This is a genomic window from Mesorhizobium sp. M0047 (assembly GCF_040323315.1).
Lineage (GTDB): Bacteria > Pseudomonadota > Alphaproteobacteria > Rhizobiales > Rhizobiaceae > Mesorhizobium.
In genome coordinates, this window is sequence record NZ_JAMYUW010000021.1 from 1 (window position 1) to 94,540 (window position 94,540).

General features: G+C 60.6%; 109 protein-coding genes, 1 tRNA gene and 4 pseudogenes. 66 read left to right on the forward strand and 48 right to left on the reverse strand.

What is annotated here, in order from left to right; all coding sequences use genetic code 11:
* A partial coding sequence (locus tag NKJ89_RS20200) for a recombinase family protein (RefSeq protein ID WP_352604994.1) occupies positions 1–218 on the reverse strand: 218 nt, incomplete at its 3' end.
* Positions 219–454: 236 nt separating this feature from the next.
* Between NKJ89_RS20200 and NKJ89_RS20205 the strand changes: the two genes are divergently transcribed.
* Both NKJ89_RS20205 and NKJ89_RS20210 read left to right on the forward strand, forming a co-directional pair.
* Complete coding sequence (locus NKJ89_RS20205; protein ID WP_352604996.1) at positions 455–637, forward strand: hypothetical protein; 183 nt, start codon at positions 455–457, stop codon at positions 635–637.
* 56 nt (positions 638–693) lie between these two features.
* Positions 694–888, forward strand: a complete 195-nt coding sequence (locus NKJ89_RS20210; RefSeq protein ID WP_352604998.1) for a hypothetical protein — start codon at positions 694–696, stop codon at positions 886–888.
* 38 nt (positions 889–926) lie between these two features.
* Here NKJ89_RS20210 and NKJ89_RS20215 read toward each other — a convergent pair whose 3' ends face one another.
* Positions 927–1,121, reverse strand: coding sequence for a hypothetical protein (locus NKJ89_RS20215; protein WP_352605000.1), 195 nt, complete (start codon positions 1,119–1,121; stop codon positions 927–929).
* A 154-nt stretch (positions 1,122–1,275) separates the two neighbouring features.
* Between NKJ89_RS20215 and NKJ89_RS20220 the strand changes: the two genes are divergently transcribed.
* Entirely contained in the window at positions 1,276–1,527 is a 252-nt protein-coding gene (locus NKJ89_RS20220; RefSeq protein ID WP_352605002.1) for a DUF982 domain-containing protein, read from the forward strand.
* Between the two features lie 114 nt (positions 1,528–1,641).
* Entirely contained in the window at positions 1,642–1,896 is a 255-nt protein-coding gene (locus NKJ89_RS20225) for a hypothetical protein (RefSeq protein WP_352605004.1), read from the forward strand.
* Positions 1,897–1,952: 56 nt separating this feature from the next.
* Here the strand turns inward: NKJ89_RS20225 and istB are convergent, their stop codons facing one another.
* Together istB and istA are read right to left on the reverse strand one after the other, a co-directional pair.
* A complete protein-coding gene (gene istB, locus NKJ89_RS20230; RefSeq protein ID WP_352605006.1) occupies positions 1,953–2,765 on the reverse strand; it encodes an IS21-like element helper ATPase IstB in 813 nt (270 codons plus the stop codon).
* Entirely contained in the window at positions 2,755–4,284 is a 1,530-nt protein-coding gene (istA, locus tag NKJ89_RS20235) for an IS21 family transposase (RefSeq protein WP_352605181.1), read from the reverse strand. Before istA ends, istB begins: the two co-directional genes overlap by 11 nt.
* Positions 4,285–4,410: 126 nt before the next feature.
* Here istA and NKJ89_RS20240 point away from each other — a divergent pair, with 126 nt between their 5' ends.
* Complete coding sequence (locus NKJ89_RS20240; protein ID WP_352605183.1) at positions 4,411–4,860, forward strand: DUF2127 domain-containing protein; 450 nt, start codon at positions 4,411–4,413, stop codon at positions 4,858–4,860.
* 7 nt (positions 4,861–4,867) lie between these two features.
* Here NKJ89_RS20240 and NKJ89_RS20245 read toward each other — a convergent pair.
* Positions 4,868–5,020: pseudogene (locus NKJ89_RS20245) on the reverse strand (phosphatase PAP2 family protein); the annotation flags it as partial.
* 575 nt (positions 5,021–5,595) lie between these two features.
* Between NKJ89_RS20245 and NKJ89_RS20250 the strand changes: the two are divergent.
* The 16 genes from NKJ89_RS20250 to NKJ89_RS20325 all read left to right on the forward strand — a co-directional run bounded on the left by NKJ89_RS20250 (position 5,596) and on the right by NKJ89_RS20325 (position 16,815).
* On the forward strand, positions 5,596–5,922 hold the full coding sequence (locus tag NKJ89_RS20250; protein WP_352605008.1) for a DUF736 domain-containing protein: 327 nt from the start codon (positions 5,596–5,598) through the stop codon (positions 5,920–5,922).
* A 174-nt stretch (positions 5,923–6,096) separates the two neighbouring features.
* The gene (locus NKJ89_RS20255; RefSeq protein ID WP_023715497.1) at positions 6,097–6,357 is read left to right on the forward strand and encodes a DNA -binding domain-containing protein; all 261 of its coding nucleotides are present in this window, start codon (positions 6,097–6,099) and stop codon (positions 6,355–6,357) included.
* 134 nt (positions 6,358–6,491) lie between these two features.
* Positions 6,492–6,695 carry a transcriptional regulator domain-containing protein gene (locus NKJ89_RS20260; protein WP_245266190.1) on the forward strand — a complete coding sequence of 68 codons (204 nt, stop codon included), beginning with the start codon at positions 6,492–6,494 and terminating at the stop codon, positions 6,693–6,695.
* Positions 6,696–6,711: 16 nt separating this feature from the next.
* Positions 6,712–7,257 (forward strand): DUF2285 domain-containing protein, encoded by a 546-nt coding sequence (locus NKJ89_RS20265; RefSeq protein ID WP_352605010.1) that lies wholly within the window; start codon positions 6,712–6,714, stop codon positions 7,255–7,257.
* Between the two features lie 141 nt (positions 7,258–7,398).
* Complete coding sequence (locus NKJ89_RS20270; RefSeq protein WP_023808373.1) at positions 7,399–7,680, forward strand: helix-turn-helix transcriptional regulator; 282 nt, start codon at positions 7,399–7,401, stop codon at positions 7,678–7,680.
* Positions 7,681–7,696: 16 nt separating this feature from the next.
* Positions 7,697–8,857, forward strand: a complete 1,161-nt coding sequence (locus NKJ89_RS20275) for a replication initiator protein A (protein WP_352605012.1) — start codon at positions 7,697–7,699, stop codon at positions 8,855–8,857.
* Positions 8,854–9,090, forward strand: a complete 237-nt coding sequence (locus tag NKJ89_RS20280) for a hypothetical protein (protein WP_352605014.1) — start codon at positions 8,854–8,856, stop codon at positions 9,088–9,090. The genes NKJ89_RS20275 and NKJ89_RS20280 overlap by 4 nt, the downstream gene beginning before the upstream one ends.
* Entirely contained in the window at positions 9,087–9,608 is a 522-nt protein-coding gene (locus NKJ89_RS20285) for a DUF2840 domain-containing protein (RefSeq protein ID WP_352605016.1), read from the forward strand. Before NKJ89_RS20280 ends, NKJ89_RS20285 begins: the two co-directional genes overlap by 4 nt.
* Positions 9,609–9,646: 38 nt before the next feature.
* Positions 9,647–10,150: a S26 family signal peptidase gene (locus NKJ89_RS20290; protein ID WP_502904144.1), complete on the forward strand. Its 504-nt coding sequence runs from the start codon at positions 9,647–9,649 to the stop codon at positions 10,148–10,150.
* Between the two features lie 70 nt (positions 10,151–10,220).
* Positions 10,221–10,556, forward strand: a complete 336-nt coding sequence (locus NKJ89_RS20295; protein ID WP_352605020.1) for a DUF736 domain-containing protein — start codon at positions 10,221–10,223, stop codon at positions 10,554–10,556.
* A 3-nt stretch (positions 10,557–10,559) separates the two neighbouring features.
* Positions 10,560–11,333, forward strand: coding sequence for a lytic transglycosylase domain-containing protein (locus NKJ89_RS20300; protein WP_502904143.1), 774 nt, complete (start codon positions 10,560–10,562; stop codon positions 11,331–11,333).
* 244 nt (positions 11,334–11,577) lie between these two features.
* Positions 11,578–13,317 (forward strand): relaxase/mobilization nuclease domain-containing protein, encoded by a 1,740-nt coding sequence (locus NKJ89_RS20305; protein WP_352605024.1) that lies wholly within the window; start codon positions 11,578–11,580, stop codon positions 13,315–13,317.
* Positions 13,318–13,344: 27 nt separating this feature from the next.
* Positions 13,345–15,330 carry a conjugal transfer protein TraG gene (locus tag NKJ89_RS20310; RefSeq protein ID WP_352605026.1) on the forward strand — a complete coding sequence of 662 codons (1,986 nt, stop codon included), beginning with the start codon at positions 13,345–13,347 and terminating at the stop codon, positions 15,328–15,330.
* Positions 15,331–15,337: 7 nt separating this feature from the next.
* A complete protein-coding gene (locus NKJ89_RS20315; protein ID WP_352605028.1) occupies positions 15,338–15,793 on the forward strand; it encodes a ribbon-helix-helix protein, CopG family in 456 nt (151 codons plus the stop codon).
* A 360-nt stretch (positions 15,794–16,153) separates the two neighbouring features.
* Complete coding sequence (locus tag NKJ89_RS20320) at positions 16,154–16,501, forward strand: type II toxin-antitoxin system RelE/ParE family toxin (RefSeq protein WP_502904145.1); 348 nt, start codon at positions 16,154–16,156, stop codon at positions 16,499–16,501.
* The gene (locus NKJ89_RS20325) at positions 16,498–16,815 is read left to right on the forward strand and encodes a helix-turn-helix domain-containing protein (RefSeq protein WP_352605032.1); all 318 of its coding nucleotides are present in this window, start codon (positions 16,498–16,500) and stop codon (positions 16,813–16,815) included. The genes NKJ89_RS20320 and NKJ89_RS20325 overlap by 4 nt, the downstream gene beginning before the upstream one ends.
* Positions 16,816–17,042: 227 nt before the next feature.
* On the opposite strand, the gene NKJ89_RS20330 is transcribed toward NKJ89_RS20325, so the two are convergent.
* Positions 17,043–17,171 (reverse strand): hypothetical protein, encoded by a 129-nt coding sequence (locus NKJ89_RS20330; RefSeq protein WP_023694925.1) that lies wholly within the window; start codon positions 17,169–17,171, stop codon positions 17,043–17,045.
* Between the two features lie 346 nt (positions 17,172–17,517).
* Here NKJ89_RS20330 and trbB point away from each other — a divergent pair, with 346 nt between their 5' ends.
* The 11 genes from trbB to NKJ89_RS20385 are packed head-to-tail and all read left to right on the forward strand — an operon-like array spanning position 17,518 to position 27,446.
* Positions 17,518–18,534 carry a P-type conjugative transfer ATPase TrbB gene (gene trbB, locus NKJ89_RS20335; RefSeq protein WP_352605034.1) on the forward strand — a complete coding sequence of 339 codons (1,017 nt, stop codon included), beginning with the start codon at positions 17,518–17,520 and terminating at the stop codon, positions 18,532–18,534.
* Positions 18,531–18,863: a TrbC/VirB2 family type IV secretion system protein gene (locus NKJ89_RS20340; RefSeq protein WP_502900556.1), complete on the forward strand. Its 333-nt coding sequence runs from the start codon at positions 18,531–18,533 to the stop codon at positions 18,861–18,863. Before trbB ends, NKJ89_RS20340 begins: the two co-directional genes overlap by 4 nt.
* Positions 18,863–19,159 (forward strand): VirB3 family type IV secretion system protein, encoded by a 297-nt coding sequence (locus NKJ89_RS20345; protein WP_352605036.1) that lies wholly within the window; start codon positions 18,863–18,865, stop codon positions 19,157–19,159. Before NKJ89_RS20340 ends, NKJ89_RS20345 begins: the two co-directional genes overlap by 1 nt.
* A 14-nt stretch (positions 19,160–19,173) precedes the next feature.
* Positions 19,174–21,627 carry a conjugal transfer protein TrbE gene (gene trbE / locus NKJ89_RS20350; RefSeq protein WP_352605038.1) on the forward strand — a complete coding sequence of 818 codons (2,454 nt, stop codon included), beginning with the start codon at positions 19,174–19,176 and terminating at the stop codon, positions 21,625–21,627.
* On the forward strand, positions 21,624–22,382 hold the full coding sequence (trbJ, locus tag NKJ89_RS20355) for a P-type conjugative transfer protein TrbJ (protein WP_352605040.1): 759 nt from the start codon (positions 21,624–21,626) through the stop codon (positions 22,380–22,382). Before trbE ends, trbJ begins: the two co-directional genes overlap by 4 nt.
* Complete coding sequence (trbK-alt, locus tag NKJ89_RS20360; RefSeq protein WP_352605042.1) at positions 22,369–22,785, forward strand: putative entry exclusion protein TrbK-alt; 417 nt, start codon at positions 22,369–22,371, stop codon at positions 22,783–22,785. The genes trbJ and trbK-alt overlap by 14 nt, the downstream gene beginning before the upstream one ends.
* A gap of 1 nt (position 22,786) precedes the next feature.
* Positions 22,787–24,148, forward strand: coding sequence for a P-type conjugative transfer protein TrbL (gene trbL / locus NKJ89_RS20365; protein WP_352605044.1), 1,362 nt, complete (start codon positions 22,787–22,789; stop codon positions 24,146–24,148).
* Positions 24,149–24,150: 2 nt separating this feature from the next.
* Entirely contained in the window at positions 24,151–24,834 is a 684-nt protein-coding gene (gene trbF / locus NKJ89_RS20370; protein WP_352605046.1) for a conjugal transfer protein TrbF, read from the forward strand.
* Positions 24,831–25,970 (forward strand): P-type conjugative transfer protein TrbG, encoded by a 1,140-nt coding sequence (gene trbG / locus NKJ89_RS20375; RefSeq protein ID WP_352605048.1) that lies wholly within the window; start codon positions 24,831–24,833, stop codon positions 25,968–25,970. Before trbF ends, trbG begins: the two co-directional genes overlap by 4 nt.
* Complete coding sequence (locus NKJ89_RS20380) at positions 25,967–27,220, forward strand: TraB/TrbI/VirB10 family type IV secretion system protein (RefSeq protein ID WP_352605050.1); 1,254 nt, start codon at positions 25,967–25,969, stop codon at positions 27,218–27,220. Before trbG ends, NKJ89_RS20380 begins: the two co-directional genes overlap by 4 nt.
* Before the next feature lies 1 nt (position 27,221).
* A complete protein-coding gene (locus tag NKJ89_RS20385; RefSeq protein ID WP_352605052.1) occupies positions 27,222–27,446 on the forward strand; it encodes a DUF2274 domain-containing protein in 225 nt (74 codons plus the stop codon).
* Positions 27,447–27,490: 44 nt separating this feature from the next.
* Here NKJ89_RS20385 and NKJ89_RS20390 read toward each other — a convergent pair whose 3' ends face one another.
* Both NKJ89_RS20390 and NKJ89_RS20395 read right to left on the reverse strand, forming a co-directional pair.
* Entirely contained in the window at positions 27,491–28,450 is a 960-nt protein-coding gene (locus tag NKJ89_RS20390) for a LysR family transcriptional regulator (protein ID WP_352605054.1), read from the reverse strand.
* Between the two features lie 11 nt (positions 28,451–28,461).
* Positions 28,462–29,457 carry a class I SAM-dependent methyltransferase gene (locus NKJ89_RS20395; RefSeq protein ID WP_352605056.1) on the reverse strand — a complete coding sequence of 332 codons (996 nt, stop codon included), beginning with the start codon at positions 29,455–29,457 and terminating at the stop codon, positions 28,462–28,464.
* Between the two features lie 413 nt (positions 29,458–29,870).
* Between NKJ89_RS20395 and NKJ89_RS20400 the strand changes: the two genes are divergently transcribed.
* The 6 genes from NKJ89_RS20400 to NKJ89_RS20425 all read left to right on the forward strand — a co-directional run bounded on the left by NKJ89_RS20400 (position 29,871) and on the right by NKJ89_RS20425 (position 36,756).
* Complete coding sequence (locus NKJ89_RS20400; RefSeq protein ID WP_352605058.1) at positions 29,871–30,623, forward strand: AraC family transcriptional regulator; 753 nt, start codon at positions 29,871–29,873, stop codon at positions 30,621–30,623.
* Positions 30,624–30,730: 107 nt separating this feature from the next.
* Positions 30,731–31,933: an MFS transporter gene (locus NKJ89_RS20405; RefSeq protein WP_352605061.1), complete on the forward strand. Its 1,203-nt coding sequence runs from the start codon at positions 30,731–30,733 to the stop codon at positions 31,931–31,933.
* Positions 31,934–32,234: 301 nt separating this feature from the next.
* A complete protein-coding gene (locus NKJ89_RS20410; RefSeq protein ID WP_352605063.1) occupies positions 32,235–33,335 on the forward strand; it encodes a hypothetical protein in 1,101 nt (366 codons plus the stop codon).
* 302 nt (positions 33,336–33,637) lie between these two features.
* Positions 33,638–34,504, forward strand: coding sequence for a DUF5677 domain-containing protein (locus NKJ89_RS20415; RefSeq protein ID WP_352605065.1), 867 nt, complete (start codon positions 33,638–33,640; stop codon positions 34,502–34,504).
* A gap of 15 nt (positions 34,505–34,519) precedes the next feature.
* The gene (locus tag NKJ89_RS20420; RefSeq protein WP_352605067.1) at positions 34,520–35,482 is read left to right on the forward strand and encodes a hypothetical protein; all 963 of its coding nucleotides are present in this window, start codon (positions 34,520–34,522) and stop codon (positions 35,480–35,482) included.
* A gap of 335 nt (positions 35,483–35,817) precedes the next feature.
* Positions 35,818–36,756 carry a hypothetical protein gene (locus NKJ89_RS20425; protein ID WP_352605069.1) on the forward strand — a complete coding sequence of 313 codons (939 nt, stop codon included), beginning with the start codon at positions 35,818–35,820 and terminating at the stop codon, positions 36,754–36,756.
* A 141-nt stretch (positions 36,757–36,897) separates the two neighbouring features.
* On the opposite strand, the gene NKJ89_RS20430 is transcribed toward NKJ89_RS20425, so the two are convergent.
* The 7 genes and pseudogenes from NKJ89_RS20430 to NKJ89_RS20460 all read right to left on the reverse strand — a co-directional run bounded on the left by NKJ89_RS20430 (position 36,898) and on the right by NKJ89_RS20460 (position 42,622).
* Positions 36,898–37,722: a hypothetical protein gene (locus NKJ89_RS20430; protein WP_352605071.1), complete on the reverse strand. Its 825-nt coding sequence runs from the start codon at positions 37,720–37,722 to the stop codon at positions 36,898–36,900.
* On the reverse strand, positions 37,719–38,909 hold the full coding sequence (locus tag NKJ89_RS20435) for a toll/interleukin-1 receptor domain-containing protein (protein ID WP_352605073.1): 1,191 nt from the start codon (positions 38,907–38,909) through the stop codon (positions 37,719–37,721). The genes NKJ89_RS20430 and NKJ89_RS20435 overlap by 4 nt, the downstream gene beginning before the upstream one ends.
* A 124-nt stretch (positions 38,910–39,033) precedes the next feature.
* On the reverse strand, positions 39,034–39,702 hold the full coding sequence (locus NKJ89_RS20440; protein WP_352605075.1) for a uracil-DNA glycosylase: 669 nt from the start codon (positions 39,700–39,702) through the stop codon (positions 39,034–39,036).
* The gene (locus NKJ89_RS20445) at positions 39,699–40,841 is read right to left on the reverse strand and encodes a nucleoside triphosphate pyrophosphohydrolase family protein (protein ID WP_352605077.1); all 1,143 of its coding nucleotides are present in this window, start codon (positions 40,839–40,841) and stop codon (positions 39,699–39,701) included. The genes NKJ89_RS20440 and NKJ89_RS20445 overlap by 4 nt, the downstream gene beginning before the upstream one ends.
* Positions 40,842–40,846: 5 nt before the next feature.
* Positions 40,847–41,471: pseudogene (locus NKJ89_RS20450) on the reverse strand (Nmad2 family putative nucleotide modification protein).
* Positions 41,468–41,950: a TIR domain-containing protein gene (locus NKJ89_RS20455; protein WP_352605079.1), complete on the reverse strand. Its 483-nt coding sequence runs from the start codon at positions 41,948–41,950 to the stop codon at positions 41,468–41,470. The pseudogene NKJ89_RS20450 and the gene NKJ89_RS20455 overlap by 4 nt, the downstream one beginning before the upstream one ends.
* Positions 41,951–41,989: 39 nt before the next feature.
* A complete protein-coding gene (locus tag NKJ89_RS20460; protein ID WP_352605081.1) occupies positions 41,990–42,622 on the reverse strand; it encodes a dTMP kinase in 633 nt (210 codons plus the stop codon).
* Between the two features lie 71 nt (positions 42,623–42,693).
* On the opposite strand from NKJ89_RS20460, the gene NKJ89_RS20465 reads away from it, so the two are divergent.
* The 5 genes from NKJ89_RS20465 (at position 42,694) to NKJ89_RS20485 (ending at position 47,760) form a co-directional block, all read left to right on the forward strand.
* Positions 42,694–43,182, forward strand: a complete 489-nt coding sequence (locus NKJ89_RS20465) for a TIR domain-containing protein (protein WP_199200983.1) — start codon at positions 42,694–42,696, stop codon at positions 43,180–43,182.
* A gap of 3 nt (positions 43,183–43,185) precedes the next feature.
* Complete coding sequence (locus NKJ89_RS20470; protein WP_352605083.1) at positions 43,186–43,827, forward strand: Nmad2 family putative nucleotide modification protein; 642 nt, start codon at positions 43,186–43,188, stop codon at positions 43,825–43,827.
* 115 nt (positions 43,828–43,942) lie between these two features.
* Positions 43,943–46,498: a patatin-like phospholipase family protein gene (locus NKJ89_RS20475; RefSeq protein ID WP_352605085.1), complete on the forward strand. Its 2,556-nt coding sequence runs from the start codon at positions 43,943–43,945 to the stop codon at positions 46,496–46,498.
* Between the two features lie 77 nt (positions 46,499–46,575).
* Complete coding sequence (locus tag NKJ89_RS20480; RefSeq protein WP_352605087.1) at positions 46,576–47,145, forward strand: toll/interleukin-1 receptor domain-containing protein; 570 nt, start codon at positions 46,576–46,578, stop codon at positions 47,143–47,145.
* Positions 47,146–47,157: 12 nt separating this feature from the next.
* Entirely contained in the window at positions 47,158–47,760 is a 603-nt protein-coding gene (locus NKJ89_RS20485) for a TIR domain-containing protein (protein ID WP_352605089.1), read from the forward strand.
* A gap of 257 nt (positions 47,761–48,017) precedes the next feature.
* On the opposite strand, the gene NKJ89_RS20490 is transcribed toward NKJ89_RS20485, so the two are convergent.
* Complete coding sequence (locus NKJ89_RS20490) at positions 48,018–48,185, reverse strand: ribbon-helix-helix protein, CopG family (RefSeq protein ID WP_352605091.1); 168 nt, start codon at positions 48,183–48,185, stop codon at positions 48,018–48,020.
* A 406-nt stretch (positions 48,186–48,591) separates the two neighbouring features.
* The gene (locus tag NKJ89_RS20495; RefSeq protein ID WP_352605093.1) at positions 48,592–48,828 is read right to left on the reverse strand and encodes a helix-turn-helix domain-containing protein; all 237 of its coding nucleotides are present in this window, start codon (positions 48,826–48,828) and stop codon (positions 48,592–48,594) included.
* Between the two features lie 24 nt (positions 48,829–48,852).
* Here NKJ89_RS20495 and NKJ89_RS20500 point away from each other — a divergent pair, with 24 nt between their 5' ends.
* Positions 48,853–49,497 carry a helix-turn-helix domain-containing protein gene (locus tag NKJ89_RS20500; RefSeq protein WP_352605095.1) on the forward strand — a complete coding sequence of 215 codons (645 nt, stop codon included), beginning with the start codon at positions 48,853–48,855 and terminating at the stop codon, positions 49,495–49,497.
* Positions 49,498–49,513: 16 nt separating this feature from the next.
* On the opposite strand, the gene NKJ89_RS20505 is transcribed toward NKJ89_RS20500, so the two are convergent.
* From NKJ89_RS20505 to NKJ89_RS20520, 4 genes are all read right to left on the reverse strand, one after another.
* Positions 49,514–50,767, reverse strand: coding sequence for a CapA family protein (locus tag NKJ89_RS20505; RefSeq protein WP_352605097.1), 1,254 nt, complete (start codon positions 50,765–50,767; stop codon positions 49,514–49,516).
* A gap of 74 nt (positions 50,768–50,841) precedes the next feature.
* Positions 50,842–51,690: a transporter substrate-binding domain-containing protein gene (locus NKJ89_RS20510; protein WP_352605099.1), complete on the reverse strand. Its 849-nt coding sequence runs from the start codon at positions 51,688–51,690 to the stop codon at positions 50,842–50,844.
* Positions 51,691–51,742: 52 nt separating this feature from the next.
* Positions 51,743–52,492 carry an ABC transporter permease gene (locus tag NKJ89_RS20515; protein WP_352605101.1) on the reverse strand — a complete coding sequence of 250 codons (750 nt, stop codon included), beginning with the start codon at positions 52,490–52,492 and terminating at the stop codon, positions 51,743–51,745.
* 13 nt (positions 52,493–52,505) lie between these two features.
* Entirely contained in the window at positions 52,506–53,165 is a 660-nt protein-coding gene (locus tag NKJ89_RS20520; protein WP_352605103.1) for an ABC transporter permease, read from the reverse strand.
* A gap of 270 nt (positions 53,166–53,435) precedes the next feature.
* Here NKJ89_RS20520 and NKJ89_RS20525 point away from each other — a divergent pair, with 270 nt between their 5' ends.
* Positions 53,436–54,353 (forward strand): LysR family transcriptional regulator, encoded by a 918-nt coding sequence (locus tag NKJ89_RS20525; RefSeq protein WP_352605105.1) that lies wholly within the window; start codon positions 53,436–53,438, stop codon positions 54,351–54,353.
* A 132-nt stretch (positions 54,354–54,485) separates the two neighbouring features.
* On the opposite strand, the gene NKJ89_RS20530 is transcribed toward NKJ89_RS20525, so the two are convergent.
* From NKJ89_RS20530 to NKJ89_RS20540, 3 genes and pseudogenes are all read right to left on the reverse strand, one after another.
* Entirely contained in the window at positions 54,486–54,956 is a 471-nt protein-coding gene (locus NKJ89_RS20530) for a Ros/MucR family transcriptional regulator (protein ID WP_352605107.1), read from the reverse strand.
* A gap of 228 nt (positions 54,957–55,184) precedes the next feature.
* Positions 55,185–55,540 (reverse strand): annotated as a pseudogene (locus NKJ89_RS20535) (ornithine cyclodeaminase); the annotation flags it as partial.
* A gap of 68 nt (positions 55,541–55,608) precedes the next feature.
* Complete coding sequence (locus NKJ89_RS20540) at positions 55,609–56,493, reverse strand: LysR substrate-binding domain-containing protein (protein ID WP_352605109.1); 885 nt, start codon at positions 56,491–56,493, stop codon at positions 55,609–55,611.
* A 103-nt stretch (positions 56,494–56,596) separates the two neighbouring features.
* On the opposite strand from NKJ89_RS20540, the gene NKJ89_RS20545 reads away from it, so the two are divergent.
* The 8 genes from NKJ89_RS20545 to NKJ89_RS20580 all read left to right on the forward strand — a co-directional run bounded on the left by NKJ89_RS20545 (position 56,597) and on the right by NKJ89_RS20580 (position 64,767).
* Complete coding sequence (locus NKJ89_RS20545) at positions 56,597–57,805, forward strand: trans-sulfuration enzyme family protein (protein ID WP_352605111.1); 1,209 nt, start codon at positions 56,597–56,599, stop codon at positions 57,803–57,805.
* An 87-nt stretch (positions 57,806–57,892) separates the two neighbouring features.
* Complete coding sequence (locus tag NKJ89_RS20550) at positions 57,893–59,428, forward strand: ABC transporter substrate-binding protein (protein WP_352605113.1); 1,536 nt, start codon at positions 57,893–57,895, stop codon at positions 59,426–59,428.
* Positions 59,429–59,436: 8 nt separating this feature from the next.
* The gene (locus NKJ89_RS20555) at positions 59,437–60,378 is read left to right on the forward strand and encodes an ABC transporter permease (RefSeq protein ID WP_352605115.1); all 942 of its coding nucleotides are present in this window, start codon (positions 59,437–59,439) and stop codon (positions 60,376–60,378) included.
* Complete coding sequence (locus NKJ89_RS20560; RefSeq protein ID WP_352605117.1) at positions 60,375–61,265, forward strand: ABC transporter permease; 891 nt, start codon at positions 60,375–60,377, stop codon at positions 61,263–61,265. Before NKJ89_RS20555 ends, NKJ89_RS20560 begins: the two co-directional genes overlap by 4 nt.
* Complete coding sequence (locus NKJ89_RS20565) at positions 61,265–62,035, forward strand: ABC transporter ATP-binding protein (RefSeq protein WP_352605119.1); 771 nt, start codon at positions 61,265–61,267, stop codon at positions 62,033–62,035. The genes NKJ89_RS20560 and NKJ89_RS20565 overlap by 1 nt, the downstream gene beginning before the upstream one ends.
* Positions 62,026–62,265: an oligopeptide/dipeptide ABC transporter ATP-binding protein gene (locus NKJ89_RS20570; RefSeq protein ID WP_352605121.1), complete on the forward strand. Its 240-nt coding sequence runs from the start codon at positions 62,026–62,028 to the stop codon at positions 62,263–62,265. The genes NKJ89_RS20565 and NKJ89_RS20570 overlap by 10 nt, the downstream gene beginning before the upstream one ends.
* Positions 62,265–63,311, forward strand: a complete 1,047-nt coding sequence (locus NKJ89_RS20575) for an ABC transporter ATP-binding protein (protein ID WP_352605123.1) — start codon at positions 62,265–62,267, stop codon at positions 63,309–63,311. The genes NKJ89_RS20570 and NKJ89_RS20575 overlap by 1 nt, the downstream gene beginning before the upstream one ends.
* Positions 63,312–63,342: 31 nt before the next feature.
* Positions 63,343–64,767, forward strand: a complete 1,425-nt coding sequence (locus NKJ89_RS20580) for an amidase (protein ID WP_352605125.1) — start codon at positions 63,343–63,345, stop codon at positions 64,765–64,767.
* A 157-nt stretch (positions 64,768–64,924) separates the two neighbouring features.
* Here the strand turns inward: NKJ89_RS20580 and NKJ89_RS20585 are convergent, their stop codons facing one another.
* Complete coding sequence (locus tag NKJ89_RS20585; protein WP_352605127.1) at positions 64,925–65,080, reverse strand: site-specific integrase; 156 nt, start codon at positions 65,078–65,080, stop codon at positions 64,925–64,927.
* Entirely contained in the window at positions 65,023–66,162 is a 1,140-nt protein-coding gene (locus NKJ89_RS20590; RefSeq protein ID WP_352605129.1) for a tyrosine-type recombinase/integrase, read from the reverse strand. Before NKJ89_RS20590 ends, NKJ89_RS20585 begins: the two co-directional genes overlap by 58 nt.
* Between NKJ89_RS20590 and dusA the strand changes: the two genes are divergently transcribed.
* Positions 66,100–67,098, forward strand: a complete 999-nt coding sequence (gene dusA / locus NKJ89_RS20595) for a tRNA dihydrouridine(20/20a) synthase DusA (protein ID WP_352605131.1) — start codon at positions 66,100–66,102, stop codon at positions 67,096–67,098. The two genes, NKJ89_RS20590 and dusA, sit on opposite strands and share 63 nt — an antisense overlap.
* Before the next feature lie 16 nt (positions 67,099–67,114).
* Here dusA and NKJ89_RS20600 read toward each other — a convergent pair whose 3' ends face one another.
* Positions 67,115–67,819, reverse strand: a complete 705-nt coding sequence (locus NKJ89_RS20600) for a TIGR02281 family clan AA aspartic protease (protein ID WP_023759190.1) — start codon at positions 67,817–67,819, stop codon at positions 67,115–67,117.
* 7 nt (positions 67,820–67,826) lie between these two features.
* The gene (locus NKJ89_RS20605; RefSeq protein ID WP_352605133.1) at positions 67,827–68,060 is read right to left on the reverse strand and encodes a DUF1289 domain-containing protein; all 234 of its coding nucleotides are present in this window, start codon (positions 68,058–68,060) and stop codon (positions 67,827–67,829) included.
* A 197-nt stretch (positions 68,061–68,257) separates the two neighbouring features.
* Here NKJ89_RS20605 and NKJ89_RS20610 point away from each other — a divergent pair, with 197 nt between their 5' ends.
* Positions 68,258–69,256, forward strand: coding sequence for a nicotinate-nucleotide--dimethylbenzimidazole phosphoribosyltransferase (locus NKJ89_RS20610; RefSeq protein ID WP_352605187.1), 999 nt, complete (start codon positions 68,258–68,260; stop codon positions 69,254–69,256).
* A 26-nt stretch (positions 69,257–69,282) separates the two neighbouring features.
* Here NKJ89_RS20610 and NKJ89_RS20615 read toward each other — a convergent pair whose 3' ends face one another.
* Complete coding sequence (locus NKJ89_RS20615) at positions 69,283–70,803, reverse strand: sensor histidine kinase (protein ID WP_023759186.1); 1,521 nt, start codon at positions 70,801–70,803, stop codon at positions 69,283–69,285.
* Between the two features lie 74 nt (positions 70,804–70,877).
* On the opposite strand from NKJ89_RS20615, the gene NKJ89_RS20620 reads away from it, so the two are divergent.
* The 4 genes from NKJ89_RS20620 to NKJ89_RS20635 all read left to right on the forward strand — a co-directional run bounded on the left by NKJ89_RS20620 (position 70,878) and on the right by NKJ89_RS20635 (position 73,467).
* Positions 70,878–71,498 (forward strand): thermonuclease family protein, encoded by a 621-nt coding sequence (locus NKJ89_RS20620; protein WP_352605135.1) that lies wholly within the window; start codon positions 70,878–70,880, stop codon positions 71,496–71,498.
* A 43-nt stretch (positions 71,499–71,541) separates the two neighbouring features.
* Positions 71,542–72,153, forward strand: a complete 612-nt coding sequence (locus tag NKJ89_RS20625; RefSeq protein ID WP_023759184.1) for a glutathione S-transferase — start codon at positions 71,542–71,544, stop codon at positions 72,151–72,153.
* Complete coding sequence (locus NKJ89_RS20630) at positions 72,093–72,773, forward strand: uracil-DNA glycosylase family protein (RefSeq protein WP_352605137.1); 681 nt, start codon at positions 72,093–72,095, stop codon at positions 72,771–72,773. The genes NKJ89_RS20625 and NKJ89_RS20630 overlap by 61 nt, the downstream gene beginning before the upstream one ends.
* Before the next feature lie 202 nt (positions 72,774–72,975).
* A complete protein-coding gene (locus NKJ89_RS20635) occupies positions 72,976–73,467 on the forward strand; it encodes an Lrp/AsnC family transcriptional regulator (RefSeq protein WP_023759182.1) in 492 nt (163 codons plus the stop codon).
* A gap of 27 nt (positions 73,468–73,494) precedes the next feature.
* Here the strand turns inward: NKJ89_RS20635 and NKJ89_RS20640 are convergent, their stop codons facing one another.
* The gene (locus tag NKJ89_RS20640) at positions 73,495–74,061 is read right to left on the reverse strand and encodes a DUF3299 domain-containing protein (protein WP_352605139.1); all 567 of its coding nucleotides are present in this window, start codon (positions 74,059–74,061) and stop codon (positions 73,495–73,497) included.
* A gap of 311 nt (positions 74,062–74,372) precedes the next feature.
* On the opposite strand from NKJ89_RS20640, the gene NKJ89_RS20645 reads away from it, so the two are divergent.
* The gene (locus NKJ89_RS20645) at positions 74,373–75,728 is read left to right on the forward strand and encodes a DUF7986 domain-containing protein (RefSeq protein ID WP_352605141.1); all 1,356 of its coding nucleotides are present in this window, start codon (positions 74,373–74,375) and stop codon (positions 75,726–75,728) included.
* Between the two features lie 59 nt (positions 75,729–75,787).
* Here NKJ89_RS20645 and NKJ89_RS20650 read toward each other — a convergent pair whose 3' ends face one another.
* From NKJ89_RS20650 to moaA, 11 genes and pseudogenes are all read right to left on the reverse strand, one after another.
* A complete protein-coding gene (locus NKJ89_RS20650; RefSeq protein ID WP_352605143.1) occupies positions 75,788–76,489 on the reverse strand; it encodes a DNA alkylation repair protein in 702 nt (233 codons plus the stop codon).
* Positions 76,490–76,498: 9 nt separating this feature from the next.
* A complete protein-coding gene (locus NKJ89_RS20655) occupies positions 76,499–77,368 on the reverse strand; it encodes an NAD(P)-dependent oxidoreductase (RefSeq protein WP_352605145.1) in 870 nt (289 codons plus the stop codon).
* Between the two features lie 112 nt (positions 77,369–77,480).
* Positions 77,481–78,302 carry an ABC transporter permease gene (locus NKJ89_RS20660; protein WP_352605147.1) on the reverse strand — a complete coding sequence of 274 codons (822 nt, stop codon included), beginning with the start codon at positions 78,300–78,302 and terminating at the stop codon, positions 77,481–77,483.
* Positions 78,299–79,018 carry an ABC transporter permease gene (locus NKJ89_RS20665; protein WP_352605149.1) on the reverse strand — a complete coding sequence of 240 codons (720 nt, stop codon included), beginning with the start codon at positions 79,016–79,018 and terminating at the stop codon, positions 78,299–78,301. Before NKJ89_RS20665 ends, NKJ89_RS20660 begins: the two co-directional genes overlap by 4 nt.
* Positions 79,019–79,098: 80 nt before the next feature.
* Positions 79,099–79,884, reverse strand: a complete 786-nt coding sequence (locus NKJ89_RS20670) for an ABC transporter substrate-binding protein (RefSeq protein ID WP_023759175.1) — start codon at positions 79,882–79,884, stop codon at positions 79,099–79,101.
* A gap of 157 nt (positions 79,885–80,041) precedes the next feature.
* Entirely contained in the window at positions 80,042–80,551 is a 510-nt protein-coding gene (mobB, locus tag NKJ89_RS20675) for a molybdopterin-guanine dinucleotide biosynthesis protein B (RefSeq protein ID WP_352605189.1), read from the reverse strand.
* 9 nt (positions 80,552–80,560) lie between these two features.
* Positions 80,561–81,178 (reverse strand): annotated as a pseudogene (mobA, locus tag NKJ89_RS20680) (molybdenum cofactor guanylyltransferase MobA); the annotation flags it as partial.
* Between the two features lie 56 nt (positions 81,179–81,234).
* Positions 81,235–82,155, reverse strand: a complete 921-nt coding sequence (locus NKJ89_RS20685; RefSeq protein WP_352605151.1) for a DMT family transporter — start codon at positions 82,153–82,155, stop codon at positions 81,235–81,237.
* A gap of 121 nt (positions 82,156–82,276) precedes the next feature.
* Complete coding sequence (locus tag NKJ89_RS20690; protein WP_352605153.1) at positions 82,277–82,636, reverse strand: hypothetical protein; 360 nt, start codon at positions 82,634–82,636, stop codon at positions 82,277–82,279.
* Positions 82,637–82,771: 135 nt separating this feature from the next.
* Positions 82,772–83,245: a hypothetical protein gene (locus NKJ89_RS20695; protein WP_352605155.1), complete on the reverse strand. Its 474-nt coding sequence runs from the start codon at positions 83,243–83,245 to the stop codon at positions 82,772–82,774.
* 56 nt (positions 83,246–83,301) lie between these two features.
* A complete protein-coding gene (gene moaA / locus NKJ89_RS20700) occupies positions 83,302–84,297 on the reverse strand; it encodes a GTP 3',8-cyclase MoaA (protein ID WP_352605157.1) in 996 nt (331 codons plus the stop codon).
* A 198-nt stretch (positions 84,298–84,495) separates the two neighbouring features.
* Here moaA and NKJ89_RS20705 point away from each other — a divergent pair, with 198 nt between their 5' ends.
* Together NKJ89_RS20705 and NKJ89_RS20710 are read left to right on the forward strand one after the other, a co-directional pair.
* A complete protein-coding gene (locus NKJ89_RS20705) occupies positions 84,496–84,849 on the forward strand; it encodes a gamma-butyrobetaine hydroxylase family protein (RefSeq protein ID WP_352605159.1) in 354 nt (117 codons plus the stop codon).
* A gap of 127 nt (positions 84,850–84,976) precedes the next feature.
* Positions 84,977–85,588, forward strand: coding sequence for a pyridoxamine 5'-phosphate oxidase family protein (locus NKJ89_RS20710; RefSeq protein WP_352605161.1), 612 nt, complete (start codon positions 84,977–84,979; stop codon positions 85,586–85,588).
* Positions 85,589–85,607: 19 nt separating this feature from the next.
* Here the strand turns inward: NKJ89_RS20710 and NKJ89_RS20715 are convergent, their stop codons facing one another.
* Positions 85,608–86,060 (reverse strand): MarR family winged helix-turn-helix transcriptional regulator, encoded by a 453-nt coding sequence (locus tag NKJ89_RS20715; RefSeq protein WP_023759169.1) that lies wholly within the window; start codon positions 86,058–86,060, stop codon positions 85,608–85,610.
* 47 nt (positions 86,061–86,107) lie between these two features.
* On the opposite strand from NKJ89_RS20715, the gene NKJ89_RS20720 reads away from it, so the two are divergent.
* Complete coding sequence (locus NKJ89_RS20720; RefSeq protein ID WP_352605163.1) at positions 86,108–87,016, forward strand: alpha/beta hydrolase; 909 nt, start codon at positions 86,108–86,110, stop codon at positions 87,014–87,016.
* Positions 87,017–87,029: 13 nt separating this feature from the next.
* Here the strand turns inward: NKJ89_RS20720 and NKJ89_RS20725 are convergent, their stop codons facing one another.
* Positions 87,030–87,425, reverse strand: a complete 396-nt coding sequence (locus NKJ89_RS20725; protein ID WP_352605165.1) for a rhodanese-like domain-containing protein — start codon at positions 87,423–87,425, stop codon at positions 87,030–87,032.
* A 53-nt stretch (positions 87,426–87,478) separates the two neighbouring features.
* Positions 87,479–88,093 (reverse strand): TetR/AcrR family transcriptional regulator, encoded by a 615-nt coding sequence (locus NKJ89_RS20730; RefSeq protein ID WP_352605167.1) that lies wholly within the window; start codon positions 88,091–88,093, stop codon positions 87,479–87,481.
* A 100-nt stretch (positions 88,094–88,193) separates the two neighbouring features.
* On the opposite strand from NKJ89_RS20730, the gene NKJ89_RS20735 reads away from it, so the two are divergent.
* Both NKJ89_RS20735 and NKJ89_RS20740 read left to right on the forward strand, forming a co-directional pair.
* The gene (locus tag NKJ89_RS20735; protein ID WP_352605169.1) at positions 88,194–88,940 is read left to right on the forward strand and encodes a 3-oxoacyl-ACP reductase family protein; all 747 of its coding nucleotides are present in this window, start codon (positions 88,194–88,196) and stop codon (positions 88,938–88,940) included.
* Positions 88,941–89,148: 208 nt separating this feature from the next.
* Positions 89,149–91,023: a L,D-transpeptidase family protein gene (locus NKJ89_RS20740; RefSeq protein WP_352605171.1), complete on the forward strand. Its 1,875-nt coding sequence runs from the start codon at positions 89,149–89,151 to the stop codon at positions 91,021–91,023.
* A gap of 3 nt (positions 91,024–91,026) precedes the next feature.
* Here NKJ89_RS20740 and NKJ89_RS20745 read toward each other — a convergent pair whose 3' ends face one another.
* Both NKJ89_RS20745 and NKJ89_RS20750 read right to left on the reverse strand, forming a co-directional pair.
* Positions 91,027–91,509 (reverse strand): hypothetical protein, encoded by a 483-nt coding sequence (locus NKJ89_RS20745; protein ID WP_352605173.1) that lies wholly within the window; start codon positions 91,507–91,509, stop codon positions 91,027–91,029.
* A gap of 361 nt (positions 91,510–91,870) precedes the next feature.
* Positions 91,871–92,128 (reverse strand): PepSY domain-containing protein, encoded by a 258-nt coding sequence (locus NKJ89_RS20750; protein ID WP_352605175.1) that lies wholly within the window; start codon positions 92,126–92,128, stop codon positions 91,871–91,873.
* Between the two features lie 468 nt (positions 92,129–92,596).
* Between NKJ89_RS20750 and NKJ89_RS20755 the strand changes: the two genes are divergently transcribed.
* Positions 92,597–93,106, forward strand: coding sequence for a cupin domain-containing protein (locus NKJ89_RS20755; protein WP_352605177.1), 510 nt, complete (start codon positions 92,597–92,599; stop codon positions 93,104–93,106).
* A 117-nt stretch (positions 93,107–93,223) separates the two neighbouring features.
* On the opposite strand, the gene NKJ89_RS20760 is transcribed toward NKJ89_RS20755, so the two are convergent.
* A tRNA-Val gene (locus NKJ89_RS20760) sits at positions 93,224–93,298 on the reverse strand.
* A 139-nt stretch (positions 93,299–93,437) separates the two neighbouring features.
* Complete coding sequence (locus tag NKJ89_RS20765; protein WP_352605179.1) at positions 93,438–94,121, reverse strand: phosphoglycolate phosphatase; 684 nt, start codon at positions 94,119–94,121, stop codon at positions 93,438–93,440.
* Positions 94,122–94,540 lie beyond the last annotated feature (419 nt).

A 94,540-nucleotide genomic window follows, 5' to 3' on the forward strand; every position in this document is an offset into this window, starting at 1 on the left:
ATCACCCGAGCGCCATTGCCCGCCATGTACTCAAGGAGGCCTTGAAAGCCGGGGCGCGTGTCGATCGGGTCAGCCCCGCTCACCGCCGCGTCGTGAAACTCCTGAACCACTTTGATCCCGTGCCGCTTGGCGTATTTCGCCTGCCGCTGTCTCGGGGCGCTGTCACCATCGACATTCGCCCGTGAAGAGGTCCGAAGGTATGAAACCGCCGTGGACATTCTCTGTGACCCTATCCCTCGCGCTACAGGCCCTTGGGGCCGCGGAAAGTCGGCGTCTCGCTGGCCAGCATCATCCGCTCAAGAGGTCGCAACTACCTCGTCAGGGCACCGGTCGTCCCTATTGTCGTGGAACCGGGGGGCATGGGGGGTCGGCGCGCGTGCCTCTTATCCGATCACCCGCTCAGAAATTTCTACCAAACAATCCCGACCTACATTAGACTTCCCTAATGGTATCCATGCGGTACGACCTTAGGAAAGAACGCGACGAGTCCTGGACGGTGTTCGACGTCTTTACCGGGCAGCCGGCTGTGTACGAGGGCCACGAAGCCGTCGACCTCGATATGGAATATGCCGACGATCTGGTAGACCTTCTGAACGCTGTCGACCTGAAACGCAGGGTCGCCCGAGGTGACCTCTGATTGGAACCATCCCGTCTTGAAAGAGTTTGACGCCTTGGGGCGGAGTGTTTCCAATCATGACCGAGCGTTATCAATCAGGGCAGACGTCGGCAGCGAACGCTGTTCGGCGCATGATTGCATCCGATGAGACCCGTCATTACCTCCACAAGGTGTTAGATCTGAAGATCGAGGCGGAACTGCCTGGCGCCATCGGGGCACTGCTTGCTTTGCTTGATCTGAAAGGACGAGACGAACCGTCCGAAACCCCCTGACTTCCCCGAAGCCCGGCTCAAATCGGGCTTTTCATCCTTCAGGCGGCCAGCCTCGAACGGATTTCTTCGATGGCGTTTGCGATGGCGTCTGCTGTCGCGTGGTCGAGGGCTACGTCCAAGATGCCCTCCGTTGTGTTAATCGAGAGGATGCCGAGACGACCCTTCTCGTCCTCGACTGTGCTGACGTGAATTTCGGTCGGCACGAAAGGCAGTGCTTTTGTTGTACTGCGCATAGATCACCTGTGGTCACTGGCGGCGACAACGACAATCGCGCATTCCAGCAACGACTGCAAGCGGGCCACATTGCGCAGCCTCATGCGGAAGCAGTAAAGAAGTTGTACGAGGTGGCAGCTTGTGTCGGTAATGGGTCCACCTCATAAAGCTTGAATGGCTCTCAATTGGTTCTACCCCCCAGTCCCCGTCAGCGGCGAGCGGGCAGGGGTGTGCTACCAGATCAACAACGTCGAGCGGGCCGCCGAGGAACTCCTGAAGTGGACCAAGCGCGGCCGTAAGTGGAACCGTGCGGTGCACGTCTGCATGGCCTGCATGGCTGACGAAGCGGCACCTCAGGAGGTCCGAAGGCTCTTCCGTCTAGCTGCCAAGGAGGAGGGAGTCCTCTTACCAGATCGGGGTGACTGAGGGTGTCTCCTGAAGAAGGATCGTCCGACACTCCCTGATCAAAGGTCGGTGAGGGCCATCACTGGTACATTCCGGACATTGATTTCTTGGTTTGGTGACCCATAAGATGGTCGCTTGGGTTTCTTCCTCGAGGAGTGGGCGATGAAGTCTCAAGGGGCCTATAAGCCTGTGGCCACAGCGGCGGAATTGATTGAAGCGGTGATCGGTCCTATCCCGATTGGCAGCACGGTCTCAGTCCGAGACACCGTTGCCGCAGTTCGCAAAGCTGATCCCGATTTACAAGTGACCGACTGTGAATTGGTCGAGACCATCGTGGACTTGGCCACGGTCCACGGTCAGTTCGTGCTGTTCGACCTCAAGGAGCCCTGATTGTTGATTTTCACTGAGAACTGACCCGGCATTTCCACCGAGATTTGACCCGCCTTTCATGTATGTTTCGGTTCGGGGTTGAGGGTCAAGGTTCTGGCTTTCTCCTTCGCTTTTTTAGGTTCGTGGGCAGAGCTGTTTTTGAATCGGAAGCTGTCGTTTCCGGTTTCCAGGATGTGGCAATGATGGGTCAGCCGGTCGAGTAGCGCGGTTGTCATCTTGGCATCGCCGAAGACACTGGCCCACTCGCTGAAGCTGAGGTTTGTGGTGATGATGACGCTGGTGCGTTCGTAGAGTTTGCTCAGCAGATGGAAGAGCAATGCTCCACCTGATGCGCTGAATGGCAGATAGCCAAGTTCGTCCAGGATCACGAGATCGGAATGCACGAGGCGATTGGCGATCTGGCCCGATCGTCCCTGTGCCTTCTCCTGCTCCAGCGCATTGACCAGCTCGACCGTCGAGAAGAAGCGAACCCGCTTGTGATGATGCTCGATGGCCTGCACGCCGAGGGCCGTGGCAATATGGGTTTTGCCTGTTCCGGGGCCGCCGACGAGCACAATGTTGTGGGCTTCATCGACGAACTCGCAACGATGAAGCTGCCGCACGAGCGCCTCGTTTATCTCGCTGCTGGCGAAGTCAAAGGCGTTGAGATCGCGATAGGCTGGAAAGCGTGCGGTCTTGAGCTGGTAGGCTGTGGACCTGACCTCGCGTTCCGCCGTCTCGGCCTTCAGCAGTTGCGACAGGATCGGAATGGCGGCCTCAAACGCTGGCGCTCCCTGTTCGGTGAGTTCGCCTACAGCTTGCGCCATGCCGTGCATCTTCAGGCTCCGGAGCATGATGACGATTGCGCCGCTGGCAGGGTTATGACGCATGCCGCACCTCCAGGGCCTTTCTCAAAGCATCGTAGCGTTCGACATTGGCCTTCGGCTCGTTGGTCAACGTCAGGGCCTGAGGAGCATCGACGGTGGGTGGAGTGAGGGATTTGCCGTCGATCAGGCGATGGAGCAGATTCAACACATGGGTCTTGGTAGGAACACCGCCCTGCAATGCCATCTCCACGGCGCACAGCACGGCCTGCTCGTCGTGCTGAAGCACAAGTGCCAGAATGTCGACCATCTCGCGATCGCCGCCAGCCTTCTTGAGCAAATGCTGCTGCAAGGATCTGAATGCATCGGGAAGTTCGGCAAAGGGTGCTCCGTTGCGAAGGGCGCCTGGTTTGCGCTGTACGACAGCCAGATAGTCCCGCCAGTCATAGACCGTCTGCCCTGGCCGATCATGCGATCGATCGATGATGCGGCGATGCTCGCAGATGATCAAACCTTCCGCGGCAACCACGATACGATCTGGATAGACCCGTAGGCTCACGGGCCGGTTGGCAAAGGACGCCGGCACGCTGTAGCGGTTACGCTCCAGATGGATAAGGCAGGTCGGGGAGACCCGTTTGGTGTATTCGACAAACCCGTCGAAGAAACGGGACGCTGGCATGAGAGCCCGGGCTTCCTCAGCCCAGATATCGGCAATGGTGCCGCGCATTTTTCCATGCGAGGTCTTGTGCCAAAACTCCTTGCATCGAAGCTCCAGCCAGTCGTTCAGGGCTTCCAGTGATGGAAAGCGTGGAATGGGCTGCCAGAGCCGGTGACGCGCATCCTGCACGTTCTTCTCGACCTGTCCCTTCTCCCAGCCGGACGCGGGATTGCAGAACTCAGGCTCGAAGAGATAGTGGCTGGCCATTGCCATGAAGCGGACATTGACGTCGCGCTCCTTGCCGCGGCCGACCTTATCGATCGCTGTCCGCATATTGTCGTAGATGCCGCGCCGAGGAACGCCGCCAAAGACACGGAAAGCGTGATTGTGCGCGTCAAACAGCATCTCATGCGTCTGCAGCAGATAGGCCCGAACGATGAAGGCGCGGCTGTAGCTTAGCTTTGTATGGGCCACCTGCAGTTTGGTGCGCTCATTGCCGATGATTGCCCAGTCCTCCGACCAATCGAACTGGAACGCTTCACCCGGATCGAACGCAAGCGGCACGAATGTCCCGCGCCCTGTCGTCTGTAATTCTCTTTGCAGATCCGCCTTCCACTCCCGAGCGAAAGCAGCAACACGACCGTAAGAACCCTCATAGCCTAGGCTAAGCAGATCGGCATGAAGCTGCTTCATCGTGCGTTTCTGTTTGCGGTTCCTTTTGGCTTCCGTCGTCAGCCAGGCCGACAAACGGTCGGCAAAAGGGTCAAGCTTGCTCGGTCGCTCGGGAACCTTGAACTTTGGCTCAACACCGTCAGAACGCAGATATCTGCGAATAGTATTCCGGGACAGGCCGGTCCTGCGGCTGATCTCACGGATCGATAAATGCTCTCGAAAATGCCAGCGTCGGATCACGCTCAATAATGCCATGTCGATCACTCCGTAGCCCCCGCTGCAACACGCAGGGCAAGGTTCAAACATGGGTCAATTCTCGATGGAAATATCCTTCAATGCCGGGTCACTTCTCAGTGGCAATCAACACGCCGCATCCATCAGATTTTTGAAGTCAGCGTCTGGCTCAAGGGTGCGCACGCTCTGATCGAATGCCTTGGCGGTGTCCTGCTTTATCTCGTCACCACAGACACCATTGCCTCGTGGGTCAATGCCTTCACCCAAGAGGAATTGATCGAAGATCCGAACGATTTGATAGCTGGCTATCTGTCGCAGATGGCAAGCCATTTTTCCGTCGCGAGCAAGGAGTTCTACGCCTTCTACCTGCTCAGCCACGGCCTGATAAAGCTGGCCCTGGTCGTCGGTCTTTTGCGGGGCAAGTTGTGGTCGTATCCGGCATCGCTCGCGGCATTGGGCTTATTCATGGCCTATCAAGTCTACCGCTACTCATACACCCATTCGTTCGGCCTGCTCGTCCTGACTGTCTTCGATGCGGTCGTCATGGTGCTGATCTGGCACGAATGGGGTGTAATGCGACGGCACAGGCCCGCATAACAGCTAGTTATCGACCTCGCCTTTGTTCAATCCACTGGACCGCAGACCAGCACAGAATGGCCCAAGCGGAACCAACGCACCAACCCGCAAGAACGTCGGTGGGGTAATGGACGCCGAGATAAATCCGGCTCAATCCGACCATGACCGTGAGGAACACCGCGGCCTCCTCATTATCGGTGGTTGGAGCAAATCGGGCTAGATGCCAAGCATCGAGCAACGGCCACAGTGCGGCGCGGCCTCGTTTGTGGCCTTGAACTCTGTTCAGTCGATGCTGCAAGGCAGGTCCGGCCATTCGGTGGCAGGACGGCAGCGCGACCGGTGACGGGGGCGTTGCAGGTGCACCGGATCTGGTGCCTGGAATGGGTGGACGACGCCAGTGAACCCGTAGCGATCTGCCGGAGGCGCGTTGCACGCCAACGTCTCCGTTGCCAATCCGTCCCAAGAGCGCTCCAAACGGCCTCTTCAATGGGCTGATCTGGCCGAAGGACGGCTGAAGCCTCGACCGCCTAGGCCGCAACGGCGCGTCCGACTTTCTTCCCCTGCCGGCGCCCACCCCATTGCCGCAAGCGGATGGGGACCCCGAGCGCCGCCATTCCTCGCGAGACAAGAAAGCCGTTCCTGCGCCGTCCTCCGCGTTGCTCCGGTCGCAAGCGATGCGTCGTCGGTCGCCTCCGGCCACCCGATCGCCATCGAGGCCGCATGGTGCGGGCTCGGAACAGAAAACGGAGACTTACAATGGCTACCATCGGCATCTTCAAGAAGTCCGCCTCGAACGAATTCACCGGTGAAATCGTCACCCTCAGCGTCCAGGCCAAGAACGTGCGCATCGTCCCAGACATCCGCGCCACTGGCGAGAACGCTCCCAGCCACCGGGTGCTGGTCGGCCGCGCCGAGATCGGCGCCGCATGGTCCAAGACCTCCAACGAGGGCCGCGACTACCTCGGTCTCAAGCTCGACGATCCGAGCTTCAACGCCCCGATCTACGCCAACCTCTTCGACGACGAGGAAGGTGAGGGTTTCTCGCTCATCTGGTCCCGCCCGAGCGCGCGGCGAGGCGACTGAGGACCCGCCCAGGCCCCGGCCGGAAGGCCGGGGCCTTCTTCCGCGGACGGTCCGGTTCGGTTCACCCAAGCCGAGAGCGATGCCGAAACCGCATCGCCTGATGCTTATCAGCTATCCTCCGTCGGCGCTGTTGTTTCTATAAAATGCTTTCACTCTGTTAACACGAGGCAAGCGATGATCGAGCCGTTTGACGAAACCGCGCCGACCAGTGACGAACTCACCGAATACGATCGGGAACACGTCAAGCTCTATATGCGCCTGCTTGACGCCGCCGACGACGGCGCGGACTGGCGCGAGGTGGTCGAAATCCTCTTCGGCATTGATCTGACGAAGGAGCCACAACGCGCCCGGCGTATCCACGACAGCCATCTGGCGCGAGCGCGCTGGATGGCGCGTGCAGGCTACCGTCATCTCTTGCGTCGACCCGGCAACTAGCACCACAGCACCTGTGGTTCGCGGGTGATGCCGAAGTGGCATCACCCGATGCCCGGCAAGGGTCTTCCGCCAATCGCTACAACCCGGAATCGTTTGGAGGCGGGGTTTACGCGTTGTTTGCGAGGAGCTCTTGGATGAGGCCGGATACGTCGCATTGGCGAGACAATGACAGTTACGACTATTTCGATACTTTACCCATCGAAGGGCTCGCCTGGGAGTGTCTGCGACGTCACGAACCCTATCAACGGCACTACCGAGCGCTCCTGACCACAAGAGCCGAGAAAGCACCATTCCGGCCTGAGGCACAGCGGCTGTGGGGGTTGCGATTTCCCGGCTAGGCCGGATTTGTCCGCCTTGGCGCAGGACGTTCTGTGGTCGCCTGACGTCGATCCAGCTGTGGTTTCTCTCGTGCCGGCGCCGGAATTCCTGTCGTCCTTGCGATCGGTGCCGTTGACCGGCCTGGGCGTGAGCCGCGACAGCGTGGAAGGACGCCACACCGTCCATAGTGCGGGTGTCGCCACTCAACTTCTCCTTCTGCCCGGTAGTGAGCCGCACGGCCCGTTGGCAGCGTTGATCCCTTTGGATGCAGAAACGTTGGGACGGATCGAAACACTCACCCGTTTCTGGCGTTCCTTGCAGGGGCGCCCCACACCGTCGGACACGCGGATGACCCCACAGCAGCGCCGCCGTTTCCGTCTGATGATGCAGGCCGCTGACGGCCGTGCGAACGACGCGAGCTACCGCGACATTGCGATTGCGTTCTACGGACACAAGCGCATCGCCGCCGATCCTTGGAAGACCTCGGCGTTGCGCGATGCGGTGATCGGCCTGGTCGAAGGGGCCACCGCCATGATCGGCGGCGGCTATTTGCAAATCCTGCGTCATCGCCGCCGATCCTAGCGGTTGTGACACGGGAGAGGGGGGTGGGATTTTAGCCTCCCTCAACTTCCCCATCCCTTGCGAAGCCCATTCTCCGCCACCGTGGTCGCCGTCCACCGCTGAACGCCAGCGGCTGCCCAAAACCCCACGGAGGTCCGACCCATGCGACCCGATATTGCCGTCTTGCCGCCGCGCTTCCTGCGTACCAAGGAAGCCGCGGATTTCCTCAGCCTGTCCGCCCGAACGCTCGAAAAGCACCGCACCTACGGCACTGGTCCTTCCTACCGCAAGCTCGGCGGCCGTGTCGTCTATGCCGTCGACGATCTTCAAGCTTGGGCCGAACGCGGCGCTGTCACCTCTACATCCGATCCGCGTGGGTCGGTCCTGCCAGCCAAGCGTCACACACCGACGCCGCCGGCGCATGGCGGACGATACGCACGCTGACCGCGCGGATTTCCAAATGGCGGCACGAAACCAAACCCTTTCGGAGCGCGGGCAGCTCGACCTGTTCCGGGCGCTGCCTGGCGACTTCGCCCCACGAGACGCGCAGGATCTCATGACCTATCCGTTCTTCGCCCTTTCCAAGACCCATCGCATCACCCCGATCGATTTTGCCGCCGGCAACGTCACGATCCGGGTCGAGGCCGTACCCGATCACGGCATGGCGACCATCTGGGACGCCGACATCCTGATCTGGGCCGCCAGCCAGATCGTCGAGGCGCGCGACAGTGGGCTTCGCACCTCGCGGCTGATGGCCGCCACGCCCTATGAGATTCTCACCTTCGTCGGCCGAGGCAAGAGCCTGCGCGACTATCAACGCCTGAAGGCGGCGCTCGACCGGCTGCAGTCGACCACTGTCTCCACGACAATCCGTCAGCCCGCCGAAGGCCGGCGTCACCGTTTCTCATGGATCAATGAGTGGCAGGAGCGCATCGATCGCCATGGCAAACCCGCGGGGATCGAGTTGATCGTCCCCGACTGGTTCTACCAAGCAGTCCTCGATGACGCGCTCGTGTTGACGATTGATCGCGCCTATTTCGACCTGACTGGCGGGCTGGAGCGCTGGCTCTATCGGCTGGTGCGCAAGCATGGCGGACGCCAGCGCGACGGCTGGCGCTTCGACTTCCGTCACCTTCACCAGAAATCCGGCAGCCTGTCGCCCTACAAGCGCTTTGCCTTCGAGCTGCGCGACATCATCCGCCGCCAGCCGCTGCCCGGCTACACCCTTGCGCTGGAAGTGGAGATTGGTGGCCGGACGCTGCTCGCCTTCGAGCGGATCGCGTCCTGTGGAAAGCCTGTGGACGGCCTCGTGCTATCGGGAACCGGAACTATCGTGCCATCGGGAACCGCGGGCTCGTGCTATCAGGAACCCAAACGGGGCCTAACCTCCCGAAACCAAAGCCGAAATCGCGCCCTTAACTTAGACTCTAACCCAGAATCTAACCTTGAAGTGCGTACGCGCGATGTGCAGAGGCTCGTCCGGCGAGCCAGCCACGCACTCAGCGTAACCACCAACAAGACTCCGAACACGTCGACGGTTTCTGGCGGTCGCAACACGGCAACTAGCGTCTCCGAAGCCCCGAATCCGCCTCTTGAGCCGCGCTCGGGAGCCACCCGATGATCGCCGCACTCCTCAATCAAAAGAGCCGTGTCGGCAAGGCAACTTTGACGCTGCCTCTCGCCGGTGAATTGACCTGCAAGGGAAATCAGTTCGCGACCGTGCGCCCGACCACCGACATGACGACTCAGGTGAGCGACCGCATCGCCGCATTCCGGGACGGCGTCATCGTCGCCAACACGCTGCGCGAGATGCTCGCGCGCAAATTCCCAGCAACATCAGGAGAACCTTCATGACCGGCATCGCGGCTCCCCACATGCGCGGCGCGTTCCCGGCCACGCCCCACGCCCCCGACAATCTCGTCCATGTCGAACTGACCTGGGTCGAGAAGAGGCAAGAGAACTGGATCCGTTTCGGCACCCACGCCCACGAACAGATCGTTGATCGTCGCCGGCGCATCCTGTCCTACCGTCCCGGCGCGGTCTTCGCCCTCGTGCGCTGGGCCGCGAACGATTTTGGAACGATCATCTCGCGCATCGATATCGTGCGTGCGGTATCACGTGGCGAAGCCTATCAGACACTGCCCTTCGTGTGCCCCGGCGGCGACATCCTGCTGAAGGTCGAGAGTTGGCCCAAGGTCGAACGCGTGCTGCAGGCGATCGACGCCATCCAGCGCCTCGACATCGAGCCTGAGTTGGTGTCGCCCGATCATTGGCGGCACATCCACAACCGGATAACCGCCGGCCACGCGCCGCGCAGCTACACGCTCGACCAACATCGTGCCTTCCTGCTGCGCAAGAGGACCGAGCCGTGACACGCGTGGGCATCATCTTCGCTAGCGTACTCGCAACCATGGGCGTCAGCTATCCCGGCCTCACTTCGATGCCCACGAAGCTCATTTGGAATGCGTCAGCTAGCGCACCGATCGGCTTCTACACGATCGACTTCCACGGACCGTTCGAGGTCACCGATCTTGTGGCCGTGGACGCCCCCGCACCACTCGCGGCCTTCCTCGCCGATCGCGGCTATCTGCCGAGGGGCGTGCCACTCTTGAAGCGCATCCTTGGCGTTTCCGGGCAGCGTGTCTGCCGCTCGAACCTCACCATCACTGTCGATGGTATCGAGGCGGGCATGGCGTTGAAGCGTGATCGGGCCGGCCGTGATCTGCCGGTTTGGCAAGGTTGCCGCCGCATCGCGAGCGGCGAAGTCTTCCTGATGAACCGGCAGGTCCGCGACAGCCTCGACGGACGTTATTTCGGCCTCCTCTCCACCAGCCAGATCATCGGCCGCGCCGTCCCGCTGTGGACCGACGAGGACGGCAACGGCCGCTTCGAATGGCGCGCGCCAACGCGGTGAGCGCGCGACCGGCGGCGCGCGTCGTGCCGCCAGCCTTCATCACCGCACCACCCCAGCACAGGAGCCTGACATGCAACAGATCGGAGAATTCACGCGCCAGAAGACTGGCTATAGCGGGCGCATCCACACGCTCAGCCTCAACCTGGATATCGCCATTGTGGCGGCAGAGGCGAGCGAAACGGAGAATGCGCCCGACTATCGCGTTCACGCCGGCAGCGAGGACGGCCCCGAGATTGGCGCGGGCTGGAAACGCTCCAGCGAAAAGGCCGGAGACTATGTCTCGATCCAGCTCGACGATCCAACCTTCGCGCAGCCGATACGAGCGAACCTCTTTCGCAATGGGGACGACAAAACGTCCTGGTCGCTGCACTGGGGGCGCCCGCGCGACCGCAGCGAGAAGGATTGAACGATGCGCGCTCGCCGTCCGTCGACGAGCCATCGCGGCGCGCCCGGGCCGCTTCGCGCGGCCCGGCGCATGGCTCTGCTCCTCCTTTGCGGCCTGTCCCTCACGACCGTCATGCCGGCGGCGACAGTGGCGCAGGACTTGACCGCCGCGCGGTCGTCCCAAGCCGATCCGTTCGGCGCCCACATCGGCGAAGCCTCGCAACGCTTCGGCGTCTCGACCGCGCTGATCCGCGCCATCATGCGCAAGGAGAGTGCGGGCGATGTGCGCGCCGTGTCCAGCGCAGGCGCCCGCGGCTTGATGCAGATCATGCCCGGCACATGGGAGGATCTGCGTGCCCGCTGGTCGCTCGGCCACGATCCGTTCGATCCCCGGGACAACATCCTGGCAGGAACGGCGTACCTGCGCGAACTGCACGATCGCTTCGGCTCGCCAGGGTTCCTGGCCGCCTACAACGCGGGACCTGCACGCTACCAAGCCTACCTCACTGGGCGTCCGTTGCCGGCCGAGACCCGCGCCTATGTCGCAGCGCTTGCTCCGCTTGCCGGAGGCCGCGCGACCATCCACCCTTTCGCCGTCACGTCTGCCGAGGCCATTCCGTGGAAGCATGCATCGCTTTTTGCAGGTCCGTCGGGTCGCCAACAGGCTCTCGCCCCCGTACCGGCCGAGCGACCGCCAAATGACGCTGGCCCCGCACCCGCCGTGCGCGATGACTCCGCCATCGTGCCGCTGTCCGAAGGCCTCTTCGTGGCGCGAGCGGGCGAGGGGATCCAGCCATGAGCGCGCATGGGCGTCTTCGCGCAACCGCGCGCCCCAGCGCACCATGGCGTGGATGGAGGCGGAAGGTGGGCATAACAACCGGAAGATGGCGAGATAAAAGGCCGCGAGGTGCGGCATCGATCGGTTGTGTTGTTTCAAGAGGTTATGTGGCATTTCCGCGAGGCGCGAACATCTGGCGCACCGCGCTGGAAGACCGATTTGCGTGTGATTTCCGTGCTTTGGCACGATGTGCGGAGCCCTCGCGATGACCAACGAGGATGGTTTCCGCATCCGGCCTGGCCGTATTCGCTCGCCCAGTGCCCAGCGCGCCAGGCCCTTCATTGCGCAGGCGCTTGCCGCCGCCCAGAAGGCCGGCGCCCGCATCTCTCGCTCCGGCCGGATCAGTCCGGGCAATCGCTCGATGTTCGGGCGTGGCCGCTCGGCGAGCGTGCGCGCCAATCGTCTCCTCACCGGCCGCTCGCGAACCGTCATCATCAAGACACGGCTGGTGCGCCATCACGCGCGCGCCGTGCCGCTTGCCGCCCATCTCTCCTATCTGCGCCGCGAGGGCGTCACCCGTGACGGGGAAAAGGCAAGGCTGTTCGGGCCGGAGGCCGGGGAGGTGGATGGCGGTGCTTTTGCCGAGCGGTGCGGCGATGATCGGCACCACTTCCGCTTCATCGTTTCGCCGGAAGATGCCGTCGACATGGCGGATCTCAAATCCTTCGCCCGCGATCTGATGGGCCAGATGGAAACGGACCTCGGCACGAAGCTCGATTGGGCCGGCGTCGATCACTGGAACACCGACAACCCGCACCTTCACATCATCCTGCGCGGCCAGACCGATGACGGGCAGGATCTCGTGATCTCGCGCGATTACATCAAGGAGGGGATGCGCGCCCGCGCCGCCGACCTCGTTACCCAGGAACTCGGCCCGCGCAGCGATCTCGACATCCGCCGCAATCTGCAGCGTCAGGTCGAGGCCGAACGCTGGACCCAGCTTGACCGGCAGCTTGTTCGCGATGGCCGCGACACAGGCGTTGTCGATCTTGCGTCCCCGGCGAACGCTCAGCCCGATGAGTATCACGTGCTGAAGGTCGGGCGAGTGCGCAAGCTCCAAACCCTTGGCCTTGCCGAACAGGTCGGCCCAGGCCAATGGATGATCGACGACAAGGCCGAGGCGACGCTGCGTGAGCTTGGCGAACGCGGCGACATTATCAAGCGGATGCACCGCGCCTTGACAGAACAAGGCATCACGCGCGGCGCGGCGAGTTATGTGCTGGCGGCGGAGCGCCTTGACTCGCCGATCGTAGGTCGGCTGGTCGACCGCGGTCTCGATGATGAGCTGAAGGGCAGCGCCTACGCCGTAGTCGATGGCACCGACGGCCGCACCCACCACATCAAGCTGTCCGATCTCGAGGCCGCGGGCGACAGCGCTCCGGGTTCCATTGTTGAGCTGCGCAAGTTCAATGACGCGCAGGGACATTCGCGCGCAGCACTTGCTGTCCGTTCCGATCTCGATATTGAGCGGCAGGTTTCCGCCGCCGGCGCGACCTGGCTTGATCGCCAGAACATCGCCCGCGAACCGGTTGCGCTGTCTGAAGGCGGCTTCGGTGCCGAGGTGCGGCAGGCGATGCAGCGCCGTGCCGACCACCTCGTCCAACAGGGCCTCGGCGAGCGGAATGGCCAACACATAAGCTTCACGCGCAACCTGATCGACACGCTGCGTCGCCACGAGTTGGAGGCGCTCGGCGAAAAGCTCTCGGTCGAAACCGGCCAGCCTTTCAACCGCGCCCGCGGCGGCGAGTTTGTGGCTGGTTCCTACCGGCAGCGTTTCACGCTCGCCTCCGGCCGCTTCGCCATGATCGATGACGGCCTCGGCTTCCAACTGGTGCCCTGGACGCCGTCCCTGGAAAAACATCTTGGCCGCCACGTCTCTGGCGTCGCTCGCAATGACGACGGCATCGACTGGAGTTTTGGCCGCAAGCGCGGCCTCGGCCTCTAACCTCATATTGAAGAAAGGACCGTGATTATGTCCGCCACCAAGATACTCTGGGGCCAGATTCTCGCCGTCCTGGCGATTGTGCTTTTCACAACCTGGGGCGCGACGCAATGGGTGGCTTGGCGCCTGGCGTTCCAGCCCGAGCTCGGCAGGCCATGGTTCCATGTCCTGGGCTTTCCATTCTACCTTCCGCCGTCCTTTTTCTGGTGGTGGTACGGCTTCGATGCCTACGCGCCGTCGATCTTCGTGGAGGGCGCCTTTATCGCGGCTTCCGGCGGTTTCGCCTGCGTCGCCGTCGCCATCGGCATGTCGGTCTGGCGGGCACGCGAGGCCAAGAAGGTCGAGACCTACGGCTCCGCCCGGTGGGCAGACAAGCAGGAGGTCAAGGCAACTGGCCTTCTCGGCTCCGATGGAGTGGTGCTTGGGCGGTTTGACGGCGCCTATCTGCGCCACGATGGACCGGAGCATGTGCTGTGTTTTGCGCCCACACGTTCGGGCAAGGGCGTCGGCCTTGTCGTCCCGTCGCTGCTGACCTGGCCGGCCTCCGCCGTCGTCCATGACATCAAAGGCGAAAACTGGCAACTCACCGCAGGCTTCCGCGCCAGATATGGGCGGGTCCTTCTGTTCGATCCAACCAATCCGAAATCCTCATCCTACAACCCACTGCTCGAGGTGCGTCGCGGCGAATGGGAAGTCCGCGATGTTCAAAACATCGCCGACATCCTGGTCGATCCGGAAGGCTCGCTCGAGCGCCGAAATCATTGGGAGAAGACCAGCCATGCCCTTCTGGTCGGCGCGATCCTGCATGTCCTCTACGCCGAGCACGACAAGACGCTTGCCGGCGTTGCCGGTTTCCTCTCCGATCCAAAGCGTCCGATCGAATCGACGGTGTCCGCGATGATGAAAACAGCGCATCTGGATGAAGCCGGTCCGCACCCGGTCATCGCCAGCGCCGCGCGGGAGCTCTTGAACAAATCCGACAACGAGCGCTCTGGGGTTTTGTCCACCGCCATGTCTTTCCTTGGCCTTTATCGCGATCCTGTCGTGGCAGAGGTGACGCGCCGCTGCGACTGGCGTATCGGCGACCTTGTCGACGACAAACATCCGACCACACTCTACCTCGTCGTGCCGCCGTCCGACATCAACCGGACCAAGCCGCTCATCCGCCTGATCCTCAATCAGATCGGTCGCCGCTTGACGGAAGATCTGCAGGTGAGGGCGAAAGGGCACCGGCTGCTCCTGATGCTCGACGAGTTCCCGGCGCTTGGCCGCCTCGACTTCTTCGAGTCGGCGCTCGCCTTCATGGCCGGTTACGGCCTGAAAAGCTTCCTCATCGCTCAATCCCTCAATCAGATCGAGAGGGCGTACGGCGCCAACAACTCCATCCTCGACAACTGCCACGTCCGGGTAAGCTTCGCCACCAATGACGAGCGCACCGCCAAGCGCGTGTCGGACGCGCTGGGAACAGCGACCGAGATGAGGGCCATGAGGAACTATGCCGGCCACCGGCTTTCGCCGTGGCTCGGCCATCTCATGGTCTCCCGCTCGGAGACGGCTCGCCCGCTGCTCACGCCGGGTGAAGTGATGCAACTGCCGGCCACCGACGAGATTGTCATGGTCTCGGGTGCGCCGCCGATCCGCGCCAAAAAGGCGCGCTATCATGAGGATGCCCGCTTCCGGGAACGTATCCTGCCGCCGCCGGTGCTGACGGCGGCGGCGGAGGAGGGGAGGGCCGACGACTGGACCAGACTGCCTCTGCCTTCGCTTCCGGAGATTGCCGAAGCCACGTCGGCGCCGTCGGCCACGGATGACGACACGACTGATTCCGAGCGTCGTCGGCAACCCGAGCTTAGTCGCGTCGAGCAGGTCGTGAAGCCTTCGACCGAGAACGAATTCGAGATCGATCACCTGGATGACGTGGAGGACGAGGTTGCCCGCAACCGTCGACTGACGCGCCTGATGCAGGGCATTGCGCGGCAGGCGTCGCTCGACCCGGGCGACGGCGTGGATATGTGAGGGCTCGATGATAAAGGCACCCCGCAAACAACGCCTGTCCGTCTATCTCGATCCGAAGGTCATGAGCAGGCTGGCCGAACATGCGGCGCGACGAGATCTTTCACGGTCACTCGTTGCCGAGGCGGCCATCGAGTCGTTCCTCTCGCCCGATGCCGCCGAGCGACAGGAGGCGGCGATCACCAAGCGGCTCGATCAACTCGATCGCCGAATGGCACGCCAGGAGCGCGATGTCGCAATTGCCGTGGAGACGCTCGCGGTTTTCGTCCGCTTCTGGCTGGCGACAACGCCGGCTTTACCCGAGCCCGCGGCACAGGCCGCTCATGCCAAGGCGGGCGAGCGCTATGATGCCTTTGTCACCGCACTCGGCCGGCGCCTGGCGAGAGGTCCAAAGCTTCGGCAGGAGATCTCCGAGGACATCGATGGCGGTCTGGACACACACCAGCCCGGCCCGCCCGCGCGCTAAATGGACTGGCGGACCGAGATTTCGCAAGCATCAATATGTCAAATATATCAAAGCGTTGGAGTGATATGTTGTCATCGAACGCGCGTTGCCAACCTGTCGGGTTTGGCAGACGAGAACCAGACGGCCGCAGGGTGGGGTCGCTTATACGGGAACCATGTTGGGCGCGAAATCCGCAATTTAAGATCCGTGATTGCACGAGGGGCCACCATCATGAGCTTCTATGATCACTTGGAAAAACAGGCGTCTGAGCCGAATCAGTTATTTTTCAGGGGCTGAACGGTGTCAGGATTTTCGTTGAAAATTATAGTCTGTATGCTATAAGGCAAAGGGCGAATGAGAAACCAAAAGCCCACGGTATGGATGGGGTCGTCGAAGGACGACCTGCGCGAGTTTCCGGTCGATGTTCGCCGGTTGATGGGTGTCGCAATCAACGACGCCCAGAATGGTGAGGAGCACCCGGCTGTCAAAGCCCTGAAAGGGTTTGGGGGCCGCAGCATCCTTGAGGTGGTCGACGACTTCGACGGAGATACCTACCGCGCCGTCTACACCGTCCGTTTCGCTGGTGTGATCTACGTGCTTCATTGCTTCCAGAAGAAGTCGAAGATGGGCAGGGAGACGCCCAAGCACGAAATCGATCTCGTCACAGTGCGATTGAAGGCGGCCGAGGCGCATTATCGCGAAAACTATGGGAAAGGAACAAAGTCATGACACAAGACATCACCGCCGAAGTGAGCAGCGGCAATGTGTTTGCGGACCTCGGCTTCGACAATCCCGAAGAGGAATTGCTCAAGGCCAAGCTGGCCCGCGAGATCCGCGCCATTATCAAGCGCCGGCGCCTGACCCAGGCGAAGTCGGCTGAACTGCTCGGAATGAAGCAGCCCGACGTCTCCGCGATCGCCACAGGGCGAACGGGTAAGTTTTCGATAGACAGGCTGGTTCGTTGTCTGGACCGGCTCGACTACAAGGTCGACGTGGTGGTTCGCCACAAGACTAGACGGTCAACTCGTGCTGAAGCCGCTTGATCAGACGGCTTTGCCGGCGAGCGGACAATTGATTATCCAGGTTCGGATGGGCGCCACCGCAACCAGGACGGTAGGATTAGCGAAAAGCACGGGAACACGAAGGCGGACACCCTTCGTCAGACCTACGGCGACAATTTCCCAGCTGGGCTTCGCAGCGACTCGAAGCTATCGACGGTGTTGCAGCGCGCCAGCGTCGGGTCTCTAAGCCCCGTACCTAAGGCGCGCGCTTAGACCTCAATCCAAGCGTAGGCGGCACCAAAGATCCCGAGCGTCAGAGCAATAAACCAAGCCCATCCCTTCAACGAGGCGCGCACGTCTTCAGGCTTTGCGCCTTTTTCGTTGTCGTAGTCGTCCATAATCAGCCTCCATGTTTTCGATCATGGGGTTGGTACAAAATCAAGAGACGCTGGGCAACCCTCGTAGCTGTCGCAGCGCATTCGCCTTTGTACGGCGTGATATGCGCAGTCTAATACGTGGATTACGGGTCCCGGCCTGTCGAGGACCATATAGATAATCGCCGTACCTAAAGCAGAACTAATAATCGCCGACTTGCGCCGTTTACGTCGGCACCGCCAATCTCCTGTATTTGCACGCTAAGCCACTACGCCTCGACATAGGTGTTGAAACCTCTCGAGATACGGCTCTCTTAATCATCCCCGTCCAGGGGCCGCCAATGTTCCCCCGGATCGAAACGGGGACAGGATGGCAGCTTCGCCTCACAATTCAGAAGGTCTGGCTCGCGGCGCACGCATGTTGCGCACAGCGCTCGGACCCGCGATCGCCCGCTATCTCGACGACGCCGGCATCGTCGAGGTGATGCTCAATCCCGATGGGCGTTTGTGGATAGATCGCCTGTCCGAGGGATTGTCCGACACAGGAGAGCGCCTGTCGGCTGCGGACGGCGAACGCATCGTTCGCCTCGTCGCTCATCATGTCGGTGCCGAAGTCCATGCCGGCGCCCCACGCATCTCGGCCGAGTTGCCCGAGACGGGGGAGAGGTTTGAGGGGCTCCTTCCTCCTGTCGTCGCAGCGCCCGCCTTCGCGATCCGTAAGCCCGCCGTCGCCATCTTCACCCTTGAGGACTATGTCGCGGCCGGGATCATGTCGGTGTGCCAAGCGGACACGCTGCGCCAGGGCGTTGCCAACCGCGCCAACATTCTCGTTGCAGGCGGCACATCCACCGGCAAGACCACGTTGATCAACGCGCTGCTCGCTGAAGTGGCCAAGACCGCCGATCGCGTCGTCATCATCGAGGATACGCGCGAACTGCAATGCGCCGCCCCAAATCTCGTGGCAATGCGCACGAAAGACGGTGTCGCGTCGCTCTCCGATCTCGTTCGTTCGTCGCTGCGCCTGCGCCCCGACCGCATTCCGGTCGGCGAGGTGCGCGGAGCCGAGGCACTCGAGTTGCTCAAGGCCTGGGGCACCGGCCACCCCGGCGGCCTCGGCACGATCCACGCCGGCAGCGCCCTCGGCGCGCTCCGACGCATGGAGCAACTCATCCAGGAAGCCGTCGTCACGGTCCCGCGCGCTCTGATCGCCGAGACGATCGACCTGGTTGCCGTCCTTTCCGGCCGCGGTTCCGCGCGCCGGCTGTCCGAGCTCGCTTGTGTCGATGGCCTGCGCCCGGACGGTGATTACCGGGTCGCGCCAGCCGTCCTCGCAAGCGGCGACAGCCCGACCTTGCTCATCCAAAGCCCTGAAGGAGAAAATCCATGATCCAACGCCTGCGCCTCGCGCGCCATCGTCTCGCCATGACCGTTTCGGGTGCCACGCTCCTCCTGGTGATGGCCGCGCCCGCCCATGCCTCCGGCTCGTCGATGCCGTGGGAACAGCCACTGCAACAGATCCTCCAGTCGATCGAAGGCCCGGTCGCCAAGATCATGGCGGTGATCATCATCATCGTCACCGGCCTGACGCTCGCCTTCGGCGACACGTCGGGCGGCTTCCGCCGGCTCATCCAGATCGTGTTCGGCCTGTCCATCGCTTTCGCGGCGTCGAGCTTCTTCCTGTCGTTCTTCTCGTTCGGCGGCGGAGCGCTGGTCTGATGGGGGGCGCTGTCGAACAGGGCGGCCCAATGCCGGACTACGCAGTGCCGGGTTATGCGGTCCTCGTGCACCGGGCGCTGACCGAGCCGATCCTGCTCGGTGGCGCCCCGCGTGCCATTGCCATCATGAACGGGACGCTCGCCGGCGCCGTGGGGCTGGGGCTGCGTCTGTGGCTCGTCGGCATCGCCATCTGGGCCATCGGCCATGTCGCCGCCGTCTGGGCCGCCAAGCGCGATCCGCTTTTCGTCGACGTCGTTCGCCGGCATCTGCGCATCCCTGCGCATCTCACGGTCTGAGCGAGGTCGCGCCAATGATGAACCTTGCCGAATACCGCAACCGTAGCAGCCGGCTCGCCGACTTCCTGCCCTGGGTGGCATTGGTCGGCGCCGGCGTTGTCCTCAACAAGGACGGCAGCTTCCAGCGCACCGCGCGCTTTCGCGGTCCTGATCTCGACAGCGCCGTGCCGGCCGAACTGGTCGCCGTCGCCGGCCGGCTCCACAATGCCTTGCGCCGCCTCGGCTCCGGCTGGGCGATCTTCGTCGAGGCGCAGCGCCATGCCTCCACCCGCTATCCCGACAGCCGATTTCCGGATGCGGCCTCGACGCTGGTCGATGCGGAGCGAAAGGCGGGCTTCGAGGAGGCTGGCGCGCATTTCGAGTCCAGCTACTTCCTGACGCTCACCTATCTTGCACCCGCCGAAGACACAGCGCGTGCGGAAAGCTGGCTCTACGAAGGCCGCGAAAAGAGGGGCCTCGACCCCAATGAGGTGCTGACCGGGTTCACTGACCGCAGCGACCGCGTCCTGCGCCTTGTCGAAGCCTTCATGCCGGAGTGCCGCTGGCTCGATGACGCCGAGACGCTGACCTATCTGCATGGCTGCGTCTCGACCAATCGCCACCGTGTCCGCGTTCCCGAAACGCCGATGTATCTCGACGCCATGCTGGCCGACCAGCCGCTGACCGGCGGGCTCGAGCCGCGGCTTGGCGCGTCGCATCTGCGCGTTCTCACGGTCACGGGCTTCCCGACCGTGACCACGCCGGGCCTGCTCGACGAACTGAACCGGCTGGCCTTCCCGTATCGTTGGTCGACACGCGCGATCCTGCTCGACAAGACCGATGCGACGAGGCTGCTGACAAAGATCCGGCGTCAATGGTTCGCCAAGCGCAAATCGGTCGCGGCGATCCTCAAGGAGGTGATGACCAACGAGGCCTCCGTCCTCGTCGACACCGACGCTGCGAACAAGGCCGCCGACGCCGACATGGCGCTGCAGGAGCTCGGCGCTGACTATGCCGGCATGGCCTATGTCACCGCGACGCTGACGGTGTGGGACGATGATCCCCGCATCGCCGACGAAAAACTGCGCCTGGTCGAAAAGGTCATCCAGGGCCGCGATTTTACGGCGATTATCGAAACCATCAACGCCGTCGACGCCTGGCTCGGCAGCCTGCCGGGCCATGTCTACGCCAACGTCCGTCAACCTCCCATCTCCACCCTCAATCTCGCCCACATCATCCCGCTTTCCGCGGTGTGGGCGGGCGAGGTGCGGGACGAGCATTTTGCAGCGCCCCCTCTGCTCTTCGGAAAGACCGAAGGCTCGACCCCGTTCCGGCTTTCGCTTCACGTCGGCGACGTCGGCCACACGCTGATCGTCGGCCCGACCGGCGCCGGCAAGTCCGTGCTCTTGGCACTGATGGCGCTGCAGTTCCGCCGCTATGCAGGATCACAGGTTTTCGCCTTCGATTTCGGCGGCTCGATCCGCGCCGCGGCACTCGCCATGGGCGGCGACTGGCATGATCTCGGCGGCGATCTCAGCGATGGGGCAATCGACAGCGTCAGCCTTCAGCCGTTCGCGCGTGTCCATGATGTCCCCGAGCGCGCCTGGGCCGCCGACTGGATCGTGGCGATCCTGACGCGCGAGGGTGTGACGATCACGCCCGAGGTCAAGGAGCATCTCTGGACGGCGTTGAGCTCCCTGGCGTCCGCGCCTGTCGAGGAGCGCACCATCACCGGTCTGGTCGTGCTGCTGCAATCAAACGATCTCAAGCAGGCATTGCGCCCGTATTGTGTCGGGGGTCCCTACGGCCGCTTGCTCGATGCCGAGCGCGAGCATCTCGGATCGGCGTCGGTCCAGGCATTCGAAACCGAAGGGCTGATCGGAACAGGCGCTGCGCCCGCGGTCCTGTCCTATCTCTTCCATCGCATCGAGGACCGGCTCGATGGCTCGCCAACCCTCCTCATCATCGACGAAGGCTGGCTTGCGCTGGACGACGACGGCTTTGCCGGCCAGCTCCGCGAATGGCTGAAGACGCTGCGCAAGAAGAACGCCAGCGTCATCTTCGCCACGCAGTCGCTCAGCGACATCGATGGCTCGGCAATCGCGCCCGCGATCATCGAGAGCTGCCAGACCCGGCTTCTCTTGCCGAACGAGCGCGCCATCGAGCCGCAGATCACGGCGATCTATCGCCGCTTCGGCCTCAACGATCGGCAGATCGAGATCATCGCCCGGGCGATGCCGAAGCGCGACTACTACTGCCAGTCCCGTCGCGGCAACCGGCTGTTCGAGCTCGGTCTGTCGGATGTGGCACTCGCGCTCTGCGCTGTATCCGCAAAAACCGACCAGACCGCGATCTCCAGCATCGTGGCCGAGCACGGCCGCGACGGTTTCCTCGCTGCCTGGCTGACCCACCGCAACGTTGGCTGGGCCGCTGGCCTCGTTCCCGTCCTAACCAGCCCCGCCCTCACCAAAAAGGAGAAGTCCCCATGAAAATGCGCCGTTCCCTTGCCATGCGGCTCGCTGCTGCCCTGCTTGTCGCTCCCGCCGCGCTCTCGCCCATGCTGGCGACACCCGCACAGGCCTTGATCGTTTTCGATCCCTCGAACTATTCGCAAAACGTCCTGACGGCAGCGCGCTCGCTCGAGCAGATCACCAACCAGATCACCTCGCTTCAGAACCAGGCGCAGATGCTCATCAACCAGGCCCGCAATCTCGCAAGCCTGCCATTCTCCTCACTGCAACAGCTCCAGCAGTCAGTGCAGCGTACGCAGCAATTGCTCGGTCAAGCGCAGAACGTTGCCTATGAAGTCCAGCAAATCGATCAGGCCTTCCAGCAGAAATACGGCAACGTCTCGCTGTCGGCTTCGGACCAGCAACTTGTCGCCGACGCGCGCTCGCGATGGGGCAACACGGTTGGTGGCCTTCAGGATGCCATGCGTGTGCAGGCGGGAGTCGTCGGCAACATCGACACCAATCGCAGTGAGATGTCGGCGCTGGTCGGCCAAAGCCAGGGCGCGACCGGAGCGCTTCAGGCAACACAGGCCGGCAACCAGCTCCTCGCGCTTCAGGCGCAGCAACTCGCCGACCTCACCGCTGTGGTCGCCGCGAACGGTCGGGCGCAGGCGTTGCAATCGGCCGAACAGGCCACCGCCGCCGACCAGGGTCGGGAGCAGCGCCGCCGCTTCCTGACGCAGGGCTCGGGCTACCAGCCCGGCAGTGCGCAGATGTTCCATGGCAAGAACTGAGGCCGGCGCGATGGAAGGCAAGATCCTCGCTCGCACCGGCGCAGTCGTCTTCATCGCGGTCGCTTTGACACTGACCGCAATAGAGCTGAGCAGCAAGGACGACAAAGCTGACGCCGTGGCGACGCGGGACCGTTCCATCGCGCCACAAGACCCGCTCGCGGCCGAATTGCGCCGCTGTTCCGGGATCGGCGAGGCCGGTCCTCGCGATCCCGGTTGTCTGAAAGCGTGGGCTGCCAGCCGGCGCCGGTTTCTCGGTCAACGTGACTCGGCAACCGTGCCTGCTCCGGTAGCGCCGACAACGCTGTTTCCGAATGTGCCGAGGTCAGCCGACCGGAAAGGGACGCGGACGGATGTGACCGCTCCCGCGATGCAGGTCGAGCCGCCCCGGCCGGAGGCGCGCTGACATGGGCGGCATGGGCGTCATCGACCATTTCCTCGAAGTCTTCACGCGCTACATCGACAGCGGCTTCGGCCTGCTCGGCGGCGAGGTCGGCTTCATCGCCACGACCCTGATCGTCATTGACGTGACGTTGGCTGCGCTCTTCTGGTCCTGGGGTGCGGACGACGACATCATGGCGCGCCTCGTCAAGAAGACTCTGTTTGTCGGCGTCTTCGCCTATCTCATCTCCAACTGGAACAATCTCGCCCGCATCGTCTTCGAAAGCTTCGCCGGGCTTGGCCTGAAAGCCTCGGGTACGGGTTTTACCGTCAACGATCTCATGCGCCCGGGCAAGGTGGCGCAGACCGGGCTCGACGCCGGCCGGCCGTTGCTGGACTCGATCTCGAACCTGATGGGCTATTGGTCCTTCTTCGAGAACTTCATCCAGATCGCCTGCATGTTCTTCGCCTGGGCGCTGGTGCTGCTGGCCTTCTTCATCCTGGCCATCCAGCTCTTCGTCACCCTGATCGAGTTCAAGCTGACGACGCTCGCCGGTTTCGTGCTGATCCCCTTCGGTCTGTTCGGCAAATCAGCCTTCATGGCCGAGCGGGTGCTTGGCAACGTCATCTCGTCCGGCATCAAGGTGCTCGTGCTCGCCGTCATCATCGGCATCGGCTCAACCCTCTTTTCCGAGTTCACCTCGGGGTTCAGCGGCAACACGCCGTCGATCGACGACGCCATGGCGATCGTTCTGGCCGCGCTGTCGCTGCTCGGCCTTGGCATCTTCGGACCGGGCATTGCCAATGGTCTCGTCTCCGGCGGCCCGCAGCTCGGCGCGGGTGCGGCAGTCGGCACCGGGCTAGCCGCCGGCGGCATGGCAGCAGTGGGTGCGGCGGCCGCCGGCGCAGTCGTGTCCGGAGGCGCGGCTGTCAGCGGCGGTGCTGCAGCGGCGGCCCGTGGCGGTGCCGCCATGGCGGGCAGGGCATCCACAGCCTACGGCCTCGGCGCGGCCGGAGAGTCTGGCTTTTCCGGCGTCGCATCCGGGCTCGGCGGTGTCATCAACGCCGGCGCCCAGGGCGCCATCTCACCGCTCAAGCGCGCGGCCGATAATGCGGCAGGCAGCGTGAAGCAGAGCTTCCAGTCTGGCGCTCGCGCTGCCTTCGAGACGACGGGCGGATCATCCACCGCCGGCACAATCGGCGCGAACGCCGGCGGAGCCGGCTCCGCTCCCGTCGCGTCCTCCGCAACCGAAAGTCAGCCTGCCTGGGCAAAGCGCATGAAGCGCTCGCAACAGATGACCCATGGCGTCCAGGCCGCCGCCCACGCCGTTCGCAGTGGTGACAGCCATGGCAGCGGCTCCTCGATCAACCTCTCAGAAAGCGACTGAGCATGTTCAAACGACCGTCCACGCACTACGGCAAATCCCCACAACCCGAGACGCCCTACCAACGCGCTGCCCAGGTCTGGGACGAGCGCATCGGTTCGGCTCGCGTGCAGGCGCGCAATTGGCGCACCATGGCCTTCGGTTCCCTGGCGCTCGCCGCGGGCTTCTCCGCAGCACTCGTCTGGCAATCCGCGAACGGCTCGATCGTGCCCTGGGTGGTGCAGGTCGATCGTCTCGGCCAGGCCCAGGCCGTCGCCCCTGCGGTCGGCGACTATCAGCCGAACGATCCGCAGATCGCCTTCTACCTGGCGCACTTCATCGAACAGGTGAGGTCGATCCCCGCTGATCCGGTCATCGTGCGGCAGAATTGGCTGCGCGCCTATGACTTCGCGACGCAGGGCGGGGCGCTGGCGCTCAACGACTATGCGCGCGCCAATGACCCGTTCACCAAGGTCGGCAAGCAGCAGGTCGCCGTCGACGTGTCGTCGGTCATTCGCGCATCGCCCGTGAGCTTCCGCATCGCCTGGGTCGAACGCCGCTATCAGGATGGCTCACTCGCTTCCACGGAGCGCTGGTCCGCCATTCTCACCATTGTCGTGCAGCCACCGCGCGACGCCGACGCGCTGAGGAAGAACCCGCTTGGCATCTACATCAACGCCATCAACTGGTCGAAGGAGCTTGGACAATGACGCCCGCATCCTGCAAAGCCGCCCCCTGGGGGCGTCCGATTTTCCTCATCCACGCAATGCCGGCCTTCCGCAAAATGGCCTTTCCAGCACTTCTGCTTGGCGCTTCGGCGCTTGCGGGCTGTGCCACCAGGCAGAAGCCGCCGGAGATCTCCTATGACGATCCGATCCCGGCCGTGCAGGCCGTCGATCCGCCCCCGCCCGTCAAGGTGGTAGAACTGTCCAAGCCGCTGCCGCTTCCCGGCCAGTTGAAGCCGGTGGGCAAGGACGCAAAGCCGGAGCCGGAACCGACCGATCCGGCCGCGCGGGTGAACCTGGCCAATGCGGCCGCGCGGGTCCAGCCTGTGCGCAACGGCTTCATCAACTCGATGCAGGTCTATCCGTTCGTCGATGGCGCGCTCTACCAGGTCTATGCCTCGCCGGGGCAGATCACCGACATCGCGCTTCAGCCCGGCGAGCAGCTCGTCGGCTCCGGTCCCGTCGCCGCCGGCGACACCGTGCGATGGATCATCGGCGACACCGAGAGCGGTACGGGCGGGGCCAAGCAAGTTCACATCCTCGTCAAGCCGACGCGCGCCGACCTTCTCACCAATCTCGTCATCAATACCGATCGGCGTACCTATCACATGGAACTGCGCTCGACGCCGTCGACCTATATGGCGTCGGTTTCCTGGCAATACCCGCAGGACCAACTTATCGCCTTGCGCAGGCAGAACCAGCAGGCTGAGGCTGCACAGCCGGTCTCGACAGGCATCGATCTTTCTCGCGTCAATTTCCGCTACGACGTGACTGGCGATCGCGCACCATGGCGGCCGCTGCGCGCCTTCGACGATGGCAAGCAGGTGTTCATCGAGTTCCCGCGCGGCATCGGCCAGGGCGAGATGCCGCCACTCTTCGTGGTCGGGCCAGAAGGCGACACGTCCGAGCTGGTCAACTATCGCGTGCGCGGCAATTACATGATCGTCGACCGGCTGTTTGCCGCCGCCGAGTTGCGCTTCGGCGCAGGCAAGAACCAGCAGCGCATCCGCATCTCCCGCACCGATGGGGTGCGGAGGAGTCGATTTTCATGGATGCGTGGCCCTGGTGAGACCCTGCCAGCGACGAACCTCCGAACGGAGAGGGGAGGGCCGTCATCATGAGCGACAAAATGGATCCCGGGAAGGAAGAAGGCCGGAGGCCGGTGAATGACGCCGGGCCGGAGGCACCGGCCGAGGATGACGCCCGGCCGTTGACAGGCGATCCGGCCGCGGCCATGCGGCTGCGCGCGGAGCCGCCGCGCGTAACACGTCTGTCCCGCAAGGCGCTGGCCGCATTGGGGCTCACCGCAAGCCTCACTGTAGGCGGGACGCTGATTTACGCGCTTCAGAACCGTCAGCAAGGCCAGGGTCAGGAGCTGTATTCAACCGACAATCGTTCGACACCCGATGGGCTTGCCGGCTTGCCGAAGGACTATGCAGGCGTTCCGAAGCTTGGCCCACCGCTTCCCGGAGATCTCGGCCGCCCGATCCTCAACGCGCAAAATGGCGGCCCCGCGCCATCGGCAGGCCCCGTTGGACCGGACCCTGAGCAGCAGCGCCGGGAGCAGGAACTGGAAGCGGCAAGGACCGCGCGTCTGTTCGCGTCCACGCAAACGCGGCCCGCAAGTGACGCGACGGCCGCTCAGCCTGGAACAGGCACGACAGGCACCCCGTCACAGACCGACCTCGCCAGCCTTGGCCTCGCGCCGCAGCCGCCGACGCCCTCGGCGCAGGACCGGCAGCTCGCGTTCCTCGATCAGCCACCGGACAAGCGCACGGTCTCGCCGGATCGTGTTGCGGCGCCGGCGTCGAAGAACGTCCTGCAGGCGGGCGCCGTCATCGCAGCCGCCCTCATCACCGGCATTCGCTCCGATCTGCCGGGTCAGATCACCGCGCAGGTAACAGAGAATGTCTATGACAGCCCCACCGGCCACATCCTTCTCATTCCGCAGGGGACGCGCCTCATCGGCCAGTATGACAATGGCGTCGGCTTCGGCCAGCGTCGCGTGTTGCTGGTATGGACCAGACTGGTTTTTCCAGACGGCCGCTCCATCGTTCTGGAACGTGAGCCTGGAGCGGACGCGGAAGGCTATGCTGGCCTCGAGGATGGCGTCGACTATCACTGGGGCGAGTTGTTCAAGGCTGCAGCACTTTCCACGGTTCTGAGCATCGGGGCGCAGGCAGGCTCATCAGGCCAGGAGAGCGACATCATGCGCGCTCTGCGCCAGGGTGCGTCCGACAGCATCAGCCAGACAGGCCAGCAGATCGTCCAGCGGCAGCTCAATATAGCGCCGACACTCACCATCCGACCGGGATACCCGGTGCGCGTCATCGTCACGCGCGATCTCATGCTCGAACCTTACGGAAGCTGAAATGGCGAAGCTGAAACTGGGGTCAATCGCTGACGACAAGCCGGTCAAGGTCATGGTGGAGCTTCCCGCGGCATTGCACCGTGACCTGACCGCTTATGCCGAGATACTCGGCCGCGAAGCGGGGCAACGGCCCGCCGATGCGCCGCGCCTCATCGTCGCGATGTTGGAGCGGTTCATTGCGACGGATCGGGGCTTTGCCAGGGCAAAGCGTTCGGAGGGTGGTTGAGGGCCGGACGACTGAAGTCGAACCGCGTTAGTCGCGCCTCCGAGTCATGGCGTGACTTCAGAAATCGCGCCGCGGCGTTCCGAACGTCCTGTATCGACAGGGGTAGTCCTGGGTCGCGTTGCTGCCACCATGTTTCTTGCGGTCCCAACCAGCCGCAAAAGCGCGCGTTTTGGGTTCGATTCCAGCCACACTGCCTTGATCGAACTGACGCTGCTCTGGCCACTGATCGGTTTCCACACCGTGGCGTCGATGGCGACTGTCCTGGCAAAACCCTCGCCCGCCAGAGCCACGCCTTGACCGAGTTGCACCTTGAGGATGACCGTTGCTTCGCTGGCGCGACATATCTGGACAGTGGGGCCACCATTCGCAGCGATGTGCTCCAGCAAACGCAGGTCCCGGGAGGATTCGCCTGAAACCAGCAGACACGTATCTGCAAGATCTGCCCATGTAACCGCAGCCCTTTCAGCAAGCGGATGGTAACAGGGCAGGAGAACGAACAAGCGCTCGTATGCAAATATCTCGCTACGGCATAAAGCGGCGTTCTCAAGCCCGTGCGTGAAGACGATGTCGAGGCGCCGGCGGCGTATAGCCGCCAGGCACTGTTCGAGTGGAACGTCTTCGATCACGACGCACACGTCCGGATGCAAATGGCCAAAACGATCGATGAGACGTGCCACGAACGTGCGCCCCATCTGGGCGCATAACCCTATTCTGATCGTTTTGGCATCCTGGTGACCGCGACTACCTGCAGCCAATGCATCCTGCAAGCCTTCATAATGGGCCCGGACAAGATCGACCCAGGCCCGGCCTGCCTCGGTCAGCCGAACGCCATGGACGTCGCGGTCAAACAACTGCATGTCGAGCAACTGCTCAAGAGCAACGATGTTGCGGCTTACACAGGATTCCCTCACTCTGAGGACTCTTGCGGCCTGCCTGAGGCTACCATGATCGACAGCTGCGAAGACATGGTCCAAACGGCGGAGCGTGTTGTCGACCTGTCTCAAAGCGCAGGAGCCTATTCCTGCGCGGCGGGGACGCTAACGGGCAGGGGCGGACACAAGCTCGTTTCGTAGACGTACTCGTGCGGAATGGCCGGAGTGGCCATCTGGGAAAGGTACCGGTTTAGGTTTTCCTCGCTGTTGCTCGCCGCGAGGCTACAGAAATTTCCGCTGTTCCACGTCATGGAGCAGTAGCTGAAATGTGCGCGTATTGCGCCAGCCATCTCAGCCAAAGTCACCTCATTGCCGAACATCGTATCCAGAACGAGGGTCTGCTTCTTCTCGATTTCGTCTGGGGGAAAATAGCGCGCCTTGAAACCAAAATCCTTCTGGTATTCGCGACGCCTGTAGTCCGGCTCCTCGGTTGCCCGGAACTTCTCGACGAAGACGAAGATTCCGTCCGCCTTGAGGTGCTGGGTCACGAACTCGATCTGTCCCGTTCTGTTGGGCGAGTACATCTGGAAGGTCGTATCTTCGAGAATGATATCGAACCCGTGAGCGAAGTTTGCCAGTCGCGGATCTGAACGCAGGACGTCCTTCGTCAAATGATGAAAGGGGCCGACGAAAAAGTCTGCGTTCGGCGGTTCGCCATAAGCCATGAAGCATTTGTAATTCTCCGCGTTCGGGCTGCACGACAGTGTGCGTATCTGTCCCTCCGACAGTTCGGACAGTGTTCTCGCCATCGTGCCTTCCGCTGTTCCAAGGCTGTATAGGGAAAGCGGAGCGCCGCGGTGCCGGACGTATTTCAGCACTGCGTAGGCCATCCGGCACTCTTCCTCCAATCTGTAGGGAATGCTGCCGTGATAGTGCTGGTCGAAAAAACCTTGTCGTGCCGCATGCAGGCTGACCAGGTCGCGCAGCAGTTCATCGCCCGGCAGAAGGCGGGCGTCGGCGACGGGCTTGCGGATTGGCATCCCGCTCTTGCCAGCGGCGGTCGCGGCAAAAAAGCCGGCTAGTCCGTTGATCCGTGGGCCATGGTCGCACTCAGCCAGAAAGTCGTCGAGTCCACGCATCGCAGTATGCCTCCAGCACCGTTCCATTGGTGAGATGCCGATACGTCGATGGGGGAAATTCCACTAAGATAAGTGTAGTCTAATATTTCGCCGGGCTCAAGTATTGGCTGAGCCAACTGGTAGGCCTGCCGGATACAGGCGGCTTTCACTCGTTTGCCATTTTTTCGCTAAAGTCACATCTTCTACCAATCCAGAGTTATTCGCGTGTTGTTCAGCAACCAATGGTTCGCCACATCATGCAACGACTGGCCACTCGCCAGTAAGGAGGCTGTGGATACGTGAATACTCTTGCCCTTGACCCGACCGAGAATCGCCGTTCACGGCACCAATCGCTTGCCCACAAGTATGAGAATTGGGGGAGCGTGCGGGCGGACGTGGTCAAAAGAACCGGGCTTGAGCGCCAGGAGACAAGAATGCTCCAGCCAAACCATGTGTTCTTGATGAACCTGAAGGGCACGGCGTGCCGCGGAGAAGACATTGTGGATGGGCGCCGGATTGCCTTTTTGCCGCGCCGGGCCGGTTCGATAATCTTCATGCCTGCCGGCAGTGATTGGAATGGATGGGACGAGGGGGAAGCGACCGCTTCCTACCTCCTGGTCTCCATTGAAAAAGGGTTCGCCGACGACGTGTTTGCGGGAATGGCTCGCCATCGCCCGGCAGTGCTGCCGCCTTCGATCGGATTTCGGGACGGCACTGTCGAGTTGGCGTTGCAGAGGATTGCCTTGGAGCTCAAGCAGCCTGACCCCATCAGCGCAACGATGGTGGAGTGCCAGGCCACTCAATTGCTCGGGCAAATGTTCAGGTTGACCGGCTTCCATCAGGAGCCGGCAAAAGGCGGTTTGTCATCGTTCGATCTCAAGCGAGCGGTGGAAATGATCGGGGCGTTGTCGGGCGGCAGACCTACGCTCGCCGATCTGGCAAAAGAAATTGGGGTTAGCCGGTTCCATTTCTGGAGGGCCTTCAAGCAATCGACGGGCATGACGCCGCATGCGTTCATCGCGCAGCGACGGTTGGAGCAATCCGCGGACATGCTGCGATCGACCAATTTGTCGGCGACGGAAATCGCGATGGAATGTGGTTTCGGCAGCTCGAGCCATTTCACGACCGCCTTTAAGCGGGCCTTCGGCGCGGCCCCCACGGAATTTCGTCGTAAGTGCAGAATCTAGGCCGCCGCTTGTCGGTTCTCAGCAAGTATCGGAAAACCCCAACATCACAGTAAAGCAGGCTTGGCGGAAGTAGGTATCCATCGGCGGTCTGCCCGGATACGCCGCTCATGTCAAACCTGGTTCAAATTCATCATGGCAAAGGACGGGCCGACCGGTCCAATCCTTTCGGATTCTTGGCCAGCACGCTATCAGCGGCTGTTGCCCGAAACGGCTACTACATCGCCTCCGCCTGGATTCTCGTCGAGCGAGGATACGGAACTGCCGGCGTGGCGACGTTTCTTGCGATCGTCAGCGTTGTCGAATTCATCGCGAGCCCTTTGGCCGGCGTAGCGGCGGATCGATTTGACAGGCGATGCCTGAACGTTGCGGCAGACCTCAGCCGCTTCGTCGTTATGCTGGCTACCGCTTGCGCGCTTCTCTACATGGACGTGTTTCTGATCATCTGCCTGTCAGCGGCCCTGTTTTCGTTTTGCGATCGTGTCGCGCTTACGAGCTCTCAATCATTGATCCCCGTGATAGCTGACGGCCCCAATCTTGTAGCCACGAATTCCGCCGTCTTCTTCGTCATGCAGTTCGGCAATCTCGGCGCAGCTCTGCTTGCAGGGCCTTTGCTGCATGAGCGCTCCCCAGCCCTGCCATTCACCGTACTCGCTGCCTTCTTCCTGTTTTCAGCGGGCTCCCTAGCCTTGATGCGGCTGGAACCGGTTTCGCGCGATGTCCGCATCGCCAATATCCCTGCAGCGGAAATCGATCCGAGCCTGCGTCGTCTCAATGTCGTCTACGCGCTTCTCTATACAAGCGCGGTGCTCGTCAGCGTCATGGGATCGAGTTTCGTCTTCCAGGAGCAGAAGGGTACTGCCGTGGATTTCGGCTACCTCGAGGCTGCATGGTCGGCGGGCTCACTGATCGGTGCGGTCTCTCTATTCCGGATTGAAAGAGCGACGAGTAGCCACGCGCGGCATCTCATGCTTTTGGGCTTAACGGCGCTGGTCCTCATGGCGCTGACATCTCTGCGCACGCCCTGGACAGTGATCCTTTTTGCCGCGCTCGGATTTCTATACAATCTTGGACGCGTCAGCGTTGAAGTCACATTGCAGTCGTGTGTGTCAGATTATCTGTTGGGCCGGGCAAAAGGCATTATGCACAGTGTGGCCGTGGCGCTCGGATTAATCGTCTTCGGCGTTGCCGCCGCTGTAGGAAATCGAGCATTTCCTTCGACGATTTTCTTCGGCTTCGGAGTGGTGCTCCTCATCAGTGTTTCGTGTTTGAGCGTCAGTGTAATTCAGACACAAGAAAAAGGTGAATCGTGAGGTGGAAGAGCTAGCAGCAGGCGTAGATGCAAAACAGGCAGTCCTGGGATCGCTGACGGCACTCTACCCCTGGATGAGCCCATACCATTCCCGGCCGATCCGCGATTATGCGTTTCGCCTGTTTACGGCGCCGGCTTCGGTTCCCATGCCAGAAATCCGCCTCCGAGCCTTCACCAAACTACTCGACATCATCAGGAAGGCAGCGACACGAAACGGGTTGTCTGCCGATACCGCCTTGGAAATCTGCAGGGATTTCGAAAGGCGCCGCGTGTTGCAGACAGGCCCCCATTTGTTTCTCCTCATGGAGCCGGAAGCCTATTACACGCATATCTTCAGCCTCCTTGGTCTCTCGGCGCATGGCTGTTCGACCTATGTTTCCTACGCCGTTTCGACGGTGAACCTCGTTGAAAAGCCACGCAAGGGACCAGGCTGGCTCACCGTTGACGGGAGGTCGGTCAACGTCTTTGGCCTGAGCCGAAGCCGGATGATCGGATACAGCCTGCTAGCCGGGCCGGGACCCTATAGGTTCGAGTTGTTGCCGAGGGAGCCGAACACTGAGGGAGACGCGCTCACGTTGCTTCGTAGCCTTCTGCCGAAGACGCAATTCGAGCGGCCGGCCCATGCCATCAAGGCAGCCAATTTGATCCTTTGGCCAAAAATGTTCGGAGGCCACTTTGCCTTCCTGCAGATCGACGACGAGGACATCGCCGACTTGGTGGCCGACCATCTGTCGGACGAAAATTCCTGGCTACGCATGAGACTGCTGGAAGACCCGAAGTTCGCCTCCAATATTCTTGCCGGCCTCGACGGGCTCGCGTCCGGCCCCTGGAGTGGCTGGCTCGCGCGCGGTACTGATTTCTTCTGGCTCTATGAAAATGGCAAACGCCTTCCGCTGCGTCTGATCGCCGGAGAACTCATCGATCCAGCGACCGGTATCAAGGTGGCGTGCTTCACAGCCCCCGACATCCTCGAACGGCTGGCAAACCGCAGCCTTGTCCCGAATCTTCTGCTGATGTTTCTGGTTTTGTCGATCCTGCCCGGCGTGCGCGCGCTTGGAGGCAGCTATCAGCCGATCTACTATCCCCTGATGCGCTATGTGGTCTGCCGGGCGCTCGAGGCCGCAGGCGTGGATGAGGATCTTCGGCAGGCTCTCGCAACCGACGACGTACCGGGTGCTTGGGGACATCGGGTAATTGAGTGTGATGATGATCCGCTCAAATTGTTCCTTGATGGCAGGAACGGCGGGATAAGCGATCTTATCGACCGTTTGGGCGACATTTCCTTCGCCGAGGCATGTGGAAGCATGAAAGGCTTCGTGACTGATCCGTCATGGCATGAACTTCACAGCCGGCTGCGGCAGGGGTTAGTCACGCCGGCCGACGAGGAATGGGCCTTTTCCTGACGATGCTCCATCCATATCCCAAAAGATCGCTCGCTTAACTGGCACGTTTGCCGCCATTATGGATGGAGGCACCTGTCGATGCAACGAACATTTCGGCGGCAAAGGGTCAGCCTTGACGACCCTGGGGCCGCAGGCCTCCCCTTAATAAGTAGAAGCTCAGCCGTCAGGCTGTCGCAATTTGCGCGACGAATCGACGCCGGACGGCCGAGACGAATGGCTCGGTTTACCAGCGCCCGGTCGGCGGAGCCGCCGAGCGAAAACCAGACCAGATTCCCAACAAGGCGCTCTGCTATGATTGTGAGATGGAAGAGATTCTCGCAATCACTAAAAAATATGATGCCGCGTATGTCCAGTACGGGCTGGACTCTCTGGACGGGATCAACCGCTTTGCCCTTGTCTTCTACAAAGACGTCGCTGAAATCTATGATTGCCTGACACGCATTCGGAACATCGAACGCAATCCGACCGGCTTCTCAATCGACGATGCGCCAATTCTCGGACTACTCGTACGAGTGTGGAAACTGCTGAAAGAAATTATCCGCTACTATGAGGTGGACAATGCCGAGTTCATTAGTGTCCTGGAGCGGCCTCTGATCGAAGGGACGGTGACGGCTACGTATCTTCTTACCAACGATGCAGGGGTGATCGAGGACTATCGCAAATGTTCATATAAGGACCGTCTTCGCATCCTGCGCGAACTCGAAAGCGGATCTACGTTCTTTGAGACGAACGCTGGAAAACGGTTGCTCAAATCCGTTCGTAAAAAGATGGACTTTGAGGGTTTGACCTCGAACGACTTTGACGCGCAGAAGCGGAACCGCTGGAGGATACAAGGCAAGACGTTCTTCGATATTTTTGCTGAGGTCGAGCAAGCTGATCTTTATGCAGCCACCTACGGTATGATGTCTGAGTCGATCCATGGATCATGGAATGATTCCATGGATTGGTGTTTGCGCAAGAATGATGACGGGAGTTTCTCGGCATTTCCTTTTCATCATCCCGCCGACATTCGATACGTCACCCCAACTCTGCAATTCACCACCAAGCCTTTCAGATTTTGGCTTCAGAGGATTGAGGCCTACGATGAAAATCTCGGCAACCTGTTGGACTGGATCGAACGCGTCAACACGGCTCTGTTCTTCAAATTCGATCAAGTTTTTGACGAATAGCGCTCGGGGCTAACGGTGCAAGTCGTCTACCTCGATCAGAACAAGTGGATTGAATTGGCGCGGGCCGTAAAACGTCCCGACGACTACCCAAATCTGCAATCGCTTCCGGGTCGTTTGCGCCAGGAGGTTGATGCAGGACGGCTGAGGCTACCTCTGACCTTCTCGAACATCTATGAAACACACAAAATCAATAACCCGGAGAGGCGGGCTGACCTTGCGTTTATGCAGGCTTTTCTGAGCAGGGGCTTTGTCTTTCGCGGGCGGCTATTGCGTCGACAACTCGAAATCAGACAGACGATCGCGAAACTGCTGGAGATCGCGCTCGATCCACCCGACGGAGATTGGTTTCTTTCAACCGTGTTCTTCGAAGGGGCAGCCGAATGGGGAGCTTTCGGCCAGCACGTCGGGATTTCGGAAAGATTCATCGAATTCATCCGCGCAAAGCCGGCCGAATCCCTCTACGCGTATCTCATTAGGACGCCTGACGATGTGAGAACCGCAGCGGTAAGGCGATTCTCAGCCGGATCAGAGCGGCTCCGCGCGATGGTCGAAGACCGCCGCGAGAGGCATGCCAACGAACCGCTTTCCATGCGGCGCAAAATTTACAGCGCGCTGATGATGATCGAAGACATTGATCTTATTTTAGCGCAGGCGGGCAACGTCGGTGCTGCCTGGAAACAGGTGGCTGACATCGGCAGCAGCAATGCGCGCCGCATAATGAACGACGTGCCTGCCTATTACATTGAACGAGAGATCGCCGTTCGCCTCGAAGCGCAAAACCGGCCCATTGAGGAAAACGATTTTCGAGATATGCAGTCGTTTTGCGCCGTCATCCCGTATGCGAATTTGGTGATAGGCGAGAACCAATTTGTGAGCTTGGCTCGGCAGGCTGGGCTCGATCAGAAATACGGCACGCGCCTCGCAACAAATCTTTCGGCATTGGTGGAAACCGTGGATGGGTGGAGCTCTTCGTCCTAGCCTAAAAACTGACGCCTCGCCGATAGGGCGGTCGGCGCATGTACTATTGGCTGTTTCCGAAGCAGTCATTCGCTGCATAAGGTACCAATGCGAAACGGGCGGCAAGGAAGACTTTGATGCACCACGAATGGTGTATTTGCGTCGATGCCCAAACAGCTGCCAGTGAAGTGTGGTTGAGGAGTATGAGATTGAGCGCACCTTTCGACCCACGACTTGCCGGACCTCCGGTCCGGCATTCCCCAGCTCTTAGCGAAGACTCACAGGAACAATTTCCTGGCTTTGTTAAGCTCAGGCTTGGGCATGCCGACGTTGGGAGCATACTGCTCCCGGAACTTATGTTCGTTGAGAAGTCCGGCTGGCGCTTCTACCAGCCTAGCTTCTTCGGGCCGCCGATCCTCGGGTTCGACGTGGGGCCTAATATTCACGTCGCCCGTTTTTCTGTCGATGTCGGTAGTCCGCGTGCGACGGATCTGACGCGGCTGATTGTCGAGATCCGGGCCGACAATCTCGTCAGGCGCTATGAAGACGGCGCACAGCTCTATCGGTGCATGGTCGAGGGACCGAAGCGGCTGGCGCGTTTTGCGTCGGGGCGGTGTTGGCCTCGCCCGGACGACGACTTCGATCTTCGTCTACTCCACATCACTAATCCCAAGGCGTTCGCGGGCATAGTCGGCAGCCGCGAGCTGCGGTCGTCCCGGTGGAACCTGCAGGGCACTAGGGAGTTGGCCAATGTGGCCTATGTCTATCTGACCAGCCTACCAGCGATAGAAGTTGAGGAAGACCTACGCCGGATCGCCATGGCTTCTGATGGAGTTATCCGATTCCAGACGACCTCTAGCCGTCTGCATGAGGAGACCCTCGAACTGAAGGTCTACCGTGAGAGCACAAGCGGGCGAACCGCAAAGCTGCAGGTGAAAATAGCAAGCAATCTTCTCGCACCGCCGCATATGCTGATACATCGCCCAATGGGCGACCAAGCTTACTATGAGGTCGTCGGTCCAGAGATTTATCGGATAGGGGTTCGGCCCGGGAGCGCGCTCACATATGCCAACGGCGTTGCCACGATCGACGCCGGGACGTTGAAGCGCTTCGACAATGTTGTGGTGGGAGATGCCGCGAGCATCGAAGGGCTGGCCGCGCCCTATGACGAGGAGGAGACCAAGGAGGTCGTTCACGTCGAAAGGCTCGACGCTGGTCTCGATCTGTTCGAATTCTGGCAGAACAGTGATCAGGTCTCCACCCGACGTGCCGAGCCGCGTATTTTTTCGAGTTGATGTGACCCGTGTCGCTCTGAGAACCGAGACCCTTTTATCGCGCCAGCTTGAAAGGAGTCCTGATAGGCATGGCCCGTGCTGAGATCCTCGGATAAGCAGAAACTGGACTGAACAGAACTCGACACCCAACCAAGGACGTTCTCAATCCCTCGCAGCCTGGCGGTCTTTCAATTGCCGTGTCAGGCCGCGCAATATCAGAATGATCGCTTGATCGACGTGCGGTGTTGACGCCAAAACCAAATTCTCGTCGGCCGATAAACCATTGTTAAGGTCAGTTTTCTTAAACGCCCTAAAACGATTTCGCCCGTGCCATGGCCTAGGAACCCCTTTCTTAAGGACACCGATCTCCTCGGCGACATCGCGAGCACATCCGCCAAATCCACCCATTACATAGAGCGGTTGTTTAGCTTCGAGGGAATAGAGTGCTTCCTCGGCGATGCCAGGCATGTTTCCCCTGAACTTGTCTACACGGCCTCCCAGGATAATCCTCGCGTGTGTTTCGGCAATCATTCGATGCCGCATCGTCGCGAGCCCACGCGCCCACTGCGGCTCCGACGGCTGCTGGGGCTGGAGCTTGCGCCGCTCGTTCATACCCATCGCATTTCCATCGAGATCGAGCAGCCTGAGTTCGGCCGCGCCCTCAAGCTCCGCGGAAGCCTGGACGAGTTGCTCCGCTTGTTGATGGATATGAACCGGCCACGCGAGATAGTTGGTGACGGCGTGCCTTCCGCGCTTACGCGTGTCGCGGCCGTGGCGGGCAGCCAGCTCGAACAAAAGCTTGCTAAATCCACCGACGCGAAGGTCCCCACCATAAACCAAACTAGCCCCGAGAGCCAATGTATGCCTCGCGATTTCCGTCATCGCGTCGCGAAGATGTTCCCCTTGAAGACCTAGCGCAGCCATGTCAGGGCTGTCGGAGGTCGATACGGCGATCACCTTACCATCAAAGACTTCACGGTACGTCATCGCACCGCTCCCGCGAGCCATTCGGTAGCGCTCCTGAGCTGTAGGTTCGGCGCTATGTCGTGAAACAGGCGCTCCTCCTCGGCGCCCAGCGGAGGGTCCGGATAGACGATGACCGCTTGCTCCCCGTCATTGGCAGGAACCAAGTCGGCCAAGGAGATCAACTCAGGCGGCCTTGGGAGGAAGGTCACACCCGGCTTCGCATTCACACGCATTAGTTCCACCCGGCACTGCCACAAAAAGTCCCTCAGAATCTCGCCCAACAACGCGCGTATGACAACATCGACGCGGTTATCATTTTGTTCGTCCAGCCGTATGATCGGTACGTTTCCAAGATATGGAAAGCCCCGCTCGTCAATGTCGGAGATACAGTTTGCTATCACGAGAGGCCGGTTGTGTCGTTTCGCCTCAATTATCTCGCGTCGGCACCATTCCCTTGATGAGAATGAGTCCGTGTGGATCGCGATAACCGCGCTGACACCGATTTGAGCAAGTAGCACGTCCTGGAACTTCAGGCCCGGTGGAATGTCATAGACGTCGAAAAAGCTTCCAAGCCCATTCTGGGTCGTCAGCTTGACCCGTATCGCCTCCGCAACCCGGACACCCGCGTCATTCGCGTCATGTTTCGAGTGGCTCAAAAAGATCTCGACCTTCCGAAGGTAGCCTAGAAGAGCTTGGCTGCTTTCGTGGGGGCGTCGAAGATGTTCCAAATAGTGGCGGAGCATCCGGCAAAACTGGAACGTGAGGTGGCCGATGAGCGCTGCGGCGCGTTCCCCGAGATCATCGTTCCATTTGAACAGGGGTATGATTTGTTCGTCGAGCTGGAGCACTGGAACGATGTCCGGCTCCATAGCGACGGGAAATAGCCGAGTCGCCAAGCCCTTCGAGGCTGTCTGGTCAGCCAGCTCACGAAGGTAGTCCATCCAGACCGGATCGTCCGCGAGGTTCTTGTCCGCCAAAACGATGACGGCGGACGTCTCTGCCGTTGAAAAATCAATTGGAAGAGGTTTGTCGGAATTTTCGGCCATCGCGAACCTGTAGATAACGCTGATGCCGGTTCCGCCCGTGATCCTCTCGTAATTCTCTCTTCGAAAATGCTCGAACAAGAAACGCGCTATTTCATGCCCGAGCGCGAACTTGGGATGCCACACTATATAGATCACGATAAACGGTCGAGCAGTGTCAACCATGCGATGCCTTTCGCCTATCCTCCTCGCGGACGTTAGCTTGGATGACAGGGACTATAGTGCCACGCCGCGTCCCTTCCAACCTAGACGTTGGACATCAATTCTTCCGCATCAATAGCAATCGATGCTATAGCATCACCAACTGCTGGGGCGATTGCGAAAGGACGGGAAGTCCATAGAGTCCCTCAATCCCGGAAATGAAGTCGCTCTGGCCACCGTAACTCGGATGGCGCACCTGCATCGTATCGATCCCGAGATCTGCCAACGCAAATTGGGCGTCCCGCCCGACCGCCACGACCACTCGTGGTACAAGCTTCTCAAGCAGCCAGGCCAAAAGCGGGCGACAGGCATTGCGCTCGGCTCGAGTGTGACAGCGGTTCGTTTGAGGGTCGCCGGGTTCATGCGGATGCAGGGGAAAAACGTTCCAGAGGAAGACCGGGCGCTGAATACGATTCAGGGTTTGCCAGATCACAGTCGCCGTGCGCTCGGAGATGGCAGGGCCCCTGGTCGCGCGAGCAAGGGGCAGATCACCGTAGAGGGTGGAATGATCATTGAGATGCGCCTCGTCCGTTAGCGCGAGACCGGTGCGACGACCGCCGCGATAACCGAGGTCACGAGCGATCCAAATAGAGTCCACTTTCGATTCAATTGCCGCATCCAAAACAAGTTTTAGGTTTGTGCACCTGATGGCGGCAGCGTCGTCTCGATCGAACTCCCCGCAAGCATCAGCGTACGGATTGAAAGCGTCCTTAAATGAAAGTTCGGCCAGTGTCTCAACGAACTGGGCGGTGTTCATTGCGGTAGTTCCCCTATCGATAACGAACGCGTCTCTACATCAAGTTTGATGCGCCCACGACGGTTTTCTCGGAGAAAGCGAAACGCATAGTTCCCCTGAAGGATTGCGTCCTCCCACAGCCACAGAGGGGAAGAGTGAACCTCATATCCGCGAACGAACTGTCTGACGTGCTTGAGTAAGCTAAGACTGAGATCTCCGGGCTTCTGGTCAGCGAAAAAGTCGAAATCTTTGGCTATTCCGAAAACATAGGTGGCCACGCCTTCCTCAATGAGGGTGGCGCGTGCGCCATCCTCGCCCTCATCGACCCGCGACTTGCTTTTCCGCTTTCGTTTCAACAAGGCTCGTGTGACCGGTGACCAGCCGAGGACAGCGGCGTAGGCATAGTGAAAGACATCGTGGAACCGATAGTCGTCGGGTTGCATGATGTTGTCGGTCAGCCGATCCCCGATGAATAGGCCACGGTAGCTCTGTAGTACGTAGCGCTTGTCATTGCTGGCATCCCGCTCGTAAATGTCGATTTCGAGCGTGCGAGGTAATTGCTCATCCGCTGGAAAGTCCGCGTCGAACAGCGGGGGATAAGAGCGCTCGCGCGGCCAACGATCCTCGGCCTTCTGAAGGTTAGCGCGAGCGGCGGCCTCGAGAAGTACCTCGGATTCGTTGGCGGCCCGAACGAGTTGCTGAAGTACGGTCGCCAAGCGAGCCTGCAGGAGAGTTTTGTCGCCATGAGATCCATCGACGGCCGCCGCCAGCTCGCCCGTCGCGGCGGCCAAGCGCAGAAGCGTTTTCTCGAATTGAGCGCTTGGCGTGTTCAGGGGGAGAGCGTGTTGGGGTTGCAGCACGGCGAAGGGAAGATCAACCTCCGGTCCGGCGCCCGCCAAGGTTGCCAGCTTTATATCAGCGTGATCGGCGATTATGGCGAGATACCATAGGCTATCGCCTAGTTCCTCGAGGACGGTCTGTTCATATCCGATGATCGCCGCCTTGTCGCGCTGCCGCTTCTTCACCTCGCTCAGAAGGCTACCAACTTCGCCGACGAGTCCAAGGACGGGGAGGTCGAACCCGTTCCCTTTTCCCTTTGTCCGGTCACTTCGGGATGCCAGGCCTTGATACTCGTTCAATCCGAGATGGTCACCCGACATCAACTTCATCCTTCTCTTAAGCTCAACCACTCAAAGGGCGATCCCTGCAGGCCCCTAGACCCGATCGAATCGAGCCAAGCGACGAGCTTCTCCTCCAAGGCGTCATCATTGAATTTCGACCGGCCAATGCCTGCCTTACAGATATGTCTGCCGTCTTTGTCCTGAAGGTCGGCCGGAAATTCGGGACCTTCACCGCCAAAATAAACGAAGTCATCACTCAGAAGCACGCGGTCGACCTGAGTGTCGTTCGTGACATGCTTTGGGTTTGGGCTGCCGTCCGACTTGCTATGAAAGGAGTCACGCTGTGACCAACCATCCGCCGTTCGAAAATATATTGTTATCCCCCGCGCTTTGCTTGCGGCTACCGTTGCGGATCGGTTTCTTTGATTTGAAGCGCGGATCGGCGTCATACTCGTTGAATGTCAACGTCTCCGTGATCCTCATCGCGTGGACAATATGGCCACCACGGCGAACAGCCCGATCCGCGCTACCGCATCCAACAACCCAGTCCCCAATCTCGGCATGCTTCCGGATGGGATGTTTGCACGTAGCGAGAGAGCAAATCCCATAAAATGGATTTGGAGCGAACCCGCTGTCGAACCTGACGATGTACGAGTAAATGCTCATCATCTTGCCCCACAGGGGTGTCGGGTGATCGGAAGGATCGGAGCGGCATCGCCGTTTGGCATTTCTGTTTTGTCCTGGTCCTCAACAATCGCCTCAACTATGGAATTGCCGTGCCAGCCGACCATCGCGTCGTGATACTCCTTGAGGGCATCCGGTAATTCGCAACCTTGTTCTCCCTCACCCCAAACGCCAACAATCCGCTTGCCCAACTTTGCAGCATACTCAATTTCCCAATTCACCCATTCACTGTGGCGGGTATCGGCCGTGACGTAGACGATCAAGGTGCTGGCCCACTGGATCTGCGGCGCGAGGACAGAGGACTTGATATATTCTGGGCTTTCCGCGTTGTTTGGATTGCTTGAGTTTATCGAGGAATCTCGGATGGATAGGTTATGATTGGCGAGGATTTTTTTCAGCTTTGCCAAGCCATGATCATCTTCATGGATGTGGCTGATAAAGACGTTCTTTATGAAATTGGCCATTTCACTACTCACATTGCCGCAGGATAACCCGACAAGAAATCAATGCCCGGGGTCTCGTTTATCCGGGTTGCGGCTGCGGACCTCCGTAATCTCACCTTCTACGAATGCAATCGAGTCGGCGACCCTGCCACTATTGCTTATTGTACAAACTTTGTAACGTCCGCTCTCATGACCGGCGAGCCGAGCATAACTTAAGCGAAGCTGTTGCCAATAAACTAGGTCTTCCTTACGATTGATCGGGCTGTCACGATCAATGAGAAACGCGATCGCCGGCTTGATTTCCCCCCAAACGGTCTGTTCGGCCGCAACAAGGTCCATCAGGGCTTTATGCTCGCCGCCGCCGGTGCTTCCGTAAACAATAGTCGACCACCAAAACCGGTCGAGGACCACATTTTTTCCTTCTGCCAACCACGGTCTAATACGAGTCTCGATAACATCAATATGCGCCGCTATGTGGAGGGCTTGACGCGCGAGTTCCGACATCGCACCGATGCCAAAGTCTTCAGGGCTGTGATGGATGCGGTAAATGGTGTGACCAAGGGTTCCTTCCTCACGGCCAGGAAAGCTCAAAAATTCGAAACGGTCGCTCGCCAACTTATCTTTGAGTGCCTGTACTATCGTCGTTTTTCCGACGCCATCCGGCCCTTCGAATATAAACAGATTTCCCGCCATGAGGCTCCCCAAACAGTCGCGCCGAAGTTCAACCAGTGATATACATTCCGTCAACTATTCGGAGAAGTGAAATGTCGGGAAGGCGCCACGTTTTTATTAGTCACCATCATGCCGATGACGAACACGTCACGAAACTAACCGAGTCGCTCGCCCGCAAGGGATACGAGATCAGGAATAGCTCGATCAGGGCGAAGCCAGCGAACCAGGAGAGGCTGGATAAGGGTCTGGTCAGCGACAATGCGATCAGGCGCCTTCTGAGGATGAAAATGTCCTGGGCGTCGACCGTGATCGTCCTGATCGGAAAAGAAACCCATGCGCGCCCTTGGGTGAACTGGGAGATTCGGAAGGCGCACGAACTCGGAAAGCGTATCATTGGCGTATTTACCCGCGGGGGAACGGAGGCGGATATACCGCCCGCCTTCGAGGATTATGGTAGCGATCTCGTAAACTGGAATCCGGACGCGATCATCGACGCGGTGGAGGGCGCTGACCCAGATTTCCGTGACGCCGACGGGTCCTCGCGTACCCCTGTCCACACGTCCTCCACTTCGCGATGCTGATCCATGGCGGTCTACATGTATGTTGTGGCGCGCGACTTCGGTTTCGCCCCAAATCCTTTTCATGGCGTCTGCACGCTCGCGACCTGTAAGCCAGTTGTGAGGCGCAAGGCAAAAATTGGTGACTGGGTGATCGGAATGGGCGGCGCGAAACTCGATGCGGTGGGACGCTGCATTTTTGCGATGCAGGTCACCGGAGCCATGTCATTCAATGAATACTGGGCAGACCCAAGGTTTCGGGACAAACGACCTGTCCGCAACGGCAGTCGAGTGATGATGCTCGGCGACAATATTTATCACCAGGAGTACGGCGACTGGAGGCAACTTGACTCACATCATAGCCGGCCGAACGGATCCCCAGATCTTCACAATATTAGCGCGGACACTGGAGCCGACCGGGTTCTGATATCGGAGAAATTCTTCTATTTCGGTACGTCCGCGCCGGAAGTTCCGAAAGCAATCCTTGAGGAGATTCGATACACCAACTTGAGGGGACATCGAGTCTATCTGAACTATGAGTGTGAGGGGCTCCTCAACTGGCTTACGACTAGCCAATCCGCTTACCTGAACCGGGTCGTCGATGATCCCTTTCAATTCAAGCAAAGCGCGGCCCGTTATTCGGTAAGTGACGACAAGATTTTCGACTAGGCGCTGCCGAGAAGAGGCCGTTGCGGCCGATGGCACGGGGGCATCCACGCTACGCGGCCCGCGGGAATGCAGCTTTTAATTAGCTTTGTGACCGATGATGATCGGGCAGGTGAAAATGACGAGCGACACGATCCGATCAAAACTGGCGGAGCTATCTGCTACCGATATTTTCGGGGCGAATTTTCTGTCCGTTTTCGGCGACAGCAGTTGGAATAGTGACACCGCCAACCAAACGGCCGCTCATCAGTTTCGCGTAGAGCTAATTTCCCGTATCGCCACGGCCCGCCTCGCATATGGTAGTGGAACCGAGAAACGGGCGCTTGAAAGCGTGGCCGAGCTGTTTGGCAAGGCGCGAGCTATCACGGCAAACAATGTGGGATGTGGCACTTTCGAAATCCTCGTTTGGCATACCCTGAACGTGGAGGTTAGGCCGTTCACAGCGAAATGGCATCCCTTGAGTCGAAGCGGCGTTCTCGACGCGCTGGACTCTAGCGATGTGTTTCGCACCGAACTATACCAGATTCAGAACATCCTGCGTGTACTGGAGCGCGCGCTTGCGCTGCTCACGGGAACGAACGCTTCCTACGACCCGAGCCGATCCGCGAGCCCTGGGGTGGGCGAAAATCCGCCAAGGGAAGCTGAATGGCGACCAGCCGGTGGCCATGAAACCTATGGCGATCATGAGAGAGCGGCGGTCCAGCGCCGGAGGGAGCGATATGGAGTGTCCCATGGAGACTGGGCAGCGGGAATCGCGCTGTCCGGAGGCGGAATACGTAGTGCTACCTTCTCGCTTGGGGTCCTCGCCGCGCTTTCACGCAAGAACCTGTTGCCACAGTTCGATTATCTGTCGACGGTATCCGGGGGCGGATACGCAGGATGCTTCCTTACTTCGCTGCTAGGTACTTCCAACCCTGACGAAGGGTTTGGCCTGCTATCCGATCAAGAGCCTTTCAAGCGGACGGAACGAGAATCCGACCATTTGGCACGCGTCAGGCAGCGGGCAAGCTTCCTTTCCGCGGGTTTCGTCGAGCGATTGCTCCTGGTAATGCGCTCAACGTACGGCGTGTTCGTGAACGCAGTCCTGGCACTTAGCGTGATAGCCTTCGTAGCGGCCGTCGAATTGGTTGGCCGAACGGGCCTACAGCTTCTCGGTGTGCCGACATGGCTGGGATGGGCGTGCCCGATCTTCGCCTTGGTCCTTTTGAGCAATGTCTCCCGGCAAGAACGGCTGCAGCTGAGCGAACTGACAGTCTGGCATCTAAGTCTAGGACTCCTGTTTTGCTTTCCGCTGCTTTGGATTGCCTTCGGAGCCTTCCACGTCGGGATCACGCGTCTTACCGGAAATTTTGCGCTCGTTGCTGAAGTCGGCCCATTGTTAGCAACGCTTCTCGTGACCGCGACCGCGATCGCTATCCTGGGATCAATTTTCGCGGTGTTCGCGCGGGCGCGATCAATGGTCATTCCCGTGGTTACCGGAGCCTTTCTCCTGCTTGCCGAGCACGCCTTCTACGCATCGTTTGAGGGCCAAGACCTTGAAGAGACACTTCTCATTCTGGCGATTATGGCCGTTGCCATTGGCCTTCTCTGGTGCCTTGTCGATGTGAATGAAACCTCGCTTTATCGATACTATCGCTCGAAGCTGGCGACCGCGTTCATACCTACAGGCGGGACCAATGTTTCGCCCAGGTTGAGCGAGTTCGAGCCGGATCTATCCTTTTATCCGATCATTAATTGCGCGCTCAATGCGCCAGGATCAGACGACCCCAAAATGCGAGGCCGTCTTTCCGACGTGTTTACATTCACGCCACTAATGACCGGCAGTAATCTTGTGGGGTATCAAGACACCAAAGCGTGGGAGGACCTAAATCCCAAGCTTGATCTCGCGGCGGCCATGGCTCTGTCAGGTGCGGCCGTCTCTCCTCAGATGGGGTTGCGCACCACGAAGCAGGGCAGTTTCTGGCTGACACTTTTCAACATGCGCCTCAATGCCTGGCTGAGAAAGCCCGGGATAGCGGGCAACAACCAGGCGGCGCCGATCCGAGGGCGCTGGCGGCGGGATCCCGGCATCCAGTATCTGTTCCGCGAGCTCATGGCGAGCGCCAGTGAGCGACTCCCCTACGTCAACATCTCCGATGGCGGGCATATCGAGAATCTGGGTGTTTACGAGCTTCTGCGTCGACGTTGCAGATATATCGTCGCGGTCGACGGCGAGGCAGACCCCAAAATGACATTCCATGCACTCACCAACCTGCAGCGGCTCGCTTACATCGACATGGGGATTATGATCGACGCCGAACTTGACGAGATCCGGCTGCTCGATACTGGGTTTAGTCGTTCACACTTCCGCTTCTGCCGAATTCGCTACCCCACAGGAGACGCCAGGGAGCCGTGGGAAATCGGCTATCTGCTTTACGTGAAGCTCTCGCTCACAGGTAACGAGGGGGAGTTCCTGAGGAGGTATCGACTCGACGAGCCGTCGTTTCCGCATCACTCAACCCTCGATCAATTCTTCTCCGAGACTCAGTTCGAGGCCTATCGATCGTTGGGAGAGCACATTGGTGACAAGCTGTTCATGAAAGCCATCATTGGGGATCTTGAGACCGACTCGATCGGCGTCAAGGAGTGGATGCAGAAATACGCCGAAATCTTCGGCGAGATCCCGCCGACCTAAAAAATAGCTAAGTCATAGGGCGCGGTATTTCTGGACATGCCTGTGCTAGACAATCGCTCATTCTGAATGGATCCGAAATGCCGACAATTACCGAAGACCGTGCCCGAAGCCGCGCAAGACGCGTGACGACCTATAAATCCGCGCCGACAATCCTGAACGAGGCAACACGCGATTTCAGTTCTTCTAAGACGTACGATGTCTTCCTCAGCCACTCAACGAAGGATGCCGAGTTGGTTCTCGGGGTCAAACTTATCCTCGAGGACCACGGACGCTCGGTCTACGTGGATTGGCTCGAGGACCCAAACCTTGACCGGACAAATGTCACTCCAGGAACAGCTGAAACCCTGCGCAAAAGGATGCTGAGTTGCCTCTCGTTGATATATGTTCATAGCGGCAACTCCGCGGCGTCGAAGTGGATGCCGTGGGAGCTGGGATACTTTGACGGATACAAGGGCGCAGTCGCTATTCTTCCAGTGACGAAGAACGAGGAGACGTCGTTTTATGGTCAGGAATACCTCGGGATTTATCCCTGGATTGACGAAAACGCGCTATCGCTAAAGGAATTGAGGGTGCACCGCTCCGCATCTGACTATAAGAGTTTCCGAGAGTGGACCGGCAACGTGCAAGCGTTCAGGAAGACAGCTTAGGACGGCGCGCCGATGGCTCGGAGAACGTTCTTCTCATTCCATCATAATGAAGACAAGTGGCGCGCATGGAACGTGCGCAACAGCTGGGTTGTCCGTCCGCAAGATCAGATTGATCGTGGCTTCTTCGACAGCAGCGTGTTCGAGGCAGCTAAAAACGAGAGCCCCACCGCGCTCAAGAATTTCTTGCGCAATAGCTTGGACAACACGTCGGTGACCTGCGTACTTTCTGGAAGGCTCACGTGGCAGAGACGATGGGTCCGATACGAGATTGTTCGTAGCGTTCTGAAGGGGAATGGGCTGCTCACGGTTGACGTTGATGGCGTCAAGAACGTCGCGGGCGAGGTCGGCCTAGAGGGTGCGGATCCATTGGCGCAGGTGGGGCTCTACAAAACGTCGAGTGGCATTTTCTTCGCCGAATGGAAGAGCGGCAAATGGATAAAGTATGACGACTATACCCTGGCGGTCTCGGCAGGCGACCTCTGGTTCAAACCGCCGACCAGTGACACGGTTGTCGAAATCTCTAAGCATTATATTCGTTACAACTTCACGAAGCAAAACGGCCGCAAGAATATAGGTGGTTGGATCGAAATGGCGGCGGGTTTGGCTGGACGGTGACTTCCTGTGTGGCTCACGTGGCCTTCTTCACGTCCGAAGCCCGGACGTCGCGGGCTAACCAAGTGGTCGCGATCGCCAATAGGTCGCGAGCGGCTTATCAGGGTGAAATTAGTCTTTCACACTGAGCTCCCAATTTATTTTCGCTTTCGTGCAGGCTTATGCCTAGGCATGGGGGCTTTTGCAATCACGCCTCCGAAAACTGCCTGTCCGCTTCCGGCCCCAATTTCGGCCGCGCAATGGTGTGCATCGCGATGCAGCTATCCGCCGTTTTCGGCGTCTCGCGCTTTAACACCACGACGTTCTGCATACTCGATTAATGCGAGTTCAATGACGGCAGTTACCGAACGACGTTCGGTCGCCGCGAGTTGTTCAGCCAGAGCTAGCACAGATGGATCTAAACGCGTTGTGAATGGCTTTTTGGTCATTTTCGCTTTTCGGCTTGAACTTGGCGTCGAAAAAATGCATAAGTACGCACGTGCAATGCACATGCATCGCGTGTGCTGTGACCAATCGGAGTGCGGGAGCACTTGATCGGTCTGACCACAACCATGCTGTCAGGAGTTCGGATCATGGCTGATTCCGACAATACCACGACTTTGCCTTCCGTCCCGCACGGGGCTGTTTGCAGGGACTGCAGTTTTCGAAGGACGATGCTGAGTTGCCTTGGCCAGAGATCCGATCGGCCTTGGAGGATGTATTCGCATTAGCCTCAAACAGAGCCGAACCAGGTATTTCCATACGGGTTGGGCCAATCGGCTAACTTATAGAAAGCAGTCCGGATTATCTAACCCCTTCATCTAGTGGGATCGTATGTTTCCGCTAACTGGACATTCAAGCATGAGGATCTAAGAGCCGTACACCTTCTCCCTTTTGGCCAGCTGACAAGAATTCGACACCCGCTCTCGTCAGAGCCGCCTCAATGGCCTGCAAAGTGCTGATCCGGGAATCTACCTTGCCATTTTCCAACCGGGCCAGCGCATTCAGCGATACAATGGCCTTGTCAGCAAGTTCCTGCTGCGACCAACCAAGCAAAGCCCTTGCGGCTCGAATCTGTCGTGGACTGACCATGAGTCCACAATCGGCAGGCCGATTTTGTTTGCCACCTATAGGGTTATTTTGCACCCTATAAGGTATATTAATAGCGATCCGGCTTTCGGATCACATCGGCGCGAAGAGCCGGCACGTATGCGACAGACTCTGTCCGGAGTGGAGCATCGAAAGGCCTTGTTGAAACCGCAACGCTCCGTCCTCCTTCGGACGGGGCCGAAGCCAAAGATCGACAGTGACCCTCATCCCGCCGATCAGCATGTCGGCAGGCAGATTGCGACCGTTCGCGTCCAGTCCGACGTATCGCAAGCCCAGCTTGCCCGATCCATCGGCATCAGTTTCCAGCAGCTCCAGAAATACGAGAACGCGCGGAATCGCGTGAGCGCTTCGATGCTCTACGAAATCGCCAGCTCGCTCGGCGTTCCTGTCAGCCGCTTCTTCGAAGGCCTGCCGGGAAACGATGAGACCCGCGTCGAGGCGCGGCCCCTGCCGGTCGATGAGCGCCTGGATTTCATTGCCAGCGCGGAGGGTCGGCGCCTGATTGAGGGGCTAGTGAAACTTCCACCGCGTGTGCGCGGTCGCGTCTCGTCCCTGATCTCAGCGTTGGGGGAAGAACTGGCCCTGCTAGACACAAAGGCGGATAGCGAGACAGCCGGCGAATCCCCGCCGGCCGAATGCAAGACCGTCTGACGGCCGGTTGCGCTTGTCAGCCAAATTTTCGTGCAGCGGGCACGGCGATGCGGCCGCAAGTCGAGGACACTTCGATTTCGACGCCGAACGCCCGCGAGCGGGTCGCGAATCCCTCGAGGATGTCTCGCGCCGCGCTTCCAGTGACGGCGACGGGTACCAATCTGCCCGTTGCTGATCCGAGAGACTGGGCTTCCGCGCCGATCACGACGGGCAGGAGGTCTATTTCTGCGAGGTTTCCGCCCGCATCATAGCGGCACGCGGCGAGGATGCTTTGCCAGACTTCCGGTGGGTCCCATTCGGTTTCGTCGGGGTGGACGTGGAATAGGAAGTTTCCGAGGCCATAGAAGATCGGCGAGCCATTGTAGATTTCCACGGCCTGCAGCACCGGCGCGCCGTGGCTCACGAACAGGTTCGCGCCGGCGTCGATGCACATCCGCGCAAAGGTCTGCACCCAGCGCGGCACGTCCTGCCAACCTGGTTCCCAATGATGGTGGTGCAGATAGGCGATGACGAAATCGCCTTGTGCCGCGGCGTGCCGGATGGCGGCCAGATGGACACTCGCACTCCGCTGATCGACTTCGATGAGGCGGCCAAAATCGGCCGCCTGCGCGAATACGGTGCCGTAGAAATTGATCTCCTTGCCGGCCGACACCTCTACCGGGTCCTCCGGTTGCGCATAGTTGGCCAGTTCAAAGGGGGAGCTTTGCAAATGAGTGCCCAGCCTTGCCAATCTGCGGAAATGTCCGTCCGGCACGCCCATCTTGCGAACGGTGTTCAGACGATTGACGCCGGGCCGAGCCGGCCGGAAGGCCGTGCGGTCTTCGGCATACATGTTGGTCGGACCGGGGCCTGCATCCATCGCAAGAAGCGCGACCTCGCGCGCGCCCAGCCCGCGGCGGCCCGGTTTCCTCGCGTCAGTCTCGTCGGCCCCGATGCCGGCATGCAGGAAGCCGCGCGCTTCCACCTCCTCCAGCGTCGAGAGGATGCCGCCGGCGCCGAGATCGAAGGCGTGGTTGTTCGCGAGCGCGAGCGCGTTGAAACCGATGGCCTGCAATGCATCGAGCACCTCCGCCCTGGAATATCCGAAGTATTTGCCCTTGGTCGGCCACCCGCCGTGCTTGCCGAGGATTGTCGACTCGAAGTTGGTGAAGACGACGTCGCCTTGGCGCAGGAAGTCCGTAACCGCGATGAAGCGTTCGTCTTTGACGTCACGGATGTCGTGCTTGATCAGGGATTGGCCGGTAACGACCGCGCAGAACTGGTCTTTCATGGGGCTCGCCTTGAAGGAGGGGAGGGCGCCAGCGTTCCGGCCAGCGCCACGTCAATGTCGAAGTCGGTTGCCGCCTATTGCGAGAGGGCCGGTGAGATATCGCTCTTGAACCATTTCAGGCTCAGCGCCTTGATCGTTCCATCCTTGGTAGCCGCGTCGATAGCCGCGTTGAACTTGGCCAGCAACTCGGCATCGTCCTTGCGCATGCCGGCGCCGACGCCCGGTCCCCAGAGCCCACCCTTCAATTCCGGCCCGAAAAATACCGCATGCGAACCGGAAGGCGTTTCCAGAAAATCCCGCCAGGTGAAATAGTCGGCGAGGCCGCCGTCGATGCGACCCGCGGCAAGATCGAGCTTCATGTTGTCCAGGCTGTCATAACTGCGAATGGTCACGACATCGCCCAGGATTTCCTTCACGACGGCTTCCGAATTTGACGAGCGCAGGGCCCCGATCGCCTTGCCGGCGAGTTTCGATCTGAGGCGCTCGATGGTCGCCTTCTCCTTGTCGCCGATGGTCGAAAGGTTGACCTTTTCCTTGGTGTCGCCGGCGTCGAGACCCAGGTCCTTGCGCACCAGGAACTGGTTGAAGCCGGTGGCGTAGGGGATCGAGAACGCGATCGACTGCTTGCGTTTTTCCGTGATCGCCATGCCAGACATGATCACGTCGAACTTGCCGACAAGCAGTGCCGGGATGATCCCGTCCCAATCCTGCGGGACGAAGGTACATTTGATCTGGATGCGACGGCACAGCTCCTGTCCAACATCGATATCGTAGCCGTAGAGTTGACCGTTCGCGTCGGTGCCGTCCCAAGGCGGCGAGGCACCTTCAGAGGCGATCGAAATCACGCGCCCGCTTTCGGCGCCGGCGGGGAATGCCGACATCAGGGATGCGATAGAAAAAGCAATAGCCAGGGGTATGCGCATGATGCACCTCTTCGTTGGTTTGGATGGAAAGGGGAGCCCAGAACCTGCGGCGTCAGGGCAGGGGCGTCGTGATCTCTGGGTCAGGTAGGGCGGGGCGCAATCGCGCCTTTCGTCGACGCACCGGATGGCCGTCGGTCGACAGCCATCGCTCCAGCAACTGGATCGCTTTCACCGCGATCGAGGTGAGCGATAGGTAGATCGCTCCGGCGACGATGAAGATCTCGTACGGCGCGAACGTGGTCGACACCATCTGTCTCGCCATGCCGGTGATCTCGAGCAGCGTCACGGTGCTCGCGAGCGACGAGCCCTTGATCATCCCGACGATCTCGTTGCCGTAGGCCGGGAGCGATATCCTGAAAGCGATCGGGAAGGTGACCAGGCGAGCGATCTGGAAGCGTTTCAAGCCGAGAGACGTGGCCGCTTCGGTGACACCCTTAGGCACGGACTGGAGACCACGGCACAGGATCTCGGTGGTGTGTGCCGCGCTGTTCAGCGAAAATGTCAGAAGGGCGCACCAAAAAGGATCCCGCAGGATCACCCAGAAGACGCTGGTTCGCACCGCCTCGATCTGAGCGAGGCCGTAATAGAGCAGGAAGAGCTGAACGAGCATCGGCGTGCCGCGAATGACATAGGTGTATGCCAGCACCGAGAGCGAAAGACCGGGACCTCCAAAAGCGCGCATGAAGGCCAGCGGCACGGACAGAAGGAACCCGGCCGTCAGCGACAGGACCGTCAGGGTCAAGGTGAGGCCGACACCCGAAGGCAGGACCACCATTGCGTCAAGCATCAAGCCGAGGTTCATGGGTCGCTCCCTCCTACCGGCCGAGTGCCGAATAGCGCCGCTCAGCCAGCCGGATCGACAGCAGCGTGACGGTGGTCAGCGAGAGGTAGAGAGCGGAGGCCGCAAGGTAGAAGGTCAATGGTGCGCGCAAGGATCCGGCCCCCAGATACGCAACGCGCATGATGTCGGTCAGGCCGACGATCGAAACCAGCGCGGTATCCTTGAAGAGCGAAATCCAGAGATTGCCATAGGCAGGCAGCGCCAACCGCAGCATCTGAGGTCCGATGACGAACACCCAGCGCTGCCAGGCGTTCAGGCCAAGCGACTTTGCCGCTTCGGTTTGACCCGCAGGCACCGCCGCAATCGCGCCGCGAAACACTTCGGTCGCATAACCGCTGAAAACGACCGAGAGCGCGATAACGCCTGCGGTGAATGCGTTCACCTCGACATACCGGCCGGCGATCTTGCTAGCGAGCGTGGTTCCGCCGAAGTAGATGAGCAGGATAATCAGAAGTTCTGGTACACCACGGACGACTGTGGTGTAGGCGGTCACGACCGCGTTGAGGCGCGGTTTTGCCGTGCCCTTCGAAATCGCCAAAAACAACCCAAATGCCGTACCAAGGCAGCCGCTGACAAGGGCCAGGCTGATGGTCACGGTGAGTGCGACAACAAACTGAGTAGTAAAACCACCCATCGGGCGCTTTCCTCGACTCGCAATTACCGCAGGATTCGCCGGTCTTTATCGCTAAGACCAAGTCGTATAACCCAAGGTTGTGAATTTTTATATTGGTAATTTGGAGTTAATTTGAGATATTGGCTAATCCTAGCGCCAGAAATTACATACTCAATCTATAATTTTTATTTTTTTATCTATAACGCGCCGTTATATACTGAGGTGGTTCGGTGCTCCTCAGGATGGCGATTTCTGCTTCCCGGGTGGTTATCAGGGAAAGGCGCGCAGGGAATGGAGTTGTTGCAGAGCGACCTCAAGCTTCGTCAACTGAAGGTCTTCCGAGAAGTCTTGCGGGCCGGATCGACAAGGCGAGCGGCGGCAGCGCTCGGGATAAGCCAGCCGGCCGTCAGTCAACATGTGAAGCAACTCGAGACCACGCTCGGCATCACACTCTTCAAAAGATCAGCCAACCGCATCGTCCCCTTGCAGGAAGCCTGGGAACTTCTGCGAAACGTAGAACTTGCCCTGACGTCGCTGGATCGCCTGGAAGCGTCGATCTTCGCTATGAAGAATGAGGAAAAGCAGCGGATTGCTATTGCCGCGCCATCTGTTTTCGGTTTCGTGACGTTGCCCAAGGTCGTGGCGATTATCCGCTCACAGACCGCTTCGAATGTGCGGTCGATTTCGGGTAGCTACGACCAGATCGGGGAGCACATCCTGGCCGGGCGCGCAGATCTCGGAATCTCGAGACTGCCGCTGGACCCAAGTCTGTTTGAATGGGCGCCGCTTGGGTCAGCTCGCAACGTATGCATCTTCCATCCCGACCACCGCTTTTCAAAACAGACCTGTGTCGAGGCGCAAGACCTGGCAGGCGAAACGATCGTCGATATCGATCCCCAGTTCGCGGCCCACCAGATGAACTTCAATGCCTTGCGCTTCGCCGGCGTTGAGCCAGACATACTGGTGGAATTCGATTGCAACGGTCACGAAGCCGGATACGTCTCGGCTGGCCTGGGCATTTCGATCACAAACGAGATCATCGCGCGTGAGTACGCGGCGTTTCAGCTGGGAGTAAGGCCAGTAGAACCGTCCGCGCTCTATCACTACGTTGCGATTTGGCAGAGGGGCAGGACCTTTTCGAACGCACTGGATGTGACGCTCGAGGCGATCATCGCCGCGTTTTCCACGGAGCCGCCTGCGAGAGGTTGACCATCCCTTTTGGGGTGGCGTCCTCGACAGCGGATGCCTTTGAACAGGTGGTAAGGGTTCATCCTATCAGAAAACGATCAGCCCGCGCCCCTGCAACAGAACGCGGGCCTTTTGAGCAAAATAGCCCCGATGTCAGCTGGTCTTGATGCCGATCTTGCGGCGCTTCGCTGGCGCCGCTTCAGGCTCAGGCGCTACGGCCTTCCGTCCCAGGCCGATCGCCTTCGCCATCGCCGATCGCGCAGCAGCATAGTTCGGCGCAACCATCGGATAATCGGAGGGCAGGCCCCATTTCGCGCGGTACGCATCTGGCGTCAGATCGTAGTGGGTGCCTAAGTGCCGCTTGAGCGATTTGAACTTCTTGCCGTCTTCCAGGCAGATGATGAAATCGGGCGTCACCGATTTCTTGATCGGGACTGCGGGTGTAGGCTTCTCATCCGCTTTGGGTGGGAGTGCTCCCTGCAGCTTGCTGATCGCTCCATAGGTATCGGCAATTATCCGGGCGAGTTCTGCGACTGGAACCGGGTTGTTGCTGACATAGGCGGAAACGATGTCAGCTGTCATCTCCAGCAATTCCGCGTCGGAGTTGATAAGATCTTCAGGCATTTGGGCCAACCCTTCATTTGCTCTTCAGTTGCCGTAGCCCCGATCTACGTCAGCAGCCTCGCTACAGCAAAGCGCACCGAGTGCACAAGACAAGAAGTTACAAAGAGGAACGTGGCGGGGGCATGGGTCACGAAACTTTGCATGAAGCAGTTCAGGCGCGGCACCGCCCAGCAATGAAGGTGGAAGCGCATTGGGCGGGAGGGCGGAAGCTGGTTTGAGCGAGCCTTGTTATGCTGCCGGCTGCATGGCTGCCCTCACCAGCATGCCGAACAGATCTCGCGGCTCGTCGGTATCGGCGAGCAGGTCTAGCTCCTCGTAGAGGCCGGTCGCTTGTAGCTGGTCGCGCACGTATCGCAGCGCCGAAAAATCCTCGATGGCGAGGCCGACGGAATTGAAGAGCGTGATCTGCTGACCTCCCGGCGGCCTAGCGCCTTGGCGGCGATCAATTCCCAGAACTCGGTCACCAGACAGTCGGAGTCCAGCTGCTGGATCTCTGCCTCGATGCGTGTCTGTGGCGGGAATTCGACGAAGATGTCGGAGCGCAGCAGGATGTCGCGGTACAGTTCAGTCTTGTCAGGGCAGTCGTGCCGACGGCGCACCGCTAAGGTAGAATCGTCCGAAACCTTACGCTCACGACGTTGATCGCGCTCATCTATACCCCGGAGGACCCCTTCAACAGCTCTTCTATAAAATCAGCCACAATTGTCGAAGGCTCCCTTTGAGGCGGAAGCAACAGAAGCGTCCGAAAGTGAATTGCGGGCTCGAACGGCACGATCATCATTCCCCGTCCGAGGAAGGGGTCCGCCGTAATCGGATTGACCATGCCGCAGCCAAGACCAGCCTCAACCATCGCCGCGATCGTCGTCGAATAAGGGGTCTCCAAGACAATTTTTGGCTTCACCCCATGCTTCGCGAAGATCGCCTCCGCCTCTCGCCTTGTCGTGTCCTCCGGCGCGAGTGCGACGAAGTTTTCATCGTGGAGGTCTCTTGGATAGATGACTGCTCTGCCCTGCAAACGGTGGCCCGGAGGCAGGGCAATGGCAACCTGATAGCTGGCATAGGGCCGGGCGATGACGCCCGCGAGATCGATCTCGTCCGCCGCCACACCGACGTCGAACTGGCCGGAAGCAACCAACTCCTTGACCGAGGACGACATCCGCGCTTGGAACGTTATAGCCACCTGCGGGTGTCGCTTCTGGAACGAGCGCATGACTTTTGGCATGACGTTTGTGCTTAACGCCGACAGGCTTGCCACTCTTATTTCGCCCGACCCGAAGTCTCTTATACGCGCAGCCGCACTCTTGAGATGGATCAGGCCGGAAAACGAGGTTTCGACCTCTCGGAAGAAGAGCCGCCCTTCCGCAGTTGGGCTCATGCGTCCCTTAGCGCGATTAAACAGCGCAAAGCCGACGGTGCGCTCCAACTCCTGAACCGCCTTGCTCACGGCCGGTTGTGAGATGCGCAGGACCTCGGCCGCACGTGTCGTCGTGCCGTTTGTCATCAGGGCGTGGAAGACTTCGATCTGCCTCAGGTTCATCCGACTCTATAACCTCCGCGAATAGTAAACCGTAATCTTGATATTAGACCGCATAATGAGGAGTGTGCTTAAACAATCGGCATGTCCAGAGGGTGGCGAGAGAATGAACGACTTTACTGAAGTAGTGCTGACCCCGAAGGTTAGGAATGAGGGCTTCGATCCTCTTGGAACGGCGGTCCACAGAGCCTCGACGATCGTGTTCGAGAATGCGGAGGCCTACGCCAACCGCGCGCAGCGCGGGCCTGAAGGATATTCCTACGGCTTGTACGGCACGCCGACGACGCGCACGCTCGAACAAAAGCTTACCAAGCTCGAAGGCGGCGTCCGGACGTTCCTCGCCCCTTCTGGCCAAGCGGCCAACTCGGTAGCGATGCTTTCTTTCCTGAAGGCTGGCGACAACATCCTCGTTGTAGACACGTCCTATCCGCCCGTCAGGGACTTCGCCAACCAGGACCTGGCACGCTTCCAGATAGAGACGAGGTACTTCGATCCATCCACGATCGATGATCTCGAAAGCAAGATCGACGAGCGCACCGCGATTATCTGGTGCGAGTCTCCTGGTTCGACGAGCATGGACGTCCAGGACATACCAGCCATTGTGGCGGTGGCCCGGCGCCGCGGCATTCTCGTCGGATGCGACAACACTTGGGCGACGCCGCTGAACTTCAAGCCGATCCTGCATGGCGTCGATATCGTCACAGAGGCGTTGACCAAATACATCTCCGGGCACTCCGACATACTGATGGGATCGGTTACGATCGCCCGTCCCGAACACGAGGCTGTGGTCAAGGGTTTCATGGGACGCTTTGGAATAGGCGTCTCGCCGGACGACGCGGCCCTCGTCCTGCGCGGTATGGAGACACTCGGCATCCGGATGCAGCGCTCGTTCGAAAGCGCGCGGACCTTGGTCGAACAGATCGAACGGCATTCGTTGGTAGACCGCGTACTGTGGCCGCCGCTCGCCCATTCGCCTGGTCATGAGTTCTGGAAACGCGACTTCGTTGGAGCGAGCGGCGTATTCGGCGTGCTATTCAAGGACGCCTGCACGGCACACGTCTCACCAGCGCTCGACGTCTTGACGACATTCGCCATCGGCGCCTCCTGGGGAGGTACCCGCAGTCTCGTCGCGCCGATGCCCGTCCGGCAGAACAGAACGGCGACAGAATGGCTCGCGTCCGACCTCGTGCTGCGCATCAGCGTCGGGATCGAGGCGCTTGAGGACTTGCAGGCGGACGTCGCCCGCCTGCTCGAAGACATATCTGTACGGACCGCACAAGATCGGTCCGGCACGGGAGCTCGCTCCTACGGGTAATCAAATCAAAAACAAGGGGAATGGAACATGGACAGCAGCAAATTCATAACAATTCACAGACGGTCGTTTCTGACAGGATTGTCCGGCATGATTGGCATCGCCGCCGGCGGCTCCCTTTTTCCGAGCGTGGTCGCGGCCGCGGCTGATAATGATACGCTTAGGATCGCCATCTCTGTGGCCCCCGGCGACCTGGACCCTCACAAATTCAAGGGGCTCTACGCGGTCCAGGACATGGTGTTCGAACCACTCGTTACGTACTCCTATGACGGAAAAATTGAACCTGGACTGGCGACCGCTTGGTCGATCGAGAATGAGGGCAAGCTCCTGCGCCTGACGCTCAGAGAGCGGGTGGTCTTCCATGACGGGACACCATTCGACGCCACCGCCGCCAAGTGGAACCTGGGGCGCTGGATGGGGCAGGCTGACAACAACTGGATGAACTGCTCCAGGCTCTTCGTGGACGCCACTGTCGTCGATGACAATCATATCGATATCCGCTTCAAGGAGCCTGTTCTTGGGCTGCTGCAAGAATTGGCCTATGTCCGCCCCGGTCGTTTCCTCAGCCCGAAATCGGTCGCGGCTGACGGGAGCTACAAGGCTCCGGTCGGGACCGGCCCATGGCGTGAAATCAGCGCGGATAACTCGGGCAGCGTCTTCGAGCGGTTCGACCGCTATTGGGGCGAGAAGCCCAAGTTCTCGAAAGTCCAGTTGAAGGTGCTCCCCGACTCTCGTGGCCGTATGGCTGCCCTCCGAGCCGGCGATATCGACCTAATGGGCGGGGCCTTCGTATCGCCGATCACCGCGATCGAGGCCCAGACCTTGAAGCAGGCGGGGCTAGACGTCGTTGTGGAACCCGGTTCGACGACGATGATCATGGCATTCAATCCCGACCGGGCTCCAGCTCTCAAGGAAGTCGCAGTCCGGAAGGCGATCGATATCGGCATCGACCGGGCAGCAATTTCAAAGGTACTTTATCGCGGGATGGCAGCGACGTCGGCCAATCTCTTCGCCGAATCCGTTCCACTTGCCGGAAAGCGCTATGAGGTTCCCCAGATCGACGTCGAAGGCGCTAAGGCGCTTTTGGAAAAAGCGGGATGGGTCGGCAGTCCTGTGAGAGAGAAGGAGGGTACTCCGCTCGCTCTCGAAATCGTCGTCAGCGAAGAACAAATTCCCGGATCGAGATCCGTCGCCGAGGTGCTTCAGGCGGAACTGCAGGAGATTGGCATTCAGCTTACGATCCGCTCGGTGGACCATGCCTCGCGACACAGCGATATTCCCGAGCGCAAGTTCGACCTTGCTTTCTTCCAGACATACGGCGCCCCTTACGAGCCTTTCGCCACAATCGTCGGTCTGTTCCTGTCTACCTACGACAACGGGGTCGACGGCAAGCTGTTCGTCGACGCCGAGCGGCTCGATCCGCTCGTGACCGCGACGATGTCGGCGTTGGACCCAAACATGGAAGCCAACGTCCAGAAGGTTTACGATTGGCTGCACAACAACGTCGCCATCGCTCCACTGCTTTACGTGCCAGGTATCTGGGCGCACTCCAGCCGCGTCAAAGACTTCAAGGTCCCGGCAACGGAGTACGACATGCCTTACGAAAACATCAGCCTGAGCGAATAGGAGACGCCGTGTTCTTCTTCATCGCAAAGAGAGCCCGGAACGCGCTCGTTCTGCTTTTTCTGGCTTCCGTCTTGTGCTTCTCGCTGGTGGTGTCAGCCCCAGGCAACATCGCCATCTTGATTGCGGAGCTTCGCACCCCAACGGCGACCAAGGCAGACATTGCCAAGGTCGCCGAGGAAATCGGCCTGAACAAGCCATTGCTCATTCGATACACGGACTGGCTTGGCAATGCCGCTCACGGCAACTTCGGTATCTCCTACAAGACTGGGGAGGACGTTGGAACATCTCTTCGGAGCCGGTTATCGGTTACCGCTACGCTGGTCGCCGGCGGAGCCATGGTCGCCCTCGTGTTGAGTTTGCTCATAGGATTTCTCGGGGCCCTGTGGGCACACAGAATGCCCGACCACATTGCACGCGGACTGGCGTTGTTCGGTGCATCCACGCCCTCGTTCTTCGTCGGTGCGCTTCTGGTCTATGCTTTCTCAGTGTCGTTCAAGATATTTCCGACATTCGGCTACGACGGTTTTCGCAGCTTCATTTTGCCATGGCTCACAATAGCGATGCTGCCTGCCGCTGTCCTCAGCCGCGTCGTCCGAGTCGGCCTTGAGGAGGCCATGGCGCGTCCTTTCGTCCTCACCGCGATGAGCAAGGGCTTCAAACGTGAGCGGATACTCGTGCGCGACGCTTTGCCCAACATCGCGCCGACCTACCTTAATGCGCTCGGAACTCAGATAGGTCTCATGGTCGTGGGCGCCGTCGTGGTGGAGCCGCTGTTCGCCTGGCAAGGGGTCGCAGAGCTGTTCCTGACCGGGGTCCGGTTCCGCGACTTCATGGTGGTGCAGGCCTGTCTCCTGATCTTCATAACCTTCTTCATTATCCTGAATGTGATCGTGGACGTCCTGATGATGCTCACCGATCCGCGGATGCGCCGGCAAAGGAGCGGATCATGAACATAGTAGGCAAATTGGCAGAGCCGATAAGGAAACTGCCGCGCGCATCCGTCATCACCATTGGCGCTTTCGTATTCATCGGCGTGTTCGCACCGCTGCTTACACCTCACGCACCGAACGCCCAGAATCTGCTGCTCGCAGGCGAAGGGCCAACCATGATACACTGGCTGGGCGCCGACCACCTTGGACGGGACACGCTCAGCAGGCTGATAACCGCTGCCCGGACCTCACTTGTCGGCGTCTGTCTCGTGCTCGTCATCGCCCACACGATAGGAACCACCATCGGTACGGTCGCCGGATATCGACGCGGCTGGACGGACGAGATCCTGATGCGCATTGTCGACGTCGGTCTCGCTATCCCCAGCCTTATCATTTCGCTCGCGGTCATCGGCGTATTCGGGGCCAGCTACTGGAACATGATCCTCGCCTTGGCGCTGGCTTGGTGGCCGGGTAGCGCTCGCGTCAGCCGCGCGGTGGCCGTGAGCGTCATGAACAAGCCCGAGATGGAGGCGCTGCGCGTCCTTGGTGCTAGCCCTATGCGGATCTACTTCGTCCATCTTCTTCCAACGACGCTCGGCGCCGTCCTTGTCTATGCCACAGCAGACGCGGGCGCAGTAGCTCTGGCGATTGCCACTCTGAGCTTTCTCGGCCTCGGCATCCAACCGCCAACTCCAGAATGGGGGCAGATGCTGGTCGATGCGCTTCCCTATCTGGAAACGGATCCACGGCAGGTCGTTCTCCCGGGTCTTGCCCTTACGCTGGCCGTGATTGGATTCAATATCCTGGGTGAAGCAGTCGCGCTGAACCGCGTGCCGACCCCGCTCACGAACAAGATGCTTGTCGCGCGTCGCCGCGCCACGGCGCTCTGGGCAAAGGAGTCGATCTGATGCCCGCTCAAACCGTACTGGACGTGAGAAACCTGACTGTCGATCTCTTAACTGGCCATGGGGCGGTCCGTCCGGTCGATGGCGTCAGTTATTCGATACGACGCGGGGAGACGTTGGCTGTCGTAGGAGAGAGCGGCAGCGGCAAGACCGTGATGAACTTCGCTCCTCTCGGTCTGATGCCGCTTGGTGTGAAAGCGGACGTTTCGGGCTCAGTGGTCTTCGACGGCACCGAGCTGGTTGGAGCCTCCGAGGACAAAATCAGACGTCTCCGTGGAAAATCGATAGGCTTCATTTTTCAGGACCCGATGAGTGCACTGAACCCCGCAAGAAGGGTGGGGCGGCAAATCGCGGAGATGGCTGAGTTCCACTTGGGGATGTCGGCAACTGCCGCCGAAGCAAGGGCGCTAGACCTTCTCAAAATGGTCGACATATCCGACCCGGCGGCGCGCCTAAGGCAGTATCCTCACGAACTGTCTGGTGGCCTCAGGCAGCGCGTGATGATTGCAATTGCCATCGCGGCCGAACCCAAACTCCTGATTGCGGACGAGCCGACCACCGCGCTCGACGTCACCGTTCAGGCCCAGATCCTGCGCCTGCTCAAGAACATTCAGTCAAAGCTTAACATGGCGATGGTTCTCATTACTCACGACATGGGCGTCGTCGCAGGGTCGGCAGACCGAGTGGTCGTCATGTACGCGGGCCGGAACGCGGAAACCGGTCCCGTCGAAAAGGTTCTGGTTTCCCCGCATCATCCTACACGATGGGGCTGATCGACGCCATCCCGCGGCGTGAAGACGCGATCGGGGCACCCTTTCGGGGACTCCCCGGCGTGCCGCCTATGCTCGCGGCGCCTATTGTCGGGTGTGCTTTTGAGCCGCGCTGCGTTCATTCGGTCCAAAGCTGCAAATCGCATCGGCCTAAGCTCGTCGAGACGCTCGACCCTTCGGTCTTCGCCGCATGTCCTGTGATCAACGACCACCTCTTGGAGAGAGTAAGCTGATGGCTGTTCTCGAAGTCCAAAACCTTGTGACCAGCTTTCCTAGCGCGATGAGGGGCAAGACCATCAAGGCCGTAAACGACGTATCAATCACGTTGAACGCGGGCGAAATCGTCGGCCTCGTCGGCGAGTCCGGCTGCGGTAAGTCGACACTTGGCCGATCCATCGTGGGGCTGGAGAACCCTCAGTCGGGCAGAGTGATCTTCGACGGCGTCGATCTCGGATCCCTCTCGGGCAGACGCCTTAGGGAAGTGCGCCGTGCCGTCCAATACGTGTTCCAGGACCCCTACGCCTCGTTGAACGATCGACAGACCGTTGGCGAAGCAATCGCAGAGGCTCTGATCATCAAAGGGATGCGCTCGAAGGAACAACGTGCGGCGCGTACGACGGAGCTGTTGGACCAGGTCGGACTGGCGACCCAGGTCAGGGACCGGTTCACCCGAGAGCTGTCCGGTGGACAGCGTCAACGTGTGGCAATCGCGAGGTCACTTGCCGTGGAACCGCGGGTGCTGATCTGCGACGAGCCCGTTAGCGCGCTCGATCTTTCGATCAGGGCGCAAGTGATGAATTTGTTCATGGGACTGCGCAGGGACCTTGGCGTCGCCTGTCTGTTCATCGCTCACGACCTCGGCCTCGTTCGACAGGCTTCGTCGCGTGTTTACGTCATGTACCTTGGTCGGATCGTCGAGATGGGAACGTCTGAGGACGTCTACAACCATCCGAGCCACCCCTACACCCAGTTGCTGCTGGCATCAGTTCCAGTAGCCGATCCCATTGAGGAGAGAAATCGGAAGGTCCCGCTGCTCGCAGGCGAAATACCGAGCCCGACCAATCCTCCTTCGGGATGCGCGTTTCGGACGCGTTGTCCACTAGCTGTCGCCGACTGTGCGACAGCACTCCCGCCTCAGGTCGAGGTCAGTGCCGGTCACCGGGCGGCGTGCGTGCTCGCGGAAAAGGTCTTCCGTGGAGAACGCAGTGCTCTCAACGTCCCGCCTGAATCCGGAAGAATGCCCGGGCAAGTGCGTCTGATGACTGCCCCCGCCCTCTGAAAGTAATTATTCAAGATCGAGTCGCACCTGCATGAGTCTGTCACCGGACATCGCCCTGCTGTCGCTTGCGGAACTGTCCCGCAGACTTCGCGCGAGGGAAATATCTCCCCTTGAACTCACGAAGACGTACCTCGACAGAATCGCTGCGCTGGACCAGAGACTTCACAGCTTCAACTCGCTGCGAACTGAAAGCGCGTTGCAAGAGGCATCGGCGGCGGAGCAGGCGCTCATGCGCGGGGACTGGCTAGGCCCTCTGCACGGCGTGCCCATTGGCATCAAGGACCTGATCGATGTCGCGGGACTGCCGACCACGGCGCAGGCTGTTCACAGGCGCGACGCGATCGCCAGCGAGGATGCAGGCGTCGTCGCATCCTTGAAGCGGGCCGGCGCGATTATCCTCGGGAAGCAAGCAACCACCGAATACGCGGTGTCCGGGACGCAGTTCGATCTTGGCTGGCCGCCCGCCCGCAACCCGTGGAACCTCGATCTCGACCCATCGTCGTCATCGAGCGGCTCGGCGATTGCGGTTGCGGCGGGTTTGTGCGCCGGGTCGGTGGGGACGGAGACCGCAGGCTCCATACGAGATCCTGCCGCGTGGTGTGGGGTCGCAGGTCTCAAGCCGACCGACGCGCTGGTAAGCCGAAAAGGCGTACTTCCGCTGTCACGATCAATGGATTGCGTCGGTCCGCTAGCCTGGACGGTCGAGGACTGCGCCCTGATGATAGCGTCGATGGTGTCGACGGATACTGACGATCTTTTGCTTAGAGGTTTCAAGAGCCCTGATATCTCAAGGATAGGAGAAGGGATCCGAGGTCTGCGTGTCGGCGTCATAAGGCAATTCTACGAGGGCGATCCCGACGTCGATCAGGACGTGCTCGACGCGATGGAGAATACGCTCGCCGTCGTGCAGGATCTTGGCGGCCGTGTTTCCTCCGTCAAATTGGCGGATTTCGGCCTGTACGGTTCTGTCGCAAGAAACATTACCTGGCCGGAGGAATACGCCGAACATCGGACGGAGCTCGATGCCTATCCAGAACGGTTTCACCCTGTCAGCCGCTCCCGCCTGCAGGACGGGAAGACCGTTTCGGCGGCCGACTATATCGATGCCCGCCTTCGGCAGAAGGCGCTGACTGAAGACCTAGCCGGCATTATGGAGGACGTCGACGTCCTTGTCCTGCCGACGATGAAGACGCCCGCTCAGATCCTAGGTTATGAGATGACGGAGATGGGCGAGATGGAACTTTCGCTCAGCCGGCCTTTCAACCTTACTGGTAGCCCGGCGCTTGCGATCTGTAACGGCTTTACCGCGACGGGACTTCCGATCTCGATGCAGATCGTGGGCCGCAAGTTTGAGGACGACACAGTGCTGAGGGCAGGACACTCCGTGGAGCAGGCGCTGGAACTGCGATCCAGGAGGCCGGCGGTGGCGATAGAAAATCCGGGTGAGACCCGCTAAAGCGCGCCAGCCGAAACGCGTCGATCTCATGGCGCCTTCGGACCAATGTGCAGAGCGATCTCCCAAAGGCGGTGCGCTCGGTCAATGCCACGCTCGTTTTGTAACACCTTACAAGGCACAAAGCCTGGCGGAGATGCCAGTCAACCCGAGCCGCGGACTACGCTGCCCTCGCAGCTTGAAGAGTGTGCAGCATCTCCGGCTTGAGATGCGTATACCGCCGCAACATCTTCCAATCCTTGTGACCCGTGACCAGAGCTACCTGTTCGATCGTGAATCCAGCTTCGAAGAGGCGGCTTGTTCCTTCATGCCGCAAGTCGTGAAAGTGAGGTCGTCGATGGCCAGGTCAGCGCATCCTCGACGAAAGGCGGTGCCGACCGACCTATGATTGAAGGGGAAAATTCGATCGTCGTCATTGCTGCGCCTTGCCTGCTGCTCCTCGACAATGGCCCACGCATCGTATCCGGTTGCCGCGAATAGCGGTATGCGCTGATTGTTGCCTTTCTTGTTCCGCGGGTCTTTCCGGTCACGGAGAAGAAGCATCCGCGTGCGAGAGTCCAAGTCGGACCAACGTGCCTTGCAGATTTCCTCCTGGCGCATAGCGGTTGCCACGGCGAACCGTATGATCTGGCTGATCGGCGCTATCTGACGAGGGTTCGCATCAAAGTGGGCGATCAGCCTGTCGAGTTCATCCTGGGTCGGCCGCCTGTCGCGCTCATGTCCTTTGCCAACGAGGCCAAGCCTCTTCAGAGCGATACGCGCGAGATCAACGGGTTCGACCCTGACCGGCAGGCCGTGCACCGCAGCAGCGTGGGATAGAATGAGTTTTATCAGGCCGATGTCGATGCCGAGAGTCACCGGCCCGGCGCCTTGAGCGGCGCGATCGCGGCCGAAACGAATGAGCCGCTCGCGATCGAGAGCCACCATATTGCAGTTGCCAAGATGTCTCTGCAGCATGTCGAGTGTCGCAGCCTTGGAGCGGAGAGGGGACTTGCCTACATCGCACATGTCGTCGATATGGAGGTCGATGAGTTCACCGAAGGTCTTCAGGCGCGCTATACGGGACTTTGTCGGCGTCTCACCGCGGTCGACTTGACGCTCGGCGTCGGTTGCCCAGCGTCGTGCGTCGTCTCGGCGCAGGAAGGTCTCGCTGACGTAGCGACCTTTGCGACGGACTTGGACACGCCAGGAGCCTGACGAGAGTTTTGTATAGGTGGCCATTTTTCGTGTGCGCTCCGTGTGCACTGAGAGATCGAAACGTGGCGAAAAGGGTCGTATTCTGGCGTAAAGTGGCGTGGCCGCGCTTGCGCTTAACGAATTGATGTTAAAGAAAAAATGCTGAAATATCAAGACCATAGACTGGCTTTGGCGCCCATGATGGACTGGACGGACCGGCATTGCCGGTTCTTGCACCGTCAGTTGACGCACCGTGCGCTGCTCTACACCGAGATGGTGGTGGCCGACGCCGTCATCCATGGTGCGCGTGAGCGACTTCTCGGCTTCGATGAGACGGAACATCCGGTCGCGTTGCAGCTCGGCGGCTCCGATCCGCAAAAGCTTGCCGAGGCGGCGCGCATCGGCGAAGCTTTTGGGTACGACGAGATCAACCTCAATGTCGGCTGTCCGTCGGACCGTGTGCAGTCGGGTACGTTCGGCGCCTGCCTGATGAAAGTGCCTGACCTCGTCGCCGACTGCGTCGCTGCGATGAAAGCAGCGGTGACAATTCCCGTCACCGTCAAATGCCGCATTGGCGTCGACGAGCAGGACCCGGAGCCGGCGCTCGATGCGCTGGCGGACGGTGTTTTCGATGGTGGCGCCGACGCGTTGTGGGTGCATGCGCGCAAGGCATGGCTCGAAGGGCTGAGCCCCAAGGAAAACCGCGACGTTCCGCCGCTCGATTATGATAGGGTCTATCGGCTTAAGGCCAAAAAACAGAACAAATTCATTGGCATCAATGGCGGAATTCAGTCGATTGAAGAGGCGCAGGCGCATCTCCGTCATGTCGACGGCGCAATGCTTGGCCGCGCCGCCTACCACACGCCCGGCATTCTGGCCGGCGTCGACGCCGCCTTCTACGGTGCCAAGCCCGAGACGTTCGATTTCGCCGCACTGATCGACGTCATGGCCGACTATGCGGCACGTCATATCGAGCAGGGCGGGCGGCTTGGCCATGTCACACGTCATTTGGTCGGGCTGTTCCACGGATTGCCCGGGGCGCGCCGCTACCGCCAGATCCTGTCCACCGAGGCGAACCGCCCCGGAGCCGGACCGGACGTGCTGAAGACGGCTTTTGCGGCTGTCGAGCTCAGTGGAGTGGAGGCCGAAGCGGCCTGAGTCTGGGAGCCGGAGCTCAATCCCTGAGGATCATGCGGTCGCCGCGCACATCGAAGCCCGACAGCGAGCCGATGAAATTCATGCCAAGCAGGCTCTGGCTCAGCATGCCGGGTGCGGCGATCATCACCGGCATGTCCTTGCGCGTGATGCCGCCGATCGCAATCTGATCGGTTCTCACGGCCGCGGCGCGTGCTACGCCGTTGGCGGTCGAAACTGAAATGGTGTAGTTGAGCGCCGCTGGATTGAATCCGGCGGCTTGCGCGTCTTCCGACGTCAGCACGGTGCTGGTCGCGCCGGTATCGACTATCGCTCGAACCGGGTTGCCGTTGACCAGGATACGCGCTTCGAAATGGCCGTTGTCCGCCTTGTCGAGCGTCACCGTGGCGTGACCGTCTTCGACGCCGAGCGCCAGCGGGCTGCCGGGGACCAGGCCTGCCGTCACGCGGCTGGCGACATCCTGCAGTTCATAGCGGTATTGATAGCCGGCGATCAGCGCGAGCACGATGGCCGCCCAGGCGCCGAGGTTGCGGGCCATGGCGCCCAACGGCCGGCCCGAGCGAAGCAGGCCGGCGCCGATCAGGACGCCGAAAGCGCCAAGCCAGATCAGCCGGCTGAAATCGTAGTTCTCGACGCCGAGCGTACTGCCGGCAGAATCGTTGAGCATGAGCAGGACTGCTCCCACCCCGATCGCTGCCATCAGGATCCAGAAAAGCCGGCTCATTAGCACCTCACGAAAGCGCGTCGCGTTCGCGCGCCACGCGGCTGCGGCGCGTTTCCCGGCGCGGTCGGCGCTCGATCGTTTCCAGCCGGGCCGGCAATTCGGCCATGACGCTGCGGCGCGTTTCCGGCGTCATCCCGATCCAGGCACCGATTTCCTCACGCGTGCGACCGCACCCGAAACAGAAGCCGGTTTTCATATCGATCGAACAGACCAGGATGCACGGGGATTCGATGGCCGTCATGACTTTCTCTTGAGGTTTCCATCCGGAATCCTCGTTCCATCTCCACATGGTGCAACCGCAGAGCCAATGCAAGCCCTTGCGATGGCGCCCTTGGCGGCCAGCCTTGCGGCAAATTCAGGACCATGATCCAGGAGGTTGTGCCGACGACGCAAGGCGGCTATGCCGCTCACCTACTCCAGGGAATGATCGCCAACGAGATGACCAGCGCGCTGCCTTTCGACGATTTTCGCAACCTGTTGGCCAATCTGCCGGCGGCCGACACGACGGCCGGGGCCCGCGTGCGCACGCTGTTCGCCAAGGCCGACAAACCAGGCAATTCGCTCGGCCGCATCGAGGACATCGCCGCGTGGCTGGCCGCCTGGAGCGGGCGGGCTCCGCCAGCCGTGACAAGACCGCTGATGGCGGTCTTTGCCGGCAATCACGGCGCCACACGACACGGCATTTCGCCACGCCCGGTGGCCGCGACCGCCAACGCGGTCGAACTTTGCGCGGCCGGAGGTGCTGCGATCAACCAGATCTGCATTGCCAACGATCTCGGGCTGAAGGTCTTCGATCTTGCCCTGCACATTCCGACCGCAGATATCACCTGTGATGCCGCGCTCGACGAGCGCGGCTGCGCCGCCACCATGGCTTTCGGCATGGAAGCGATCGCCGGCGGCACCGATCTTTTGTGCCTCGGCGATCTCGGCGTCGGCAACTCCACGGTCGCTGCAGCTCTGTTTGCGGCGCTGTTCGGGGGCAGGGGGATCGACTGGGTCGGCCCGGGGTCGGGCGCCGATGCGACGATGCAGGCTCGCAAGGCAGACGTGGTCGATGCCGCGCTGGCCTTTCACGGTGGCCATCTCGGCGACCCGCTCGAGGTGCTGCGCCGGGTCGGCGGCCGTGAGTTCGCAGCGATTGCCGGCGCCATCCTTGCCGCGCGCATGCAGAACATCCCAGTGCTGCTCGACGGGCTTGCCGCGATGGCCGCCGCAGCGGTGCTGCATACCGCCAACCCCGCCGCGCTCGGCCATTGCCTGCTTGCCAGCCTGTCGCCAGAGCCCGCACACGCCCGGGCTGCTCAACGCCTCGGCCTGCGGCCGTTGCTTGATCTTGGCATCAGTCATGGCGAAGGGGCAGGGGCCGCCCTTGCCGCGGGTCTGGTCAAGGCCGCCGCGCTGACCAGTTCGGGTATGGCGGCAGCGGTGCGTGGCTAGAAACCGGCACACTGCATCAGCTTCGACTATCGCCGCCGAGCTGCTACCGCCGCGGTCGGCAGCGCCGGCAATTCTTCCATTACCCGGCTCAGCGGGAAGATGGCTATCGCCTCTGTCCCTTCGCGCAGCCTGGAATGAAGTTCGAACTCGCCACCATGCATGGCGAGCAGCCCTTGCACGATCGGCAGGCCAAGGCCGGTTCCCTGTTCGGCGCTCTTGATGGCGATCGAGCCCTGGCCGAAGGCGGAAAGCACAATCGGAATTTCGTCTTCCGGTATGCCTGGCCCATTGTCCTTGATCGAAATGTACTGCCCGCCGCCCGCCGTCCAGCCAACGCGGACACGAATCTCGCCTCCGGTGCCGGTGAACTTGATGGCATTCGACAGAAGGTTGAGCGCGATCTGCCGCACCGCCCGCTCATCGGCGAACAAGCGTGGCAATTCATGCTCGAAATCCTGGACGATGCGTATATCCTTATTGCGCGCCCTCAACTCCATCATGTGGCAGCAATCCTCGACGATACCGAGCAGCATCACGGGCTCTTCATTGAGCTGGTAGCGGCCAGCCTCGATGCGCGACAGGTCGAGGATCTCATTGATCAGGTCGAGCAGATGCTGGCCGGATTCGTGCACGTCGTGGGCGTAGTCGCGATAGGTGGGGTTGCTCATCGGTCCCAGCACCTCGTTCGACATCACCTCGGAAAAACCGAGAATGGCATTGAGCGGTGTGCGCAGTTCATGGCTCATCGAGGCGAGGAACCGTGATTTCGCCAGATTGGCATCTTCGGCCCGCCGCCGCGCCTCGTCCGACATTGATTTCGCCGTCTCCAGTTCGGCGATCAGCGCGTCCTTTTCGGAGCGGAACGACAACAACATCAGGGACGAGCGGTTGAGGTGACGGGCGACATAGGCGAAGAAGGGCAGCGACACGACCAGCAGCCCGGCCATGATTACCTCGATCGGGATCCATAGCTTGACGCCGCCATAAGCGTAGAGTGCCACCGGGACGGCAAACGTCGCCAACAGCGCTCCGCCCAGGGACGAGGTCATCACCGCGGTCGCTGCCATGGCGAACAACAGCACCACGGCCTTTACGACGTGGAACGGGTCGACCGCGCAGACGCTGCAGCCAAGCCGGACGAACCATGCCCAGCCGAGACCGCACAGGAAATGGCCGATCAGGAATTCCCGTCGTGTTTGCAAAGGGTTGAGCTCGGAAGCTTCAGTGCGCTCGATGCGCCGCGCCATGAAGGCGACGATGGTGTAGCAGGTCAGCATGAACAGGGCCCAGAGGCCGATCTCGTTGCCGACGCCGGCCAGCCGGCTACCCGCCGCGATCACCAGAACGAGAAGCGGGACGGCGATTGCGCCGCTGGTCATCGCCCGGGCGTGGAGTTTCAGAAGTTCGCGATCGAAATCGGGATTGCCCGCCTGCTGCGAAAGACGGTCACGGGTCTTGCGCACCGCGCGTGCCACATCGCTGTTGCGATGAGGTTTCCTGCGGTCCACAATGAACTTGTCCGCTGTGTTCGAGCGTTGCAAGGGCATCAAAACTTCAATTATGCGAGCAGCGGTTTCCAAGTGTTAAGCTACGTTCGAATGATTAACCAACCGTTTGCCATATGAGCCGTTCATGGTCGCCAAGGCGGCGCCGACCATACCTTGCGCGACCCCGAAGCCTGTGGCGCCGGCTGGTCGATTACGGGCTTACCGCCATCATTCTCGGGCTGTTGATCCTGCTGGCGGCCCGCCTCGACCGCGTGGAGACCCGCAAGACGGAAGGTGCGGCTATCGTCAATGACGGCGATTCGATCACGCTCGGTGCCGAGCGCATCCGTATGCGCGGCATCGATGCTCCGGAATATACGCAGACCTGCCGCAGGAACGGCACCGACTATCCCTGCGGCACGCTTGCGCGCCAGTCGCTGGTGCGCCTGATCGGCGGCCAGCCCGTCTCCTGTACCGGCTGGCAGCGTGACCGCTATGGCCGGCTGCTCGGCAACTGCACCGCCGACGGAAAGGACCTCAACCGGGCGCAGGTCGAGGCGGGCTGGGCGGTTGCCTATGGCGACTTCGAGAGCGAGGAAGCCACGGCCCGTGAGGGAAGGGCCGGCATCTGGGCCGGGACGTTCGACCAGCCCCAGGACTGGCGCGATAGCCATCACGGCCAAGTCGTCGAGAGAAAGCATGGCGCACTGGCATCGATTGGCGACGCCGCGCGCGAGATTTTTCGCTTCTGGTGATCCGCATCGTGTAATTGGACCGCGAACGAATGGGAGGATGGAGATGAAGCTCTTCGACGGTGGCCGGGCGCCCAATCCACGACGGGTCCGCGTTTTCCTCGCCGAGAAAGGCATCACGGTTCCGAAGGTAGCCGTCGACATGGGTGCTCTCGAGCACAGACAACAGGCGATCAGCTCTCGCAACCCTTTGCAACGCCTGCCGGTGCTGGAGCTCGACGACGGCACCATCATCACCGAATCCGTCGCCATCTGCCGCTATTTCGAGGAACTGCATCCCGAACCTGCCCTGTTCGGCCGTGGCGCACTCGGCAAGGCGCTGGTCGAGATGTGGCAGCGACGGATGGAGTTCAACTTGCTCAGCTGCGTCACGCAGGCGTTTCGCCACATCCATCCGGCAATGAAGGAATGGGAAATCCCGCAGATCCCGGAATGGGGCGAGGCCAACAAGCCGAAGGCCGTGCAGTTCCTCAAACTGTTGGATATTGAATTGGGCAATCGAGAATTCATCGCCGGTGACAGCTATTCGATCGCCGATATCACCGGCCTGATCGCCGTCGATTTCATGAAGCCGGCACGCATCAAGGTACCGGATGAATGCACAAATGTGCTGCGTTGGCACCAAGCCGTCTCCAGTCGTCCGAGCGCATCAGCCTGAAAATGACTGTCGAACTCGACAGCCTCACTGCCAAGATTCGCGCCTGCCGCATCTGCGCGGAAAACCCTGTCGGCAAGCCGTTGCCGCACGAACCGCGTCCGGTGCTGCGACCCTCGTCCAGCGCCCGCATCCTGATCGCCAGCCAGGCGCCGGGGACCAAGGTGCATCTGTCGGGCATGCCGTTCACCGATGCTTCCGGCGACCGCTTGCGCAGTTGGCTGGGCGTGACAAGCGATGAATTCTACGACATCGAAAAGTTCGCCATCGTGCCGATGGGCTTCTGCTTTCCCGGCCAGGATGCCAAGGGCGGAGACCTGCCGCCACGGCGTGAATGCGCACCGGCCTGGCGCGCGCCCTTGATGGCTCTGATGCCACGGATCGACCTGGTGCTGACGATCGGCATCTATGCACAGTCCTGGCACATGAGTGCCGAGCGCCGGCCCTCATTGACGCAAACAGTGATGGACTGGCGCGCGCTCTGGGAGAATTCCGTCGGCCCGAAAGTGCTGCCGCTGCCCCATCCGTCGTGGCGAAACACCGGCTGGCTCAAGAGGAATCCCTGGTTTGAAATGGATTTGCTGCCTTTCCTGCGGTCGGAAATCCGCTATCGCCTTGGTTGACCTTTCAGCAAGAAATCACTCGCTTTTTGCCCGATCGGCAGAATTTCTTTCTTGTGAAAGGTCGAAATAAGGGGGAGTATAGCCAAACTATTCCCAAAGCGCGTCGCGCCCGAGGGCACGCGACGCGCTTTGAGTTTTTGTTTACGCATGTCGCTATCCCAAACCGCTACCACTTTGGGCGACACGCACCAGGGAGCACGCAATGGATCGCCTCGATAGAAAAATTCTCCGCCTGTTGCAGGAGGACGCGACACTCGCGGTCGCCGATGTCGCCAAGAAAGTCGGGCTGTCGACGACGCCTTGCTGGCGGCGCATCCAGAAGCTCGAGGAAGAGGGCGTCATCAAGCGGCGCGTCGCCATTCTCGACCATGAAAAGATCAATGTGCGCGTCACCGTCTTCGTGTCGATCCGCACCAATTCGCATAGCCATGAGTGGCTGAGGCGCTTCTCGGAAGTCATCCAGGAGTTTCCCGAAGTGGTCGAGTTCTACCGGATGAGCGGCGACGTCGATTATCTCTTGCGCGTCGTGGTTCCGGACATCGCTGCCTATGACGCGTTCTACAAACGGCTGATCGCCAAGATCGAGATTCGCGACGTGTCATCGTCCTTCGCCATGGAGCAGATCAAGTACACCACGGAAATCCCGCTTGACTACATGGTGCTGGACAAGGAGTCGGGCGCCAACGCTGCCTGAGCCGACCCTTGCGCAAGGTTTTCCCGCTTAATCTTTCTTTTTGTTGAGGAAACTCCAGGGAGAATTTACTGGCAGCGTGACTGTGTCCGGCACGCTGTCGGCAGCGACGACCTCTGCCTTGCGGACGCTGTAGCCCGACTGGATGACGCTGACGCCGTCGAGAATGAACAGCTGGCTTTTCTCCATCTTCGGCTTCAGCGCACCGGTGACAGCGACCGGCTGATAAGCTTCCGACATCTTGTAGGGGTGAGCAGGCGTGACCAGTACGATCTGGTTGAGCGGTGGCGTCGGCATGTGGCTGCAGGCGCCAGTCCACGGCACCAGCAGGAACTGATAGACAAGGTCGCCGTCGCGATCGACGGGCAATGCATAGCCGGCCAACTGAATGCTTTTGTCCTGCAGATCGAGGGACAGCGTCTCGCCGTGGTCCGGCAATTTTGCCGCGATCATCGGCAACCCGACGTTTTCAGCGGCCGCTTGCGCAGCAGGGCGCAGATCCTTCCAGAATATGTGCGCGGTCTCCGCCGAGGCATCACCGATGGAAACAGCAAATGCCGCAGCCAGGATCGCAACTGATTTGAGACGGTTGTTCATGGGCTCCATTCTTCGCCAAGCTGCTGCCCGGATCGAGTTAAACCGTCGTGATTCGAGCGCATATTTGCAGATGCCAGATCGCGCTGTGCCATCAATCCACATTCTCGCTCGCAATTCGATCGCCTTTGTGGGGTAGCGCTATCGGGACCTTGCCAGCGACCTCGCGTGAAACGGGACACGAATAAATTGCTTGGGAAAGAGCCGAAAATGGCTTGCCCGGTCGCGACTGCGGAGCAGAAAATAGATCGGCCATAGGATGCGAACCGTGCGCGTCCGTATCCACGGACCTCGCCAGAACATGGAGAAGTACCATGCCAGCCAGCGATGATCTCAAGGGGCTGATGAAATTCCTTACCCGTGAGCAATGGCGCGAATGTTTCGAAGAGGTGCTTGACGATCATTTCGGCCCAGTTCTCGAAGCCTACGACATGGATTTCGAAGACCTCACCGAAATCCTCGGCGAGGTTTGGGCGATGACCGTTTGGGGCTGCGCCTTCGAGGACTTTCTGAGCCTGGACTTCGAGGGTGAACCCGGCAACATCGTCGATGACTATGTCAAGCGTCGAGGCTGGAAGGAAAATGCGCAATCCAAGGCTTATATGATGGCGTTACGGACCTCCGTCATGAGCCTGTATGAAGTAAGCAACGTCGTGCCTGGACAATCTCTTGCGGCGCGTGACCTTATCCGCGGAGGTGAACCTATCAGCGTTAGCGAGGGCACCGCCACGAAGATGTTGAAACAGTGGGATAAGATCGCTGCACGGGTCGTGCCTGTCATGGGCAAAAACGTCCTTGCGGGCGGTGTCTTGCCGTTCACGCCGCAGGCTACGGAAGCATTGTTCGACGGACTGCGCGGCGCGTTCGGGAAAAGAAATGCAAAGAAGCTGCCCGCGTTGAGGAATGAAGAGCTGCAGGCGGCGGCATCCATGTTCACGCTGTCATGGTTGTTTGACACCCTCAATAGGATGATGGAGAGGCCGACGTTGCGAAATAGCGACGGCGACGACATCGTATTCCATGATGTCCGCTTTCCCTTGGCATCGGGCGTGGCGCCGGAAGAGATTGCTTCCCGATTGAACACTATTCGGGGCATGTCACAGGAAAACGCGAAATTCTGGAACTGGGTGGAAGAGACACCACAAGGTAGAGACAAGCCAAAAGCGGCGAAGGCACCTACAATCGACACCACGTCGGATAGCGGTTCGTGTTTGCTGGGCAATGCTGAACTGAAGGGGCCCTTCCTCCATCTGTCCACCAATTCCGCAGAGCGAGCTGCAAGAGGGACGGCCTTGGTTCGCCAGGCCCTCGGCGATCTAGCGCGGACCCCCCTCACTGAAATCCGCACTGTCGAGCAGATGTTGGCCGAACGATCTGGCAAGCATGTCGATACGCCGTCATCGAGTTCGCCACCAGAAATCGCCGAACAGGGTGTTCACGAGTTCTTGGATCGGCATTATCTGGAAACTCTTGATCAGCCCGTCGCAATGTTGGGGAACAAAACACCGCGTCAGGCCGCCAAAACCCCGGCCGGCCGCCGAAAGGTCGCCGATTGGCTGAAGTATCTCGAAAACCAGACAGCCAAACAACCAGATCCTGTCAATCCGATGGCCACCTATAGTTTTGAATGGATTTGGAAAGAGCTCGGCCTTCGGGACCTGCGTCAATAGTGCGCTGCCATATGCTCATCCATCGATGCACCGTCGGCGCGAGTCGATCGCGTCACGCGTCAGCCTTTCTTGGCGATCCGCTCGAGCGTCTTGGCATTGGAAAGTTCTTTGACAGCGTCCTTGCCGATCCAGCGCGCGGTCCTATCGGTCGACTGCGCCAGTCGTTCGGCGACGGCAAGCGCGGCGCCGTGCATAGCCATCGATCGTTTGCCGATCGATCGAAGCGCCCAGTTCACGGCTTTCTTCACGAAATTGCGGCTGTCGGTGGCATGCGCTTCGATGATCGGCAGGAAGGCGAGGAAGCTTGTCTCTGGTTCTTTCTTCCGGTGAACGGCAGACCATGCCATCATCGCAAAGGCCGTGCGCCGAACGAATTCCCGTTCGTCGGCCGCGAACTCGCCGATCAGTTCTTTCCAGGCGTCCGTATCGACAAAGAGATCCGAGACGCCATCGACGATGTCCCATGAGTCGAAACTGGCCGCCCATCTTCTTGCATCTCCAGCAGAAAACCGTTTCGGATCAGCCGTGACGGAAGCGATGAACTGCGCCTCCACGATACCCGTCTCCCACAGCTCGAAGGCGCGCTCGTGGTTGCGTTTGATCTTCCTGGCGATCTGCCGCTGTACGCCATGCGTTATGCCAAGGGCGCGGTCGATCCTGATGCCGTAGCGCAACATGCCGAGGCGGTTCTCCTGCGAGCCAATGGCGCGCAGATGGTCGACAATTTCCGCGGCACTGGATTGAGGCGAGAGTTCCGCCATCGCAGAAACCTATTTTTCCAGCCGCGCCAGCAGCGAGGACGTATCCCAGCGCTTGCCGCCCATTGCCTGCACATCCTTGTAGAACTGGTCGACAAGCGCGGTCACCGGCAATTTGGCACCGTTGCGGTCGGCTTCCGCCAGACAGATGCCGAGGTCCTTGCGCATCCAATCGACGGCGAAGCCGAAATCATACTTGCCGGCATTCATCGTCTTGTGGCGGTTCTCCATCTGCCAGGAACCGGCCGCGCCCTTGGAGATGACCTCGATCACCTTCTCGATGTCGAGCCCGGCCTTCTTGCCGAAATGGATGCCTTCGGCCAGCCCTTGCACGAGGCCGGCGATGGCGATCTGGTTGATCATCTTGGTGAGCTGACCAGCACCGGCCGACCCCATCAAGCCAACCATGCGGGCAAAGGCATCTATGACGGGCCTGGCCCTGTCGAAAGCGTCCTGCTCACCGCCGACCATGACGGTCAGGAGGCCATTCTCGGCGCCGGCCTGGCCACCGGAGACCGGCGCATCGAGGAACGAAAAGCCGCGCGCTTGCGCTGCCGCCGCCAGTTCGCGTGCGACCTCGGCCGAGGCCGTGGTGTTGTCGATGAAGACCGAACCCTTCTTCATCGTCTGGAAAGCTCCGTCCGCGCCCGTCGTCACCGAACGCAAATCGTCGTCATTGCCGACGCAGGAAAAGACAAAATCCTTGCCCTCGGCGGCCTGCGCCGGCGTCGCCGCAAGGCTGCCGCCATACTGGCCAACCCATTGCTCGGCCTTGGCCTTGGTGCGGTTGTAGACGGTGACGTCGTGGCCACCCTTGTTCCTCAGGTGCCCGGCCATTGGATAGCCCATCACGCCAAGACCGAGAAATGCAACGGATGCCATGAGCCTGCCCTTCAGAATGGAAACGGAATTTGCTGCGAAAGCTCTAGGCCCTGCGCCCAATTCGTCAAGACGCGTGTGTCCAGATCGACTGGTGCAGCCAATTTGAAAATGGTCAGCGTTTCAGGTGAACGGTGATCCGGCGCTCGATCCATTCAACGCCATGGCGCAAGATCTCGACCATCACCAGATAGACGAGAGCGACCCAGATATAGGCCTGAATGTCGAACGAGTTGGCGAAGGCGAGCTTTGCATTGCCCATCAGATCATAGACCGTGATGATAGCGACGATGGCGGACGCCTTGACCATCAGGATCAGTTCATTGCCATAGGGCCGCAAGGCGACGATCAAGGCTTGGGGCAGGATGATCTTGCGCAATGTCTGCAGTTTGTGCAGGCCGAGCGATGCTGCCCCTTCCCATTGCCCACGAGGCACGCTCTCGATGGCGCCGCGTAGAATCTCGGCCTGGTAGGCGGCAGTGTTGAGCGAAAAGGCAAAGACGCCGCAATTGAACGCGTCCTTGAAAAAATCCCAGAGGCCAACCGACTGCAGTTCGACCCTGAACGAGCCTAATCCATAATAGACTAGATAGGTCTGAACCAGCAGCGGCGTGCCACGGAAGAAATAGACATAGCAATAAGCGAGGCCGGACAGAATCCGGTTGCTGGACATGCGCCCATAGGCGACAGGCACCGAAAGCATTGCGCCGAGCACCATCGATATGGAAACCAGCGCGAGCGTTACCCCAAGCCCTCGCAAATAGGCGGGCGCATATTTGGCGAAGAAATCGGCATTCCAGGCAATGACCAGATAGCTGACGATGCCAGCGCCGAATAGGATCCACAGGCAGACCAGCGCATAACCGGCGATACGCCTGCGCGGCCAACCCCGCGCCTGGGGCGGCGGCCGTTCGACCATGGCGGCTGTAGCGCTCATCGCTGCGCCTCCCGCCGGCCAAGCGAACGCAAAATTGCACCGGTGGCAAAGGACGACACGACGGCGAGGCCGAGAAACACCAGCGAGGCCACGCCGAAGAACAGGAAAGCGTGCTTGGTGACGCGGGCGGCAATGCTGGCATTGCGCAGCGTCTCGGCCAAGCCGACGACCGATACCAGGGACGTGTCCTTGAGCAGGCTTAGCCAGCAGTTCTCCAGTCCGGGAAACGCGATGCGCAGCAGTTGCGGCACGATCACCTTGCGCATGGTCAGCCAGTTAGAAAGCCCGATGGCGTAGCCGCCCTCATATTGGCCCTTCGGTATGGCGCGGAAGGCCGAGAGGAAAACCTCGCTGGCATAGGACGAGAAGATCAGCGCGAGCACGATCATGCCGGCGACGAAGCTGTTGACGTCGATGGTGGCGTCCGGCCGGAAATACCTGACGAGATGCTGCAGCAGGATCGGCATGCCGAAGAAGAACAGGAAAAGCGTCACCAGTTCCGGCAGGCCGCGAAAGACCGTGGTGTAGATGTTGGCGGCAAGGCGCAGCGATGATTCTTCGGACTGCTTGGCAAGAGCAATGAAAAAGCCGATCGTCAATCCGATTGGCAACGTGGCAAGGGCAAGCGCAACGGTGATCAGTGCGCCATAGGCGATATCGTCAAGCCAGCCATCGGGTCCCCAACTGAGAAGTGTCCATATGCTCTGGGCTGGCATCGACAGGTCTTATCTCCACGGCGTTCCCGAACGAATAGAAAGACGGCGAAGAAGTTCCCCGCCGTCTTCACCCTAGTTTATCAGGACTCGGCGCCGTAGACGTCGAACTTGAAGTACTTGTCGTTGATTTCCTTGTATTTTCCATTGGCGCGGATGGCGTCGATGGCCGTGTTGAGCTTGTTGACCAGGTCGGTCTCGCCTTTGCGCACGGCAATGCCGGCGCCTGGCCCGAAGATCTCGACTGGTTGCGGCGACGGCTGGCCGAGGATCTTGCAGCATGCGCCATCGGGCGAATCCAGCCACTGCTGCAGCACGACGATATCGTCCTCGATTGCGTCGAGACGACCATTGGCAAGATCTGCCTGCTCCTCGGGGCTGCTCGGATAGCCCTTGACGGTGCTGTCGGTGTAGGTCTTCGAGGCATAGTTGAAGTGCGTGGTGGTGGTGGCCACGCCGATGGTCTTGCCGGCGAGATCTTCCTTGGTCACGCCCTTCAGCGTGCTGTCCTTCGGCACGGCGAGCGCCGACGGCGTGTTGTAGTATTTGTGCGAGAAGTCGACCTTCTCCAACCGCTCCGGCGTGATCGACATCGAAGCGACGATGGCGTCGAATTTGCCGGCCTGAAGAGCGGGAATGATGCCGTCCCAATCCTGGGCGACGAAGGTGCATTTGACCTTCATCTCGTCACAAAGCGCCTTGGCGATGTCGATGTCGAAGCCGACGAGCTGGCCATCGGCGGTGAGGTTGTTGAATGGCGGGTAGGCGCCTTCGGTGCCGATCCTCAGGGTCTTTTCCTGGGCCTGGGCTACGCCGAGCGTCAACAGCGCGGCCGAAGCGGCGAGCGCGATACGCAGTGCAATACGCATGATAATCCTCTCTTTATGGTCCCGGCCGTCGTTCCAAACGGCTCTGTGGGGCGGTGCTTTTGGCCGCCCGCTGGCGCGATACTCCCACTCTTTCCAAGAAAAAAGCAACTGCAAAACCGCAAAAACGGGGAAGGCTATTCTGCCGCTGCGTCAGCGCTCAAGCAACGAGCCCAGTGGTGCGCTCGATGAAGTCGGCTATCGACTTTGCATCGTCGAGATCGAACACCGGCAGGCGCTCGCCTTCAGCCGCGAAATCGGCGGCGACGGCGACGATGTTGGGATCACCTGCCGAAAGCGGCGTGCGGTCTTTCGCGTCCAGCCGGCGGGTTTCGATCTTGCGGTGGGCCTCGCGCTTGTAGCCCTCGACCAGCACCAGGTCGCAAGGCGCGAGCCGTGATAGAATCACCTCCAGCGTCGGCTCATCCTCACCGCGCAGTTCGTGCATCAGCGCCCAGCGGGTTCCCGACACGATCGCGACTTCCGTGGCGCCGGCCTGCCTATGGCGGTAGCTGTCGGCACCCGGCTTGTCGATGTCGAAATCGTGGTGAGCGTGTTTCACCGTCGACACTTTCCAGCCGCGCCGAACGAGTTCGGCGACCAGCTTTTCGGTCAATGTCGTCTTGCCGGAGTTTTTCCAACCGGTGATGCCGAAGACGCGTCTGTTCATGATTTCATGCTGCAACAGACCTTCGGCAGCGACAAGATCATCAGGCTGGTTGATGTTGAAGAAAGGGTCGACCGGGTGGCCCGCCGATTGAAGAAGCGGGAATTCCACCTCGACGAAGCCGTGCCGGTCGATGAAAGCCGAAACCCGCCTGATATCTTCATCGACCAGAAAGTGCCGCAGGGCGACGCGACAATCCGTCGGCCAGAGCGCGAAGGTCGGGTGCCGCTTGCCGCCCGAGCAAGCGACGGCAATCGAAGCTGGACTTTGATCGGTGGCGACGGCCAGTCGCTCGACGAGATCCAGCGGCAGGAAGGGCGTGTCGCCGGCAGCGGTGACGATCGCCTTGCAAGCCGTGTTGGCCGCGGTCCATTCGAGGCCGGTCAGGATTCCGGCAAGTGGCCCGGCAAAGCCGGTCACCGTGTCGGCAAGCACCGGCAGTCCAAAGCGCGAGAACCGCGCCGGATCGCCGTTGGCGCTAAGCGCGAGAGGCCCGATCTGCGGGCCAAAGCGCGAGATGACCTGGTCGAGCACGCGGCCGCTGCCAAGCGGCAACAGGGTCTTGTCGCCACCGCCCATCCGTCTCGAACGGCCGCCGACCAGAATGATCCCCGCAACATCTCGCTTCATGCCATCGAGCCTGTACGCCTGCCGCCGAAAATCACAAGAACCTTCAAATGGCTTGGCTAGATTCCGTCGGGAACCATTGCCGGTCCGGTGCTTTCGGCGACGATCTTTCGCCTGCCGACCACTCGTTCGCGGTAAAGCGCGTAGAGGCCGGAGCCGATGATGATGGTGGCGCCGACGATCATCGGCAGATCTGGAATATCGGCGAAGATGAACAGGCCGAGCAGGATCGACCAGATCAGGGCCGTATAGCGGAACGGCGCGATGAAGGAGATGTCGCCCGAGCGCATCGCCATGATGATGAACTGGTAACCGATGAGCACCAGCACGGCAGCCAGGGCCAACAGGGCGGTGCTGTTGCCCGTCATCGGTGTCCAGCCCCCCATCGGCAACAACAGCGCCGCGCCGACGACAGTCATGGCAAGCGCGGTCGCGGTCGACACCAGCAGGGTGGGAATAGCCTTGGGAATCCGCTTGGTGCTGAGATCGCGTACCGCACAACAAGCGACGCTGGCCAGTGCCGACAGCGAGTAGATGCTGAAGCCTTCGAAGCCTGGCCGCACGATGATCAGCACGCCACCAAATCCGACGGCGATGGCCAGCCATCGCCGCCAGCCGACAGCCTCGCCGAAGACGAGTGCCGCGCCCATCGTCACCGCCAGCGGCAGCGCCTGGAGCACTGCTGAAACATTGGCGATCGGCAAATGGGCGAGGGCGACGAGAAAACTTACCGTTGCGCCGGCTTCGCTGATCACGCGCATGGCCACCAGCGGCTGCAGCATCGAACCCGGGCGGGCAAGCGCGCCGCGCTGCCAGGCGAGCAAGCCGACGAAGAGCGAAGCGAAAGCTCCACGGATCAACATGACCTGCGCCATGTTCATCGATTGCGACGAGTATTTGGTGATGGCGTCGTTGAGGGTGAAGCCGGCCATCGCCACCACCATGAACAACGCGCCGCGAAGATTTGGAGACAAGGGCAAGACGACTACCGGTTCTGCTTTGCAGCAAGCCTGTAGCAGCCGGGCATGAAACAGCAATAACAAAGGGCTGGGCCACAGCCCTGTTTGTGGCCCAGGAGATCGCGTGCAATGGCGGCAGAACTTACTTCTTCGGCGTCAGCACCTCGGTGCCATTGCCTTCCTTGCCGGCGATCGTCCACAGGCCGTGCAGGGAGCCGTCGTCCATCACCTTGTAGACGACAAGGCCGATATCCTTGTCCATGACGTAGCCGGCGGAGAAGGCGTCATCGTTGCGCATGCAGATGCCGTCGGAAGACGAGCCGCCCGTCTCCCAGTGGATCGTGCAAGTCGTTCCGCTGGTCAGCGCGATGGTTGCCTCGCCGCCATAGGCCGAGCCGTCGAAGTTGGTGCCGGCGACCGTATAGGTGCCGCCGATCGACTGGGCGGCCGCTGGCACGGAAGCGAGGCCAAGCAATGCAAGAGAGAGAAGGAGTTTGCCCATGGTCTATTCCCCCTGTTGGATGAAACCGTCCCAAGCGGAAGGCTAGGCCGGAACGGACCATCGGTAAATCAGCAGAGCATTCGCGGGTAAAGATTTGTTCGCGGTGTGGCCGAAATGCTCACGGTCACGAAACGCTCATGGCCCCTTGAGACTGCCGGCGATGGCACCCACCAGCGGGTCGTATTTCGACTTGAGGGCCGGCGGGTAGTCGATCCAGACCGTGCGGATGATGCCATCCCTGCCGAACAGGCGCCGCTCGTAAAAGATCTTTCCGTCCTTCATCCCAGACAGCACCGCCCAGTCCTTGCCGGACTTGCTGTAGGTGACCTTGTAGCCGGCTTCATCGCTGGCCTTCTCGGCAGCCACAAAACCCTTCGGCGTCTCATCGTCGATGTTGCGGATGCCCGAGCAGATCAGGCTGGCGCCATCCGTGCTCAGCCATACCTGTCCGTCGCCATTGTCCGGCTCGGGCTGGCGATCGGTGAAAATCTCGTCGGGGAACGTGCAGACGGTGCCGAAGCGCTCATTCACATAGGTGAACGGCGCGGCGACTGCACTGGTCGCTGCAATTGCTGTGACAAACGCCAGGAATGAAGAACGCCGCTGCATATCGCGCCTCGAAGCAAATGACCTCGGGGCGATCTTGCATGAATTTCACGAAAAGATCAGCCGCCCGTCACACTCATATGGCGCGACACCGATGGGCGGCTGGTGCGGCGGTCGATGATGAAGTCATGGCCCTTCGGCTTGCGGCCGATTGCTTCGTCGATGGCCTCGGCGACCAGTTCGTTGCCTTCGGAGGCCCGCAAGGGCGCGCGCAGGTCAGCCGCGTCTTCCTGGCCGAGGCACATATAGAGCGTGCCGGTGCAGGTCAGCCGGACCCGGTTGCAGCTCTCGCAGAAATTATGCGTCATCGGCGTGATGAAGCCGAGGCGTCCGCCGGTCTCGGCGACATGGACGTAGCGCGCCGGGCCGCCGGTCTTGAAGGGAATGTCGGTCAGCGTGAACTGGCGTTCCAGCGACGCGCGCAGCAGCGACAGCGGTAAATACTGATCGGTGCGGTCGGCATCGATCTCGCCCATCGGCATGGTCTCGATGACCGTCAAATCCATACCGCGGCCATGCGCCCAGCGCATCATCGCGGGCAACTCGGCGTCGTTGAAATCCTTCAGTGCCACCGCGTTGAGCTTGACCTTCAGCCCGGCCGCCTGCGCGGCATCGATGCCTTGCATGACCTTGTCGAGGTGGCCCCAGCGGGTGATCTTGTGGAACTTGTCGGCGTCGAGTGTGTCCAGCGACACATTGATACGCTTGACGCCGCAATCGGCGAGTTCGGCGGCAAAGCGCGACAGTTGCGAGCCATTGGTGGTCAGCGTCAGTTCTTCCAGCGCGCCGCTTTCGAGATGCCGCGACAACTGGCGCACCAGATGCATGATGTTCTTGCGCACCAGCGGCTCACCGCCCGTGAGGCGCAATCTCCTGACGCCCTTCTCGATGAAGACGCTGCACAGCCGGTCGAGTTCTTCCAGCGACAGCAGGTCCTTCTTCGGCAGGAAGGCCATGTCCTCGGCCATGCAATAGGTACAGCGGAAATCGCAGCGGTCGGTGACCGACACCCTGAGATAGCTGATCGTGCGACCGAATGGGTCGATCATGTCCATGCTTCGAGCGCTTTCCGTGGCCGTGAGCGGCATCGTTATATACCGCTATGTGATACGATCCAGCATGTCATTCAAGATAGCGGTTGTTGATCTTTGGTAACATCCCTACGCCGACATAGCATGTCGGTCGGCATCAAACAGCCTTTTCCCGTTTGACGAAGCGGCGTAGGGAAGGATGGATAATACGGATCGAACAGCATGACCGCACCGAAAGAACTCCGGGTTTCGAAGGACCGCAAAACGCTGTCCGTCACCTTTCCCGATCATCGGCCGTTCGAACTGCCGGCGGAGTTGTTGCGCGTCGCCTCGCCATCGGCCGAGGTGCAGGGCCACTCGCCTGAACAGCGTGTGACGGTTCCCGGCAAGCGCAATGTCAAGATCCTCAAGATCGAGCCGGTCGGCAACTACGCCGTGCGCATCACCTTCGACGATTTCCATGACACCGGTATCTTCACTTGGAACTACCTGCACACGCTCGGCCACGAGAAGGATGCGCGCTGGGACGCCTATCTGGCAGAGCTTGCGGAAAAGGGCTTGAGCCGGGACCGCTAGAGGCGAAGAGATCGAGCAAGATGTCGTCCGAAAACCGCTCACACTTTTCGGAACCGTGCTCCTGTCGTTGTCGTCAAAGCGTCATCGAAGTGGAGTAGCGCCGACGAAGGTTTTGGAGACGAAAACGATGTCCGTCATCACCACAGTCGAGCAGCTCGAGGCGCTCTATGGCGTTCCGGGCGAGGCCTCCCTGGTCAAGGAACTCGACCGTGTCATTCCAGAATACGCCGCTTTCATCGAGTCCTCGCCGTTTGTCGCGCTGGCGACGAGCGGGCCGGAGGGGCTTGACTGCTCGCCGCGCGGCGATCTCGCCGGTTTCGTGCGCATCCACGATCCGAAAACCCTGATGATGCCGGACCGTCGCGGCAACAACCGCGCCGATTCGCTTCGAAACATCATCCGCGACCCGCGCGTCGGCCTGCTGTTCCTGGTGCCGGGCTCCGGCACGACGCTGCGCGTCAATGGTCGCGCTCATATCACCACGGATACAACGTTGTGCGCGTCGTTCGCGGTTGAAGGCAAGGCGGCGCGATCGGTAACCGTTATCGAGATCGATTCGGTCTACTTCCAATGCGCCCGCGCCATCGTCCGCTCCGAACTCTGGAATCCGGCGAGGCATGTCGACCCGAAGTCGTTGCCGTCGCCCGGACAGATCCTGGAAATCACCAGCCGCAAGAACATCGATGGCGACACCTACGACAAGGAATGGCCGGAGCGGGCGAAGAAGACGATGTGGTAAGTTTGGGCTGAGGGGCGGGTCACGCCTCCTTCAGCACCTCATAAATCTTGCGCATCTGCTCGCCGATCATGTCGCACTGTTCCGGCGTCGATTGGCTCATAGCCTTCTCGATCAGCGCCATGTGCACTTTCAGCGCCTGCATCAGCAGCGCCTCGCCGGCCTCGGTGAGCGCGAGCCGCAGGATGCGCTTGTCCTTGTCGTCGCCTTCGCGGCGCAGCAGGCCGCGCGCCTCCAGCTGCGGCAGAAGCATGGTGATGTTGGAGCGACCGACGAGCAGCTTGCGGGCAAGGTCGTGCTGCGACATGCCGGGATGGCGGTAGAGGTTCATCAGCACATCGAGCTGCGCCGGCTTCAGGTCGAGCGGCCCCAGCTTCACCGCCAGCGTGCGCTCAAGCACATGGCAGGCGCGCGCTACCGCGACCCAGTTGCGAAAGCGCGGGTTGTCCCAAGGTAGCTCTTGTTTATTGTTCATCTTTGAACTATTATGTTCATGCTTGAACGTATGGATGGCTTCTCACTATGGCATCATTCGGGCTGAAGGTCATCCGGGGCGTGTTTGGTGCGGCCGAGCGTGTCGCGCCGCGCCTGATCGGGCGCGCGGCGTTCGAATTGTTCTGCCGCACACCGAACGTCAAGGCGCTCAGCGACGGCGAACGGCGCGCAGTCGATCGCGCTGCCGAGTTCATGACCGAGGCGCGCCATCACCGGCTCAAGACCGCGACCGGCTGCGTCATGGTGCACGAGTTCCGGCCGGAGCCGGGCGGGGCAGCCGTTGGCACGGTGCTTGTCGTGCATGGCTGGCGCTCGCGCACCGAATATATGCGCGCGTTGATCGAAGGCTATCGCGCCGCCGGTTACAGGGTGGTTTCCATTGATCTGCCGGGCCACGGCCAGTCGCAGGGCAGGCGGCTGAACATGGTCAATGCCGTTGATGCGGTGCGGGTTGCCGGTGAGTGGTTCGGCCCGTTCGTGGCAGCGGTCGGTCACTCCTTCGGCGGTGCCGTCGCCGCCAATGCCGTCGCCGGTTCGGTCAAGAACATCCCGCCGCTGGCGGCCGGACGTCTGGTGCTGATCGCGGCGCCAAGTTCCCTGCCGGCGATCTTCGCCGACTTCAGCCGCATGCTCAATGTCGGTCCGCGCTCGCAAGCCGCAATGGCGGATCGTGTCCAACATCTTTCCGGTCGGCCGTTGCACGAATTCACCGGCGACCGTCAGCTCGCCCAGGCGCCGGTCCCGACCCTGGTCATCCACGCACCGGACGACCGTGAGGTTTCTGCCGATCATGCAAGGCGCTATGCCGGCGCTGGCGGCCATGTGCGGCTCTACTGGGCCGACGGGCTCGGCCACCGCCGCATTCTTGCGGACAAGGGTGTGATCGAACGCGCGGTAGGCTTCGTGGCGCATCGCGAGCCGTCGCTGCTGCATTGACCGGCGATCGAAATTATTTCTTCTTCTCGCCGGGTTCGACCGGCAGTCCGGCCGCCTTCCAGGCGGTGTAGCCGCCAAGGATATGCTTTACCGGCGCAAGCCCCATGTCCTGCGCCGTCTTGGTGGCCAGCGCCGAGCGCCAGCCGCCTGCGCAGAAGAAGACGAAGCTCTTTCCCGAGGCGAAGAACGGCTTGTGGTAGGGGCTTTCGGGGTCGATCCAGAATTCCAGCATGCCGCGCGTGACATGTTTGGCGCCGGGAATCCGGCCGTCGCGCTCCACTTCGCGCGGATCGCGCAGATCGACGAATATGGTGTCTTCATCGTCGAGCAGCCCGGCTGCTTCCTCGGGCGAAACCACCTCGATCTCGGCGTTCGCCTCGTCCAGCAGTTCGCGATAACCTTTCTTCACGCCTTCATCCCTCCGGCTTGCTGGCGAATTTCGAGCACACCAGCCGGCGTTTGTCACGCCGCATCGGTTGCGGCCATTGTCTTCCAGGCCGCCATGGCCCCGGCCACCGTTGCCAGCAAGGCATCGTGCGAGGCGCCGTCGCGGGCCTGGATCGACATGCCGTGCTGAACCGTGGCGAAGAAAGTCGCGGCGGCGCCGCAGTTGAAATCCGCCGGCAGTTCACCTTCGGCAACGCCGCGCTCGAGACGCTTCTGCAGGGCGATGTGGTTTTCGGCGCGGCGACGGCGCAGATCGTCGCAGATGGCGCCGCGGCTCGAGTCCTTATGCAGCGCGCCGAGCGCGATCAGGCAACCCTGCGGGCGATCGGTCTGCGCATAGGCTTTCGCCGTCAGGCACAGGAATTGTTCGATCGCCAGCCGCGCGGTCGGTGCTTTCTCCAGTGCCAGCCAGATATCGGCTCCCTCCGTACGCGAATAAAGGTCCGTTGCCTCCAGGAACAGCGCCTCCTTGCTGCCGAAGGCTGCGTAGAGGCTGGGCGAATTGATGCCCATGGCGGCGGTCAGGTCGCTCATCGATGCGGCTTCGTAACCACGGGTCCAAAAAACCTCCATCGCACAGCGTAGGGCTGCGGTTCGATCGAAGGTGCGGGGGCGGCCTCGTTCCGACATGGTGCTCGTTTCTGTGACGATCGATACATAATTCAGTTGACGTGGCTGGGCAAGGCTGACAGATATTTATGTGCCGATCATTACAAAAAGGAGAAAATCGATGTCATCCAGCAAATTGAGCGGCAAGGCCGCGCTCGTCACCGGCGGCAGTCGCGGCATCGGTGCGGCGATCGCGCGACGGCTCGCGGCCGACGGCGCCAGTGTCGCGCTGACCTATGTGCATGGCGAAGAGCAGGCCCGCGCTGTCGTCGCCGATATCGAGGCCAAGGGTGGCCGCGCCATCGCGATCAAGGCCGACAACCGCGATGCCGCTGCAATAGACAAGGCCGTCGATGACGCCGTGACCGCATTCGGTCAGTTGGACATTCTGGTCAACAGCGCCGGCATCTGGCGCGCCGCACCGATCGATACGCTGTCGCTCGCCGATTTCGATGAAACCATGGAGGTCAATCTCAGGGCACCGTTCATCGCTTCCAAGGCAGCAGCCACGCATATGGGCGAGGGCGGCAGCATCATCTCGATCGGCAGCAACCTTGCCGAGCGGGCGACCGACAGCAGCCTCACAGCCTATTCGGCCAGCAAGGCGGCCCTTGTCGGCCTGACAAAGGCGCTGGCGCGCGACCTCGGCCCGCGTGGTATCACCGCCAACGTCGTTCATCCCGGTTCGACCGACACCGACATGAACCCAGCAGACGGCCCGCATGCGGAGCACCAGCGCCAGAAGATGGCGACGCCGCGATTCGGCAGGGCCGAGGACATCGCCGGCATGGTTGCCTGGCTGGCGGGCCCGGAGGGCCGATTCGTCACCGGCGCCGCGCTGACCATCGATGGCGGCGCCAACGCCTGATCTGCAATGGATTTCCCGGCTGGACGCAAACACCCCGCTCCAGCCGTCACGATGTTGTGAAACCGTTCTGCAACAGACGTTCCAAAATTTATGAAAGCTTAACGAAATCGGTATGAATCAGCATAGTCGCGCCTTACATCCGCCATGCGGTGAGCGAGACGATCTAGCGTGCGGAACGGGAACCGGTTGCGGCCGGAGCGGGTGATCCATGAAATTCCTCGGAAACAAGGCAGCTGCGGTGCCGCTGATGGCGATCACGGCAACGCTCGCTTTCGGTATCCCGCACGCAGGCGCGCAAGGGCTGTTCGACATGCTTTTCGGCGGCGGCAAGCACGCGCCGCAAGGCGAGTTTCCGCCGCCGCCGAAGAACAAGCCGAAAGTGCCGGGCGGCGGTGGCAGCGTGAGAATCAGCGGCCCGTCCTATTACACCTACAAGGCCGATCGGCTGGTCCGCGTCGACTTCTCGGCGCTGGCGGCGAAGCCAGGGCCGGCGGTGCCGCAGGATGCGGCTTTCGTGCCGTCAGTGACCGTTGCTGCGTTTCGCGATGCCGTTGCCAGCTTGAATGATTACGAACTTTATGCCGAGCCCGATATCGCCAAGGCGCTGATCGCCTATTACTCGGCCAATCCGGATTTCATCTGGGTAACAGGGACCAGCCTCAACAGCCGAGCACAGGATGCTGTTCGGGTGCTTGGCGAAGCTTCAAGCTACGGCCTCACGCCGGCCGACTATACGGTCGAAGTGCCCGCCGTAGCTACGTCGACGACCGACTCCAATGCCCAATTGAAAGAACTCGTCCGTTTCGAGATGGCGCTGTCGGCGCGCGTGCTTCGCTATGCTCATGACGCCCAGAACGGCCGCGTCGAGCCCAACCGCATGACCGGCTACTATGATTTCCCGGCCAAGCCGCTCGACTTGCAAGGCGTACTGAAAACGTTGGCGCATACCCAGGAAGTGCGCACCTATCTCGAATCGCGGCATCCGCAGAATGCTGAATACCAGGCGCTGCGCGTCGAACTGGAATCCCTGCAGGCAAGTGCGGAAAACGACATCGTCGTCGACCCCAAGCTGTTGCTGAAGCCGGGCGAAACCAGCCCCGAACTGCCGAAGCTGCTGACTTTGATCGCGCGCAATCTCGATGACGAGACGGGCGGCGCCTATGGCGAGATCCTGTCCAGGCTGGCCACCAGCGAAGTCTATGACCCGGAACTCATTCCAATCATCAAGGCCGTGCAGCAAAAGGCCGGCATGAAGGGCGATGGTGTCATCGGCCCGCGCACCGTTGCGTCGCTCGCGGGGACATCCAGGGCCGACAAGCTGCTGAAAGTGGAAGTGGCGCTGGAGGAACTGCGCTGGCTGCCTTCCGATCTCGGCAGCCCGCGTGTCTTCATCAACCAGCCGGCCTTCACGGCGAGCTATATCGACAATGGCGAGGAAAAGCTGAAGACGCGCGTGGTCGTCGGCCGGACCACCAACCAGACCGCCTTCTTCTACGACCAGATCAAGCAGGTCGACTTCCATCCCTATTGGGGCGTGCCGCAGTCGATCATCGTCAACGAAATGCTGCCCAGGTTGCGCAACGATCCCGGCTACCTCGACCGGGCCGGCTACGAAGTGACGGATTCGCAAGGCAATCGTATTCCTTCGTCAGCGGTCGACTGGGGCGCCTATGGCGCGAACATCCCCTACAGCGTGCGCCAGCAGCCGAGCGAGGCCAATGCGCTGGGCGAACTGAAGATCCTGTTCCCCAACAAGCACGCCATCTACATGCACGACACGCCGCAGAAATCCTTCTTCGAGCGTGACATGCGCGCGCTCAGCCATGGCTGTGTGCGATTGCAGGACCCGCGTGGCATGGCGGCGGCGGTGCTCGGCACGTCGGTGGACTATATCGCCGAGAAGTTGAAGCACGGCCACGCGACCGAAAACGTGACCCGCAATATCCCGGTCTATGTCGCCTATTTCACCGCATGGCCTGACCTGTCCGGCAAGGTCGAATATTTCGACGACGTCTATGACCGCGACTCGCGGCTGAAGCAGGCCCTGGACGCCACCGAGGCGGTGCGCTCACCGTCGAGTTAGTTTTTAGCGCTCCAGCAGCGGTCGCCGGAAGCCGGCGTCCCGCCCGGCGATCAGCCAATAGAGCAGCCCGGCGACAAGGCCTGCGGCGGCGATGATGCCGATGTCGACCCAGCGTTGCGGATCCATGTCCTCCGGTACGCTTGGCCAGATCAGGGCGAAGCCGGCGACCGCGGCACCGGCGCCGAAAACCATGTGCAGCAGGACATTGCGCAGCGAGAAGAACTCGGCGATCAGCGCGAAGATCAGCGTCTGTAGCGCGGTCACCACAATCGTCAGGAAATAAACGAACATGCCGAGCGGCGGCACCACCAGAACCGCTATCGGCGAGACGCCCATGACGTCGAAATAGTTTGGCGAGTTGGGCAAGGAACTGAGCACGGCATAGATCGCCGCGATTGAGATCAGGCCGACCAGCACCGCCACGAGATAGCCGGCCAGCATCATCAATATGCGCTTCATCACGTGCTTCGCCGTCGCCATGTCCATCCCCCAACGCGGCGCAATCAACCGCCATAGTCAGCCATCAAAGACGATCTGGCGCAAGGGCAGGCAGGGCAATCGCCTCAGACGAGCAACCGTTTCCAACTCGTGGTGGATGTCAATTGTCGAAGCCGGCGCCGCCCCTCATTGTCCTATCGGACATCTAGTGCGGGGGGAAAGGGCTGGCCGCAATGCCGGTACCATCCTTGCAACGTTGGTGATTGGTGCAATCGGCGGCGAGCGTCCCTCTCTCCGTCACTATACGGGGAAAGGATGCCGGCAGGCGGGTGAGGGGCGGCGCCAGACCCGGAAATGCCGATGGGAACGGCCAATGAATTCGCGTCCGAACGGCCTTCGACGACAGCCCTTACTTCGGCTCGGCCGTTACCGGATCGTAGTTGATCTCCACCTTCGCCTTGTCCGCCGTGTAGTAGGTGACGGTGTAGGCGCCGCTGTCCCAGTCGACCTCCTTCACATAGAGAAAGCCGTCGCGCTTTTCGACCTTGGCGAGGATCTCCGACAATTTCTTGGCATTGGGTGGCGGCAGCGGCGTATCGTCCGCAGCAAAGGCCGGCCCGCCGGCAAGAAGAACGGCGACGCTGGTCGCCAGCAGAAGTCTGGACATGGCTTTCCCTCAAAGGTTGCGACGGAAGGAAACTCGCTGGTGCCTTGGTTTGTTCCCCGGCGGGAATAAATGACGATCCAGCCTGCCGATTAACAGCTGCCCAGCTGGTGGTCCGAAACTGCGCAGGTGCTTTGCAAACAGTGACATTTTAGAAATAGAGATGGCAATTTACTTCATCCCGGATTGCCCGTCGTAGTCCTTGCGGGCAGCGGGCAGTGGAAAACCTGCCAACCCACCGGTCCGTGCCTCCATAACGCCGAACAAACTCCCGGGAGAGCGCTTGAGTTTCTGTCGGGACCGTCACGCATTGCGCCGCAATGGCAAATTGGAGGTCGCTAAAACCGGTATCGAAGAGCATCCACACAGATGACACAATGGATGTGCATCGTTGCTGCTCGGAAGACGACGCTTTGTTGTTGGCAGACCGCGTCTTCTTGCCGTCCCGGTGGACATTCCATGGAGGCATGAATGCAGTTGAATATCAGTACTCCAGGTGAATTGAGTTTCGATCGCGCCGTTCAATGCGCTGACGTTTCGATCAGCCCGTTCGGCGAGCGCTGTCACGTCCGAGCCAGCGGCTCGGGAGGCACTTATTCAATCTTCGACTATCGGGCGCCGCCCGGGTTCGGTCCCGCCAAGCATCTGCATCATCGCGAAGACGAAATCATTGAGGTGTTGGACGGCAGGATTGCGGTGTGGACCCCAGAACGGACTTTCTCTTTGGCCGCCGGAGACACGGTTCTACTGCCGAAATCCATTCCGCATACCTGGCGCGGCTTTGGGCCCGATGCCGTGCATCTCACTATCAGCGTGGTGCCAGGGGGGTTCGAACGGTTCTTTTCGATGGTCGAGGAACGCCAGCTCACGACCGACGACCATGACGGTCTCGGCGCCGTTGCGCGGGAACTTGGGCTCGATGTACTGGGGCCGCCATTGTCCGACGAAGAGGTGGCGGCAATCGTCGGCCCGACGGATTGAGGCGGATGGAGGTGGTTGCCGCTCCGATCATCTTCAGCGACGGCCTTGCGGGCACAGCCTTGCGGTGACGGTGTGGACGGCTCGCTTTTTGATGACAGCAATTTCAGTAAGGAAAAATGGTGGGCGATGCAGGGATTGAACCTGCGACCCCACCCGTGTGAAGGGTGTGCTCTCCCGCTGAGCTAATCGCCCGCTCGTTGCCCGAAGGCCAAGCGAGCCGCGATATAAGGGAGGCCGGCGGGTGAAGTCAAGGCGGTGTCCGGCGTTCTGACAAGGAACGGATTTGCTGTCCTTTCAGCCCTGTCTCCGACCGACGCCGGCCGCTTTCCGGTCACTGTCCGGCAGCGGCGATCAGCTTTTGCGCCAGATCGAGTGTCAGGGCGTCGAAATGCGAGATCACAGCCGACGGTTCGAATTCGCGCACGTGGCGGTCGGTGTAGCCGAAATCGACTGCAACCACAGGAATGCCGGCCGCTTTTGCGGTGTCGATGTCGGTTTGCGAATCGCCGACCATGAGCGCGCGATGCGGGTCGCCGCCTGCCAGCTTGATGGTCTCGGTGAGGTGGCGCGGGTCGGGTTTGCGGAAGGCGAAGGTGTCCTGTCCGGCGATGGCAGCGAAATGCCTGGTCATGCCGAGCGCCTCGATCAGCGCCAGCGAGTTGGCTTCGTATTTGTTGGTGCAGATGGCCAGGATATAGCCGGCGGCCTCGAAGCGCGCGATGGCTTCGACGACGCCGGGGTAGGGCCGTGATTTACCGGGGATGTTGAGGGTGTAGTGATCGAGGAAAAGCTTGAGCAGCCGGTCGTGCTCCTCGACATCAAGCGATCGCCGCTGGGCGGCGTGCGCCCGCTCGATCATCACGCGGCCGCCGTGGCCGACAAAGCGCCTGAAGCCGGCCTCGTCGACCGCCGCGATCTGGCTGGCGGCAAGGCTGTGGTTCAGGCTGTCGAGCAGGTCCGGCGCCGTATCGATCAGCGTACCGTCAAGGTCGAACACGATGATCGGGCGGGTCATGGTCTGTCCTGGGCCAAGTTCATGCAATGGGCAGGCGATAGCGGCTGCGGCGCGTCAAGGCAAGCTCACTGAGCAAGCTCACTGGGCAAGCTCACTGGGCAAGCTCACTGGGCCAGCTTGGTCAGGGAGATATCGGGCGGAGCATTTCGCGGCGAGCCGCCAGAAACGGAAAACCCGCCACGGCGGCGGGTTGTTGGCGCAAATCAGCACCATAGGCAAATATGTAGCACAGCTGCCGTCACCGGGTCAAGCGCTGCAGGAAATAATTCCTAATATCCATCGCCCGTGCGTCGCCCGCTGACCGCGCATGAACAACATCGAATGCGATGCTGCACAGGGCGGAATCATGAATCGTTAACGCTCTGGTAACCAAGCGGGATTCTGTTGGCCGGGAAGGAGACCGGCGATGGACGCAAGCT

What these genes read in the sequence shown, in the direction of transcription:
- NKJ89_RS20205 (WP_352604996.1), top strand. Translation starts at nt 455, where the DNA reads ATGCGGTACGACCTTAGGAAAGAACGCGACGAGTCCTGGACGGTGTTC.
- NKJ89_RS20210 (WP_352604998.1), top strand. Translation starts at nt 694, where the DNA reads ATGACCGAGCGTTATCAATCAGGGCAGACGTCGGCAGCGAACGCTGTT.
- NKJ89_RS20215 (WP_352605000.1), bottom strand. Translation starts at nt 1,121, where the DNA reads ATGCGCAGTACAACAAAAGCACTGCCTTTCGTGCCGACCGAAATTCAC.
- NKJ89_RS20220 (WP_352605002.1), top strand. Translation starts at nt 1,276, where the DNA reads ATGGCTCTCAATTGGTTCTACCCCCCAGTCCCCGTCAGCGGCGAGCGG.
- istB (WP_352605006.1), bottom strand. Translation starts at nt 2,765, where the DNA reads ATGCGTCATAACCCTGCCAGCGGCGCAATCGTCATCATGCTCCGGAGC.
- istA (WP_352605181.1), bottom strand. Translation starts at nt 4,284, where the DNA reads ATGGCATTATTGAGCGTGATCCGACGCTGGCATTTTCGAGAGCATTTA.
- NKJ89_RS20250 (WP_352605008.1), top strand. Translation starts at nt 5,596, where the DNA reads ATGGCTACCATCGGCATCTTCAAGAAGTCCGCCTCGAACGAATTCACC.
- NKJ89_RS20255 (WP_023715497.1), top strand. Translation starts at nt 6,097, where the DNA reads ATGATCGAGCCGTTTGACGAAACCGCGCCGACCAGTGACGAACTCACC.
- NKJ89_RS20260 (WP_245266190.1), top strand. Translation starts at nt 6,492, where the DNA reads ATGAGGCCGGATACGTCGCATTGGCGAGACAATGACAGTTACGACTAT.
- NKJ89_RS20270 (WP_023808373.1), top strand. Translation starts at nt 7,399, where the DNA reads ATGCGACCCGATATTGCCGTCTTGCCGCCGCGCTTCCTGCGTACCAAG.
- NKJ89_RS20275 (WP_352605012.1), top strand. Translation starts at nt 7,697, where the DNA reads ATGGCGGCACGAAACCAAACCCTTTCGGAGCGCGGGCAGCTCGACCTG.
- NKJ89_RS20280 (WP_352605014.1), top strand. Translation starts at nt 8,854, where the DNA reads ATGATCGCCGCACTCCTCAATCAAAAGAGCCGTGTCGGCAAGGCAACT.
- NKJ89_RS20285 (WP_352605016.1), top strand. Translation starts at nt 9,087, where the DNA reads ATGACCGGCATCGCGGCTCCCCACATGCGCGGCGCGTTCCCGGCCACG.
- NKJ89_RS20290 (WP_502904144.1), top strand. Translation starts at nt 9,647, where the DNA reads ATGGGCGTCAGCTATCCCGGCCTCACTTCGATGCCCACGAAGCTCATT.
- NKJ89_RS20295 (WP_352605020.1), top strand. Translation starts at nt 10,221, where the DNA reads ATGCAACAGATCGGAGAATTCACGCGCCAGAAGACTGGCTATAGCGGG.
- NKJ89_RS20300 (WP_502904143.1), top strand. Translation starts at nt 10,560, where the DNA reads ATGCGCGCTCGCCGTCCGTCGACGAGCCATCGCGGCGCGCCCGGGCCG.
- NKJ89_RS20305 (WP_352605024.1), top strand. Translation starts at nt 11,578, where the DNA reads ATGACCAACGAGGATGGTTTCCGCATCCGGCCTGGCCGTATTCGCTCG.
- NKJ89_RS20310 (WP_352605026.1), top strand. Translation starts at nt 13,345, where the DNA reads ATGTCCGCCACCAAGATACTCTGGGGCCAGATTCTCGCCGTCCTGGCG.
- NKJ89_RS20315 (WP_352605028.1), top strand. Translation starts at nt 15,338, where the DNA reads ATGATAAAGGCACCCCGCAAACAACGCCTGTCCGTCTATCTCGATCCG.
- NKJ89_RS20320 (WP_502904145.1), top strand. Translation starts at nt 16,154, where the DNA reads ATGGGGTCGTCGAAGGACGACCTGCGCGAGTTTCCGGTCGATGTTCGC.
- NKJ89_RS20325 (WP_352605032.1), top strand. Translation starts at nt 16,498, where the DNA reads ATGACACAAGACATCACCGCCGAAGTGAGCAGCGGCAATGTGTTTGCG.
- NKJ89_RS20330 (WP_023694925.1), bottom strand. Translation starts at nt 17,171, where the DNA reads ATGGACGACTACGACAACGAAAAAGGCGCAAAGCCTGAAGACGTGCGC.
- trbB (WP_352605034.1), top strand. Translation starts at nt 17,518, where the DNA reads ATGGCAGCTTCGCCTCACAATTCAGAAGGTCTGGCTCGCGGCGCACGC.
- NKJ89_RS20340 (WP_502900556.1), top strand. Translation starts at nt 18,531, where the DNA reads ATGATCCAACGCCTGCGCCTCGCGCGCCATCGTCTCGCCATGACCGTT.
- NKJ89_RS20345 (WP_352605036.1), top strand. Translation starts at nt 18,863, where the DNA reads ATGGGGGGCGCTGTCGAACAGGGCGGCCCAATGCCGGACTACGCAGTG.
- trbE (WP_352605038.1), top strand. Translation starts at nt 19,174, where the DNA reads ATGATGAACCTTGCCGAATACCGCAACCGTAGCAGCCGGCTCGCCGAC.
- trbJ (WP_352605040.1), top strand. Translation starts at nt 21,624, where the DNA reads ATGAAAATGCGCCGTTCCCTTGCCATGCGGCTCGCTGCTGCCCTGCTT.
- trbK-alt (WP_352605042.1), top strand. Translation starts at nt 22,369, where the DNA reads ATGGCAAGAACTGAGGCCGGCGCGATGGAAGGCAAGATCCTCGCTCGC.
- trbL (WP_352605044.1), top strand. Translation starts at nt 22,787, where the DNA reads ATGGGCGGCATGGGCGTCATCGACCATTTCCTCGAAGTCTTCACGCGC.
- trbF (WP_352605046.1), top strand. Translation starts at nt 24,151, where the DNA reads ATGTTCAAACGACCGTCCACGCACTACGGCAAATCCCCACAACCCGAG.
- trbG (WP_352605048.1), top strand. Translation starts at nt 24,831, where the DNA reads ATGACGCCCGCATCCTGCAAAGCCGCCCCCTGGGGGCGTCCGATTTTC.
- NKJ89_RS20380 (WP_352605050.1), top strand. Translation starts at nt 25,967, where the DNA reads ATGAGCGACAAAATGGATCCCGGGAAGGAAGAAGGCCGGAGGCCGGTG.
- NKJ89_RS20385 (WP_352605052.1), top strand. Translation starts at nt 27,222, where the DNA reads ATGGCGAAGCTGAAACTGGGGTCAATCGCTGACGACAAGCCGGTCAAG.
- NKJ89_RS20395 (WP_352605056.1), bottom strand. Translation starts at nt 29,457, where the DNA reads ATGCGTGGACTCGACGACTTTCTGGCTGAGTGCGACCATGGCCCACGG.
- NKJ89_RS20400 (WP_352605058.1), top strand. Translation starts at nt 29,871, where the DNA reads ATGCTCCAGCCAAACCATGTGTTCTTGATGAACCTGAAGGGCACGGCG.
- NKJ89_RS20405 (WP_352605061.1), top strand. Translation starts at nt 30,731, where the DNA reads ATGTCAAACCTGGTTCAAATTCATCATGGCAAAGGACGGGCCGACCGG.
- NKJ89_RS20410 (WP_352605063.1), top strand. Translation starts at nt 32,235, where the DNA reads ATGGAGCCGGAAGCCTATTACACGCATATCTTCAGCCTCCTTGGTCTC.
- NKJ89_RS20415 (WP_352605065.1), top strand. Translation starts at nt 33,638, where the DNA reads ATGGAAGAGATTCTCGCAATCACTAAAAAATATGATGCCGCGTATGTC.
- NKJ89_RS20425 (WP_352605069.1), top strand. Translation starts at nt 35,818, where the DNA reads ATGTTCGTTGAGAAGTCCGGCTGGCGCTTCTACCAGCCTAGCTTCTTC.
- NKJ89_RS20430 (WP_352605071.1), bottom strand. Translation starts at nt 37,722, where the DNA reads ATGACGTACCGTGAAGTCTTTGATGGTAAGGTGATCGCCGTATCGACC.
- NKJ89_RS20435 (WP_352605073.1), bottom strand. Translation starts at nt 38,909, where the DNA reads ATGGTTGACACTGCTCGACCGTTTATCGTGATCTATATAGTGTGGCAT.
- NKJ89_RS20440 (WP_352605075.1), bottom strand. Translation starts at nt 39,702, where the DNA reads ATGAACACCGCCCAGTTCGTTGAGACACTGGCCGAACTTTCATTTAAG.
- NKJ89_RS20445 (WP_352605077.1), bottom strand. Translation starts at nt 40,841, where the DNA reads ATGTCGGGTGACCATCTCGGATTGAACGAGTATCAAGGCCTGGCATCC.
- NKJ89_RS20455 (WP_352605079.1), bottom strand. Translation starts at nt 41,950, where the DNA reads ATGGCCAATTTCATAAAGAACGTCTTTATCAGCCACATCCATGAAGAT.
- NKJ89_RS20460 (WP_352605081.1), bottom strand. Translation starts at nt 42,622, where the DNA reads ATGGCGGGAAATCTGTTTATATTCGAAGGGCCGGATGGCGTCGGAAAA.
- NKJ89_RS20465 (WP_199200983.1), top strand. Translation starts at nt 42,694, where the DNA reads ATGTCGGGAAGGCGCCACGTTTTTATTAGTCACCATCATGCCGATGAC.
- NKJ89_RS20470 (WP_352605083.1), top strand. Translation starts at nt 43,186, where the DNA reads ATGGCGGTCTACATGTATGTTGTGGCGCGCGACTTCGGTTTCGCCCCA.
- NKJ89_RS20475 (WP_352605085.1), top strand. Translation starts at nt 43,943, where the DNA reads ATGACGAGCGACACGATCCGATCAAAACTGGCGGAGCTATCTGCTACC.
- NKJ89_RS20480 (WP_352605087.1), top strand. Translation starts at nt 46,576, where the DNA reads ATGCCGACAATTACCGAAGACCGTGCCCGAAGCCGCGCAAGACGCGTG.
- NKJ89_RS20485 (WP_352605089.1), top strand. Translation starts at nt 47,158, where the DNA reads ATGGCTCGGAGAACGTTCTTCTCATTCCATCATAATGAAGACAAGTGG.
- NKJ89_RS20490 (WP_352605091.1), bottom strand. Translation starts at nt 48,185, where the DNA reads ATGACCAAAAAGCCATTCACAACGCGTTTAGATCCATCTGTGCTAGCT.
- NKJ89_RS20495 (WP_352605093.1), bottom strand. Translation starts at nt 48,828, where the DNA reads ATGGTCAGTCCACGACAGATTCGAGCCGCAAGGGCTTTGCTTGGTTGG.
- NKJ89_RS20505 (WP_352605097.1), bottom strand. Translation starts at nt 50,767, where the DNA reads ATGAAAGACCAGTTCTGCGCGGTCGTTACCGGCCAATCCCTGATCAAG.
- NKJ89_RS20510 (WP_352605099.1), bottom strand. Translation starts at nt 51,690, where the DNA reads ATGCGCATACCCCTGGCTATTGCTTTTTCTATCGCATCCCTGATGTCG.
- NKJ89_RS20515 (WP_352605101.1), bottom strand. Translation starts at nt 52,492, where the DNA reads ATGAACCTCGGCTTGATGCTTGACGCAATGGTGGTCCTGCCTTCGGGT.
- NKJ89_RS20520 (WP_352605103.1), bottom strand. Translation starts at nt 53,165, where the DNA reads ATGGGTGGTTTTACTACTCAGTTTGTTGTCGCACTCACCGTGACCATC.
- NKJ89_RS20525 (WP_352605105.1), top strand. Translation starts at nt 53,436, where the DNA reads ATGGAGTTGTTGCAGAGCGACCTCAAGCTTCGTCAACTGAAGGTCTTC.
- NKJ89_RS20530 (WP_352605107.1), bottom strand. Translation starts at nt 54,956, where the DNA reads ATGCCTGAAGATCTTATCAACTCCGACGCGGAATTGCTGGAGATGACA.
- NKJ89_RS20540 (WP_352605109.1), bottom strand. Translation starts at nt 56,493, where the DNA reads ATGAACCTGAGGCAGATCGAAGTCTTCCACGCCCTGATGACAAACGGC.
- NKJ89_RS20545 (WP_352605111.1), top strand. Translation starts at nt 56,597, where the DNA reads ATGAACGACTTTACTGAAGTAGTGCTGACCCCGAAGGTTAGGAATGAG.
- NKJ89_RS20550 (WP_352605113.1), top strand. Translation starts at nt 57,893, where the DNA reads ATGATTGGCATCGCCGCCGGCGGCTCCCTTTTTCCGAGCGTGGTCGCG.
- NKJ89_RS20560 (WP_352605117.1), top strand. Translation starts at nt 60,375, where the DNA reads ATGAACATAGTAGGCAAATTGGCAGAGCCGATAAGGAAACTGCCGCGC.
- NKJ89_RS20565 (WP_352605119.1), top strand. Translation starts at nt 61,265, where the DNA reads ATGCCCGCTCAAACCGTACTGGACGTGAGAAACCTGACTGTCGATCTC.
- NKJ89_RS20570 (WP_352605121.1), top strand. Translation starts at nt 62,026, where the DNA reads ATGGGGCTGATCGACGCCATCCCGCGGCGTGAAGACGCGATCGGGGCA.
- NKJ89_RS20575 (WP_352605123.1), top strand. Translation starts at nt 62,265, where the DNA reads ATGGCTGTTCTCGAAGTCCAAAACCTTGTGACCAGCTTTCCTAGCGCG.
- NKJ89_RS20580 (WP_352605125.1), top strand. Translation starts at nt 63,343, where the DNA reads ATGAGTCTGTCACCGGACATCGCCCTGCTGTCGCTTGCGGAACTGTCC.
- dusA (WP_352605131.1), top strand. Translation starts at nt 66,100, where the DNA reads ATGCTGAAATATCAAGACCATAGACTGGCTTTGGCGCCCATGATGGAC.
- NKJ89_RS20590 (WP_352605129.1), bottom strand. Translation starts at nt 66,162, where the DNA reads ATGCCGGTCCGTCCAGTCCATCATGGGCGCCAAAGCCAGTCTATGGTC.
- NKJ89_RS20600 (WP_023759190.1), bottom strand. Translation starts at nt 67,819, where the DNA reads ATGAGCCGGCTTTTCTGGATCCTGATGGCAGCGATCGGGGTGGGAGCA.
- NKJ89_RS20605 (WP_352605133.1), bottom strand. Translation starts at nt 68,060, where the DNA reads ATGACGGCCATCGAATCCCCGTGCATCCTGGTCTGTTCGATCGATATG.
- NKJ89_RS20610 (WP_352605187.1), top strand. Translation starts at nt 68,258, where the DNA reads ATGACCAGCGCGCTGCCTTTCGACGATTTTCGCAACCTGTTGGCCAAT.
- NKJ89_RS20615 (WP_023759186.1), bottom strand. Translation starts at nt 70,803, where the DNA reads ATGCCCTTGCAACGCTCGAACACAGCGGACAAGTTCATTGTGGACCGC.
- NKJ89_RS20620 (WP_352605135.1), top strand. Translation starts at nt 70,878, where the DNA reads ATGAGCCGTTCATGGTCGCCAAGGCGGCGCCGACCATACCTTGCGCGA.
- NKJ89_RS20625 (WP_023759184.1), top strand. Translation starts at nt 71,542, where the DNA reads ATGAAGCTCTTCGACGGTGGCCGGGCGCCCAATCCACGACGGGTCCGC.
- NKJ89_RS20630 (WP_352605137.1), top strand. Translation starts at nt 72,093, where the DNA reads ATGCACAAATGTGCTGCGTTGGCACCAAGCCGTCTCCAGTCGTCCGAG.
- NKJ89_RS20635 (WP_023759182.1), top strand. Translation starts at nt 72,976, where the DNA reads ATGGATCGCCTCGATAGAAAAATTCTCCGCCTGTTGCAGGAGGACGCG.
- NKJ89_RS20640 (WP_352605139.1), bottom strand. Translation starts at nt 74,061, where the DNA reads ATGAACAACCGTCTCAAATCAGTTGCGATCCTGGCTGCGGCATTTGCT.
- NKJ89_RS20645 (WP_352605141.1), top strand. Translation starts at nt 74,373, where the DNA reads ATGCCAGCCAGCGATGATCTCAAGGGGCTGATGAAATTCCTTACCCGT.
- NKJ89_RS20650 (WP_352605143.1), bottom strand. Translation starts at nt 76,489, where the DNA reads ATGGCGGAACTCTCGCCTCAATCCAGTGCCGCGGAAATTGTCGACCAT.
- NKJ89_RS20655 (WP_352605145.1), bottom strand. Translation starts at nt 77,368, where the DNA reads ATGGCATCCGTTGCATTTCTCGGTCTTGGCGTGATGGGCTATCCAATG.
- NKJ89_RS20660 (WP_352605147.1), bottom strand. Translation starts at nt 78,302, where the DNA reads ATGAGCGCTACAGCCGCCATGGTCGAACGGCCGCCGCCCCAGGCGCGG.
- NKJ89_RS20665 (WP_352605149.1), bottom strand. Translation starts at nt 79,018, where the DNA reads ATGCCAGCCCAGAGCATATGGACACTTCTCAGTTGGGGACCCGATGGC.
- NKJ89_RS20670 (WP_023759175.1), bottom strand. Translation starts at nt 79,884, where the DNA reads ATGCGTATTGCACTGCGTATCGCGCTCGCCGCTTCGGCCGCGCTGTTG.
- mobB (WP_352605189.1), bottom strand. Translation starts at nt 80,551, where the DNA reads ATGAACAGACGCGTCTTCGGCATCACCGGTTGGAAAAACTCCGGCAAG.
- NKJ89_RS20690 (WP_352605153.1), bottom strand. Translation starts at nt 82,636, where the DNA reads ATGGGCAAACTCCTTCTCTCTCTTGCATTGCTTGGCCTCGCTTCCGTG.
- NKJ89_RS20695 (WP_352605155.1), bottom strand. Translation starts at nt 83,245, where the DNA reads ATGCAGCGGCGTTCTTCATTCCTGGCGTTTGTCACAGCAATTGCAGCG.
- moaA (WP_352605157.1), bottom strand. Translation starts at nt 84,297, where the DNA reads ATGGACATGATCGACCCATTCGGTCGCACGATCAGCTATCTCAGGGTG.
- NKJ89_RS20705 (WP_352605159.1), top strand. Translation starts at nt 84,496, where the DNA reads ATGACCGCACCGAAAGAACTCCGGGTTTCGAAGGACCGCAAAACGCTG.
- NKJ89_RS20710 (WP_352605161.1), top strand. Translation starts at nt 84,977, where the DNA reads ATGTCCGTCATCACCACAGTCGAGCAGCTCGAGGCGCTCTATGGCGTT.
- NKJ89_RS20715 (WP_023759169.1), bottom strand. Translation starts at nt 86,060, where the DNA reads ATGAACAATAAACAAGAGCTACCTTGGGACAACCCGCGCTTTCGCAAC.
- NKJ89_RS20720 (WP_352605163.1), top strand. Translation starts at nt 86,108, where the DNA reads ATGGCATCATTCGGGCTGAAGGTCATCCGGGGCGTGTTTGGTGCGGCC.
- NKJ89_RS20730 (WP_352605167.1), bottom strand. Translation starts at nt 88,093, where the DNA reads ATGTCGGAACGAGGCCGCCCCCGCACCTTCGATCGAACCGCAGCCCTA.
- NKJ89_RS20735 (WP_352605169.1), top strand. Translation starts at nt 88,194, where the DNA reads ATGTCATCCAGCAAATTGAGCGGCAAGGCCGCGCTCGTCACCGGCGGC.
- NKJ89_RS20740 (WP_352605171.1), top strand. Translation starts at nt 89,149, where the DNA reads ATGAAATTCCTCGGAAACAAGGCAGCTGCGGTGCCGCTGATGGCGATC.
- NKJ89_RS20745 (WP_352605173.1), bottom strand. Translation starts at nt 91,509, where the DNA reads ATGGACATGGCGACGGCGAAGCACGTGATGAAGCGCATATTGATGATG.
- NKJ89_RS20750 (WP_352605175.1), bottom strand. Translation starts at nt 92,128, where the DNA reads ATGTCCAGACTTCTGCTGGCGACCAGCGTCGCCGTTCTTCTTGCCGGC.
- NKJ89_RS20755 (WP_352605177.1), top strand. Translation starts at nt 92,597, where the DNA reads ATGCAGTTGAATATCAGTACTCCAGGTGAATTGAGTTTCGATCGCGCC.
- NKJ89_RS20765 (WP_352605179.1), bottom strand. Translation starts at nt 94,121, where the DNA reads ATGACCCGCCCGATCATCGTGTTCGACCTTGACGGTACGCTGATCGAT.